Here is a 115343-nt window from a genome sequence, read left to right as displayed (position 1 = left end):
GTCGTACGTAGATGGACGGAGCTCTACATCCGGATTTTCCTGCAGCAGCCAGTAGTTCGGCATACGACTAGATACAACGTACAAATAGTTGCCGGCTTTACGGATACTCGTAATATCTCCGTCATGCCCGACTTCTCGTACTAATGTAGGATTTTTTGCATCTCTCACATCATAAAAGGCAATTTTCGTTACTGATTTCCCGTCATAATGCGGCTCTCTTTGCGTTTCCACATACTGTGTGTATCCGATAATTAATGTATGGTCATGCAGCATTAAATGCGATGGATAAATATCTTTACCAACCTTTAAACGCTTTACAACCTCCATAGTTTTAGCATCAACAATGACTACTTTATTGTCGACTATCGAAAATATCGACTGGCCGTCCGTAATCGTTATATCGCCTTCTTCAATCCCTTCAACCTGATTGTTTGTTGTAGAGTAGCTCGGCCCGCCACTGCCCAAATCACTGTTTGCCATCGACATCGCCGATTCTTCCTGCACCATATCATTAAAGCGATTCGATACCGCATTTTCTTGCGCTGCAAACGCCCTAAAGTAGTCTTTTAAATCTTCTGTCGTAGTGAGTTTTTCCACTTTCCTTACAACTTCAAGTACTATCGACTGTTCCTGCTGGGACTTTGCATTTTTCGCATACGCAGTTTGCTTAATCACGAGCGTATATTTCCCTGCACTGAGTCCATCGACAGATAGAGCGGTCCCGGCTTTATCTACCGAAAATTTCACTTTAACGTTATTGTCGTTTTCATCGACAACTAGAATGGATCCATCTGTTAAACTTTTTACCGAAATTGGCTGCTTTAACGTAATGGAATACGTTTCCCCTTCGAATAAAATACCCGTAGCCTGCACTTCCGGATTTTTTGCGAACATAAAATAACCGAGTGCCAAAACCGCTACAAGTGATGCGACAAGCCCTATCCCGAAAAATTTGCCGTTTTTCATGTAAACCCTCCCTTTCCATACTTTGTATTAAATTAGACTGGGAAAGAGTGTAAAAGTTACAGAATTTTTTAAAATTTATACTAGACATTTCCATGGGTAAAATAAAGTTCTCTTTCGACCCGTTCGTTTGACTCTTCCATAAGCCGTTGCCAGCCAGTTGATGAACCAGCTGAACAACCAGCTTCATTAAAAAAAGCGGATGAAGTTATCGCATAATTTTGTTAAACTAAGGAAAAATACAACTCGTGCTTTTTTCAGGCACGAGTTGTATTTATGTAAGCGGAAATTAACATGTATAAAGTATAGGAGAATACTATGTCCATCCAAATTTATATATTGAGCAAGTTAGCGAAAGAAAGCAGTTATCCATATAAGCTAAAAAAAGAGCTGTCAGAACCGATTCCTTTTGATAAACTGGCGAACCTGACAGAAAGCAAGATCTATTATCATTTTGAGTCTTTGACAAAACAAGGACTTATCCAGCCAACTGAGATTATTAAAGAAGAAAATCGACCGGATAAGCAAGTTTTCGCTATTACAGAACAGGGTCTTGCATTGCTTCCAAACAAAATTTATCAGCTTTTCGAAAAAGCCGATTCCTTATCAGAAACAATTGTAGGTTTAATGAATCTGAACTTTGTGGATCGTGCAAAAATCATTATGATTCTTGATGAGAAATTACGAAAGCTTGAAAAGAAAAGAGATCATATTAAAAGCTTGAATATGCAGGTTAAGCTGGAGGGTCCTAAAAAAGAAGGTGGAGATTTTTTGACCGGCTATTTTATAAGTCGTTTAGAAAATGAAGGTGAGTGGATTTCTTCACTAATCGAAAAAGTACGGAATCAATCTATTTAAAAAAGCTTCGCATTCGGATGATTTAAATCATCGAATTGCGAAGCTTTTTTGCAGCATGGCATGTAGCTCATCAATTTTTAAAGAAAAGTTTTAAAATAGGTGTTGTAATTTCTTCAAATGACAATGAATTCTTCCTTCGCCTGTTATACCACTTGCGAACGGTTTCAACTACGCCGATCGGTACGGATTTCCCGTCAATTAAATGATAGTATTGCTCATAGCCCTTTTTTAAATGTTCCCACCTGAAATCATTACCGGACATCGTATATTCGGAAACATCGATTATTTTAGCTCGGCCGTTTTGCAACAGTATATTTTTTAAATGAATATCACGCGGGTTCAGCCCCTTGCTGCGCGCATATTCTCTTGCTTCTTCAACATCTTGTATTACCTGTTCCGGAATATGGATGCCTTCAAGAATGCAGTCAAAGAGCGTTTTCCCTTCCTCGTAACTTAATACAAGACAATTGTCGTTCGAGCCATAGCATGTTGAAAAGAAAGGCGAATTGTCTAACTTTCCGTAAACACCTTCTTCCAACATTACTTTTGCCGCTTTGTCTTTCGCATATAGTTTGAATGCATACGCCGGGACATTTTCGGACTGAAAAACTGCCGCATCTGTCCCGATCCCTACACATCTTACACCTTCTGCTTCACCAATGATTGTTACTGGCTCATTATTCGGATTGGATATAACATTTATTTTTGAAAGGGAATCCATTACTTTTTCGAAGTCCTTTACCATATCATCTCTCCCTTCATCAGCGTTAAAGAAAACTACATAATCCAATTACTTTTAAAGGGATTCTATATCGCTCATAATAAAATTCGTTTTTTTATATTAACTATATGTTTATTTAATGAGTTTAACATTAAAATCGCTAGTTCATGTAATCTACCGCTTTGTCCAATATGTAAAAAGCCCTTCACACCATTATGTGAAGGACCTTACCTATTTATTAACTAAGGCTTAATTATTTTTCACAATTTATTCCACAGGGGAAAGTTCGCTTTCTGTTACCCATTTATGATGCGTTACTTCTTCACCTGTTTCTGTATCTTTATAGCTCACCATATATACGGTCGTTTGCTCAACCGAATCGATTGTAGCTGTCGCGCCTTCCATCCCTTCCATGTGATCCGCATTTAATATGACCTCTTCACCGGAAGTGAATGGTTTTCCTCCGGCATCCTCAAGTTCTTCATGGATAACCCATTTATGATCTTCAACTGGCTCACCACCAGTTGTTGGGGTATAAGTAACCATATAGACAGTTGTATCAAATGCACCGGTAATTGTTGCTGTTGCACCGTCCATACCTCCCATATGATCAGCGTTTATCACCGCTTCACTACCAACAGGATATGTAGGTTCTTTCGCATCAGCCAGTCCTTCTGGTACTTCACCTGAACTTGAATGCTCCGTTTGGGTATGATCCATTTGTGAATGGTCCATTTCTTCCTTTGATTTTGAATCTTCTTCATTTCCACCGCAAGCCGCTAAAACAAACGCTGTACATAAAACAAGCGCACCTCTTACTAATCTCTTTCTTTTCATCGCTGCATTTCTCCCTTTTTTTCAATTTGCTTCCCAACTTATTATACCCCTCTAAGGTATAGGATAACCTTACAATTTTTTAAGATTACTTAAGTTAGTTTACTGAACAGAATAACGGGAAAATTAAAGTGGACAAAATGTAATGAGGAGGAATCGACTATGTCACATGAGCAACATCAACAATTGCTGCAAACTTTACATGAATGTATGGCCGCATGCAACCACTGTTTTGACGCCTGCTTAAAAGAGGATCATGTTCAGATGATGACGGAATGTATTCGTTTGGACAGAGAGTGCGCAGATATTTGCAACTACCTGGAACAGGCGATTTCCAGAGGTACACCTTTTATTTCCGAGCTGGCTGCCGTTTGTGCAAAAATTTGTGAAGCATGCGGAAATGAATGCAAAAAGCATGATCATGACCATTGTCAAAGATGTGCGGAAGCATGCTTTAAATGTGCGGAGGCATGTAAACAAGTTGCCTGAACATACGAAAAGTTGCTCCAGAATCATTTACAAAAGGAGCAACTTTCATATGTTTAAATATTAATTTTCTCAGAACACTTTTCACAAATAAATTTGCCTTCCAGATTCAGATAAGCTTTGATTTCCGTAAACCCTTTTCGCTTCGGGTAACGCATTTGAACCAATACTTGTTCATCCTCTTTAATTTCATTATTGCATTTCATACATTTTGGTATGATTAGGGCCACTCTATCTCCTCCAGCTATTTATACTTCAGTTATACTTGTTCTACCTTATTACAAGGATATCCTGCCTATTATTTTTTTCTGACAGGAAGCCAAATTTCACTGTATGCATAACCTTTTTTATTTTCATCCATTTTAGTAAATGAAAAAGTTGGTGCTTGGATAATTTCATAATCGGAAGTAGGTAGCCATTCCGAGTATGTTTTAGCCATCGTTTCCTGCAGCGTGGAAGGAAATGGTCCTTCGTTCGGAAATACCGCCCACGTACATGCTTCAACTCGTACTTTGTCTAATCGATCACTGACTTCAGTTTCCGTCGTTAAGACACCGATCAGGTGCGTTAACTCCCCTTCTTCTTTCAGGAAATTCGCCTCAGCATGATAAGATGCATTTACAATTTCAAAAGGCTCTATATTTTGCAGTGCATGCATTTCTTTTCTTTGTTCTTCCGTTATGCTTTGGGCCAGCTTTACGATTTCCTGATTGACCCCTTCAAACTGGATCGGCACACGTTTGCTTACCCCTGCTAAATTAAACGCTTGTTTATCTTCAATTCTCCATTCCATAGATACTCCTCCTTTTACTGTAATTACGAATGTGAGTTTAGGAAATGACTTGCTTATTTTCTTTTTGATGACATCCGAAGGTAAGCAATCACACCATTTTTTAAAAGCCCTAGTAAAACCGTCGACTGACTGGTAACCATATTTAAATGCAACGTCCGTTACCCTTTCTCCATTCAGTAAATCTTTATTCGCTTCCGATAGTTTTCTGTTTTTTACATACTCATTTAATGTCATCCCTGAAAGATGAAAAAATACAGTTCTAAAGTGGTAATCGGAAACCCCGGCATAATTTGCAATGCTTTCAAGAGACAAGTCCTCGGTTAAATGTTCTTCAATATATTCAATCACCTGATTTAATTCTTTTAGCAATATATCCCTCCTTCATGGATACATATTAGCAAAGCAATTATAAAAATACTCGACATTTTCGGCTGAAAAAAATCGTATTAAGTTTGTCCAAATTATGACACTCCTTGTTTATTAGAATTATTAAAAGGGTATTCACACTTATTAGTAACATACTTAGCAAAATAGATTGCAGAAATTCATGAGAGGAGTTGAAACGTAATATGCGGTTGGAAAAAAAGTTAATTTTGATATTCAGTTTTATCGCGGCCTGCTTCCTATCAGCTTGTGCGGAGAAAGAAAAGCTTGCCGATGGATCTGAACTGATACATAAAGATCAGTTTGTTTTTGCTGCATCTGGCGAATTTAAACCATTTAGTTATGTAAACGATGAGGACCTTTCAATGTCAGGTTTTGATATCGAAGTTGGTGAAGCGATCGCAAAAGAGCTCGGTCTTGAACCGGTTCAAAAGCGGATCAAGTTTAAAGGTATTGTAGAAGGAGTCAAGACTGGCCGTGCAGATGTTGCTGTTGCCAGCCACACGATTAATCCACAGCGAAGCAAACATGTTGCTTTCTCTACCCCCTACTATTATTCTGGACCGCAGATTTTCACCCGACCAGATAGTGAAATCAAAACTGTTGATGATTTAGCCGGAAAAGAAGTTGCTGTAGCTAAAGGGTCAACCTATGCCGATACAGCCTCCAGGTATACCGATAATGTTAAAACCTATGACAGCGATATCACTGCTTTGCAGGCATTAAACAGCGGTCGTCATGATGCGGTAATCACCGACTTTGTTACCGGAAAAAATGCCGCAAAAGAAGGGTTTAAAGTTGAAGGGCAGCAGTTAATCGAACGAAGTGAACAAGCGATTGTACTCCCTCAGGATAACCCTAACCTATTAAAGCGAGTAAACGAGGCGCTGGAAAAACTCCGGGAAGATGGAACTCTTACTCGGATAAGCATGAAGTATTTTGGTGAGGACATTACAAAAAAACCTGAATAATTCAATCCTCTAAATAAGAAAGGACGTAGGTACAGTGCCAAGTTTTTCACATTTTCTAGAAGTATTAGTAGATACAAAAGATGTATTCCTTAAAGCCATGCTCTTAACATTGGAGCTGACGGTTGTATCCATTTTAATCGGTATAGTAATCGGGCTTTTCTTTGCGTTAATGAAAATTTCCAAATTTAAAGTATTAGAACTCATTTCAGATACTTATGTCTTTTTAGTTCGTGGTACACCGCTAATCGTTCAAATCTTTATTCTGTACTTCGGACTAAGCGGAATTTTCCTTCTTCCTGATTTCTGGGCTGCTTCACTTGCTTTGGCGCTTCATAATGGCGCATACATTTCAGAAATTCTTCGAGGTACGATCCAAGGAGTCGATAAAGGCCAGATGGAGGCAGGACGTTCTTTAGGGATGACAAAAGTTCTGACTTTAAGAAGAATTATACTCCCGCAGGCATTCCGCCGTGCGCTCCCTCCATTGGGCAACCAATTCATTATCGGTTTGAAAGATTCTTCGTTAGCCGCATTCATCTCGATGAATGAACTCTTTAATGTAGCGACAACACTAGGATCTAATAACTTTGACGAAATGACCTATTTACTCATCGTAGCGATCTACTACTTAGTGTTAGTGGCGTTATTAACATTCTTAGTAAACCGTTTCGAAAAGAGATTGGCAATTAGCGACAGGTAGGAGGCGTAAGCAATGGAAGCAAAAGAAATGATTAAAATTAATCAATTAAATAAGTCATTTGGAGACTTACATGTATTAAAAAATATCGATATGACTGTTTTCGAAAGCGATGTTGTTTGTTTAATAGGATCGAGTGGCTCGGGGAAAAGTACTCTTCTTCGCTGTCTGAACTTTTTAGAAAGAAAGGACAGCGGCAGTATCACAATTGGGGGCAAAGAAGTCGATCCGAAAAATGATAACCTTAACAACATACGGGAAAAGGTAGGAATGGTATTTCAACATTTCAATTTATTCCCCCACAAAACTGTTTTGGAAAATATTATTGAAGCTCCGGTAATGGTTAAGGGCATTGACAAAAAGGACGCAATTTCGAAAGCAAAACAGCTGCTGGAAAAAGTCGGCCTGGAAGATAAGGCCGATGTCTATCCTAACAAACTATCCGGCGGGCAAAAACAACGGGTAGCAATCGCCCGAGCACTTGCAATGGAACCGGACATCATGCTTTTCGATGAACCGACATCAGCGCTTGACCCCGAGCTAGTCGGAGAAGTTTTAACGACGATGAAAGAACTGGCTCAAGAAGGTATGACAATGGTTGTTGTAACCCATGAAATGGGCTTCGCCAAAGAAGTGGCCGACAAGATCGTGTATATGCATGATGGGGAAATTATCGAACGCGGTACCCCTGATCAGTTTTTCCACAATCCGAAAGAAGAACGAACGAAAGAATTTCTTAAGACGACAATGCTGAAATAAATGTAGGAGGGTCCTGTCTAAATATTTAGACAGGACCCTCTTTTTGCGGAGTTTTCCAACTATATAGGCAAATATTAAAATATGGATTGCTTCTATTATATAGGGTGGAAGAATCAGCTCGGCACAGAACTGAATTGATCAATCCACTGTATCGTCAATAAATTCGGCAATGTGGATATTTCATGGTGAATCTGAATATATTTTTTACACTTTACCGTTGCGACACATTCAATATAAGAATGGCTATCTTCAATCAATACTCTATAACTACCTATATCGGGCAGTGAATAATTCGGTAATAAACCATTCTTTTTACAATACTTAGTTTGATAAAAGTCGCCTAAAAGGCTTGGCAGTTCGCTAAGGTTCCGTTCTTTTAAGTGCTTCCGTATTAAAGACGAACTGATTTTTTGATTATTCCATTTTAGTTCTTCTACAACAGTCAGGCCTACTTGCTGCTTGGCCGCATACACTGCTAACGTTTCAACTGTTCCACTGGCTTTTGTTCCATATGTGTAGTCAAAACCGCAAATAATCTCTTTTGCATTTAAACCTATAATATAATCATCCAAGAAGTCGTCAGCTTCTACTTTTGCTAATTTTTTTGTAAACTCTACAATATAAAAAATGTCCACTTCAAGATTTTTAAGTTTTTCAATCTTTTGATCCAGTGGTTCCAGATAGGCAACCTCTGCGTCAGAAAATATCACACTTTTAGGATGCGGAAAAAAAGAGAGAACCGCCAATGATAAATTCTGTGCATTTGCTTTTTCTTTAGCCGTCTGTATTACTTTCTGGTGCCCTAAATGCACACCATCAAAATAACCAAGTGCCATTGCAACATGGGGAGCTGATTGTTTAATCTCTTGTAAGTTATTAGCATTCACATAGACTACCTTCATCGCGATTCTCTCCTTTTCCTTATCTAGTCAGATTTTGTGCTACTTCATAAATTAAGTCTTCTTGACCACCGACTGCTTTCATTTGGCCGATTTTCATTAGAAGATCACGCTCATCGACACCGAATTGTTTAGCAGCTTTTTGAGCATGTAACAGGAAGCTTGAATAAACACCCGCATAGCCTAAAGTTAAACTGCTGCTCGTTATTTCTTGGGACTGCTGCATAAGCGGTGCAATTACATCATTTGCTAAGTCCATTAATTTATACAAATCAATGCCCGTTTCATAGCCTAGTTTTTCTAAAACCGCTACCATCACTTCTGTTTGCGTATTACCTGCACCTGCACCTAATGCACGCAAACTTCCATCAAGATAAGTCGCTCCTGCCTCTACCGCTGCAACTGTATTTGCCATTGCCATCGATAAATTATTATGGGCATGAAAACCAATTTCACACTGCAGGTTTTGCTTAAGCGCTTTAATTTTTTCTGTTACATCATTAGGTAACATTGCTCCTGCAGAATCCGTTACATACACAATTTCCGCTCCATAGCTTTCAAATAACTTTGCTTGCTCTACAACTTTTTCAACACTTGCCATATGGCTCATCATTAAAAATCCGGCAGTTTTCAATCCCAGGTTTCGAGCCAGTTCGATATGTTGTGCCGCTACATCTGCTTCAGTTACATGAGTTGCTACACGAACCATCTTCGCTCCTAGTTTTGATGCATTTTCTAAATCTTTTTTTGTACCGATTCCGGGAATCAATAACACGGCAACTTCTGATGTTGTACACTCTGAAACAGCTGCTTCAATAAGCTTCAGTTCATCTGTCGCAGACAAACCGTACTGTAATGAAGAGCCTCCCAAACCATCCCCGTGTGATACCTCAAAATAGCGTACACCTGCTGCATTTAAGCCTTTTGCAGCAGCGCGGACTTGTTCTTCAGTAAATGAGTGACGTACCGAGTGACTTCCATCTCGTAATGATACATCTAATATATTCAAGGTCATAGGATGACCTCCTTTTCAAGTTGTAAATGGTGACGTGCCATTTCGTTGCCGACTTGGACTGCGGCTGCCGTCATAATGTCCAGATTTCCAGCGTATGCAGGCAAATAGTCAGCTGCACCATTCACTTCAACAAATACAGATACTTTTTTGCCTTCAAAAATTGGTGTTGCTTTTAATGTATAGCCCGGTACATAAGACTGTACTTCCTTTACCATTTCCAGAATCGATTTTTGAATCGCTTCTTCGTGGCCTTCTTTTTCTACTAAAACATGAATTGCATCACGCATAATAATCGGCGGTTCTGCAGGGTTTAATAGAATAATGGCTTTCCCTCTTTTAGCGCCGCCAACTACTTCAATCGCTTTTGATGTTGTACTTGTGAATTCATCAATATTCGCTCTAGTACCTGGACCTGCAGAAAGACTCGCAATCGTTGCGACAATTTCCGCATAGTCTACCGGCACAATACGGCTGATAGCATGAATGATCGGAATAGTAGCTTGACCGCCGCAAGTAACCATATTCACATTTGGTTTTTCGATATGTTCTTTTAAATTTACTGGCGGAACAGTAAATGGTCCAATTGCTGCTGGTGTTAAATCGATCACTTTCTTACCTTTCGCCGTTAATAAATCGCTATTATGCTTATGGGCATATGCACTTGTTGCATCATATACGATATCAACTAATTCAAGGCGTTCCATTAAGCCTTCAATTCCATTTGAAATAATATTATAGCCGCGGTTTTTCGCACGTTTTAATCCATCAGATTCCGGATCGATACCTACCATAACACTCATTTCCAATAATGGACTGCGCTCAATTTTATACATTAAATCTGTCCCGATATTTCCCGATCCCAAAATTCCTACTTTAAGTTTTTTCATTTTTTCACCACTTCCTTCGAAATGATAGCGTTTACTTTTCCAAGTACACCAAAATCAGCCTCGAATTCATCGCCTGCTTCGAAGGGAACCGCTTTTGACAAAGCCCCTGATAAAACAAACATGCCCGGCTTAACAGAAATATCATATTCACTCAGTTCATTTGCTAACCATACCACTGCATTGAGCGGATTCCCTAATACAGCCGAACTTGTCGCTTCATCTAAAAACTCACCATTTTTCTTTACAACCATTTGAATATTTGTAATATCCTCTATATCTTTAAGCAAAGTCCGTTTTTTCCCTAAAATAGCTCCTGCCGATGACCCATTGTCTGCTACTGTATCTTCAAATTTTATTTTCCAGTCCGCAATACGGCTATCGATTACTTCGATCGCCGGTACAACATAAGAAGTAGCATCAATTACATCTTGCACCGTCACATTCGGTCCTTTTAATTCTTTCTTTAAAATAAAAGCAATCTCAAACTCTACTTTTGGCTGAATAAATGCTTCAGTAGATAATCCTTCGACCTCATCATATAGCATCGTATCTAGAATAAAGCCGTAATCCGGCGTATAGACATTCAACATTTCCTGCATTGCTTTACTTGTCAGACCGATTTTCAGTCCTTCTATTTTCGCTCCGGCGTCAACTTTCTGGCGGATTTGCGATAATTGTACTGAATATGCATCAGCAACTGTAATATTTCCATAAGTTTCAGTTAATGGTGCAATCGGCTGTTTTGTAAGTTCCGCCTCTGCCAGTGCATTAGCCATTTTTTGTATATTCATAGGTTACTCCCCCTTTATGACTCTACCGTTTCCATTTCAGTTAGTTTGCGATATTTGCCGCCAAAGAATAACAAAGGATCTTTTTCTTCAAGGCGTAAATCTACTACTTTGCCGATGAATAATGTATGATCCCCCTCAACATGCTCCGATACAACTTCACATGTGAGTTGAGCAATTGCCCCTTTCAGTACCGGTTGTTCAGCCAATGTTTCAAATTCCACTGTATCCCCTGGTCTGCCAGCGAAATGACGTGAATAATGCTCTTGATCTTCAGCCAATATATTTACTGTATATTTTTTTGATTTTGATACTTTCTCCAAAAACTTTGCCTTCTCACCAATTGAAATGACAACAAGCTTTGGGCTCAAAGAAACTGACATGAAACCGTTCGCTGTCATTCCGTGGACTTCTCCCTCATTTTCAGTTAATAAAACTGTTACTCCTGTAGCAAACTTCCCCATTGCATCTCTAAATAGACGATCATCCATCTCCATTCCTCCATCCATAACTGATTAATTCAATCATAAAGGAGTCAATTTAAAATTATCATTACGTTTTTTATTGAAAATTCTGATAAAAACAATAAAAATTACATGTTCCTCTATTTGTGAGGTTTTTGAATAATTTTTGTTTAAATTTCAGATTTATCAGTATTTGATGCGTTCAATAACAAAGAAAATATTATTCATTTTTTTCTGAAAATTGTTTCGTATTTTCTCGAAAATACAATTCGGTGTTATTTTTTTATCTTGTAAAACTATTTTTTTTCCAATAGAATTCTGTTCATGAAAGGTTCCGATTCGGATTTTTCTATTGGGTACATCTCGAGATGCCCGAAATTTTGAAGAAGGTACAAGCATTTAAAGTATTTTGTAAACGCTATCACTTGCCTAGTTTTAACCGGAAAGATGAAAATTGCCTCATTTTATTTCAATATGAGGTCGAATGGAGGTGGGACATTATCCTAGCAGTTTATCGAAAATACTAGTGTTTTGTCTGTTAACAAGGTGATGGAAAATAAGACAATACAAGGGGGACTTTAACATGCGTTGGGTTGTATTAGGATTTTTATTCTTACTCTCTGTTTTAAACTACACGGATAAATCTGTTCTAGGATTAGCTGCGGAACCAATAATGACCGAGCTGAATTTAACTTACGATCAGTTTGGGCTAGTCGGAAGCAGCTTCTTTGCTGCATATGCTATCGGAAGTATTGTATTAGGAACATTAACGTATCGCTTCAATTCGAAATACCTTCTAATGATGATTGCTGTTGGATGGACTATTTCATTAGCAAGTGCTTATTTTGTAGAAACATTAACACAGTTAATTATTCTACGTGTTGTTTTAGGTTTCTTTGAAGGTAGTACGCTAAGTATGTGTCTCGTCCATCTTGCACGTTGGTTTAATAGTTCACAACGAGGGCTCGCTACTGCTATTATGACTTCCGGTACAACTGTTGGTACGTATTTAGCTGCACCCCTTTTAGTTACGGGGATTACAAGCTTTGGCTGGCAGCATACATTCGCGTTGTTAGGGGTAGCAAGCTTGATATGGGCTGTCTTCTTCTTCTTTATGAGAGACGAACCAAAACAGCCATTAGTAGAAGATGTTAAATCTCTAGCTTCCAACAAAGAAGTACCATTTAAACATATTTTAAAAGTATTCGTTAACCCTTATGTATTATCAATTTTAGTTGTAGGTTTCGTATCAATGTGGATTACTACTTGGGTACTTACTTGGGCACCTACTTATCTGACTCAGATCGTCGGTCTTAAGCCGCAGGATATGAGTCTAATATTTGCTGGAATGGGTATTACAGGGACAATCTTTGCAATTTGCGCAGGTAAATTTACAGACTTTTTATTTAAGAGAAATAAAAGTCTCATTAAATCATATGACCGCGTATTAATTACCGTATTAATTGTTGGTGCAGCTTCATACGCGATGACAACAATAGTATCTTCTCCGATTTTAGCATGCGTTTTCTTAGGCATTGGTTTAATAATGAATACAAGCTTACTGCCATTGAATGCTGCGATTAAGACACTGATCATTCCGAAAAACCTTGTAGGTTCTATAACTGGTATTTCATTGTCTATCTCCAGTATGGCAGGGATCATCGGACCTTGGATTACGGGTTACTTAATTACAATTGCAGGGGATGATGTCCGCTCCGGCTTTAATGCAGGTGTAATTGTTATCGTTAGTTTATATGTTGCAACTGCAATCGTGCTGCTTGCTACACGTAAATTAAAAATTACAGCTACTGAAAAAGAAAATGAAAGCCGAATTGCTGAAGAAAAGGCAAACTTGGAAGTCGCTATAGATCAATAAAGCGTTCTTGCTTTATCTGATAAAAAAAGACTGTAAATCAAACTCATTTTTGAGTATATTTACAGTCTTTTTTATATGAACAGTTACTCAATAAATGATTTCATTTTTAACGTTCAAATTCTTCGAAATTCAAAGTATCTGACAGTATTAAAGCCTGAATGACTAATAAAGTATAGGCGGCAGTTGAAGCATTTTTCAAGGAAATTTGCAGTTGATCCTCGATTTGTTTTATACGATATTGAATACCGCCAATCGATAATGCCAACTCGTCCATCGTTTCCTTCAAGCGTTGACTGTTTAATAAATAAACGTAAAGTGTATGCAATAATTCTTTTTTGCGGGAATCCTCAAAATTATATAAGTCTTTCAATGTCTTTTTCGCCATTTCATGTAATTGTTCGATACTCATATGTTTTACAATATCGCCAAGCATTCCTAAATGCTCGTATGTTGTTAGTAGCTTTTGGTTCGGGAAGCGCTGTGCTGTACGTGCTTCCTGCAAAGAGCCTTCGAAATCTTTAAAGTTACTGAATGTTCTACTAAGACCTATTGAGTATTTATAATCACTATTTTGTTTTTCCATTTTGTTAAATATTTTTGTTATTTTCTTATCCCAGCCTTGCTTGTCAGTACTTAGCGAATTGAGTATTGCAATATCTTCTCCAAGCACTGCAAAAATACAAGGCAAGTCCCACTCTTTTGCCAGCATTGATAGTTGTGTCAGCTGATCATGGATATCAATGATCTCATTGTTTTTCTTTTTCTTTTTTACACTAATAATTCCCGTCGAAAATGGCGGCTGAAATTTAAAAGGTAAAAATTTATAGTAAGATTCAATATCCTTAATATTACGATTGTGGATTAAGCGTTCCAATAACGAACTGCGCATCCGTTGCTGTTCTTCAAACTGTGCCTCTTCGTATAAAATGCATAATGCTACAACTGTGGAAATACGTTCTAAAAATAAATGGTCATTCTCCTCTATATGATTTTCACCAAAATAAAAGAGTGAACAAGTAGCATAGTTCCTTTTATTTATCAGAACAGGCGCTGTCAGCTTCCAATATTGATCCCCTTTATAGTGAGAAATATTGTGCTTACTATTAAACTCCGATAATTTCACTTTATCATTTTTTATTAAGAGTTTCTGTTCTTCATCAAAACCTATTTCGCATAAAGGATTACCATGAATATCTTCGATTACGATTGGAATGTTCAACAAGTCATACGCAGTCTCTACAACTTCATTCAATGAATGCTTTTCAGTTACTTTTTGCGTGAGTTGACCGTGAAATTTTGATATTTTTTCAAGAACCTGTTTATGATGCAAGAGTGAATCATATGTCATTTCGAGCTCTGATAAAATATTATCGTTTTGATAAAGGTTGATCAGTTCTCCTTCCTCTTCCATCCAGTCACGTTCCAGACGAACTTTAAATTCACAGCATGGATCCCCTTTTGCCATGCACTTATATTCAACAGCAATGATTGATTCACCAAATTCATATGTCAATGCACCACTCGCAAAACCGCATAACATATGACAGACACATTCTTCCGCCAGCCCGTAATTTTTAAGGTGCAGTGCTGCTTCAAATGATTCTACCCATTGTCCCCATGTATTATTACATTCAATTGTGCCGTCCGGATGAGCTATAATTTCCCCCATGAAAATAACATCTTTAACATGACCTAAGCGCGAATGTCTTTTACCGACAAGATCTTTGGAACCTTTATTTTGAAGGGTATTTTTTGCAGATTCCATCCCGAATTCTTTGCCGAAACGGAATAAGAAACCTTTCGTTTTATGGGAACCAATATTGTTAACTAAATTATTTTTTAATGTGTGGAAGGCATTTGCCGACATTAAAATATCTTGTGTTTTATTTGAATCGAATGCTATTTCACTCATTAAATTCACTTCCCCTTTGATTTTCTATTCCTCATATTACAAAAATAAACTTTGTTTTTCAATAAATTTTAAAGATTCTTACTATTCATTCAATAAAAATCGCTATGACTTTTAAAATTTTTAACAGGTATACTCAAAGCAGAAAATAACTACTTATCAGCACAAGGGGGTAAAAACAATGACAATTTTTGAAGGATTTCATAATAGTTACGTATTAGCAAATGGTGTACGGACACATTATTCCTGGGCCGGAACAGAAGGACCAGCAGTGATATTACTACACGGAGCAGGACCTGGGGCTTGTGGCGCGGCTGGATGGCGCTTTATGCTGCCGGCACTGGCAAAAGCAGGGTTCCGCGCATATGCAATCGATCAATTATCAATGGGCTTCACAGATGTACGCCCTCATGCATGGCCTGTAAACGGACATCAAAGTTTAGTAGATCATGTACATGATTTTATTGAAGCCTTATGTCTGGATGAAGTATCACTTGTCGGTAACTCACAAGGGGCTTACGTTGCAGCCAAATATGCAATCGATCATCCTGAAAAAGTAAATAAAGTAGTTTATATCGGCAGCAATACCATTTATCAGGCGATGCAAGAAGTACCTGAAAGAAAACTCCGTTCGTTCTTGGAGGTAATTGGTTACGATTACACAGAAGAATCGTTACGCAAATTTATGTACCGTAACTCAAATGAAGACACTGTCGTTCCGGAAGAGTTGATTCAACTGCGTCATCAAGCCGCAACTCGCCCAGGCGTAAGAGAATCCAATCAAGCATTTGATGCATACTTGGCAAGAATGAATGAGGAACCAAAACTTTGGGATCGCTACTGCATTAAAGATTCGTTACCAAAATTAAAAGTCCCTGGCATATTTATCTGGGGGAACCAAGATGCTGTAGCACCAGTTGAGACAGGTTATAAACTTGAAAAACTGTTGCCTAACATTAAATTTGAATACATCGATAACTGCGGTCACCAGGCACAAACTGACCAGCCAGAAATCGTTAACAAACTTGTTATAGATTTTTTAGCAGTGGAAACAGGACAAAAAGTTACAGCCCAATAAATTATTTTTGAAAGGAATGATTAAATGGTTACAATAGTTGAAAATAAAGATCTTTATGAAGAAATTATGCAAAAAGCAAAGCGTATTGGTGAAGCTGCAGAGCTGGAAGCAATTGAAGCAGATCACAACTCGACAATTTCTCCCCGCATCGCTGATATTATCCGGGAGGAGGAAATTCACCGTTTAATTTTGCCTAAGGAGTTTGGCTATCCACAGCTTGATTGGCGCACATTCGTTGATATGGTAAGTACAGTTGGTTACCACAATCTTTCTGCTGCATGGTTAACGTACTTTTTCTCAGCTCATAACGCTTGGGTGTGCTACTACCCAAAACATATTCGTGATGAGGTCATCAATCAGGGTGGTTTTGTAGCAGACGTATTTGCCCCAATCGGTAAAGTCGAGAAAGCGGAAGGCGGTTACCTCGTTTCCGGCAAGTACAATTTTGTAAGCGGTATCAACTATTGTGATTGGGTTGGTGTTGGCGCAATGATGCAATTTGATGACAGTGAAAAACCTGAACGTGTAGGAATTTTACTGAAAGTTTCTGAATTGGAAGTTGTAAAAACGTGGGATTCACTTGGACTGCGCGGATCAGGCAGCAACACATTAATCATCGATAACATTTTTGTAAAACCTGATGCCATTTTACGCTTCAGCAAAATTATTGAAAATAGCCAACCGCCATATGAAGATTTTGATCAAGATTATTTATACTACAATACACCATTCTACCCTGGATTCTATGTAGGTTTTGCAGCGATGGCTGTCGGTGGTGCCGAGCGTGTGCTTGATGAATTTGAAAAACATACTGCGGGACGTGTACGCTTTTCAGGCGTAAACGAGAAAGAGTCCCCTACTAGCCAACGCGTGCTTTCTGAGCTGAAGCTTGAATTGCTTTCTGCCAAAACACTATTAAATGAATATATCAATATGATGGAAACGGATAAAGGCGGTTCCTACGAAGGGGCTAAATATAAAGCGATCCGTGCAAAAGTTATCGATAAGTGTACACAGATCGGTGTAAAGTCATTACTTACATTAGGCGGTCATGCTTTATTAAAAGGTCATCCGGTAGAACTATTTACTCGTGACTTGATGGCGATTGCGACCCACATTACTTCTCTTTATGAAGATGGAATTTTAGGTTACGGCAGACACTTATTTGGTGTTCATACAAACATTCAAGGTTAATAGTAGAAATAGTAGGATTGAAAAAGAAAAGATTCAGATGACCTTTTAAAAAAACAAATAACTTATGAGGTGAATATAAATGGAAAAATTTCTTTACGCACCGGAAATCGCAAAATTAGGGCACGTTGCTTTAGTATCAGAAGACCTTGAAAAATCTTTATGGTTCTTCCGTGACACAATCGGCTTGGAAGAAACAGAAGTTGTAGATGGTGTACACTATTTACGGGCTTGGGGTGATTTCGAACACCATACATTGTCAATTACAGCCGGTGAAAAATCTTATATCGATCATATCGGCTGGCGTACAAAACGACGTGAGGATGTAGCAACATTTGCCCAGTTATTAGAAGATGCAGGTACTGAAGTTCGCTGGATTAAAGCCGGTGAAGAAGTTGCACAAGGTGAAGCTATCCGCTTTGAACTACCAAGCGGCCACCGTTTTGAACTTTACTATGATATGGAAAAAACGCCTGCGGATGAATCACGAAAATCCGTACTTAAAAACCAAACGTATAAATCTTGGGCTAAAGGGGTTTCTCCACGTCGAATCGATCACGTAAATTTACAGACTTCACATGACAATGCTGAAATTGTACAGTATTTAAAAGAAGCATTAGGTTTCAATTTGCGCGAATATTTCGTCAATCCGGATGATGTGCAAGTTGCAAGCTGGTTATCTGTAACAAACTTAGTGCATGACGTTGCAGTTATGTCTACCCCACGTTCAAAAGAGCCAAATGAAATGCACCATATCGCTTACTGGTTAGACAATGCTCAAGACTTGCTTCGTGCTGCCGACATTTTATGTGAAGCTGATGTACAATTTGTAGGTCCAGGGAAACATGGGATTTCACAGGCAATGTATATTTACGTAAAAGATCCAGGCAGCGGTTTACGCCTTGAAATCTTTACAAATGGCTACTTAATCTTCGAACCAGACTGGGAGCCAGTAAAATGGACATATGAAGAATACCTTAAAAACGGTTCCGCATATTGGGGAGACCGCCGTCGCGACGATGTTGACCGTGAGGCACAAGTAAAAGAATTAGCGAAATCATAATAACTGTACCACCAGTATTCATAATGATGAAAGCTGGTGGTTTCTTCATAATAATCATAGCTCTGTATACTGCTATAGGAAGGGGTGCTACTTTTGAAGGCAATGCTAAAGGTGCTAATTTTATCATTAATTGGGGGATATATTTTTAAACTGTTGCACATCCCTATTCCATGGATGCTCGGCCCAATAGTTATCGTCATGTTAGCACAATTCATTTATAAAGGACCGCTCAAATGGTCCGGCCAAATGCGGGATGTAGGTGTCGTCATTGTAGGTACCGTGATCGGTGTACAATTTAACACTAATCTATTCGGCATGATAGGTTCTATTATATTTTATATGTTGCTTTTAAACGTTATTTTAATAGGAGGCTCAATCGGGATTGCTTATTTAACAAGCAGATGGGCAAATATCCCAATAAAAGCTGCAGTTCTGGGAGCTATTCCCGGAGGTTTAGGTCAGATTGTCATATTTGCTGAAGAAGAAAAAGTTGAGGAAATCGGCATCATTTCTTATTTTCAAGTAATCCGGCTATTATTAGTCGTCGTATTTGTTCCATTTATCGTTGCTGGTCAGGTAATAAGTAAACCTCCCACAGATGCTAAACTGACAATCAGTTTAATCTTGTTAATTGCACTAGCTTGGGTATGTTCCCATTTAATGAAACGTATCCATTTACCCGTTGCATTTTTCATTACACCAATCATTTTATTAATTACACTGCAACTCACTACCCCACTTGTCATGCCACAAGTACCAGGTATCGTTATGGATGTTGCCCAGCTTCTTATTGGTGCACATATTGGTTTAATGCTCAAGCCACATATGATAAAGCTGCCAGTACGTGTACTCGCAGGTGGAATTTTCAGCGCATTGGCACTGATTGCGCTGACATTCGGATCAAGTTTCTTAATGTCATTGGCATTGGATACGACATTTTCCACAAGCTTCCTAAGTACAGCTCCAGGCGGACTGGATCAAATGGTGTTATTAGCTGATGCAGTTAAGGCAGAGGTCTCGCTTGTTTCAATGTTCCAAACCTTTAGGCTACTGTTCATCTTTCTTTTAATCATGCCTTTAATGAAAATATTTTACCGTTGGCGCGAGAAAAAAGAAATTGCCTATAATCAGGAAAACAGTGTTGTAAAGTATTAATATATAATAGAAGAAACTATAACTTTTTTATTGAAGGATCAGCAAATGAAGCAAATCACACAGGTATTGAATTTGGATGTACAGGAAAAAATCAGCACTTTCCTGCACATTCAAATTAAAGCTTCATTCTACCCGACTATTCATTCTCCATTTTTATTGATATCCCGTTCATTAATCGGCTGAACAGGACGGTGGTTGTCCGGGAAAATCAGACGGAACGCTTCTATCTGTTCCTTTGACATTTCAATCGGCTGCTCATAAATAATCCACTGCACTTCTTCTGTACAAGGAGGTGTCGTTAATGAACCGGTGTAATGAAAAGTCGTTTCATCTTCTGGCAATAGCGCTTGTAAATCAATGTCATACTTTTCGGAATCAGCTTTTGCATTCTTTTCTGTCGGTAACTCATTCCACATTGAAGCAAGCAGTTTATTTTCATTTCCTTCTTGAATCATCAATCCAATAACAGCCAGTTCTCCCTTCTCGTCGCTATGCACTAGATGCAGTTCCATATCATAGTTTTGCCCGTTAAACTGGTGCTCGCTTGGTGTATGGAAATGAAATTGTGATAGCTTGTACTCATTACCTTCAATAATAATGTGATTACTTTCTGTTGTGGCATTCGCCTGTATCGTATGACCGTTATTTTCAAGTGTAAACGGTGTTGATTCATAGTGAATCTCAGTCTCTTTTAAATTTCCATCTGCTTTTACTTCGGGAAATTCAACATTAATTGGCGATTGTTCACTTCCATTTACACATGTTAAATTACTCGGATCGAGTTCCCCCCAGTGTTCAGGTCCAGTCGATTCTTCATACGACCAGTCACTATGATTAGCACTTGTTGTAACAACTTCTTTTTCTTCACTTTTTTGTTCCGCGCATGCAGCAAGCATCAAACTTGAGAACATCGCAAAAAATAAGTATCCAAGTTTCTTCATCTTCTGTAGCCTCTCTTATCTTTAGAATAATAAAATTATTCCATATATAATTATTATATCCAAATAAATATACTGAAATATCAATATTCGGTAAATATAACCTATCCCTTTGTCCATATATTGAATCATAATCTACACTACTTTTAGTCATTTATACTTCATTTAGCATTCGCTCTTTCAGCTTATTTATAACTTCAAATACAGATGTGCTTTATAAAATAAAAAGAGCAAGCTCAGTATTAAAGTGTACCCTTTGTAAAGGACATTTTGAAAAAGGTTAGGCAACTTGTTGAAGCTGCTGTCTGTACTTTACAGGCGGCAGCTTTTTTAAATTCCACTGACCCCGATAATGATTGTAGTACGTCATATAACTTTTGATTTCTTGCTTTACGTCTTCTAATGTTTCACACTCTTTGATGTATGCCTCATCTTTAAAATGACCAAAGAATGATTCCTGGGGCGCGTTGTCCCAACAGTTGCCTCGACGTGACATCGATTGACCTAAGCCCATTTTCTTTACGAAAGCCTGGAATTGTGGATTTGTATAATGAAATCCTTGATCCGAATGGATAAAGGCATCTTCTGCTAAATGCGTGTGTTTTCTTAATTTCTTCAATGTGTTCAGAGCGATGTCCAAGTGTAAAGAAGACGACACTTCATAAGCGAGAATTTCATTTGTTTCTGCGTCTTTAACCGTAGATAAATAAGCACGTTTGCCATTTCGATACGTCAAATACGTGATGTCTGTTAATAACACTTTCCCAGCGACACCTTGTTTGAAATTTCGTTGTAATTCATTCGCGCAAGTGCGGTGTTCTTTCGTTGCTTTCGCCATACGACGATAAGGATTTGCCTTCCGAATTGGACAGATGATGCCAAATTTTTTCATAATGCGGCGAATACGCTTTAAGTTATAATTGATGCCATAGTGGTTTTGAAGTGTCATTTTAATTTGACGCGCTCCTTTATGACGTCTTCGAAATCGATAAGCTTTTAAAATTTCTTCTTTTACGATTTCATCTGCTTGGTGTTTCATCGTTCTTTTTTGAATTGATTGCTCTTTATAGTAGTTATAATAACCTGAACGTGATACCTCCAACACTTCGCAAAGATAGCTCACCATTCGCTTTAAGTTATATTTTTTAATGGTTTCATGAATTAATTCGAATTTTAATTCTGGTGCGAGTTTTATTTCTTTTTCAACATCTGCCTTTCGAGTAGATCGAGCTTTTTTAGCAGTTCATTTTCCGCTTCTAGTAAACGCATTTTTGCTTCAAGTCGAGTGTATTTTTCTTCTATACTTAATTCTCGTTCAAGAGGACGTCCTGAACTATGTTTTCGCGTATCTTCCAAACCGCTGGCGCCATGTTTTTTATAAGCCGTTCTCCAGCGAGTAGCTGCCTTATGAACACGTGTTATTCCGATTACTTCAACGTCAAATCCTGCTTCCTCAAAAATTTCTCGTGGCAGTTTTCCTGTTTCAGATTGTGCAATAAATAATCGTTTAAATTCATCTGTGTACGTAATCGCTTTATCGCTCACTGCTTTTACATAAGGGTTCATTTTTAATTCTGTTTGTTGGTGAGAGGTTAAAAATTTTTTAGTCATAATTATAGCTCCGAATCGTTTTTTTTCATTATAAACAAAAAGCACCCTATAAGATGACCTTTTTTCAAGTGTCTATCTTATAGGGTACATTTTATATACTAAGCTCGCCCTTTTCACTCTATAAACATATCTTGTTGGAGTTACTTGAACTACTCCTCGATTTTATATTTCCAATCCAGTCGTTTTTTCACTTGCTCCACCATTTCGTGATCCTCTGAATGCATTGCGTCATAGAATTCACTATTCTCCGTATAGTCTCTTAAGTCCCTTGATATTAAACGGGTAGCCTTCAGTACTTGATAAAAATCTGCGGCTTCTTCTTCAGAAAGCGGTGAACCATTCGCATAATTCATAAAATAGATTTTTGTATCCTCCACTCTATCCCGCCATTCGGTATGGACCGTACCGCCATTGAAAAACAGGTGAATTACGTTCCAAAACTGTTTAGTAAGCCTGTTGAAATCCTCTTCATTTTCAACGGTTAAAGGTTCATTAAAATCGTATTCAAGCAAAGCTTTAACTGTATCTCTCAATAGAGGATTTGCGTATTTATATTGCACACTTATTTGTTCTTCCAATTCGTTTACACGATCTTGTGCCGGGTGGGCAAACCAAACTACCCCACATAAAAAGACCGCACCCAGCACTCCCTTACTCTTCCAGCTAACCAATCGTACCACTCTCCACTGAAATTAAAGCAACTGCCTTAATTCTTCCGTCATTTCCTCTACTAATTCCGGTCTCCCATGAAACTGTGCAGGAGTATTTTGAAATAGCTCCACTTGCCAATCGTTGTTCTTTTTCACAGCGACCAGTGTTTGATGGGCGTTTACAGCAGGCTCAATATCTGATTTCCCTGGAGGAACCATTCCCGCAATTGCATATAAAATTGCCGTATCTTTCCCAAGGGAACGTATCTCTTTTACTTTCGTTATAAAAGGAGCGGTTGGATGATCTTCAAAAATAGGTGTAAGATGCGCTAAAATTTCCTTTTTGCCGATTAGCTTACTTCCATCAAACCCAATTTGGACTCCCTGATCGGCAAATTGATCAGACATCCCTTTGGCATCACGTCTATTCCAGGCATCAATCAGTGTATTGTAAAGTTGTTGTACTTCAGTGTTCATATTAATTTCTCTCCTTGGATTTTACTTACAAAGTTAAACAGTTAATACCATTCTCACTGTTTTTAACGTGTGGCCATCAAATTGATCATCGAACTCTCTTACCACCTGAAAGCCTTTTGCGTCATAAAAGCTCTTGCCAATTTTATTGTCTTTTTCAACATTTATATAAACTTCTTTAATACCTTCCAGTTCATTAATTCCTTTTTGTAATAAAGCCGAGCCAATCCCTTTTCCTTGATGTTCCGGAGAAAGGTAAATCGCCCCTAACTCAGCTATCCCTTCATCATTTACAGGAGAGAAATTCGCGAATCCTATTATATCGCTCTCGATTTCAGCTACAAAAAGAAAAGAACGATCCAATCGTTGTTTCATACTTTCATCATTGTAGGCCATCTTTAGGAACTTTTCCTGGATCTCAAAAGGAATGATTCCTTCATATGTAGCGTTCCAAGATTTTCTTGCCACATCCTGGACTTGTGCTATGTCTTCAGCCTGCATTTTGCGGATTAGTGCCATTTCTAATTCCCCCTTCAATTCAGATTAATCAAATTTATTCCTTCAATATTAACATGAATTTCCAAATATAACGTCATTTTAATAGCCAATTTCCGGACGGTATTCGCCTTTCCAGCCCCCGCTTGCAAAATAAAAGCGAAAGGTCTCTATAACCTTTCGCCTCAACAAATTATTCAAATGGCCAGCTTGGAAGCATACAGCGCAACTTCTTATCCGCACGCTTGCCAAGTACATAATCTGCCTGCATCATTGTATGAATTTCGCGTGTCCCTTCGTAAATGACCGGTGCTTTGGAATTCCGTAAATAACGGGCTACCGGATATTCATCAGAATAACCGTATGCCCCGTGGATTTGAACTGCATCATCCGCTGCTTTATTCGCAAAGTCGCAAGCCTGCCATTTGGCGAGCGATGTTTCCCTCGTGTTGCGCACACCTTTATTTTTCAGCTCTCCCGCGCGATATACGAGCAGACGACTGATTTCATAGCCGGCTTCCATTTTTGCGAGCATTTGACCGACTAATTGATGCTCGCCAATCGGTTTGCCGAAAGTTTCCCGATCTTTGCAGTACTTGACACTTGCTTCGATACAAGCCTGAATTAAGCCGACCGCGCCTGCAGCAACAGTAAATCGACCGTTATCAAGTGCGGACATTGCAATTTTAAAACCTTCTCCTTCTTCACCGAGTAAGTTTTCTGCCGGAATTTTGACATCCTCAAAGAACAGTTCACCTGTATTGCCGGCACGAATACCATATTTCCCCTTAATCGCCTTTGAGCTAAAGCCAGCCCATTCACGCTCGACGATAAATGCCGAAATACCATGATGTGCTTTTTCTTTATCCGTATACGCAAATACAAGGAAATGGTCTGCGATATCACATAAGGAAATCCATGTTTTTTGACCGTTCAAAATATAATGGTCTCCAACACGTTTTGCAAATGAGCTCATCGCCGCAACATCCGAGCCGGCACCAGGTTCCGTCAGTCCGAATGCGCCGATTTTTTCGCCCTTCGCCTGGGGCAGCAAATATTTTTCCTTCTGCTCTTCAGTGCCCCATTGCATAAGAGTCATACTATTTAAACCGGTATGAACGGAGACGGCCGTACGAAATGCCGTATCCCCGCGCTCCAGCTCTTCACAGACAATTGCAAGTGAATTATAGTCCATTCCTGCTCCGCCGTATTTTTCGGGTACACAAACCCCCATCAAACCCAGTTCGGCAAGTCGCTTCCATAATTTCGGATCAAAACCTCCGCCCGCATCCCAATCGGCAATATAAGGGATAATTTCTGCATCAACAAATTGTCTTACAGTTTTTCGTAAAAGTTTCTGTTCTTCCGTAAATTCGAAGTTCATACCCTCACTCCTACCACTTTACAATCATTGATGAACGGTGTGATGTTTCTTTAATATCCACACCTCGCTTCGCCATTTCCTGAATAAACTCACGACCTGGCACAACTGTTTCCGGTGCAAATACACCGCGTTCCACAATCAGTCCCTTGCCAATCATTTGGGCCACGATTGAAATCGTATTTGCCGTTGCACGTGCCATCGCCGTCACGTTTTGCTCTGTATCTTTACGCACGACCATTTCATATTCATACGTAATTTGCTCTTCCGACTTTTCACCTGAAATAATTGCACGTAATAGGACTGCATCGACATTATCGCCGATATCCAATTTTCTCTTTAATACTTCCCTCGTTACTTCCCGGACATTTACTTCACGACCGCCAGCTTCAACTGTATTGTTCTTATCAAGGAAGCCTAAATCAGCAAGCAATTTGAACTGCTCTGCATGACCTTTATAGCGGATTGTCTTATATTCGAGTGTTTTTACATGAGGGAATGTTTTATATAAAGTTGAAATTCCGCCTGATGTGTAGAATGCCTCCAATACTCCGAACTCGTCAAAGTAGATCGGCTCCAGTCCTGTTAAAGACTCGACCTCTGTAAGCACACCTTTTTGAATCATTTTCGAAGGCTCTGTATAGTGGTCGAATACCCCATCCAGTGAGAACACACGAATATAATGCAGTGGAGGCTGTGGCGTTGTTGGAATACCGCCTACATACAGTTTGATCGAATCTACGGAATCAAACTTTGTCGCCCCGTAACCTGTCAAAATATTGACCATTCCCGGTGCTACACCTAAGTCCGGAATAATCGTTACGCCATTATCGACCGCCTGACCGTGCAGTTCAAAAATAGATTCTGTAATTCCGCCAATATGGCCGCCTAAATCTACTGAATGCACTCCTGCATCAATTGCCGCTTGGGCAACACGTTTATTGAACTTATAGAACAGTGCATTCACAACTACATCACCGCGGCTGATGACATCACGCAATGCTTTGTCATCTTCTGCATCGAGCTGCACTACTTCAACCTTATCTGTATTCAATGTAGTAACAAAATCCTTAGCGGGACCTGTTGAAACATCGGCTAAATAAATCTTTTTCACATCTTCGCTAAGGACTAAGTCGCGCGCTACTTCTTTCCCCATCAACCCTGCACCTAACACTACTACTTTCATGTAAACATCCCCTTTTTTATTAAGTCAATTACGCATCAGCGTGATTGCGTCCAGAATTTTGAGATGTGATGATTCCTAAAAATGAATCATCAAGCGTTATTATCGATTTGGGCACGTTGCAACTTGCCGCTGTAGTCTACATAAATACTCTTCCATTCTGTATAAACATCAAGAGCTGCCTGACCTGAATCGCGGTGACCATTTCCTGTACCTTTCGTCCCGCCAAACGGCAAGTGAATTTCCGCACCTGTTGTTCCGGCATTTACATAAACAATCCCTGTATCAAGCAACTGCTGTGCTTTGAAGATTTTGTTGATATCTTGCGAGAAAATCGAACTTGATAAGCCAAACTTAACACCGTTATTCACTTCAATTGCCTCTTCCAAACTGCTGACTTCAATCATACTAATAACAGGACCGAAAATTTCTTCTTGCGCGAGAATGCTAGATGCTTCCACATCGGTAAAAATTGTCGGGGCATAGTAATAGCCTTTTGCCAATTCGCCTTCAGATAAAATTTCTCCACCAATCAGCAGATTCGCACCTTGCTGCTTACCAATCTGCACATAATGATTGATTTTTTCAAGTGCCGCCTTATTAATGACAGGTCCTACTTTAACCGAAGGATCCAACCCGTCCCCGATTGTCAGCTGCTTCGTTGCTTCCACAAGACGATTTTCCAACTCCTGTTTTACATTTTTATGCACAATTACACGGCTACATGCTGTACAGCGCTGTCCTGCCGTACCAAATGCGCTCCATAATATTCCTTCAAGTGCCAAGTCCAAATCAGCATCATCCATTACAATGACAGCATTTTTCCCGCCCATTTCAAGCGAAACTTTTTTCAGATGCTTTCCGCCAAGCTCAGCTACTTTACTGCCTGTCGTTGTAGACCCGGTAAAGGAAATGACACGGATGTCCGGATGCTCGACAATCGCTGTTCCGACTGTAGGGCCTGAACCGAATACAACGTTGACAACACCAGGCGGCAAGCCGACCTCCTCAAATATTTTTGCCAGCTCGTAAGCCATAAAAGGTGTTTCGTTGGAAGGCTTCCATACAACCGTATTACCGGCAACGAGTGCAGGGAATGACTTCCATGTCGCAATTGCAATCGGGAAATTCCACGGCGTAATAAGTCCTGCCACCCCAATCGGAGCACGCACACTCATCGCAAACTTATTCGGCAATTCCGACGGGACCGTTTCTCCAAATAAACGTCTACCTTCTGCTGCCATATAAAGTGCCATGTCGATTCCTTCTTGTACTTCTCCGCGCGCTTCTTCAATGACCTTGCCCATTTCCTTCGTTAATATTTGCGCAAGATGTTCTTTCTTTTCTTTCAGTTTAAATGCAATTTCATATAAATAATCTGCTCGTTTTGGCGCAGGGACTAGCGCCCATTCTTTTTGAGCCGCCTTCGCCTTTTGAGCAGCGAGTTCGACTTGGAATTTTGTCGAAAGTGGTATCGTTCCTAACTGTTCACCATTTGCAGGATTGATCACAGGCATCGTTTGCAATGAATCGTCTTCTATCCATTCTCCACCAATAAAATTTAACAGTTTCATTTCTCCACCTCACAAATTCTCATTTACCTTTTAATTATTCGACATTCTCTACTTTATTCCCTTTTTTTCTCAAAAAGAATAACAGAATACTATTATTCAGTGACAAATATTATTTTTGTTATTTTGAAACTTTTGGAATCTTCAAGCGTATCTAATATTGTGAATATAAAATTGAATTGTAAGGAGACATAAAAATGAAAAATCATGAAATCGACTACGTCTTACATGGCGATGATATGCAGTTTGTTGAGGTGGAGCTTGACCCGCAGGAAACGGTTGTGGCGGAAGCGGGAAGTTTAATGATGATGGAAGATCAAATCGGGATGGAGACCGTTTTCGGTGATGGCTCGGCAAATCAGGGCTCAGGATTGATGGGCAAATTACTTGGTGCAGGAAAACGTTTAATTACAGGTGAAAGCTTATTCATGACAACGTTCACTAACAACGGTATGGGCAAACGTAAAGTATATTTCGCTTCCCCGTATCCAGGTAAAATCATTCCAATGAATTTAAGCCAACTGGACGGTAAAATCATCTGTCAGAAAGATGCATTTCTAGCTGCGGCGAAAGGTGTATCTGTTGGCGTAGAATTCCAAAGAAAATTAGGAACAGGATTCTTCGGTGGTGAAGGATTCATTATGCAGAAGCTTGAAGGCGATGGAATGGCTTTTGTGCATGCAGGCGGAACAATTTACGAACGCAAACTTCAGCCGGGGGAAACATTGCGCATCGATACAGGCTGTTTAGTCGCAATGACACAAGATGTAAATTACGATATCGAAATGGTAAGCGGCATTAAAACGGCTTTATTCGGTGGAGAAGGATTATTCTTTGCAACGCTTTCCGGTCCCGGTACAGTTTGGGTACAATCATTACCATTCAGCCGTCTGGCAAGCCGTGTGTTTGCTGCAGCACCAGTTTCTCAAGGTGGTGGCGGTAAAGACGCAGGTGAAGGCGGCATCGGCGGATTATTTGATATGTTCAATAAATAGGCACCAAAAAGGAGCTGTCCCGAATTCAGGACAGCTCCTTTCTTTTGTTATACAGCTAAAACGATAATTAAAATCAGTGCCAGCACGATTCGGTAAATCGCAAATGGCGTTAATTTCACTTTTGAAATCAGCTTCAGGAAGAATTTAATTGAAATAAGGGCAAATACGAACGCACTCACAAAGCCTACTACATAAAACCAGAAGTGATCGGCATTAATTTGATCCCAGTTTTTAACAAGCGACAAACCACTTGCCCCTGCCATAATCGGCACGGCCATTATGAACGTAAAGTCCGCAGCTGTTTTATGATCCAGTCCAAGAAGTACCCCGCCTGAAATCGTTGAGCCTGAGCGTGAAAACCCTGGCCAAAGCGATAGACATTGGATAAATCCTACTTTCAATGCTTTACTGTACGAAATATCATCCAGTGACGTAATTGAAGGCTTTTTCGGTCCAAACTTATCGGCAATGATCATAAAGATCGCTCCGATAATTAACCCGATAATAACGGTTTTGATACTGAATAAGTTTTCATCGATAAAATCTTCAAACAGCACACCAAAAATACCGGCCGGAATAATACCGACTATTACATGTCCCAGATTAAAACGCGTTTTTTTCTGGCCCTCTAATTTATATAATCCAACCAGACTTAGTAATCGTTTCCACATAACGAAAACGACCGCCAATATTGACCCAAGCTGAATTACGATTTTAAATGTATTTGCCGAGCCTGATCCTAAAAATTCCTTTGTCTGCAGCCACATATCATCAACAATGATCATATGTCCTGTTGAGGAAACAGGCGCAAATTCGGTCATCCCTTCGACAAACCCTAAAATTAAAGCTTTTAAAAGCTCAATCCATTCCATTTTACGTTCCCCTTTTTACTATCTTATTCGCTAAATTTTACATCTATTACCCATAATTCGGAGCGACTGCCAATACGTGTCGGAGGCCCCCAAAAACCAAAGCCGCTCGAAACAAGTGCATGCAGCTGCTCTTTTTCAAGAAGACCGTAATCCAACTCAAAAACTCTTTCCGTTATGAGATGGTTCGGCCACATCTGACCGCGATGTGTATGTCCGGAAACGTGAAAATCCACACCTAAACGGGCCGGCTCATCCAAATCCAGCGGTGTATGATTCATGACAAACCAAGGCAGTTTTGCATCTTCAGGCTGCATTTCATTTAAGGCTAAACGGTTCGTGTTCGTCACATCTTCCCGCCCTGTTAAATAAAAACGATTTGCGACTAAAATTGTTTCATCCATTAATATCTGGACATTCGCCTCAGCCATTTCCTTTTTGAATTCCGGAATTTCATTGCCATAATATTCATGGTTACCCAGTACTCCGTATACACCATATGTCGCCTTTAAATTTTTCATCACTTCGCCCATATCTTTTTCGACAAAGCGCTTTGGACTATCATCGACAATATCGCCCGGCAGAAGAACTAAGTCCGGATCTTGTTCATTGGAAAGCGCAACAAACTTATCCAAGTGCCCCTTTCCTGACAACAAACCGAGATGAAAATCCGATCCCATAACAATCCGCATGTCTTCACCTGGCTTATCGATATTGATTGTAGCATTTCGGACTACCGGTGAATATGCAAAATATGTACCTGCAATCAATAAAACAATCAGTAATCCGGCCACTCCTGTACCAACCATTCTTGTTGTAAGCGGTGTAAACTTAATGATTAGGTTGGCAATGATACAAAGGATAAGCCCGTACTGCAAAAAGAACATCCAATAGCTGCCGAGTACCGTTAAAGGTGTTAACAGTGGATGCAGCTTTCCTATAAAATAACCGTATGATACGAGAAACAGCACTGTCCAATAAACAATCGGCCAGCGGAATTGCTGTATCGACAACAGCCATGCTCTAAAATTCCATCCAAGATAAAATGTTAGACCACTATATATCGCTAATGCTACTATGCCTAAAAGTATACGCATCGTAATATTGCCCCTAACTTATTTTGTCATCTACAATGTTGCTATTTTACTATATTTTGAGTAATGGTGTTAGTCAATAAACTTTTAAATTGTGCGGCAAGGTTCGGCAGCTGCGGTTTTCTAATAAAACAAGTTTTTTTCTAATATGGCGTTCACTTGTTCTAATAAAACCGGGATTTTCTAATATCCACGTCTATTTTTCTAATATGTGCGTCATATTTTCAAATAATCGGTCCGAATCTTCGAATAACCGATCCACTTCTTCTAATAAAAACTTTTTTCTTCTCATATATTCCCGCACGCCCCTGCAACTCGCCTCACAAAAAAACTGCAGCAAGGCAAATACTCCCCGCTGCAGTTTTCAAATTTTATTTATCTATCGGGATACTAACTGTCACTTTAAACAGATCCCCGTCAACTGCGATTTCCAATTGCCCATCATGCAAATCAACTATCGACTGTGCAATCGCCAGCCCTAGCCCTGAGCCTTCTGTATGACGTGATGTATCCGCACGTTTGAAACGCTCGATTAATTGGGAAGCTTCCTCGTTCAGCTCGTATTTCGCGACATTTTTCACAGTCAATTCCGCATTGCCTTCATGCGACTTCAAATTGACGTAAACACGTGTGCCCTCCAACGAATATTTCCGTGCATTAATAATCAAGTTATCAATGACACGCCACCACTTTTGCCCGTCCACACGAGCATAAATCGGCTGCTCCGCAATATTGATACGTAAATCCAAATTGGCTGCTGCAAAGTCTTCTCCATGCTCACCGACCGCCTGCTGCAACAGTTGTGCTAAGTCGATGCGCTGTTTCGTAATTTCTACATTGCCGCTTGCCATTTTCGATACTTCAAATAAGTCTTCAATTAATGTTTTTAAACGATTCGATTTCGCATCTAAAATCTCGATATATTTTTTTCGCTCTTCCTCTGTGATCGATGGATTTTTCAGTAAATCCGTATACGTAATAATTGATGTGAGCGGTGTACGCAAATCATGGCTGACGTTTGTAATCAGCTCTGTTTTCATCTGTTCACTTTTCGCCTGTTCATTCATACTGTTACGGACACCTTCACGAATACCGTTTAAATTTTCGGCATGTCTTGCTAAAGGAGAATCCCCTTTCACTTTCAAATCCTTTGTTAGTCGGCCATGCGCCATGTTTTCAGTATGTTGCATAATACGGTTCAGGTAGCCCATACGACGCATAAAAATGTAAAGTGCCGGAATGAAGAACACTACAAATAAAAACATATAGAACAGGAAAACACCGAAACTTGCTGATGCCACAACAACAGCAAATCCAAAGCCTCCAAGGAAGACAATAAGAAGCAGTATGAGCGACTGAATTCCGATTGAACGATTTTCAAACATTGAAAGCGCACCATCTACAAACTTCGCTGTAAATGTCTCCGGCCAGATTTTTTCCAGGTCACGCTGCTCTTTTAAACTTGCCCATATGGATACAACCATAAAGACGACCGCTACAATAAGCGCAAAACTGATAACACTTGTTACGATGAAATTCAGAAGAAAGTCGGAACGATTATCCGTAAAGTAATAGATTATCCCCTGGATGGACCTTGTAAAGGCACCGCTACATATAAACGCGAAGTATGTTGTAATAAGGTATATCACAATCCGGATATCAATCGGGAAACGTTCAAATAGCTCCCGCAGCTGGAACTGGCGATTAAACTGTTCAAGCGTCGGCTTTAAAGACGTCATCAATAAAATGAAACTGATAATCCCTGCAAGAATAATGCCATAATAAACATATTTCGTAATGATAAATGCACTTTTTTCACTGCTATGATTGTTTTCAATCCAACTAACCGGGACTGTTACAACACCCGAAATATCCGATAAATCCTGCTCAAGTGTGTAGCTATCCTGCAGAATCCCCATGGTATCTTGCTCATAATAATTAAGCGGATAGAGACCTGTGAGATTTCCCCCTACATTTTTAAACGATTTTTTAAAGACATTCTTTTCGCTGATATCACCATTGCGGTAAACTTCGCCGGTTTTTTCATCTTTAAATTCATATGCAAAGTAATCGTATTTGCTTAAAATTTCCTTTTTGTCTCTTTCAATTTCTTTAAGCTTCTGCTGAATTGCTTTTTTCTTAATTACTAGAATTTTTTCTTTCACATATTCATCATCTTCAAAATTTTTCTTAATGTCGGCAATTTTGGCATCACGTTCTTGTTCAATTGCCTCGATTACTTCCTGATCTTGTGTTGCATCTATTTCGCCTGCATACTGCTCTTTAATACTTTGTATTTGCTCAGCAAGGGAACCGTAATATGTGCGGTAAGCCTCAATTTCCTCACCCGATACTGTTAATGCCCTTTCAAAATCCTCTTCTGTTGGCGTGTTAAATACATATTGCGAGAACTCGTATACCATGTTCTCTGCTTCGTTGTTATAATTTTGCGATTCATAAAAGGTTTTCCCTAAAAAACGACCACCATTTGTAAAAATTAAACTGACTGCAGTTGCCACCACAAAAATAAGAAAAAGCTGGAGGTATAATTTATTATTTTTCATTTTTCTTCCTCCTCACTTAATTATAAAAAATATATTAGTTGCTTTACTAAAGGCACAAAACGCCCTGTCAAATAGTCGATAAAATATGTCCCGAGAAAATAAAAACCGAATGCCGCGCCGAGTGCTCCAACCCAAGAGAGAATTTTACTTTTCAATTTTATAGCCCAATCCCCAAACTACTTTTAAATAACGGGGGTTTTTCGGATCTGCTTCAATTTTTTCACGGATTTTGCGGATATGCACGGCAACAATATTTTCGGCATTATAAGCGGGTTCATTCCATACGAGCTCATAAATATCGCTGATCGAATAGACACGCCCCGCATTCTTTAATAGAAGCTCGGTTATTTTATACTCAGTCGGTGTCAGTTTAACAGGAGTTCCGTCCACACGGATTTCCCTTGCAGCCGCATCAAGCTCAAGTCCTTCGACAAGCGGAGCGGCTTCCCCTGCCGTACCGAGGTTCACATAGCGTCTCAACTGGGATTTCACGCGTGCCATCAGTTCCAGCGGGTGGAACGGCTTCGTAATATAATCGTCCGCCCCTACGGAAAGCCCGTGGATCTTATCGGTTTGTTCCGCCTTTGCACTAAGCATAATAATCGGGATATTGCGTTCTGCACGTATTTTGAAAGTGGCGGTAATCCCATCCATATTCGGCATCATGATGTCTAAAATAATGCAGTGTACTTCATTTTGTTCAAGCAGTTCGATTGCCTCAAGCCCGTCTGCCGCTTTTAATACCCGGTAGCCTTCATTTTTCAAATAAATTTCTATGCCGTCCCGGATGTCCTGATCGTCATCTGTAACGAGCACCGTCAGCTGATTCATCTTGCTCACCTCACAACTTTCTTGTTCTCCATCATAGCAAGTGGTTGATTTCCATTCCGGGTCGGACGCTTTCCGCGGGCACGGCTCGAGCCTGTAGTCTCTCGCTCGCGCTGTTTCCGCAGGAGTCGCCTCCCCTCCATTCCAATCAACCTTCTCATCATCTCCACTATTTAATGAAGAGCCAACTTTTTCTTATAAGTTTATAATAAAGCCCATTTCTTAACATCTCACTACTGTAAATCTGAAGAAATTCTTAAGATTTCTTATTTAATTTAAAAGAGATTCTACTTTATATGTGATCTGTTCTACTTTCTTAGCGTAAGGTTCTACTTTTCATTAAAAAAGTTCTCCTTTTCCCGCATAACTTTCCACTTTATGCACAGTTTTTTCCACTTTCACCACGGACTTATACCAACAAAAAAACTGCCTCCTATGAAGCAGCTTTCTTAGTGCCGAATGTCAGCACAATTATTCCTCCTAATAATAAACCAACACCGATCCAAGCAACAAATGTTAAATGTTCCCCTACTAAAAACACACCGAGTAATGCGGCTGTTAAAGGTTCGGCTAGGCTCAATGTTACTGCAGCGGACGAACTGATTTTCTTTAATCCGCCTAAAAATAATATGTATGCCAAACTTGTAGCAGCAAGTGCCATAAAAAGAATCGGCCAAATATTCACATCTTCTGTCAGCCATTCAAACCCGTCTTTTGCTGCAAGCGGCAACAAAAGCAATGCGCAAATGGAGAAAGTCATTGCAACAGCAGGCAATGTTTCTTCCCGTTTCATCAATTGCTTGCTCACATTCGTATAAAGCGCAAACATGGATCCTGCAGCCAGTGCTAACCCGATACCAAGCGGGTGAATCGCCGTCTCACCTTGATTCATAAACAACATCAGGCAGCCGATAATGGCAAGCACTGTCGCGATTGCCCATACGAGGGTGGGCCTTACTTTCCAAAAGATCCACTCGATGAACCCCGCAAATACCGGCGCACTTCCGATTGTCACAACCGTACCCACCGCAACTCCTGTAAAGCGTACAGAAGTGAAAAATAGACTTTGGAATAAAGCTATCGCAATCGCGGCTAAAATCGTCCATTTCCATGACCAGTTACGGAACGAAATTTTCCGCATTAAAAGAACCGCCAGCAGCAACACACCGCCGCCAATACCGGACCTGACACATGCTACCGCAAAGGAAGAGATCCCTTCCGATAAAAAGGTTTGTGTTGTTCCGACCGTCCCCCAAAGCATTGCGGCCAGCAGCACAAATAAATACGGTAAAATATTCATATCCGACACCTCATTTAATTATATTAATTATGCTATCATACGTTGTAAGTCTATTCGAGATGAAGTTTTTCTAAAATCGTTTTATAATAAGATTAAGTAAAACTAAAAAGGAGGCATCATGATGTATAAAACGGTAGAACAAACTGCAGCAGAAATAGGCATGCCTGAACATCAGGTTTTACAGTACATTTATACCGGTCGCATTAAAGCAGTGCATGATGGTGAACACTTTTTAATTAACAGTGCGCAATTTGATACGTACCATCAGCAACTCGAGCGAATTAAAGAAGAGATCGAAATCTGGAGGAACACACCAATTCCTGAAGATGTCGATATAAAAGATGAAGACTAAGAATAAAAGTGTTAAAGCGCCCGGTTAACTCCATCAGTCATGGAGGGCCCGATGCGAGATTGTCTAAATTCATTAAAAGAAAAGAAGCGAATTCGTTCATCGAGTTCGCTTCTTTTTAATCTCTTCTTATTAAATAGTGACTGTAAACCCCGCACGTTTACCGATAATTTCAGCGTAATCCTCTACCATTACACTTGCAGTCGGATACATCCCCGCTCCAGGCCCAATTACGGATAATGTCCCGATGTAGTTTGTCTCCATCGTCACTGCATTGAATACATCGTCTACAGGGTAAAGCGGATGTTCATTGTTTACCAGCAGTGGTGCCACCTTCGCATGAATCGTACCGTCTTCAAGTTTCTCCACTTCCGCCACATGACGATAGCGAAGACCTTGCGCTGTTGCTTCCGCTACTTCCTCTGACGTGATTGTATCGATGCCGATCACTTCAACATCTGCCCAATTTGGCTGCTCTCCAAATGCAAGGCTCGATAAAATCATAAGCTTTTTGAATGCATCCTGACCCGATACATCGTTAAATGGATCTGCTTCTGCATAGCCTAAATGCTGCGCTTCTTCTAATGCCTGTTCAAAGCTCCAGCCTTCTGCACGCATCTTAGTTAAAATATAGTTTGTCGTTCCATTTAAAATTCCTTGAACGCAGCTTACTTCATTGACTAGAAGAATGTTTTTCATTGTTTTAATAATCGGCACACCGCCTGCTACCGTTGCCTCGTAGCCTACGAATACACCATTAACTTTCGCCAATGCTTCGAGCTCCTCGCCGCGTTTTGCAAGCATCACCTTATTCGCTGTAATGACATGGCATTTCGCCTCAACAGCGCGCTTTAAATAAGTAAATGCAGGCTCTTCATTTACAATCGCTTCAAAAACAACTTGCAGATTATTTTCCGCCAGAACGTCATCCATTGATTCCGTCATTAAATGTTTTGTACCCGGTACACGCTCACGGCTTGCATCGGTTACTAAAATCTTCGCGACCTCCAGTTCAACACCTAGCTTTTCGCGAAGCTCCTGCCTCTTTTCATTTAAAATATGGTAAATTCCCTGACCCACTGTACCAAATCCTAAGATCGCTGCCTTGATTGTTGCCATTGCCTTTCTCCTCCAAATTCTTAACACACATATATTAACGAATAATTCAAAAAATTTATCTTAAAGAAAATTCTATCCTATATAATACATGAAAACAAGAGAAATCTCTCCTAGAAGGACATTTGTTTACTGTAAACGGTCAATATTCATTCAAATTTTATTTTTTAAGAGCTAATTTAAGGACTGAGGTGTCATTTTTTCCAGTGATTTCTTGTATTTGGAGCCAAGTAGTGAAAGTGCTTTAGTATTTTCTAATATATTCGGAAATCATCTAATATATTTTAAAATGTTCTAATAAAAGTGCGATCTTCTAATATAAGCGTTCAATGTTCTAATATGGGTCTGAGATGTGCTAATATCCTCGCTCCATCTTCTAATATCGGCCACACTTTTTCTAATATCGCACACCATTGTTCTAATAAAACTGCCGACACCGTTTTCGCACGCGATTTTTGCTACAAAAATTGCATCCCTAAACGCCAAGTTCATCCAAATTCTAATAACATCACCATTTCTTCTAATATCCCCACAACTTCTTCTAATAAACGCTTCTGTTTTTCTAATAAAAGCCATACATCGCCCCCAAAAATTTCAGAAAATAAAAAAACACTAGCAAGGGGGCTCACTAGTGTTCCGGAAATATTTTATACTGCCATGTTTATATCATTATATGCCCGTAAACGATAGGCAGTTAAAATCTTAGTCATGACGATTTCCTCTTTTGCCGAGTAGTCAGGGACCGCGTATGGGCGCTCCACTAACTGAAATTCACCATATTTTAAGAACCACTCTCTGGCCGGCTGTAAAATATGGGCTGTACCATGAATTTTGTATTCCTCGGCAACTTCTTTTACAACATATCCCGCTGTGGCAAGATCGTGAGCTTGTTCAGAGAAAGCACTGTGTCCAAAAACATGCTGCCACATCGTATTCACATCCGCCAAAATTTGCTGGATAGCGCAAGCGTTCACAAATTCCTTTACGTCATTTAGTTCATAAATAATATAGGCAGCTACGTTTTGTGCACTGTATACTTTCCCCATTTTGAACAACTCCTTTTCTTCCCATGATGCTGCAACATCACTTTAAATTTTTCCGGTTGGTAATTTATTATCCCTATTGTATTACTTGGTATTCAATTTGTCAATAAAACTTATAAAAATAGTAGGGATTAATTTTCTAAAAATTGCTTAGCTTTTCGAATGGGAAAAGCTAAGCCTTTTTTTAAGGTATTATGCGTTTGTTTCCACCCCTACTTCAGCTGCAACTTTCGCTAATGCCTGTTCTAAATCTGCGATAATATCTTCTGCTGCTTCTAACCCGATCGATAAGCGAATGAGCTCTTCCGATACGCCTGCAGTTTTTAATTCTTCCGCAGATAACTGTTGGTGCGTTGTACTAGCAGGATGGATAATCAATGAACGGGCATCCCCGACGTTTGCTACATGCGAGAACAATTCCACGTTATCGATTACTTGGCGACCTGCTTCACGCCCACCTTTAATGCCGAACGTAATGATCGATCCGAAGCCGTTTTTCAGATACTTCTTCGCTAAATCATGTGTCGCAAAATCTTCAAAGCCGTTGTAATTTACGTATTCCACAAATGGGTGGTTTCTTAAATACTCGGCAACTTTTTGTGTGTTTTCATTATGACGGACAATACGCAAATGAAGCGTTTCAAGTCCTTGCAGGAAATTAAATGCCGCGTCAGCAGATAATGTTGGACCAAAATCACGCAATAGTTGAACACGAAGCTTTGTCGCAAATGCAGCGCCTGCTGTGTCAATTCCGTAGCGTAGACCGTGGTAAGAAGTATCCGGTTCTGTAAATCCTGGATGTCTTCCTTGCGTCCAGTCGAACTTCCCGGCATCAACGACAATCCCGCCGATCGTCGTTCCGTGGCCGCCAATCCATTTTGTTGCAGAATGAATGACAACATCCGCGCCGAATTCGATCGGATTACTTCCATATGGGGAAGCAAATGTGCTGTCGATTAATAAAGGAAGACCATTGTCATGAGCGATGTTTGCTACCTCTTCGATATCCAGTACTTTCAAGCTTGGATTTCCGATAATTTCAGCGAAGATCGCCTTCGTTTTATCCGTGATTGCCGCTTGGAAGTTTGCAGGATCTGATTCATCCACAAATTTTACTGTAATGCCGTAGCGAGGCAATGTAGTTGCGAATAAATTGTAAGTTCCGCCGTAAAGAGAACCTGCCGCAACAATTTCATCCCCTGCACCTGCAACGTTTAAAATAGAAAATGCCACTGCTGCTGCGCCAGATGAAAGCCCTACTGCAGCTGTGCCCCCTTCTAATAAAGCAACCCGTTCTTCAAAAGCCCCGACTGTCGGATTCATAATACGTGAATAAATATTGCCTGTTTCCTGTAATGCAAATAGACGTTGCGCATGAGCTGTGTCGTTAAATGCATAGGCAGTTGTACGGTACACCGGAACTGCGATTGCTCCTGTTTCCGGGTCTGGCTTTTGACCCCCGTGTAATAATAGTGTTTCTGGTCTTAAGTTTGTCATTTTATTACCCCCAAAAATTTAATCGATGGTGAAATCGGTGTTTTTGAGGAGGATTTTTTAAATGAAAAAAACCCTCTTCAGTTAAGAAGAGGGTTGCGCATGAGCAAGTTTGCCTCCTCTTATCTTTCAAAATGATTGTCCATTTTGTAGGATTTAGCACCTTAGTCAGTTCATCACTTACTGGTTGCCGGGCATCTCAGGGCCTATTCCCTCCGCCGCTCTTGATAAGAGTTATGTGATTTGTGTTCCATCGTTGAGTCTCAGTATAAAACATACTAATCCGATATGTCAACACAAAAAAATTAAAATTTTCAGATTTCTATTCTGATAGCTCTTATCTGTATTTAACGATATGCAAAAGTTCCCTTCCTATGAATTCGAACAGACACTAATAATCGACTTCAAGTAAAATATTGACTAAAATAAGCTTGAAGGCTATACCATTACGTTTAATTACATAAAAGGGAGATGTTCACGTGAATACAAAAGAATTATTACGCAGTCATACATCTGTTCGTAAATATACAGGAGAGGAAATTTCAAAAGAAACGGTCATCGATTTGATCGAAACAGCGCAAATGGCGGCAAGTTCTCATTTTGTACAAGCATACAGCGTTATTTGGGTAACGGATGAAGAAAAGAAAACGAAGCTTGGTGAACTGTCTAAAAACGAATTTCAGTTCAAAACAGCGGGTGCCTCATTCTTGTTTTGCGTAGACTTCAAACGTTTGCAAGTAGCGGGTCAAAAACACGGGGTTGATATTTCTGCTGACACGGCTGAAAACGTGCTTGTAGGGGTAGCAGATGTTGCATTATTTGCCCAAAACTTCGTAATTGCTGCCGAATCAATGGGTTACGGCATTTGCTATATCGGTGGTGCCCGAACAAATCCTAAGGAAATCAGCGAGCTGTTCAATTTACCGGAATATGTTTTCCCGTTATTTGCGATGACGATCGGCACACCGACAAAACGCAATGAAACAAAACCGCGTTTACCGGTAGCTGCAGTATTGCATGAAAATGGTTATGACGTTGATAAGTACGAAACGCTTCTGGATGAGTATGATGGAATTATGGAAGACTATTACAGCAGCCGCTCTTCAAATCAGAAGACGGCAACATGGACGAAACAAATGGCTGATTACTTAGTTGAACAAAACCGTCCGCATATGAAAGACTTCCTCGCTTCACGTGGCTTTACTTGGAAGTAAGCTAATAAAAACCAAAATGCTATTTTTCTCTCTGAGGGAGAAAAATAGCATTTTTTTGCTGAGCGTTAAAAATTGATTTCCATTCCGGGTCGGACGCTTTCCGCGGGCGTGGCCTGAGCCTGTAGTCTCAGGCGTCACGCTAATCCCGCTGGAGTCGCCTCCCCTCCATTCCAATCAATTTTATAAAATAGCCGTTTCTTAATAAGGATTTTCTTCTTATTCAACGGTACTTATACTTCTGCCCAAATTTCTTTATTTATTTCAACCCTTCAATCTGCAATGATTTTACAGGTTGGAAATCTTCACCTGTTTTTGCATACGTAATCGTCGCCTGGTCACCTTCTTGCAAGTAAATCGCAAATGGTGCAACTTCTGTAGAAACGATGAAGTTTTCACCTGTATTCGCCAGGAATGATACGATCGTGAAATCACCTACACGCTCTTTATAAACACGCACGACTTTTACCGTCGCCTTCGCTTCTTCGGCATTCGAAGTACCGTCTACCGTACTTCCGCCACGGCTTAGGGCTGTTTTATAAAGTCTTAACGCTTCATTTGGTGTAGTTCCAAATGCTGAAATTTCAGGATTTGCTGCAGACACGATAAAGTAATTTTGCAGGAATCCGTTCGCATCAAGTACAGCTGACAGCCAGCTTGCTTCACCGTAGAAGTTGTAAAGGATCGGCATTTCGCCTTCCCATTCTTTTTCGATGAATTTTTTCTCGATAATTTCAAGAGCCCCTTGTGAATCCATATAAGACTCTTCCAGGTTTCCGGTATAATACGTTGCTTCTCCGGTACGTGCATGTGTCAATGCATAGCCGAGCATCGAGTCAACGCCCTCTTTCGGACTTGTAAAATCAGTGAAATAATACATTTCCCCGTCTTCCATAAAGATCGGACTTACATTTGCTTCCGTACCTTCATCACTCGGCAGCTTAACATCCTTTTTGCCGACAAGACTGTTCCAGAAGCCGTGCACATAGTTACCGTAATAACTGTTTTGCAAACTTACCGCTTCCGGTGATACAGCACCGTCGATAAATGCCGGTACATCTGCAATCGCAATTTTTTCTGTTGCTCCTGTTTCCGCATCAACAAGTACAATTCCTTTTACATCAAAGCCGTTACGTGCCGAAATAAATTCGCCGTAAGAACGGATGTAATATGGTTTTCCATCTTCATCAATTTCCAGCTGCGGATCACCATAGAAAATTAAAGATGGGTTTTGAAGACGAATATGACGCTCCAGGTTTTTATTTAAATAAGCAGATGGAACATAGCTCATTTCAGCCTTCACAAACTTTGGATTATCGCTTGAATCTGTAGCACTCATCGTGAAATAACCAGGTGTTGTTTTCCCGTTGAACCACTTAAAGAACCCTGAAAACTCAACAGGTGCAATGTAAACATACTGATCATTCACTTTTTGAATTTGCAGATTCCCTAATTCATAGTAGCTTGTGTTCGGCACCTGTCCAAACGCTTTTTTCATTTTGTTTTTAACGAACTTCGGCGGTACACTTGCCGGTGTTTTCGTTTCGTCAAACGCCGATATTTCCGTTTTTTCTTTCATCTCAGAAGATTTGAATTTTTCATCTGCATTTAAAAATGGTGCGCTTACTAAATAGCCGATCCCAATAATGCCGACAAGCACAATCGCAGATTTAATTTTTTGCTCCTTACCGACTGCAAAGATTGCCCCGATAATCGCTACAACAGGTATTACATATAAGAAAATCGTCCAGCTTAGATCGATTTTGGAAATATATACTGTTAAAAATACTGAAACAAAACTTAGTATAAATGTTGTAATGAATAAACTCGTAAATGTTTTTGATGAAAGCTCCTTATTGCGCACCTTTTTTGATAACGGCATTAATAATAATGTGATCAAAAGTGCTCCAATTGCCGTTATTAGCAATAATTGTCCCATAACAATCACCCTCTCTTACTTATTATGTACGAATAACCTTCCAAAAAGATTCATAAACAAGTAAAACTGCATAACTTCTGGCATAATAGAGCATATATTGAATTTTCTTGAAAACATATTTTCATTATTTAGTAATTAAATATAAACAATTCAACTTAGGGGGTTAATGGATGGCACGTAAAGTTCTGATTTTACTGTTCTTCGGGCTTGGCTTGTACTATGTATTCTTTTTTGAAACGATCGATAGTTCGCTGAAAATGGTCTTTAAGCTTTTGCCAATGATTTTGCTTATAGCGCTGGCATTTTTAACGAAAGTGCAAGTGAAATCTCCGTATTATTGGCTCATTTCCACCGGTTTAATTTTCTGTGCAGTTGGCGACTATACATTGCAGTGGTTCATCGTTGGACTGAGCTTTTTCCTGATCGGCCATATTTTCTATATTTTTGCGTTCCGTTCAACAAATCAGCAGATTACACCATTGTATGTAAAAATCGTATTAGCTATATACGGTGCGGTTATGATGTTCTGGATTGCGGGAAGCCTGATGCAAAAAGGAGATACTGTACTTGCCATTGCAGTGACTGCATATATTTTCGTTATTTTAACGATGGGATGGACATCGTTCCGAACAGGTAGTAAGTTTGCTGTCATCGGCGCCATCCTCTTTATCATGTCGGATTCGGTACTTGCTATTAACCGCTTTATGTTTGATGTTCCCGCTTCCCATATCCTGATCATGTTTACGTATTACGGCGCACAGTTTTTCCTCATGCTCAGCATAATGGAATATGACAAATTTAGTTCAAAAACCGAAATAAAAAGTGTAGAATAAAAGCAATAAGTAATAGGAGGTCTTTTTCGTATGAAAGAGAAAGTAATTGAACGTTTAGTACGCTATGCAAAAATTGATACACAATCAGATTTCAACTCTGACACAACCCCTTCAACAATGAAGCAATTCGATTTATTACATGTATTAAAGGATGAACTGGCAGCAATCGGTTTAACAGATATTACACTGGACGAAAACGGCTACCTTTTTGCAACACTGGAATCAAATACAGACAAAGACGTACCGACACTCGGCTTTTTGGCACATGTTGATACGACATCGGATTACACGGGAACTAATGTACAGCCTCAGCGCATCGACAATTATGACGGTGAAGCGATTACATTAAAAAATGGTTTAGTCATGGCACCGGACTATTTCCCGAATTTAAAAAATTATGTTGGCCAAACGTTAATTACGACAGACGGCAATACATTGCTAGGTGCGGATGATAAAGCCGGCATCGCAGAAATCATGACGGCAATGGAATACTTAGTGAACAATCCGGAAATCAAACACGGGAAAATCCGTGTAGCATTTACACCGGACGAAGAAATCGGGCGCGGCCCCCACAAATTTGACGTCGAGAAATTCGGTGCGGATTATGCGTACACACTGGATGGCGGTCCTCTTGGTGAATTACAGTACGAAAGCTTTAATGCAGCTGGCGTAAAAGTAACGACACGCGGCACGAACATCCATCCGGGTTCAGCAAAAGATAAAATGGTGAACTCGATTACAATGGCGATTGAATACCAAAATGAAATGCCAAAAGATGCAGTACCTGAAAAAACAGAAGGCTATGAAGGCTTTATCCACTTAATGTATTTCAACGGCGGAATTGAAGAAACAACAATGTCTTACATTATCCGTGACCATGACCGCGCTAAATTCGAAGAGAAAAAAGAGTATATGGCAAAGGTCGGCAAAGAATTACAGGCAAAATACGGTGAAGAGGCAATTACTGTAGCGATCGAGGATCAGTACTACAATATGGGCGAAAAAATCGAGCCTGTTATGGAAATTGTCGATATCGCAAAAGAAGCGTTTGCCAAGTTTAACATTACACCGATTGTCGAGCCGATCCGCGGTGGTACTGACGGTTCACAGCTTTCATATATGGGCTTGCCGACACCGAATATTTTTGCGGGCGGCGAAAATATGCACGGCAAATATGAATTTGTATCAGCTGAAACGATGGAAAAAGCTACAGAAGTCATTATTGAAATCGTTCAGTTATTCGAACAACGTTAATAGAAACTTTTGAATGGGGCGATTACTTTCGCTCCATTCTTTTGTATACTTAGTAAACAGAAAATTCAATACAATTAAGTGAGGTGTGTGATGAGGGAAATACTGATTGGCATTTTAGCAGCCTTATTTTTTGCGGTTACATTTGTATTGAACCATTCAATGGAATTGGAAGGCGGCAGCTGGCTATGGAGCTCTTCACTCCGCTACTTCTTTATGCTCCCTTTTCTCATTGCCATTGTCGCCATAAGGGGAAAAGGCGGATTTCGTATATTATCGAATGAAATGAAAGAACATCCGGGTGCATGGCTCGTTTGGAGCTTTGTCGGATTCGTATTATTTTATGCGCCGCTTACGTTTGCCGCGGCATTCGGTCCAGGCTGGCTCGTATCAGGTACATGGCAGTTTACGATTGTAGCTGGTGTTTTGTTGGCTCCCCTCTTTATTACAACTATAGCCGGAAAAGAAGTCAGGGCAAAAATCCCGCTTATTTCACTTGGCATCTCAGGCATTATTTTATTCGGGATCTTGCTTATTCAAATTCCGCAGACACAGTCAGTTTCTATGAAAAGCCTGCTTCTCGGTATACTGCCGGTAATCATCGCGGCATTTGCCTACCCGCTCGGCAATCGGAAAATGATGGAGCTTTGTAAGGGCAGAGTCGATCCGTTTCAACGTGTTCTAGGTATGACAATCGCTTCCTTGCCGGCATGGATTCTGCTCGCAACCTATGCATTATTTACTGTTGGTCTGCCTTCTGCGAGTCAAGTGTATCAATCGCTGCTCGTTGCCGTTTCTTCCGGTGTTATCGCGACAATACTTTTCTTTATCGCAACAGACCGTGTGCGCCATGATCAAGGTAAGCTGGCTGCCGTTGAAGCAACCCAATCGACGGAAGTTCTTTTTGCGATGGTCGGCGAAATGATTTTACTAAGTGTACCGCTTCCGCAACCGATCGCTTTAATCGGACTGGCGGTCATTATTACCGGCATGCTGCTACACAGCTATCACACAGTACTTATCAATAAAAGATTACAAGCAGCAAATGAAAAAGGGTAGCGACATTTTGTCACTACCCTTTTTGCTACATTCCCCACTGCCAAATGCCAGTCGGATCTTTATACATTTTAAACACATATTCCCCTACATCTTCACGGTCATACTGGTAGCGTATTTCCACTTCTGTATCGGATAAATACGTAACATTCCGGTAAGATGCTTCCAAAAACAGCTCGCCTAAACGGTTCGAATGTGTAAATGGAATATCACTTACCGATAATCTTTCACTGATTGACCCATCTCTAAAAATCTGATCATACAAATATAGATCAAAATATTGTTCTGGTGAATAGTCATTTTCTAATTCAAAATAAATTGATGCTGTTGTACTTTGCTCTGCCAATGCTACGACTTCCCCGTAAATTTTATGCACCGCGGTAATTGTACCTGCCTGCTTTGTATTTTTTGCCGGGAAATGATTCACCAAAAAGTATTCACGCGCATTTAATAACTGATCGTAGCCTCCTGCAATCGTATTGCCGTTTTCCTCATACAATTCCTTTAATTCCGATCTTATAGGCTTCCCATTCACCGTTAATTTGCCGTCCTGCAAAACGACACGGTCTCCTGGTACTGCGACTACTTCATAATATGCGTTTTCATAAATTGGTAAATGACTGCTCGTATTAGTCATCGTTCGTACAATATCGCCAGCTCCGTATACGGCTTCATCAAATAAATTTTCCTGACGTTCTATCACTGTATGGTAAATTCCCTTTTTCCCTGCAAGTGTAAAGGTTTCTTTATCTACATATTGTAAATCCGATAATTGTTCCAGCACTGGTAGCTGTGCAAAGGAATCATAATCGATTACTGATAATTGCTTCTGTTTTTGAAGAGTAGCAATTTCCGCTAAATCATCAAGCGGATCATAAGGGGCACCCCGCCCTTCATTTCCCGAATTTTGAGTAAAAGGGACGGCTGTCATAAATAGAAATACCGCAACTGCTGCAACAGCTGCCGTTACTAATTGAACATGCCACGAACGTTTCTGATTTCGGGGGGGCGGAGTCAATTCGGATTTCACACGCTGCTTAATACGACTTTCCTGCATGCGTGTATCACCCATCATTTCATCCAGTTGTTTTTTAAATGGATCCATGCATCATTCCTCCAATCCCTCTTCGCTAAAATACTCTTTCAATTGCTGCTTTGCCCGACGTAAACGTGTTTTTACCGTATTTTCATTCAGCTGTAAATAGAGTGCAATATCGGCAATAGACTGTTCGTCATAATAAAATAAAATGAGCGGCTCACGATATTTCAGTGGTAGCTGGAATAACTTCTGTTCAAGTGATGCAAGATGCTCTTTTTGTATAACCTCTTCGTCCGTACCTTTCGTTTGAGCAAAAATCGTTTCAAAAACGACATCCTTTTTATGCTTCCATGAGCGTAAATAATCTTTTGCGCGATTGGCTGTCATTTTTGTTAAATACGTTTTCAATGACGACTCATTGCGAAACTGTTCGCTCTTTTGAAAGTATGTTACAAATACTTCCTGTACGATATCCTCGGCGGTAGCCCAATTTTTAACGTACAAATAAGCAATACGTACTAAATAACGCGTATGCTCATCAACAATTGCATCAAATTCTCTCATGTAACGTTTAGCACCTTCTTATATCCTTAAGACCAGTCCACCCCCTTTACAAAGGACGTGAACTGTTCAAATGTTTTATTTTCAGTTATGCCGAAACGATTAACCTCATAATTTGACTGCTGCATATTCGCATAGCCTTCATTTGTCGTAAAACCGATTAACAGTCCTACTTCCTTCATCGCTGCGATCATATCTTCATCGTAATGACCGAATGGATACGCTAGAGAAGTCGCATTCGACAGCATGTTAACATTTTGCTGCAGATCCTTCGCAATGTCAGCGGACGTCAGCTCTAATGCCTTCCCTGCCCCATTGCTGAACTGATGCAAATTATGTGTATGCGCTTCGTACTGAAACACATCCGTCATTTGCTGCATCTCTTCGGCTGTGAAAAATTGGAGCGGTCCTTTGGCATCAAAAACTTGTTCACCTTCAAAGCGCTCGGTACGAGAAGAAATAATATGCTGTACCGCAGAAAATCCATGTTTCTTTAAAATTGGATAAGCATAGACCTTTGTCGATAATAAACCATCATCAAATGTTATGAGTATTGAATTAACCGGTAAAATTTGGCGACCTTCCAAATAATCATAAAGCTGTGTTGTCGAAATTGTTGTAAATTGCTCTTCAGCTAAAAAGGCCATTTGCTGTTCAAATGATTGTACAGAAACCGTACTCGCATTTGTCACCATTTCTTCTTGCGGCAAAATATGATGATACACTAAAACGGGAATTCCTTCATCTATTTCAACTGATGTTTTATGTATATAACCCGCCCGTTCTCCTACTTTTATTACAAACCACTCATCAATCTCCCCCACTATCGGATAGCGGAACCCTTGGGAGAGCTGCATTAATACACCGCTTTTAAGATTTTTTCCTTCATATACATTTATCTGTTCTGTCGTTTTGATTGAATTTGTGATTTCTGTATTTACTAACGTCTCAAGCGGACGTTTTTCTACAGTGGCACTTCCCTTTTTAATAAAAGCCGAAATTTTCCCGAATCGCAGTTCATAATAAAGTTCATCTTCCCCTACGATCGCAAATGAAGTATTCGGATGTACAACACCAATTTCAGTGAGCGCATTTCCTTTTATATAAATCGGCTGTTCCTTATTCAGAACGATAACTTTTTCAAATAGATGTGTAGCTTGTTCGATTTGGTTTCCATCTTCCAAACCTGTCATGTCCTTTTCATTTGCAACCGCACGTTCAATCTTTTCACTTGAACCTCTATATTCAATTGTCAGGAATAATACGCATACAGCGATAAACCCTACAGCAATTAACTTTTTCATTATTTCCTCCGCCTGTTTTTTTTGCTTAAGCACCGTACAGACGGAGAAATTCAAAATAAGTTTCAAAAAAAATTATAATATTTTCTAGTAAACAAAAATACCCGTATCTGTAAGCGACACGGGCAATGGGTCTTCCAACAAAGGAAGAAAACCTAGAAGAAAAATATAAAGGGTGAAAAACTGAGTGTCTGACACACAGTCAAACCTACATTCTAAATGAGGGGGTTTAGAACGCTATGGCTGAGCTAACAAACTCCTGGAGAAAAGTTGTTAGCCCAGACTTATTTGTACTGTATTACAAATAAGCTCTTGCTACAGTTCTAATGATAATGATTATCAGTATCATTGTCAACCTATTTCCAATAATCTTTTAAGAATTTTTTAGTGAACGACGATATTGGTATTGTTTGAATTGGAACAGCATAAAGCAGCCGACACAAAAGCCTAAAATTGCTACAAATGATGCTACCGCCACCATAACCGTAAAGCTGTATGCAACAACCGGCCAGTTAAAGGCAAACCCTATTATTCCGCCTGCCAGGCAAATACTCGCAATTGTCGAATTGAACTTTTGCTGTCCAATTTCTTCCGGAATGTACGAATTGATGTCTTTCGTTAAAAATATTTTCGCAAAGCGCATAATTGGATTAAACCCGGTGAAAATCCCAAGTACATTTGCAATTAACGGAATCGCCAAAATCCAGTACTGTCCTGTTATCCATGTGATAACGACTGATAAAAATATAACCCACTGATTTACACGAACTAAAGGTCTTGGTACAGAAATCGGTTTAGTCATAAAAACCAACCTTTCTTATATGTTTAATTCATTTTAGCGTTTTTCACCTCGTTTGGGAAGAGAAATGGTATAGTTAATATAAATATTTTTTTAGAAAAGGTGATACGTATGCCTGCACTTTCTTATGATCAAGTACGACAACTAAATTCCTACAGTATTTTTACCGAAGAACCTGACCGCCCATTATTTACTTTGGCGAATCTACATAAAGACTTCTATTTGACGGATTTCCGCAATTTGATGATGGGTATTACGAATGCGGCTACAGAAGCTGCGGCTATCTCCCACTTCGGACGTCGCTACGGCATGTTTGTCGCAATGCAGTTTTATATGCTGACGACGTATGATGAAATTTGGGACGGCAAGCCCGAAGATTTGCGGTTTGCTATTGTTCAGGAGTTTGGCATTCATACACTCGGGATGTATATAAACCCAAATGATTTCCGCTATGTGGAAGATGATGAGCGCGAACGAGTGATGACGGACATTTTGTACAAGACGTCTGTTGTGATTGGCCAGTTACGGAAAACAACGTCCATCTCGCCGCTTACTTTATGGGAGAATATTTTCGGATACATGCTTTGGCACTTCCATACATTACTCGAAAATCCGGCATTGGCAGACCGCGCTTTCGAGGACCTGGATATGCTCGAAGATAAAAATATTTGGCGTTATTTCTCGGACAAATCGCTGTTTTTAAATTATACAGGCGGAAAAAATCCTTCTGCTCTCATCAATCAGCCTGTTCGCAAAAGCTGCTGTTTCTCAAAAGATATTCCCGGCTTAATGGCCTGCGGATTTTGCCCGATGAAATAGTTAAGGTTTCATTTTAAGTGCCCTGGCCGTTGAATGGTCGCGGCACTTTTTAGTATTGGCGAGGGTGCTTGGGGGAAATGTTCTAATAGATCACCCACTTGTTCTAATAAAACTTGAAAAGTTCTAATAAAACCCGGTTCTTCTAATAAAGTAAGCCGATGTGCTAATAAAGGCCACGGATGTTCGAATAAAAGTATCCGATCTTCTAATAAGTATCCCCGTTTTTCTAATATCGCATGAAAAGTTCTAATAAACCGCCGACCACAGTCACAGCTCTTTTTAGTCCGGGGTTCCCGGCAGAGGTGTTCTAATATATCACCCACTTGTTCTAATAAAACTTGAAAAGTTCTAATAAATCCCGGTTCTTCTAATAAAGTAAGCCGATGTGCTAATAAAGGCCACGGATGTTCGAATAAAAGTATCCGGTCTTCTAATAAGTATCCCCGTTTTTCTAATATCGCATGAAAAGTTCTAATAAACCGCTGACCTTAGTCACAGCTCTTCTTAGCCCGGGGTTCCCGGCAGAGATTTTCTAATAGATCGCCCACTTGTTCTAATAAAGGCCACAAATGTTCAAATAAAAGTATCCGATCTTCTAATAAGTATCCCGGTTCTTCTAATATCCGGTTCAACTTTTCTAATACCTCCCACCGCCATCCGCGCAACAAAAAAAACGATGCTACAAACATCATAGCATCGCCTTATCTTTTATTTCATTGCACTGTTTTTCAATGTTGTTGCCATTACTTTGGCGCCATCGAGCAATGCCTTTGCATCAAAGGTCATTTTCGGGTGATGAAGTCCCGGACCAAGATCTGCACCAACACCGATCATCGTCGCCTTCAGCTCTGTATTTTTAATCGTATAGAAGTGGAAATCATCGCTTCCCGGTGTTATGACTGCCGGTGCCAGACTTTTTTCTCCAAGTGCTTCAACAATCGAGCGTTCTGCAATGGCAGCAGCTTCCGATGATACTTCCGCACCTGGTGTAACGTCCATCCAATCCCATTCAACCCCAATATCGAACATCGCTGCAATTTGTTTCAAGCCTTTATCGACATCGCGCTGTACTTGCACCAAGACTTCATTTTTCTGTGCGCGAACATCGATCGAGAATGTCGCATTGCCCGGAATAATATTGACGCTTCCGCCATCTGCTACAATTTTCGTTAACTTCGCCGAGTATACTTCAAATGGATCGACATGGATATTTTTCAGCATTTGCTGAATCGCTACAACGACATCAATTGCATTTTTCCCCTGGTGCGGACGAGCCCCATGTGCATCAATTCCAGTAATTGTCCCATTTAAGAATGCTGCTGCACCATGATAGATTGCAGGTGACACTTTCCCTAATGGCAGTTCTTCCATCGGACGCAGATGAACACCAAATAAATGGGTAACATCTTCCATTACGCCACGGTCAATCATTGCCAATGCCCCGCCACCAGTTTCCTCAGCCGGTTGGAAAATAAAACGGATTTTCTTATCCAAAGATTCATTTTTTAATGCGTAAAGCGCACCTAAAACAATAGATATATTTGCATCATGTCCACAAGAGTGATTTGCCTGCATGACGCCATCCACTTCCTGCCACAGTGCATCGATATCAGCGCGTACCGCAATTGTTTCTTTGCCTTTTCCGATTTCCGCGACAAGTCCAGTCACATCGTCAAACTTTTTATAGCTGACGCCCATACCATCTAAGATTTCTGCTAATTTTGCTGTTGTTTTTATTTCTTTCCAGCTTACTTCAGGGTTTGCATGGAAATACTGAAACCAATCAAAAATCATTTGTTCCGTAGAATTAACCGCTAACATGAAACGCACCTCGAATATTATTTAATACTTCTATTATACAGTACAATTTTTGCATACTACATTATTAGTGCCTAAAAAAACGACATCTATCCAATCAGTTTTGTTGGATAGACGCCGTAATAATTTTAAATTCATTTTAAAAACTCCTTTATAAGCTTGAGAAAAACCCTTGTGGATATTGCGTACGCTCTTCACTTTCCGTTAATTCATGCTGCTCTGCTAACTCAAATTCCGCCTCTTCATCAAATAAGTACGTTTCAAACATAGACTTTAAAAGTGTTGACATATCATTTCTCTCCTTTAATTATTTGAATTTTTAGTTAATTTAAATAATATAATGGTTTATCAAGAAAATCAATAAATAAATGCAATTTATGCATAAAAAGTATTTAATCTATCTATTTATGAGATCAATAAAAGGCGCCTGAAATAAATTTCAGGCGCCTCTAGGCTTTATGAAATGGCCACTTTTGATCCATTCCCTTTGTTTCTTGTAATATACTGGATCACGAACATTACTCCAAATACAATCAGTCCAATTGTATCAGACAGTGATTCAGGGTAAATCATTGCTAAACCTGCACCAAGTAAAACAATGCGTTCAATCCAGCTTACAGGGCGGTACCAGTAACCGATAACTCCGACACCTATAGCGATCATACCCATGATTGCAGTGAACACTACCCATAAAATTTGCCATAACGTCACATCAATCATCAGCAGTGCCGGTGAGAAGATAATCATATACGGAATAATGAATGCCGCGATGGCAAGCTTCGCGGAGTTCACACCAGTACGAATCGGGTCTCCCCCTGAAATGCCGGATGCAGCAAAGGCGGCGAGCGCAACAGGCGGTGTAATATCCGCAATAATACCGAAATAGAACACAAAGAAGTGTGCTGATAAAACAATAACAAGCGGAGCTGCACTTGCAGCAACATCCGGTGCCAGTAATGCAATGATTGCTGGCGCTGCAATTGTTGATGTAATAACATAGTTTGCTGTTGTCGGTGCACCCATACCTAAAATTAACGAAGCAATCATTACAAAGAATAATGTAAGGAGAATGCTTCCTCCTGCTAATTTAACTAGGCTGTTTGCAAGAGACAATCCTAATCCTGTCTTTACAACAACGCCGACGATAATACCCGCACAAGCTGTTGCAGCAGCAACTGCCAATGCCGAGCGTGCACCTTCAACCATTCCATCGATAATTTCTTTAAAACCGAATTTAACATCCGGATTAATGAACCCAACAACAATACAAGAAATAATTCCGTAAAGTGCCGCGTGAATTACCGGTACACCTGACATCATTAGAATGATAATCAGTACAATCGGAATAAGTAAGTAAATTTTCTTGAATACTTTAGAACGATCCGGCATTTCCTCATCTTTTAAGCCACGTAATCCTAAACGTTTTGCTTCAAAATGTGTCATGATCCAAATCCCTGTAAAGTACAAAATTGCCGGAATGGCAGCAGCCTTGGCAATATCCCAATATGTGACACCACGACCGATAAACTCTACCATTAAGAACGCAGCAGCACCCATGATCGGCGGCATTAACTGACCACCTGTAGATGCCGATGCCTCTACAGCACCTGCAAAGTTTTTGTTATAGCCGAGACGTTTCATCATCGGAATCGTATATGAACCAGAAGTTACTACGTTCGCTACAGAACTCCCTGAAATTGTCCCTTGCAGTGCAGACGAGAAAATTGCAACTTTCGCTGGACCACCAGTTAATTTACCGGCAATCGCAATCGCTAGATCATTGAAGTATTCCCCTACGCCTGTTTTAACAAGGAACGCCCCGAATAATAGGAACGCAAAAATGAATGTAGAAGATACTGCTAATGGTGTTCCTAAAATACCGTCTGTCGAGAAGAACATTAAGTTCACTATACTATCCAGACTTTGACCACGGTGTGCCATAAAGTCCGGCATATAAGGACCGTAAAATGCGTAAAGCAGAAACAGTCCGGCAATAATAGTGATTGGTAAACCAACCGCTCTACGGGCACCTTCCAATACAATAATTACCGCCAGGATTCCGATATAGAAATCCATTGTTTGCAGTTGACCTAAACTTTGAACAAGCCGGTCATAATTGATTACCCAATAACTTCCCACTACTATAGCAATAATAGCTAAAATATAGTCATAAAACGGAATTGTCCGTTTTGATAGCTTACGACTTGCCGGGAAGAGTAAAAACACAAATGTTAAAGCAAATCCTAAGTGAACCGTACGCTGTATTTGCGCAGGAAACTGCCCGAAAATTGCTGTATAAACTTGGAAAATCGTAAATGCAAGCAACCCAAAATAGATGATATGCTTCATGAAATTTTGCGGGTTACGCTGATTCGATTCCAGATCATATTTTTCAAGTAATTCCTGCTGCTGTTCCAAAGTAAGTGATTCGTGTAAAGCTCCTGAATCTACAGCGGCTTTTTTATCAGTCATCTAATTCGACTCCTTTCAATTTGTCATATAAAGACAATTTCTTAATTGTTACTATATAGGATTTCCCTCTTACTAAATGCTCTTTTAAAGGAATGATCTTTCCTCTATGCTGAAGATTTAATTTATAGTCGACATTCCCGATATGTAACGTAAATTCTTCTAATTTTGCATCGTTGTATTGAAGTGTGTAAACACCATCTTCATAATTTAGTGTCTGCCCTTCTTCAGCATGCCCCGGCATCCCTATTGCCACATCCGTGTACTCCATTGAAAGCAGCTGAAACTCATTTGTAGGCAGCACTTTATAACTCTCTGTCACATCTGTTAAGTGGATTGAATGAGTAAAAACCAGCTGGAACTCATCTTTATCCTTTAACGGCAAAAAATGCTGAACAGGTTTTTGAACTCTCGTTTCTGTAAAAACTATGCTCCGTTCAAAAGGAATAAACCAAACAATAACACTAAGAAAAACCAGGATGATAAAAATCCACTTTTTCATTTGGATGATCACTCGCTTTAATAGAAAATACAACAAAGGCCTCTGAAGCTATTTTTGCGACAGAGGCCCTTCGTTTTCCCTAATTACTTTACTTCATCAAAGTATCTTTGTGCACCTGGGTGTACATCAATACCGATTCCGTCTAAGCCTGTTTCAGCTTTAATAAATTCGCCTTTAGCGTGACCAATTTTATCTGTATTATCATAGATTGCTTTTGTCATTGCAGACACTAAATCTTCAGGCAGATCTTTATTTACTGCTAACATTGCTCCTACAGATACAGCAGGAACTTCCGCTTCTAAACCGTATGTGCCAGCAGGGATATTATCTACTGCGTAGTAAGGGTATTTCTCGATTAATTCTGCCGCTTTGTCTGCTTCAACTGGAATAATGTGTACACCATTTGTTGCATTTAAAGCTTCTACAGCACCAGTTGGGTAACCAGCCGTAATGAATGCTGCGTCAATTTGACCTGATTGAATACCGTCAGTAGATTCACCGAAGTCTAAGTTTTGTGCTTGAATATCGTCTTTAATAGATAATCCGTGGATTTCCAGTAATTGCTCAGCGTTTGCATAAGTACCTGAACCTGGTGCACCTACAGAAACTTTCTTACCTTTTAAATCTGCAAATGTTTTAATGCCTGAATCCGCTAACGTTACTAATTGAATTGTTTCCGGATATAAAGCTCCCAATGCTACTACAGAGTCAATTTTCTGACCTTCGAACATTAAAGTTCCTTGAGTTGCATAGTAAGCGATATCTGTCTGAACGAATGCAATTTCACCATCACCTGCAGCTAGAGCTGTCATGTTGGCAGCCGAAGCTTGTGATACCTCAGCAGTTGTTTTTACCCCTGTATCCGTTGTGATTAAATCCGCAAATGTTCCCCCTAGCGGGTAGTAAGTACCTTGAGTACCACCTGTTAAAATACTTAAGAATTTAACATCGCCGAAATCTGCTTTTTCAGAACCAGAATCCGTTGTTTCTGTATCTGTTGATGTTTCTGAACCAGTTGATGTTTCAGCATCGTCGTCTCCGCCACATGCAGCCAAGACTAAAATGAATGCGCTCAATACTAATAAGAAAAGCATATTTTTAGATTTGAACATAAATTTCTCCCCCTTTTTACCTCATTATAAACTTCATTTTACATACACAAATATTCAAAAGTCAATTAATATCTTAAAAATCTAATTATTTAGCTAGCTATAATATTCTATAAAAATCATAAAAGTGCTATAAAATGATGTTTTTCACTAACCACCTTCAATTGGAAAACCTATATTCGCCTTTAAAGCATAGTGTAAATTGCATAAAAAATGAATAAAATTATTTTTCTAATATATATTTGTTATTCAAACAATTATTATATTCCTAACACAAAATGTCTCTCAAAAGGAAAAAATACCCTTTCTCATTTTTGGAGAAAATGGTATTTTTCATGTTTTATATTTGCTATTGCTCGATTACCCCACAAACAATTCGCGCACCCGAATTTCCTGAAGGATCTGTCTTATAGTCGTCCGCTTTTTCATGAATGACAATAGATGTGCCATCAGCATCAAACAGCGAATTTTCTTTTCCTTTTTCAAGTGTAAAATCGGCTGTCACGAAATTCAGCTCCACATTCCCCGCTTCATCTGCAGTAATATTCGGTAAATCCCCTAAATGCGGGCCTTTCGGATTATCCACACCATGCTCCTTTTTCATTGGGTTGAAATGAGCACCCGCCGATTCAAAGCTAGGGGGTTCACACTTCCCTACTTCATGCAGATGGATTCCGTGATCACCTGGCGGTAGACTATTTAAAACAGCAGTCAGTTCGACCCCTTTGGAAGATTCTTCAAATAAAATTTCACCAACTACATTATTTTCAGTATCATACATCTGCGCCTTAGCAGATAAAGTTTCTGGTGCACTTACCAGGACGGTTTCCTTTTGAAACAAACTGCATCCGCTTAATAATAGTCCACATACGATTAAACCAATTACTCGCATACTATCCCCTCCTTGCAGCTAGTATTTCAATAAAGAGGGCTGAATATACAAAAAGCCACCCAAAATTGAGTGGCTTCTTTTCGTATTAGTCTAAAATTTTTATTTGTACTGTACGGCGGCCCCATTCATAGGCATTACCTATGTCTGGAATAAATACATCTATTTTATTGCCTTTAATTGCCCCGCCTGTGTCAGCTGCAACGGCTTCCCCATAACCTTCAACCCAAACTTTTGTCCCTAATGGAATAACACGCGGATCTACTGCAATTACTTTTAAATTTGGATTGGCACGTAAATTCGTACCATTTGCAGTTGTTCCTGAACACCCTTCACAATAGGCTGTATACGCTGTCGCTTCAACAGTCAACGTTCTTCCTGTGTCCGGGGCTGAACTTGTTGATGTTTTTGCCTGCGTACCGCCTGTCGCACTTTTCACTTCACTCTTGGCGTATTTCTGTTGAGATCCGGATACTGTGATCGTGTCACCCGGATAAATCAGGTCCGATTTGATATTGTTCCAGTCCTGCAGCTGGTCAACTGTTGCATCATGGGCCAATGCAATATGGAACAATGTATCGCCTGGTGCAATCGTATATACTTTCTCATCATGACCGCCAATTTCTATTGTATCTCCAACGAAAATTGTATTACTTGTTAAATTATTCATTTCTTTTATTTCTTCAACCGATGTTTCGAATTGTTTACTTATTTTATAAAGTGTATCTTCAGGCTGGATCGTATAAGTATCTGCAGAAGCTTGAGTTGCAAATAGCCCCCCTGCAGAAAATACTCCTGCCAATAGAACTGCCATTAATTTTTTCTTTGTCAAATTTCTGTCCCTCCATATTTTCCAAATAAATTTATGTTACTTTGACTCTGCTCTAACCTTACAGCAAATACATTGCAACACAGTGACGTGGATATGAACCCTCCATTACAAGCACATTGCAGAGCTTTTGGATAATTATTACTAAATTTGAAACGATTTATACATAGATTTACCATTTTTTTGCGAGGGGACGGGAAAAGAGCGAATAATAAATGGAAATCCATTTTCAGACTTATTACAAATCGCCCTGTTTCTTTAATCTTTCTTTCAATTTTGACGATATAGATGAAGAGGAGGGATTACTTTGGAATTAAACACCATCATGTCAGCTCAACTGGCATCACTGCAGCAAACTGTGCAGATGAGTATTTTAGACAAGGCCATGAATACCGGTGCGGCAACTGCTGTCCAAATGATTGAAGCAATGCCTCAACCACAAGCAACACCAGCATCCCACCCTTATAAAGGACAAATGATTGACGTCCAGGTTTAGAATTAAAAAGCAGAAAGGACGCTCACTTAAAATGGTGAGCGTCCTTCTATTTTCAGAAATTCTGTGCCTGTTACTGGCATTTCGGAAGCACAAATTTGAAAGGCGAGTAGAAATTCCAGAAATTCTGCATACTATAGTAGATAATCCAATTTTTATTAGACATAGAACAATTTTTTTGAAGATTTTTCATTTTATTAGAATCATGAGTTCTAATGTAAATGCTCCGTTAAATTTCGGTTAAACACTTTTAAAAAATCACTTTTCGGGTATAACTAATAGTACACTGGTGATGAAAAGGAGTGATTATTATAGGTATCCATACATTTTTTACAAGTTTAAATGATTTAGAGCGAATCATCCGCTGTCCGGGTCGCTTTAAATTCGAAGAACATAATGTGGCAGCACACTCATGGAAGGTTTCCCAGTATGCGATGTTCTTTGCAACATTGGAAGAACGTGCAGGCAGTCAAATTGACTGGAAATCACTATACGAAAAAACGATTAATCATGACTTTGCCGAAGTGTTTATCGGGGATATTAAAACACCTGTCAAACATGCAAGCGTCGAACTTAAGCAAATGCTTTCGCATGTCGAAGAGAAAATGATGGAGAAATTTATCCGGGAAGAAATTCCACTGGATCTTCAGGATGTGTTTTTTGACCGGATGAAAGAAGGCAAAGACAAGACAATTGAAGGACGACTGCTCGAGTTTGCAGACAAGCTGGATCAGTTTTACGAGTCATTTGCAGAACTGAAGCGCGGAAATACGGACAAAGAGTTTGTTCATATGTATGAATCAGCACTAAGCAAGTTGCTGCTGATTGATTTACCGGTATCTGTTGACTATTTCCGAAATGAGATTTTATCAGATGTTGTCATGGAAAAGACGGTCATCGATATTGCACTTTTAACGGAAAACATTTTACAACAGCATAGCGAATAATAACAGAAGGCTTCCGATTTATAAGGAAGGCTTTTTTATTTTGGAAATATATCCACCTTTTTATCCTTTAAAAACTTTAATAAATCCATCCATATCATTTGACTTTTTTTTTAAAACATACTTTATTGCATTCCGATTTAACTTACTATAAGATAACAATAAGGCTACGTTGTACGTACGAATATTAAGTTTTAACCTTTATACTTATACAGGGAGTTTTACATCGATGTTGGAATGGCGTGCCTGGACTCTTTTGACTTCAGGATAGACAGGATAGCATTTGCGAACACCCACTTTGAGGAGTGGTGGTTTAAAACTTTCTATAATAACTACGGCAATGTGGCTGCTTACATAGCAGCAATGTACAAACACTTTCACTGAAATGGTGGAAGTGTTTTTTTGTACATAAAATTTAAAAATCAAAAATTCCCATTGAATAACCGATTGTTATTCAATGGGAAATCAGGCTACCCTTTATAAACTAATGATTCTTTTTCAAGCAGAATCGGTCCCGTACTCGTTCTTACGATAAATGAAGCATGTTCCAAGTAGTCAGCTAAAACAACGGCCCCAACGCCTAAAATCTCCACTTGGACATCAACACGGTGTTCACTAGTTCTCAACTTTGAAAGAATAGGCTTCAGCTGATCCAGCTCCTGTAGCTTTTCACAGTACATAATAATGTCAATATCACTGTTTTCATGGCAGACATTGATTCCGGTTCCCATCGAAAAACCAACACTTCCGCCAATCCCCCATTTAAGACCATCCAATACCTTTTCAATATAATTAAGTGATCGGACATGCGTCTTCGGATAGGATTTTGCCAGAACATCAAACGGCCGAATTACACGTCTAATATTAGATATCGTTGTAATCGCTGCAAATCGTTTAGACCGATTATCCCCGCGAAAGCCTATCGCAACTTTCCCGTCCTCTACTTTCATACGTCTCACAACAGCAATGCCTTGAGCCATTTCATCCTCATCCATCCAACCAGGATAATCACCGAAGTACTCGATTTGATCCTTGGACTTCAAATACACTAAATCATGTACAGTTAGTTCCATTGCTGTGTAATATTTTCACGTACAGCAATCGATGCTTTACGACCATTTTCAACCGCTACTTTTGATTGAATTCGATTTGCTAACGTTCTATCTCCAGACTGAATTATATCTTCTTTTGCCATTACAATTGAATGAAGAACTTTACGAGCTTGTTCTTTAGAAGGTTTGTCTGCGTCAATACCGTCGATCAACTCATGTAATGCACCAAGTGTTTGGAATGAATGGACATCATACGCCATCGATGGAACAGATTTTGCGAATTCATCCAGCTCTTCAACAGTACGCATTGTAACAAGCGCTGCCGACTTTTTGGACATTACATGTACTTGCACTTCTGAGTCATCAAGCGAAATAATACGGTTACCCTGCATGCCGTGTGCTAAAAACGCTCCTGAGATCGCTTTACCTACAACACATGTAACGATTGGATGTCCGCTTTGACGCGCAACTGCATACGCTTCAACACTTGCTGCACACGCTAAATAAATGCCGAACAATTCTTCATGATATCCGAATGCCTGACCCGGAACATCGACGATAGGAACGATTAACCTTTTATCAGCTGAATTTTTATCCTCTTCAATTGCCTGACGAATATATTTCGCAACAGTCCATGCTTCCTGCAGACCAAACTCTCCGTTTCGTGCACGGTAAAATTTACTTTCACTGTTTGGCACGACAGCGATAAAACGCGCTTTTTCTCCATTTAATTCAGCATCAGCCACTAAGACTGATGGTATTTCCGAAATCGATGGTGCATTATTTGTAAATGCATTAAACCATGTACGGCCTCTGCTTGAGTTTTCTCCGTCTGCAACCGTTGATTCAGCAGTTGGCAATTCAGCTCGGTCGCTTAAAATTTCCTGTGCTTCATCAGGGCTGATTTTTTCCTCAAACTGCAAATGATTCAGCATATTTAAAAATGTATCGTATTCTGTTGTTCTTTGTTTGAAGCTGTTTTTTGCCCATAAATCTTCCAGCGTATCCAGGTAGTTTACGACATCATCTTCAACGACAGCATCTACTAATTTTGAATTGTAGCGCATTGATCCGCCAATCATTTTCCAGATAAACGGCTTTTGTTTTGCATTCAGCTCCTGGATGCCCGCTTCCTGCTGAACTACTTCAGGGCCATTCATGCCAAGTCGCCCTTCTCGGGTCATGATTAAAGCAGAACAAAGACCTGCTGTTAATGACATTCCTCCGAAAGAACCGACTTTCCCTGGAATAATGCCGATTACGGGTACATATTTCTTCAAAGCAACAATTGCAGAACTGATTTCAGCAATCGAAAGAAGTCCGTAGTTCGCCTCTTGCAGACGAACACCACCTGTATCATAAATAATGACCGGATAAATCAGCTCCCCTGCTTCACATGAGGCATACGCACGCTCCAAAGCACCCGCGAATTTCGCCCCGGAAACTTCACCGATTCCTCCGCCTTGGAAACTTCCTTCTATTGAAATGATTAATGAACGACGGCCACGGATTGTCCCTTGCATGATAATCATTCCGTCATCACTTTGCGGCACGATGTTTTGCGCTTCCAGATGAGGTGATTCAAAAAAGTCAAATGGACCTAATATTTCATGTGCTGTTCCTTCATCTAATAGTAAAAGTGCACGTTCTCTTGCCTTACTTTCTACTATACTTACTGGTAATGTAATAGAATTATTCACCGAAAACCACCTCCGCTGCCTGTGCAAGTCTTATCGATACGACACCTGGTGTTGCCCCGAAATCATTAATCTTTATTGAAGCCAATATATCCTGCTGAGAAACAAAACGCTCCACTACTTTTTGCCATGTTTCAGCATATCCCGTAATTCCTGTACGAACTTCTACTTTTGTTTCCGAGCCTTCAATTGGCTGGATCAGTATTTCTAAATCCCCCGATCCAACAACCCCGATATGCGCCTGCTTAGTAACCGGACGATTTGCCTGAAATGTGTAATTCAACTTTTCCATGCTGTGCACCCCTTTTCAGTTTATCTGACATATTAATTACGAATAATGTGGCCGCCAATAAATCAGCCGAACCCCCTGGCGATAACCAATGCTTAATATATAATTCATCCAGTTTCTTCATATTAGAGATTGAAAAGTTTGTGAGCAGTTTATTCGCTTCCTGCTTCGCAAACTCCAACCCTTCAAGACCGCCTCGATGAAGTAGACAAGTATCATTTAAATTTGCGATCAATACTAGTAATGTAGTAAGTTTCGCATCTCTTAGCGACATCTTCTGAGCCGCCTGTAAAAATGCCGGCAAACTATACTTTTGAATATGGGGAAACGCCTGCTGGGCTTCTTCTCTGGCACCCGGAATCCCATAATTCTCTTTTACTTTGATCCCGTTCGTTTTGGATTTCGGAATATATTGGTCCGGAAGATTGGCCAGTTCTGCAGCATCGTTAAATACTTGCGGAAAGAGTACCTTGCCCTGTCTTCTTGCAATTGCGGAACAAAGTAAACCAATCGACCAGATTGCCCCTTTATGCGTATTACTATTTTCAGTAACCGCAAACATTTCCTTTTCACCATTCCGTCCTATTGCGCCAAATTGTTCCCTAATTTCTACTGTTGGCTGTCGGTTGAAACTCAGCATTGCCATTTGATAAAACGTATTGTGCAATGAATGTGCTGAATCCTGCATTTTAGTTAAAGATAAATCATGATGTGCACCATTATTGTCTGTATCTACTAACCCCGGCTTTGGTGTTAATTGAACTTCTTCGATTAATGCTGCTACAGCCTCATCGGCAATCCGTTTACAAATTACATGCTGTTTCATCCTTTCAGCTCCTTACCAACTTTTGAATTTCGTTGGTGGCTCATATAATCCACCAGACCATTGAACAAGTTCATCAATATTTTTCGCTGCCAATAGTGAACGATTCGCTTCACCGCGTAAAATATTCAAGTCTTCCGGCATAGCCACTAAACCGCGCTCGCGAAGAGACTTTGTGCGCTTCACATCATTTTCCATCCCTAACGGTGTCACCCCTGCAATCGAAGCAATCATTTCTCTTCGCTCTGCCGGACTATCTGTTTTATACAGGTAGGCAATCCCTTCTTCTGTCACAACATGTGTAACATCTTCCGCATAAATCATGACCGGTGCTACTGCCAAATTCGCCTGTTTCTTTACATCAATTGCGTCCAAACGTTCAACAAAGACCGGTGTGTTGGCATCCTGGAAAGTTTCGGCTACTTGCACAACAAGCTTTTTCCCGCGTGCCAGTTCATCCTGACTTGTCATCATGTTATACCAAGCTTCCGTTGAGTGACGGCGTCCGCCCGGATCATGCCCCATATTCGGTGCACCACCATAACCTGCAACGCGCCCTTTTGTTACCGTCGATGAATTGCCGTATGCATCCATTTGCAATGTCGATCCGATAAATAAGTCAACCGCATACTGACCTGCAAGCTGTGCCAACGTACGATTTGAACGCAGACTGCCATCTTTACCTGTGAAGAAAATATCGCGACGTGCCTGCACGTATTTTTCCATTCCTAATTCACCGCCGAAACAGTGAACACTTTCTACCCATCCTGTTTCGATCGCAGGAATTAGTGTCGGGTGCGGATTAAGAACCCAGTTTTTGCATATTTTACCTTTCAACCCTAATTGCTCACCATATGAAGGTAATAGCAGCTCGATTGCAGCCGTATTAAAACCAATCCCATGGTTTAAAGATTGAACGCCGTGTTTTTCATAAATACCGCGAATACACATCATCGCCTGTAAAATCTGAATATCTGTAATATGGCGTGGATCACGTGTAAATAATGGCTCAAGCTCATACGGTTCATCTGCTTCAACGATGAAATCGACCCAAGAACCCGGTATATCAACACGCGGCAGTTCATCCACAATTTCATTTACCTGAGCGATGACAATACCATCACGGAAGGCTGCTGCTTCTACAATTGTTGGTGTTTCTTCCGTGTTTGGCCCTGTATATAAGTTCCCGAAGCGGTCTGCTTTATCAGCTGCAACTAATGCAACATTCGGAATTAAATCGATAAACAATCTTCCATAAAGCTCAACATATGTGTGCAGGTCCCCTAAAATTAATCGGCCGTCTTCAATCATCTGTGCGATTCGTAAACTTTGAGGTCCAGCAAAACTTAAGTCAATCTTCTTAGCGATACCTTCTTCAAAAATATCTAAATGTTCCGGACGCGATACACTGGACATAATCATATGTAAATCATGTACACGCTCTGGATCTACCTTTACAAGAGCTTGAGATAAAAATGAAGCCTGCTTCTGATTGTTCCCTTCAAGAACAACCCGATCCCCCGGTTTAATAAGCAATTCAAGTACATCTACAATTTTCTCTGTAGGAATTGTTACACCATTTACTAGATGTTCCACTTCCGCCAATCTCTTTTTCTTTCCTTCCAATCTTGTTGACCAAGAACGCTGCTGTTGAATTATTACCATATTTACACCCCTTCATTTTTTGCTAAATATAGACAATCATTAAATCCGTTCTTTTCCACACTATAGCTATCCGCCTCTGGGAACGCATTTTTAGCAAGTTTTTTTAACACATCCCCTGGCGACATCTCAATAAATTGACGAACACCATTTTCAAATAAAATCGAAGTTGCATCATGCCATCTGACAGGTAAAGCAATACTTTCAGCCAAATCCTGAACAATACGGGAAGGCTGGCGAAGTACCCGTGCATTTCGGTTTGAAATCAACGGGAATTTCGGACGTTGGAGCGTTATGCTCTCCATCTCTTTTGCCAATCGATCCTGAACCGGTAAAAACAATGGACAATGGGATGGTGTAGAAACATTCAGCATTTTTGCTGAACTTGCCCCTTTTCCTGCCACGTAGTCCAGTACATTTTGCATTGCTTCCTTATGACCCGATAGAGTCAACTGCTGCGGTGCATTACGATTCGATACATAGACCGGCTTTTCATTCGTATGGAATTTCTGTGTTATATCTAAAAGAACTGATTCAGGTAATCCTACAACAACCGCCATTCCATACGCTTCATCCTGTAAAGATTCCATCAGTTCCCCACGAAGTGAAACTAAATGAAGGGCATCTTCAAATGTTAATACCTCGCTTGTCACCGCGGCGGCAAATGCACCTACCGAATGACCTGCCAAATAGTCCGGTTTTGCACCTTCATTAAGAAAGGCACGTGCAGTTGCAACTCCGGCTGCCAGCATTGTAATCTGGACATTTTTTGTACTTTTCAATTTTTCAGCTGTTGCAAGCAGCTTAATATCTTTTTTTAGAACCTCCGAAGCTTCGTCCAAAGTTTCTTGTATAGTAGGGTGCGTAGGAAGCGACTCTAAAAAACCGCCATATTGTGAACCTTGCCCTGGAAAAAGCCATGCCTGTTTCATCGTTAACTTCCCCTCCCTTTGCTTTATAACTGCTTATTCCGGACACTGAAAATTACATCTTCTGTATGCTTTCTTAAAATTGATTTCAGTTGTTCCAAGTCATCATTCTTTAAGCATTCGTAAATACTTGTATGCTCAATAATCGACTTTTCGATAATTTCGTTATTGGAAAAATGGATCACTTGAATTCGAAGTAATGGCAGTGCGATTTTACTGTACATATCATTTAGCACCGGACTATTACTTAATTTAAATATGAGAAAATGAAACTGATAATTTAAGTGCGTATATTCTGTATAGCTTTTCGTTTTCGTCATCTTAGCCAAGACGGCTTTCATTTCTTTCAGTGTGCCTTTTTCTTTACTAGGATTTTCTATACGTTCGGCTGCCAGCATTTCCAAATGATTTCGCACATCCAGTAAATCTTTCATATCATCCAATGTGTAGCCTTTAATGAATGCCCCTTTTCGTGGTACACGCTCAATGATTCCTTCTGTCGCTAATAAATAAATTGCTTCTCTTACAGGAGAACGGCTCGTTTCATACTGTTCTGCATATATCGATTCCACGACTTGATCTCCTGGTCTTAACTCACCATTCAATACTTGTTCGAGCAAGTTATTGGCGATTCTAATCGATAAGGCATTGTCTAATGCTCTTTCAAAATAATTCATTAAACCTTCTCCTTCTATAAGAACTTGGTCGACTGTATACAATTCATAATATATCTTTAAAACGTAAATTTCAATCGTATTATCTATTTTTCTCTAAAAAAAATAATATTTTTCTTGATTATGTATATATTATTGTTTATTCTATATTCAGAATACAGTCGACTGTTCTAAACAAGCAAAGGGGTGTAATTATGGTTATATATGGTGTTGCCATTTTAGCGGGGTGTTTCTTATTTGGGATGTTCTGTGGTGAATTGATTGGTACTTTAATGGGGATTGATTCAAATGTGGGTGGCGTAGGTATTGCGATGTTGCTACTAATTGTAGTCGTGGATAAATTGCAGAAGAATGGGAAAATCAGCAAACCTGCCGAAAGTGGCTTAGCTTTCTGGAATGCAATGTATATCCCTATCGTTATCGCGATGGCAGCAAGTCAAAATGTATTAGGTGCATTAACTGGAGGTCCTCTGGCGATCATTGCAGGAATTGCAGTTGTTCTTATTAGTTGGTTAGTCGTTCCATTGTTAAGCGGAAAAAAGGCGAAAGAATCTGCTATTGAGTTCAATAAAAATAACCCGGCAACAGGGGAGGTAAACTAATATGTGGGATGCTCTTAAAACTGCTTTAGAATCGAATGGCTTAATTACTGGTTTTGTCATTGTCGGGATTACTATGTATGTCGCATATTTAATTTCGAATAAATTAACAAAGGGGCTTATTCATGGCTCGGCTATTGCGATTGTTCTCGGATTAGTATTAGCCTATCTCGGCGGTGTTTACAGTGAAGGTACAAAGGGTTTAGCAGATATCTCGCTATTTGCAGGTATCGGGCTTTTAGGCGGAAGTATGCTTCGTGACTTTGCCATTGTAGCTACATCATTTGGAGCAAACTTTGACGAAATTAAAAAAGCAGGTATTCGCGGAATTTCATCACTCTTTATCGGTGTTGGATTATCGTTTGTAGTCGGTATTATTTTTGCGCTTATTTTTGGTTATACAGATGCTGTAAGTCTTGCTACAATCGGTGCCGGTACAGTTACTTATATTGTTGGTCCAGTAACAGGAGCAGCATTAGGTGCAAGTTCGGAAGTTATTGCAATCAGTATTGCAGCCGGATTAGTAAAATCGGTATTAGTAATGGTGGGTACTCCGTTTATTGCACGATTCATTGGTTTAAACAATCCATTAACTGCGATGGTTTACGGTGGTTTAATGGGAACTACTTCCGGTGTTACGGGAGGATTAGCTGCAACGGATGTACGATTGGTCCCGTATGGCGCCGTTACAGCTACTTTCTACACAGGTTTAGGCTGCTTACTTTGCCCTACCCTGTTATTCATTTTAACAGATATGATTTGGTAAGTTAATCATTCATACTCCATATATAAGGTCCAATTTCATATTTTTAAAAAGGTGTCACATTTCCCCTATAACATTCCCCCAGAATTTTATAGATGAATCACCTTCCGGAAATTGAAATTGCAACTATATAATTAATAGATAAAACGTGAGTATATTTTTTTTACTCACGTTTTTTTGTTGTACTTTTCAATAAAATCCGTAGATTTTTATTACGGGCAAAGGCTTTCCGCGGGCGCGGCTTTTAAATCAATAAACTATTAGGGTAAATATTTTTATTTCCCGTAATTTTATGCCAATATTTAGTGAAACACATATATTTGGAGGAGACGGCAATGAAAAAAATTCTTTGTATTGGAGAATTGCTCATCGACTTTTTTACAACTCATACGGAAGTATCCATTATCGAAGCGAAAACATTTGAAAAACAGGCAGGCGGCGCCCCGGCAAATGTAGCAGCAACGATAGCGATGCTTGGAGGACAGGCATACTTCTGCGGAAAAGTGGGCGACGATGCATTTGGTCACTTTTTAAAACAAACATTGGATCAGGCCGGTGTTCATACAGATCAGCTGATAATGGATCCGGCTGCACCGACTACTTTGGCCTTTGTTTCAAGACAAAAAGACGGTGAGCGTGATTTTATCTTTAATCGTGGGGCCGACGAACTGCTCAGTGTGGAAGATTTGGATCTGCAGCAGCTTATGACAATGGATATGATTCATTTCGGCTCTGCCACTGCCCTTTTAAGCGAACCTTTCAGTAAAACGTACGAACAGTTAATGCAAACTTTGCATCTGCAAAACCATTTTATTTCATTTGATCCAAACTACCGTGCAGATTTATGGAAAGGTGATTCCGAATTGTTCATCCAAAAATGCGAACCTTTCGTAGAAGCTGCAAATTTCATTAAGATGAGTGATGAGGAACTGTTATTATTCGCAAGGACGGATAACTTCGAACAGGCAATCGAATGGCTCACACAGTTTACCGGTAAAACAATCGCCATTACACAAGGCGCATCCGGTACAATGCTTATTCAAAACAGACAAATTGCAACCGTTCCGGCATTTCCCGTAAACCCTGTCGATACAACCGGTGCAGGTGATGCTTTTGTCGGTGCCGTTATGTATCAGTTAAGCAAGTTTGAAGTCATAAATCTCTCGTTCAATGAATGGGTGAAAGTCATCGAATTTGCCAATCATGCTGCAGCAAAAGTATGCGAAAAGGTCGGTGCAATCGAAGCACTTTCCACTTTAAAAGAACTTCGATAATAAAAGGGCGCGATAAAAGTTTTACTCCACTTTTATCGCGCTCTTTTTCTATTAATGGACATTTAAAGCAACTGTCACTTTCGTTCCTTTTCCAAGCTCGCTTTCAATAGTAAACTGTCCCGCATGGCGGTTAACGATTTCTGTTACAATTGCCAAGCCTAACCCGCTGCTTTGACTCGACCGTGAAGGGTCCACCCGGTAAAATCGTTCCTTCACCTTTTCAAGTGCTTCTTCAGGAATACCGATCCCGTTATCTTTTATCGTCACAAAAATCTGATTGTCTTTTTTACTGCATGTAACTATAATTTTCCCTTTGTCCTCGCTGTAGCGAATGGCATTTGAAAGCAAATTATCCCAAACTTGCTCCATTAACTGCTCATCCGCATAAACTTCAACCGGTTCCAGCTCGTATACAAGCTCCATCTGCTTATCATCCAGTTTCCACCGCTTTGAAAATAGCCGCTCCTTCAACTGTTTATCTAAAGAATAGGTCTTTTTTTGTACCGGTAAATTCTTCTGGTCAAGTGAGCTTAGTAATAGCAATTGCTTTGTTAATGCGGAAAGACGCTTCGTTTCCTGCTCAATAATCTCCAAATATTGCACACGTTCTTCTTCCGTATTCTCCGCATCTTTCAGTACATTCGCATAGCCTTGAATGTTGAGCAACGGTGATTGAAAGTCATGGGATACATTATTGATGAAGTCTTTCTTTAACTGATCATTTTCCGCAAGGCGATTGGCCATCTTCTGAAACTGTGTGGCAAGCTGACCGAGCTCATCATTACGGTCAATCGTTAATTGGATATCGTAATTTTCAAGGGCAATTTGCTTTGTCGCCTGCTGCAATTGCTTTAATGGCCTTACAAGCTGACGGGCAAGTAAAATCATTGTCAGTAAAATAACGACAGCGGTAATAATAATGAAACTGACGATCAATAAATGCATTTCCGAAAACAGTGTGGCATTTTCCTGACGAATAAAAAATGCATAGTTCTCTTCATTTAATTGAAATGACACACCGATCGTATTTCGAATATCATTCGCGAAATGATTCATAAAGTAGGAAGAACCGTTGTAGTCACGAATGCCGTGATAAACGTTATCTGTACCGACAATGCTTAACATTTCAGGCGTGAGACGTGTTTTTTTAAATGCACTTCCGTATGAAGTTAAATTTCCATCCGGATAAATAACTCCTATTTGATAGCCAAGCTTTGCGATGGATTGAAAGTAGGCATCCGCACTTTCTTTCGGCATTGATTTTAAAATTTGCTGAACTTCCTCGGCTACCTCATAGTTTTTGGCATCTGTGTCAGGTCTTATTTGCGATTTATAAATTTGTCCGATTAACAGCATCGACATCGTAATGCTTATAATGATTACAGCCAATGTCACGACAATATATTGTCTGTATAATGTTTTCATTTCAATTCCTCTATTTTATAGCCGATTCCACGTACGGTTTGAATTTTCACCTGTGCATTCACTTCCTCCAACCGGCTGCGCAGACGCTTAATATGTGTTGTCAGAGTAAAATCATCCCCGTCATAATCATAACCCCATACTTGTTCCATTAGCTGATCTCGCGTAAATACGACTTCCGGTCTTGAACATAAAATGCCTAATAGTTCAAATTCCTTTAAAGGCAGCAGCGATACTTGCCCCCCTACTTTTACTTCATATGTTTGCCGGTCAATGAGCATGTTGGCGATTTTTATTTGACTCCGTTCAACTTTTTGAAAGCGTCGTAAAATCGCACGCACTCGAAACAGCAGTTCTTTTGGTTCGAACGGCTTCACCATATAGTCATCAGCCCCTGCCAAAAACCCTTTTTCCTTATCATCGAGCGTTGTTTTAGCAGTCAGCATCAATACAGGTACACCGATTTCAGCGAGATTTTTCGTCAGGCTTATGCCATCCATTTTCGGCATCATGACATCGACAATCGCCAAGTCGACCTGTTCCTGCTGCAGTAAATTCAGCGCTTCCATGCCATCACTTGCAAACAGCGCTTCGAAACCTTCTTTTTTCAAATGGATGCCGATTAGTTTCCGGATAAAAGCATCGTCATCTACAACTAATATACGCATTGAATCACCGCCTTTAATAATTGAAGTTCTATTTTATTATTTACTTTCATTCTATCCATAAAAAGAGACATCGAATTACTCGATGTCTCCTCATCTAACCATTACTTCTTGTCTTTTTCAAATGTTAATATGAGCATCGGTAATAACATACCACGTACTAGGAATGTATCTATAAGAATACCAACTGCAACGATAAAGCCAAATACGAACAGATCGGCAATCGGCATTGTCATTAATGCCGCGAAAGTTGCTGCAAGTATGATACCTGCTGACGAAATTACACCACCTGTATTACGGATAGCAATTTCCAGTGCCTGTTTTACTGTTGCACGTTTGCGTTCTTCTAGGAATCGGGACACTAAAATAATGTTGTAGTCAATACCCAGCGCAACGAGGAATATAAATGCATAGACAGGTACACGTGTACTGATTGCATCGTAGCCAAATAATACATCAACTAAAAATAAACCTAATCCCAATGCCGATAAATACGACACTAAAATTGTTGCCATCATGTAAATCGGCATTTTCCAAGACTTTGTTAACACAAACAATAATACTAAAATTAAAATCGTTTCTAAAATAACAATTTTAATAATATCACCGTTGTTTACATCGCGTTCATCCAGCAGTTTAGCTGTTGTTCCCGCAAAGTGCAGCTCACCGGCAATATCTGCTGCCGCTAAATACTCCGCGCTGTTTTCACGCATTTCTTCAAGCTTATCGATTGCTTCCGGATCATATGGATTCAAATCAAAAGCCATTGATAATTTAAGTTTCGTTTCATCTTCCGAAACAGCTGATGGACGAACAGACGCAATTTCATCTTCAGCTAATAACGCTTCCGTTAAATCTTGCTTCTGCTGTTCTGTTAATGCCTGCTCACTTTCGATTAACAGTGAAGTCGGTGCAAGTTCCCCTTTATCAAAGCGTGACTCGACGATTTCATAGCCGACACGTGAAGGCAATTCTTCAGGGAATGATTTTACCGTATCAAATTCATAATCCAGATTGAACACATTCAATGAAGTAATAATCATGAAAATCAGGACTAATCCACCTGATAAATAAGGTCTGTTTACGACAAACTTGGCAATTGCTCCCCAAATACCATGTTTTACTTCTTTTGTCTCGCCGAATTTCGGTACTTTCGGCCAGAATGCTTTACGGCCAAATAGTGCGAATAACGCCGGAACTAATGTAATTGAACCTAACATAATAACAAATACTGCTGTACCAAAGATTGGTGCGAAGTTTTGGTAGTCACGGAAATCTGCGAAGAATAGTACAAGCATTGCAGCCAACACTGTTCCACCCGCAAAGAATACCGGCTCACCAGTTGCACGCATCGCATATTTCATTGCTTCATATTTGTTTTCGTAATGATTCAGTTCTTCACGATAACGCGAGAATACGAATAATGAGTAATCGATTACTGCAGCGAATAATAAAATACTCATAATCGATGTTGTAGAGTTATTAATTTCTAAACCTGCTGCCCCCATTAAAGCAACTGACTGATTGACTACTTGATAAACTATTACTGTTGCCAATAATGGAATAATCGCTAAAAGTGGAGAACGGTAAATAATGATTAATAGCACTAAAATAATCCCGATTGTCGCAAATAATAGCTGTAAGTCCGCTTGTTCAAACAGTTTTACAGTATCCCCGGCAATCCCGGCTGGACCGGTAATATAGAACTGCGTATCCCCTGTTTTTTCAGCAGCTTCATTTCCGATTTCAGTTGCAAAATCGTTAATTTCCGCATAGGCCGAATTTCCAAGACCTTGCTCAAGTGTCATTGGCACGATCATCGTCGTCTTATCTTCCGACGTGAATCCTGCTAAAGCTTGTGGCGGCAAGTTCGAAATGTCGACAATCTGGTCAACACCTTCAATGTTTTCCGCAATCATTGCATTTAAAATTTCTTTTACACTGTCGACATTAATTTCCCCGTTTTCATTATGGAAGACCAATATACCTGGTGTTCCTTCATCATTCGGGAAGTATTCGCTTAACTTATTTTCAGCGATAATTGATTGTGCATCATCCGGCAGTGACTGGAAGTTTGTCACTTTATATTCACTTAGCATTGGACCGGCGCTTAAGCCAATCATCAACACAAGCCAGACAATGAGTGTAATCCAGGCACCGCGTTTTGTTGATACCCAATCTGTAATTGGATTTAAAAACTTGTTCATCGATATCCTCCTTTTTAACACCTCTGCATTATAAAGGAGCTATATGAACTTCATATAAACTCTCCAGTAAACCAGTTCAATAGAAAAGACCAAAATGTCCATTTTCCAACATTTTGGTCTCTCAACTATCAGGTACATATTCTCTATTCCGTTATTAATACACTATTCATCAGCTGTTTTTTATCAATTTTACCGACGACCGTTTTTGGAAGTTCCTGAAGAAAGTAGATTTGCTTTGGCACTTTGTAATTGGCGAGATGCTCTTTACAATATTTTAAAAGCTCCGATTGAAGTTGTACGGACGGATTTTCGGAAATGACAAACGCGACAACACATTCGCCCCATTTTTCATTTGGAATACCAATAACCGATACTTCCTGTACCGCTTCATGGGCGATTAAACATTGTTCGACTTCTTGCGGATACACATTTTCTCCGCCCGTTATAATCATTTCCTTTTTCCGTCCGACAATATAATAATCACCGTCTTTATCAAACTTCGCCAAGTCACCTGTCTTTAACCAGCCATCCTCGAATGTTTCGCTCGTTGCCTCTTCATTTTTCCAGTAGTGTGAAAAAATATGGCTGCCTTTTAAGCAAAGTTCTCCGACTTCACCTTCTACACATCGCTGACCTTCTTTATTGATAATTTTCACTTCATTAAATAGCATACTTTTTCCGATAGCACCCTTTTTGTTCATCGCTGTTTCTGCATCAATGAAAAAGTTATTCGGACCCGCTTCAGTTAACCCGTATCCTTCTTTAAAAAACAGCCCCTTTTTTTGAAAACATTCATAAATAGGCTTCGGACAAGGTGCACCTCCCGACAAAAAAACTTTCACTGTCGGAAAACTGGACTGTTTAAAATACTCTGTTTCAATAATCGACTGGTACATTGTCGGTACAAACAATGAAACCGTCGTTTTAAATTCATTAATGGCCCGAACCGCTCTTTCCGGGTCAAATTTACGGCCGATTACTACTGTCCCTCCTGCCATTAGTATCGGCAAGGCAAGTGCATTAATTCCTCCTGTATGAAAAAGGGGCATATAATTCAGTGTGCAGTCCTTATCGTCTAATCCCCAGCTAATGACGGTATTCACCGCATTCGTAGTGACAGCTTCATATGACAGGACAACTCCTTTTGGTTTACCGGTCGTCCCCCCTGTGTAAATAATCATCCACGGAAGCTGGGGTTCATCACGCCACTTATATGTAGTAGGCTCAACTAATTCAGAGCTACCGCATGTTAAAAATTTGACTGGCGAAAGCTGCATTGCGCGTTCACAATGCGTATCATCAGTAATTAATAAAGCAGGTGTACAATCGGATAAAACCACCTGTAATTCAGATATAGATAATTTTGTATTCAGCGGAACATAGATTAATTCATTTAAACGACAAGCAATTAACATGGCAAAGCTTTCAATTGAATTTTCCATCAACGTTACAACACGGTCTCCCCTTTGTAACTGCTGTTTGGAAAAAGTACTGCTCCACCCGTTCGCATGCTGCATCAGCTCTTTATATGTCCACGTCTCACCTGTTTCTATTTGAATTAAAGCCGTCTTATCCGGTGTTTGGCCCGCCCGTTTCGCAATCCAAAAGTCCAGCTGTTGCATTAGCCATCCCACCTTCTACATCATAATGCCGCCATCAACTTGCAGAACATGACCTGTAATATAACTCGCTTCATCCGATGCCAAAAATAAATAAGCATTCGCGATATCTTCCGGTTGCCCCAAACGTCGCAAACTTGTAATGCCCTCCATTTGCTGGAGCACTTTTTCCGGCATTTTTTCGACCATTGGCGTTGCGGTAAATCCGGGAGCGACAGCATTTACATTGATTCCTTTACGTCCGAGCTCCTTTGCCCAAGTTTTTGTCATCCCGATAATGGCCGCTTTCGTTGCAGCATAGTTTGTTTGACCAAAATTACCATATACACCGCTTACCGATGAAGTACTGATAATTTTCCCTGACCCTTGTGCGATCATATGGGGAGCTACCGCTTGTGTGCAGTAATAGACACCATTTAAGTTGATTTGTATGACCTTTTCAAAATCCTCCTCACTCATTTTTACAAGCGTTGCATCACGGGTAATCCCTGCATTGTTTATTAAAATATCGATTTTGCCGAAACGATTAACAACCTGTTCAACCATTTCCTTTACGTCAGCCAGCTTCGATACATCAACTGCAAAGAAGGCGACATTCTCACCAAGTTCTGCTTCAATTTTTTCGCCTTGTTGTTTGTCATAGTCTACGATGGCCACTTTTGCGCCTTCTTCCAAAAAACGCTTTACCGCTGCAAGACCAATACCGCCCGCACCACCTGTAATAATTGCTACTTTATTTTCCAAACGCATATAGCCCCGACCCCTTTTAAGATAAAATAAATTCCTCGATTGCCTCTGTCGTTTCTTCCAGGCAATCGACTAGCGGTGAATGTCCGCAGTTTGCCAGTTTTATAATTTGAGCACGACCTTCAAAATCCTCGATAATTTCGGTTGTCATCGCCTCATTCACTACAAAGTCACGGTCGCCGTATAAAATAAATGTCGGAATGTGAATATCCTTCACTTGATTTGTTCCCTTTGCGACTTCATTATCGATTGCACTAATATTGAATGTATTTAATGCATGGTACACATCCGCCAAATTACGCTGTGTCAGCATGTCGTCCACATATTGCTCATAACGTGCCTCGTCCGGCTGTTTTTGCGTATAAATCGCACTGTTCCATACAAACTTCAGCCCGTCACGGTTTTTCGTGTCATACATTTGCTGCATCGGGATTGTTTTAACAGGGTCCTGCTCAATTTGTTCGATTGTCGCCATGCGCTTTGTAAGATCCGGCGTTCCGTCTGCATTTGAGCTGTAAAACGGATAACCGCGTGTTGAACCGGAAGCAAATAAGACGAGCTTTTTACTGTAGCCCGGGTAATCCGCACAAAACTGCATCGCCACATTACCGCCTGTCGACCAGCCGATAATCGTAAAGTCCTTCAACTCCAGCTCATCAACGAAAAGCTTAATATCATCGCTGAAATCTTTGATCGAGGCAATCCGCTTATTGTACGTCGATCCGCCAAAGCCGCGCATATCCACCGCGTATATGGTGAAGCGTTCATCCATTGATTCCATCAGCAAATCCCAATGCTTCGAACTTGTCATGTTGCCGTGAACTAATAGTACAAGTTCATCGCCACCTTCCCGCTTCCGGTATGATAAGGTTTCACCATTTGATAATTCCACTTTTGCCAAAACGTCCAGCTGATTCATTATTAAGCCCCCCACTTTACTGTAATAGCATCCCATGCGTAGCCTATACCTGCACTCACTAATGAAACAATTTGCCCTTCCTGCAGTTTCCCTTCCTTACGCGCGAGACAAAGAGATAAAATCTGATCAATTTGCCCGATATGCCCGTAATGCGATAAATAAATCGAATTCCCTTCAGATAGGCCGAGCTCTTTTAATACATAGTCATGTGCAGACTTTTTCATATGGAGCATCGCAACATACTGTAAATTATTTTCGCTATATCCACTTTTCTGCAGCGATTGGCGAATTACCTTTAAAAAATTGCTTAATGATTTCTGCTCCAAACGTAGCTTCATGCCTTCAGGATCAAGAACATCCAATATATAACGGCCTTCCCGAATATGGTCCACCGTTAGCGGTTCCTTTGTGCCTCCAACCGGTACAACAACATCTTCCGAAAATGAACCGTCTGTAATGATTGAAGCTTCCAGTACTTCGTGTCCGCCCGCGTTTTTCTGTAAAATCATCGCGCCCGCACCTGCACTTAAATTGAACATAAAACGGGTCCGCTCATTTTCATAGTCGATAAAATCATGGTTGCGGTACCCTCCAGCCAGCAGCACGGTCTTGACGGAATCATCCGCCAGCATTAAGCTTTTCGCTACTTTCATCGCCATAATTGCCGTACCGCAACGAAGCTGGACATCAAATGCCCAGGCGTTCACCGCCCCGATTTCCTCCTGTATTTTGATGGCAGCTGTCCATAACGGGTACTCTTTATGCTCTTCTCCCATATAAATCACGACATCAATATCTTTTGCATCCACTTGCGCTTCGGCAATCGCTTCCTTCGCCGCTTTTACACTCATTTCTACTGGATGGTCATTTGGACCGGCAACCACTTTTTCAATAATGCCCATTTTCGTTTCAACGACAGCTGCAGGGATATTTGCCTTTTCCGCAATTTGGGCACCGGTCATTCTTCCTTCAGGTAAATACATTCCTAATCCCGTTATTCCGATCATCGCTGTATCTCCTTTTCACGAAGCTTTACAGATGCCTTTGTTTTTTGGCCCTTTTTCATCTTCCACTCATGGTAGCGCATGGAAACTGTACCTACGATGCCTCGCGGGAAGAAGATAACGGCTAAAATGTACAGAATACCGAAGAAAATAATCCATCGTTCAAAAATAGGATAGTCTCTTGCAAGACCCGATAAATAATGCTGGGCAAATTCAATAACACCTGCCCCGATGATCGGTCCGATTAATGTGCCAACTCCCCCGATGATCGTCATCATCAGTGCATCAAGTGTAATATCCATCGTCAGAACACTCGTATTGACGAAACGAAGCGATATCGCATAAAGCGAACCTGCCAAACTTGCTACAGCACCCGCAATAACGGAAGCAATGATTTTATAGCCTAACGTTTTAAAGCCGAGCGACCGTGTACGTTGCTCGTTTTCACGAATCGCAACAAGCACTTTCCCGAATGGTGATGCAACAATTCGTTTCAGTAAAATGAAAATGACAACGAGGCAAATGAGCACTAAAAAGTAAAAATACAGTCGCTCACGAAACAGTTCCGGTGCACGGAATGTAAACCCGTCATTCCCTTTCGTAACCGTCCGCCATTTTTCCGCCAGCACTAAAAACAATCCTGAAATCGCTAACGTAAACATTGCATAAAAGTGACTTTTCAAACGGAGCGTCAATGCGCCGCTTATTACACTAATAATTGCGGATAACACGATGCCTACTACAATTGAAGCAGCAAACATACCGATTGACGGACCGAAATCGCTCAGCATAATCGCTGTCGTATACGCGCCGATTCCGAAAAACATCGCATGACCGAAAGAAATAATGCCCGTGTAACCTAGTAAAATATCGTAACTCATCGCGAGTATTGCAAAAATACAAAACTGCGTTAATAAAATCGTCATCGTCCGGGAATCCAGCACAAACGGTAATACGGCCATGATTCCTACTACGACTGCATACACTATATTTGTTTTTGATAAAATTAATGGCTGTTTTAACATAGAATCACCCCTTCGCAACTGTGAATAAGCCTTGTGGACGGAAAATCAGAACACTTGCCATTAAAATCATATTGACCGCAACGGATAGAAACGGCACATAATATGCCATAAAGCTTCCGGCAAGCCCTACTAAAATTGCTGCCATCAATGAACCTTGGAAGCTTCCCATTCCTCCGATGACTACAACGATAAATCCTAAAATCGCATATTCCATTCCCATCTCCGCATACACAACCCCTGAATATGGAGCCATCAGCATTCCGCCTAATGCCGCCAATGCCGCACCGCACATAAAGACAAGTAAAAATACGCGTTTAATGTTAATACCCAGTGCCTGTGTCATTTCGCGGTTCATAACACCAGCCCGAACGACCAATCCGATTTTCGTTCGATTTAAAATGAAATAAAGAACACCGAATAAAGCAAAACCTACAACAATAATAAAAATCCGGTATTTAATAATCGTCAAATCGCCAATTTGCCAGCTGCCTGCCAAGTAAGAAGGCACTTTAACAGGTACACCGTTTGGACCGAAAACGACTTTGATCATTTCCTGCAGCACGAGCATGAACCCGAGTGTAATCAGAATCTGCTGTACGTGATTTCCGTAAACCGGCTTAATAATAAGCTTTTCCGTAATAAACCCTAGAACAAGACCCGTGAGAATGGCGACAACGATTCCGACTATAAAACTGTTGCTCCATAAATAGGTGAACACCCCTGTATAGGCACCCCATACGAACAGTCCGCCATGCGCAAAGTTCAGCACATCCATTAACCCGAATATAAGCGTCAATCCGGCTGCCAGTAAGAAAATGAGCATTCCTGTCGCTAGTCCATTTATCGTTAAACTGATTATTAGTTCCATCCGCTTCCCCTCCTTATCCGATTCCCAAATATTTACGCTTTAGCTGTTCGTCTTCGATTAAACCTTGCATTTCCCCTGATTGCACAGTCCGCCCGTCATCAATCAATGTGAATGTATCGCCGATTTTACTCGCCATCATAAAGTTCTGCTCGACAAGGACGATCGATGTATGCTTTTTCATTTCAGTAATTGCTTCCATTACTTTCTCGATCACAATTGGCGCAAGACCTTTGGATGGTTCATCGATTAAAAGCAGCTTACTGTCATTGACAAAAGCCCTTGCCATTGCAAGCATTTGCTTTTGGCCACCCGATAAATTGCCGCCTTGCTTTTTCCAGAACTTTTTCAGATCCGGGAACAACTCTAAAATGTACGCCTGCTTTTGCAATGTTGCGTCCGTTTCTTTCCGGATCGCCACTTTCATGTTTTCCTCTACTGTCAGCTGCCCGAAAATGCCCTGATCTTCCGGCACATAGCCAATACCACTATTCGCAATATCATATGGCGTCATTTTCGTAATATCTTTCCCGTCGAAATGAACCGCTCCTTTCGATGCCGGGGTTAAACCCATTATCGTGCGAAGTGTCGTCGTTTTTCCTGCGCCGTTTCGTCCTAGTAAAACCGATACTTCTCCCGCTTTAGCTTCAAAATTGATACCTTGCAAAATATGATATTGTGAAATAAATGTCTCCACACGCTCCAGCGCTAAAATATTATTCATATGCAAGGCCTCCTAAATACGCTTGTTGTACCGTTTCATTGTTCATAATTTCCTCAGGCGACCCGTCAGCTAACAGCGCGCCGTTGAACAGCACCATAATCGAGTCGGACAGGTCGATAATCATATCCATTTTGTGCTCGATCAATAAAATCGTTTTATCGCCGCGCTCCTTGATTGAACGAATCACATCCAATATTGCCGGTACTTCCTCCAATGACATGCCTGCTGTCGGCTCATCCAATAGTAAAATTTCAGTATCAAGTGCCAGTAACATTCCGATTTCCAGTTTTCTTTTTTCACCGTGAGAAAGCTGGTTCGCCACCTGATGCATTTTGTCGGTTAATAGCACTTGTTCCAAAATTTCGACCGCTTCATTCGTAATGTCTTTATATTTCAAAAAGTGATTGAGCATATGGAAGCGCACTTTTCGTTTCGATTGCACGGCAAGGCGCACATTTTCCAGCACCGTTAAATTCGGAAACACATTCGTAATCTGAAATGATCTTCCAATCCCTAATCGTGTCCGGTCCACCGATGACTTCTTTTGAAGCGACTGTCCTTTAAAGAACACCTCTCCTTCAGTCGGCTCGAGCTCACCGCTAATTAAATTGAAGAATGTTGTTTTCCCCGCACCGTTTGGCCCAATAATTGATTTAAACTGCTTTGCCGTCATTTCAAAATTAATGCTGTCCACTGCTTTATGCTCGCCGAATTTAATCGATAAATTATTTGTCTTTAAAATCGGTTCCATCATCTCACCCTCTCGTTTTGTTGATTTCTATTACGGCATGATTTCATATAGACCTTTATAACAAAAGGCTGTCTTGAAAGTTCCACACTTTTTAGACAGCCTCACGTATTTACTAATTTAAAATAGGAGGTTCCGTTTCTTCTGGAAGTAATTCACGTAGCAATACTGGTACCGGATAATCAAATTCCGCTACTTTTTCAAGGCGGATTGCGTACATTGTCTGTAATGCCTGGTGATCTTCTTCACGGAATGTCATCGTCCCTTTAGGTGTTTCAAATGACATACCTTCCATTAATGGAATCAACGTGTTTCCGTCCGCATCTCCACCTGATGCTTTTAGTGCTTCTACAATCGCAACGGCCGCTGTAAATCCGCCCGGTGTAAACAGATCCGGCACTTCACCATCGAATCGTGCTTTATGCTCTTCTACTAACCAATCATTCACTTCATTTTTCGGTAGTGTATGATGATATACAGAGAAGCCCTCCATACCAACTAATGGCTCCATAAATTGAAGTGCAATAATATCCGGTGCACCCGTTGAAATTTTAATCCCTTTTTCCTGAAGTTTTAAATCTGCAATTTGATTCCAAGGAGAGTTTGCCCCCGCCCATACAACAAATAAGAAGTCCGGTTTCGCATCAATAATTTTCTGCAAATTTGACGTAAAGTCAGTAGCAGCCGGATCTGCATATTCTTCTAACACAATCTCAGCACCTAATCCTTCAGCTGCCGCTTTAAATGCCGATACCCCATCCCAACCGAATGAATAATCCGGTGCGAACGTTGCAATTTTTACACCTTCTCCAGCGATCGCCGCTGCTGCTGCATATGCATCCTGTGAAGAGTTACGCGCCGTTCTGAAAATGTAAGGGTTAAATTCTGAACCTGTAATACTGTCCGCTACTGCTGGTTCTACAATCATAATTTTCTCGTATTCTTCTGCTAGTGGAAGTACTGCCAATGTGTCACCTGAACTTGATGAACCGACTAAGAAATCAACCGCGTCATCCTCTAATAGCTTCGTTGCCTTTTGAACGGCTACTTCGGGTTTCGTTTCTGTATCTTCCCAAACGACTTCGATTTTACGTCCTTCCACTTCCATCGTACCGTCAGTCGCATATTCAAGACCCAACTCGAATCCGTTTTTCGTCTGCTTACCATATGATTCAAGAGCTCCCGTCAACGATGCAAGTACACCGACTTTAACCGGAGTTGTTGATGCAGCTGTTTCTGTTGTTCCGCTCTCACCTTGCTCAGCTGAATTTGTAGTTGATGAATCATCGCCGTCTGTTGAATCACTGTTACATGCAACCAATAAGAAAATCGATAATACCGCAAAAATTAACCATAAACGCTTTTTCATTCAATGTCCCTCCTAGCAAATTTTTCAGCATAGCTATCTGCTTAACCGTAATGTAACATCGCGAAGTTACAAATGAGTTACATTTGAGGAGGGGGCTTTCGGGAAGCACGGATTGCCGGGGGTTTGTGAGCTGATAAAAGCCGGTTTATTTCAGCGAGAGTTTATTTCTTCTAATAAAAACTGTTTTCTTCTAATAAAAATTGATTTGTTCTAATATAATTGCGATCTTCTAATATATCGTGCGGTTGTTCTAATATCACTTCGAAATGTTCTAATATCGTTGCTCAATCTTCTAATATCCTGCCGGCTTCTTCTAATAAACTGTTCAATTGTTCTAATAAAATTACGGTAAGACTTTTATCCAATTCCAATACAGGCAAAATCTGCTCCATTTTAATGCCATTCCAACCTTTTTCTAATATCCGCTCCAGTTCTTCTAATATCGCTCCAACTTCTTCTAATAACGCGCTTAAATGTTCTAATAAACCACTCATTTTTTCTAATAAAATCGCGGCAAGGACTTCTTCCGCCCCTATTACAGGAAATCCTTGCTCAAATGCTCTAATCACCCGCCCGCAATAGACTCTCCCCCATTAAAAAAAGCTATGTCGAAGTTAAATCTTCAACATAGCCCCCAAGCAATCTATTCACATTTTCAAAACAAGCTCATACAGTCGCTCGGTCGGTTCCATCGGTGTGATTTTATATTGGTCGTCCAGTACATCGACACAGCGCTCATAATGTTTGATCGCTTCCCGGCGGTTTCCTAAATAGTAATGGGCAAGCATGAGCAGCCGGTAGCCTTCTTCGTGCCCGTCATCCATTGCAATAATACGGTCTGCCCACCGGATCACCTTCTCAAACTGCTGCAGGCGAACGTAATTTTGGGCGACACGCTCCAAGATGAGGAGTATTTGTTCATTATAATGCGCCTGAACAGGTTCAAGCCATTCCCGTTCCATGTCAGAACAGAACGGGCCATCTACAAGCCGCATCGCCAGTTTCAGCCATTCGTTTGAAAGCTTGGCGGTTTTTTCTTCCAGTCCGCGCTGCACATAATACGTAAAATGGGCAACGTCACTGTGAGCCCAGCGATCTTCCAATTTATATAAATGCTGATGGCGCTTAATAAAATTGCTTTCCTCACGTGCCGATCTAGTCGGCTCCAACGCTTTTAACATCGCATTAAAAACAACTTTGAAATCACGCTGCATCGCTTCTTCATCCTGCTGCCAAATAGCATCGCAAATTTGCTGGCGTGATACAAACTGATCGCGGTGAATATATAAATATAAAAACAGTTCCTTTGCTTTCAGTCGTTTCCACTCTTTATCCTGAATCATTTCATTCTCACGGTAAATTTGCACAGGCCCGAACAACGTCAATGATAGCTCAGTACTTGGCGCTGCAATTATATTCAACTGGCTAAATACGAGCGCCTCCTGCTGCAGCTGTTTTGCGAGTTGAACAAATACAATTAAATAGCGCGGTCCGAAAAGGGTCTTCTTCTCCATGAAAAACGGATAGTCATTCACACATAATTCCCAAAAGCGACGATGATATGTTAACGCAGGCTCTTGATCAGCTGAATTGGCAAAGCAATACGCCAGCCAAAAGGAACAGATCATCTGACCGTACGTATCCTCACTGCGCTCATAATAGGATAATGCCTGTTTTGCCGTATCAATCGCTTCGTCAAAATGGCTGTTTTCTGCCAGTACTTTCGTCAAAGCCGTCAACAGCAATGCCGACATCCAGAAATCCTGTACTTTGTTTGTTTCCCTCAGTCCGATTTGTGCATGGCGCTTCGCCTCAAACACATTGTCGCGGTGATATAAAATAAGCCCCATATAACACTCGGCAGTAATGCGTTTTACATGAATGAGATTGAGGAGCTCAAGTGTCTCATCAAAACAGCCTTTCGCACGTTCGAAATCTTTCCTCTCCATATTTAGCAGTGCCAGCCCTTTGCGCAGCTTTGTCAGGGCAAGTGTATACGGCATATCAACGAGCTCTTCTTTTCCGCCTTCTATTATTCGGCTATACGCTTGCGTGTTTTCACCCATTAATACATCGATCAAAACGAGCAGTAAATCGGTCGTACGGTGCGCTTCTTCCCATTGGAACGGCTTTGACACACGTGCATTCAGCAATTCTTTCGCTTTGTCCAGCTGACCGTGGCGCAAATAAAGACGCGCATCGATATTATTGATGCTTAGCTGCAGGTTTTGCGACTGGCTCCAGCGCAGCGCCTCCCCCGCTTTCCCTAAATTAATGAGGTTTTCGGTATATAAACTATTAATAAGATGCCGTTCCGTATCGCTGACATTCACTTCATTCAGGAAGCTAATCGCCTGCTGTAAATGATGTTCCGCAAAAACCGGCTGAAGTGTATCCAAATAAATATTGGCCAGCCCAAACTGCGAACGCATTAAAAATAACCGGTCCTGTTGCAGCTGCGCTTTTATAAAGCATTCATTGTACGCATTTTTTGCCCGTTCATATTGCGCACGGTAACGCTGGCATTCCCCTTCATAATAAAGAAGCTGATAAGGTTTTTCTTCAATTGAAAAATCTTTCAGCCGTTCGAGTAAAAATTCAAATTGCCCCGCTTCAATAAACTGTTGTGCAAATTGCATCAGCAACTCGATATAGTACCGGTTGTTTTTCAGCTGGGTCGCATGTGTGACAGCCAATACACCTAAGTTTTGATCGGCATAATACCGGGCAGCCTGTTCATGGAATTCCTCATGCAGGTCCGGATAATATTCGCTCAGCCTTTGCTGTAAAAACTGTTGGAACAGTGCATGGAACCGGTATTTTGTTCCCCCTGCCAATGGTGTTATAAACGCAAGCTCATCCAATTTCGGCTTCACTTGCTGGATCCATTCCACCCCGTACAGCTCTGTAATGACTTCAAGAGAAATTACTTGATGAATACCTAACTTTAAAAGCTGCAGCTGCAGTTGCTCATCAAGCTTATCGAATACTTCCGCGGAAAGGTAAGCAAAGAAATTCCCGACCGCCCCTTCCGCGATATCGATAAGCTGTTCCTGACTATATTTCGCTTTATAGCCAAGCAGCATGACCGCCATCGCCCAGCCTTCAGTCATTTGCATAATAAATTCGCTTTGTTCGTCCGTAATTTGCCGGTCAAAAAAAGCTTCGAATAAATACTGGACATCTTCTTCCGCGAAAGTAAATTCCGGCTCTAAACATTCTATCAGCTGATTATTCATACGAAGCATCAACAAACAGCTCCATTCAGGCATTTTCCTTGTTGCGACAATGATATGGAGGTTGGCAGGCAAAAATTGAAGCAGCTGATTCATAATGTAGTTGATCGGAAACACGTGTGATACATGATGATAATCGTCCAGCACAATTAAAAAAGGCTCTTTTATATGGTGCAGTTCATTGGCGATCTGCTTTGAAAGCTGCAGCAGCTCTTCCATATTATGAAACTTTAACGTCTCATCCCAGCCTTTTAATCTTTCGCCGAACGACGGGAAATGCTGTTGAATACTATAGATAAAATGCCGTAAAAACGGAAATATCGAGTCATCATCCGGCGTAATCTGATACCAGGAGGATTTTGTTTTCTGATCGTTTAAAAACTGACTAATAAGCGATGTTTTCCCGTAACCTGCGCTACTATGTAAAATGGTGCACTTTGCATGTGGCCAATCTGAAAGCTTTTTCATTAACTTTGCTCTTCTTAAATAGTTATTGACTGGTGTCGGAGGTATAAGTTTCGAGACAAAAATATGTTGCTCCATGCTTCCCACCCCATCTGTAATTAATTACAAACATATTATCATAAAGCAGAAAATTATTCTTTAAAATACAGAATTTATATAAAACACGATTAATATATAGTATATTAATCTTTCGCGTTGAATATTATAACTTTCAAGAAAAGAAAAAATCCTCTAGTTTATACTAGAGAATTTTATCCATCAGTATTAGTAGAATTATTAAAACAGCAGCGATTGCCATGAAGCCGAAGAAAAAATAGCCAATTATCCGAATCGGCTTCGGCATCTGTCTCATACTATAAGATGCTGGGGTACCTACATGCTTTTGATAATGCTCATCGGCATCGTTGAACGGTTTTTTCTCCATCAAAATTCCCCCTTTATTTTTATATGTACTACTCTTTGGTACAGAAAGTTTCAAAAGAAGCTATAAAATTCACCTTATAACTGTTCGACCAATAATGTATGAAAACCTGTATGAAAATGAATTAATTTTAAAGTAATTTAAGAGAAATGTAAGCGAAACCAATGTCTCTAAATATAGATTTCAAGGCGTTTATCCCCATTCCGGTGTGCTGTTGCCCTTAAAAAAATACTTTACTTAATTTTCTGAATATTTTATAATTATAAAAAGGAGTTGATACACATGCCAAACTATACTTACATTGCATCTGATGAAAATGACGTATCTTACCTATACGAAGATAACAGTGATTGCTACGATCTAGATTGCTTTGACGACAACGATATTTAAAGGAGTATTCATACGACATGGACGGAATTAAATCGATAAAGGATGTGGCGAACTGATTATCGCCACATCCTTTATTATTTTACATATTGAATAAGCCAGTCCGCCCCATCCGCTTTCATCGAGATACCGATAAAGCCGGATTTTAGAAGCTGTTGCTGTGCTTCTGTGCTTTTCATCGGGACAAATTGTTCTTCAGTCCACTCATGCCCTTTATAAGGAAGTGACTTCATAAATACATAGCGCAGTTTCCCGCCATACTTCAGCTTCAATGCTGCAATATGCATATGCTGCGAAAACTTGTCCTTCAAACTTGCGATATTGCCCGGCATGACCGTTGCGCAAACAGTGTTAAACTTCGATTCATCCACTTGCTGCATAATGATGTCCGCCATTGTGCGCTGCAAACCGTAACCACGATAATCCGGATGCACATTGGAAATTTCCTGATACAGCACTTTTCGCAGTTCTTCCTCTGTTTCCAAGCCAATATCATAGCCCAGATGCTCTTTATCGATCATCGGTTCCAGCAATGCCCGGAATGCGATTAGTTTCTCTTCGACGAAAATCCCGATCATCAGTCCGTTCCCGCTTAAAATAAAGCTCAGTTCGTCATTATCGAGCGGCTGCAATATTGCTTTGTCCGGCAATGCATTGACAACTTCCTGCTGCAAAGTAACCAATTCCGGAATATGTGTTTCATCCAATAAATAAACTTCATATCGTTCATTTCCTAAAAATCCTGACGTAATCATTTACTGCACCACACTATGATCACGTGTTAATTCCGCTAAAACAGCCTCATCGACATCGACCCCTAAACCTGCACGTTCATTCAACTGAATATACGGGACATTATATTGAAGGTTTCCGATATCTTTTGAGAATTTTAACGGTCCTGTTAATTCCACACTCGTAAATACTTTGTTCGAAAAGGCTACATGAAAACCGGCTGCAGAACCGACCGAAGACTCGACCATTGAACCGATTTGGCATTCAATTCCCGCCATTTCCGCCATATGGGCAAGCTTCATTGCAGGATACATTCCCCCGCATTTCATCAATTTAATATTCACTTTGTCCGCTGCACGCTTTGCAATAATTTCACGCATTTCACGTACACCGCGTAATCCTTCGTCAATCATGACAGGAATTGATGTTTTCGATTTAATCTCAACCATGCCGTCAATATCATCCGCGCGTACCGGTTGTTCGAGCCAGTCGATGTTCAATTTCTCCAGCTCACGAACTGCTTGCATCGTTGTTGAACTGTTTACCCAACCTTGGTTAACATCAACGCGAATCGCGATTTCACTGCCTACACGTTCACGTACTGCTTTTATGCGGGCAACATCACTTGCTACATCGCGACCGACCTTCATTTTGAATGAGTTGTACCCCATTTCTACACGTTCTGCCGCTTCATTTGCCATTTTTTCCGGTGTACCGATGCTTAGCACATGTGTAATCGGGAACTTTTCATAGTAACGCCCGCCTGTTAATTGATAGGCAGGTACTCCAAGCTTTTTCCCTGTCAGATCAAAGCAGGCGATATCAATTGCCGCTTTGGCAGCCGGCGCACTGTATATGAGCGCATCCATTTTGGCATGGATTTTTTCGAAATTCATCGGGTTTTCCCCAATCATTGCTGGTGCAAGCGTATGTTTTAATACAGCATACGTGCCTTCCAATGTTTCGCCTGTCACGTGTTCATCCGGGACTGCCTCACCCCAGCCGACCAAACCGCACTCCGAAGTCATCTTCACAATAATCGATGGCATGTGCGGATAAGTCCCGTAGCTCACGATAAACGGTTCAATTAATGGTAACTCGATATTAAATAATTCTATTGATTTGATTTGCATTCTTCTTTGCTCTCCTTCATTACTGCGGGCGCTCAATTGTGAATTGCGCACCAATTTTTGCATAGTCATTTCCGGCTAAACGGCTGATTGCGCCAAGTCCTTCCGGATCAATCCGACCATTTTCATACAGACTTTCTTCTATATGATAGTATACGACTTTTCCGATGATCAGGTCGCAGCCTGGCGTTTCATCATCGCCGCCAAGTTCCAGCGCTTTTTCAAGGACACATTCCAGTCGGACTTTTGCTTCCTTTACACCCGGAACATCGATTTTTTCACTCTTTACTAATGACATTCCCGCAACTGCTACTTCACTTTCATTTGACGGCAAGTTAGCTGCTGTTTCATTTACTTGCTCTACATTTTCAGTATCGACAATATGAACGACAAATTGCTCTTTTTCAATAATGTTTCTTGCAGTATCTTTTTTCTCCCCTCTTTTTCGTTGGATACTTACCGAAATCATCGGTGGGTTTGAAGACACTATATTGAAGAAACTAAATGGTGCTGCGTTTACGACACCTTCTTCAGAAACAGATGTGACAAAAGCAATTGGTCTTGGAATAATGGATCCAATCAAAAACTTATAATTTTCACGTTCGGATAATTGTTTCGGATCTATTTTTTTCATAAATTTCGCCTCTTTTCTTATCACTAATTTGACTTTAGAGAACAGAACGTAGCACGTCAATTAATTTATTTCAATTTAAATAGAGGCAAGTATTTTTATACATATCCCTCCAATCCCAATTTTTATGTTATTTTAAGCCCATTTTAACAGGCTTTATTACACTAACCGAAATAAAAATCTCTTTCAGCACTCGAATTTTTTTCTTTTTTAAACATAATTCTTTAGCGTAACTTCAAAAATTCTATTTCATCCAAACTGTTATAAACAGTTTGACCAAAGTTATTTAAAATCAAAATAACATTCAGCTATTGAGGCGAAAACTTAATCAAAACATTGATTTATCAATGCATAAATCATTTTCCCAGTAAATTCCGCGTGTATTAGTAACTGTTATATTATGAGTTCAAAAGTATTTTCATTTAATTTCTTATCTGCATTTGATAGAAATAATATGCACAACTAAGTGTTTTTCGTTATTAAAATAGAAATTATTATATTTTACAATATTATCCTTTTGAATAAATATTGTTATATTGAACTAACACTCAAACCTCGCAAACCCTTGATTTAACAACGTTACAACGCCTTTTTAGCATCGAAAAATATTTACTTTAAGTACAATTTTATTACTCAAAAGAGAAATATATGTTTTTTCGAGATAATTCTTTTTGAAAAATTCTACTTGCGCAAAATAATAAGTTAGTGTTAAGTTAATGTACATGGACGTTCATACTTTAGACATAACTACTTCAAGTAGAAAAATGTCGTATAACCGATATTTATTTTGTGTGAGGGGGAATATTTTTGAAAAAGAATCGTTGGTTAATTGCTGCATCAGCAATCGCTATTCACCTTTCGATCGGTGGAGCTTATGCATACAGTGTGTATAAAAATCCAATCGCTTCTGAGCTTGGATGGGATGCATCACAAATTACAATCGCATTTACAATTATGATGGGGTTAGCAGGTTTTGCTGCAGCACTATTTGGTAGTACAGTAGAAAAATTAGGACCGAGAAAAGCAGCAATGGTTGCCGCAGTACTCTTTGGTTTAGGTCAAGGTGGCGCAGGGATTGCAATCGCTATGGATTCGGTTGTCTTATATTGGTTAACTTACGGGTTATTAAGCGGTCTTGGGATGGGGATCGGTTATATCGCTCCAGTATCAACACTTGTTAAATGGTTCCCTAATCGTCGTGGTTTAGCGACAGGGATGGCTGTATTAGGATTCGGTTCAGGTGCTTTAATTACAGCGCCGGTTGCTGTAAACCTAATGGATGCTGTAGGAATTTCAAATACGTACTTTATTTTAGGTATTAGTTACTTTGTATTAATGATGATTGGCGCACTTTACATCGCTCCACCTAAGCCAGGTGAAGTAGAAGAAGCTGTCGCTACAGGTAAAGCAAAAACACAGGAAATCGCTCAAATGTCAGCACGCGAAGCTGTTCGCACGAAACAGTTCTGGATGCTTTGGGCAATGCACTTAATTAACGTTACATCTGGTTTAATGATGATTTCCGTTGCTTCGCCAATGTCTCAGGAAATTGCCGGCTTATCAGTAGCCGCTGCTGCGACAATGGTTGGTTTAATGGGCTTATTCAATGGTGGCGGTCGTTTACTATGGGCGGCTGGTTCAGATTATATCGGGCGTTCTAACGTATTCGTGATCTTCTTCACGATTCAATTAATTGCCTTTATTACATTACCATTTACGACAAATGCACTTCTTTTACAACTGTTCATTTTCTTAGTAGTTAGTTGTTACGGTGGTGGCTTCTCGAACTTACCAGCATTCGCGAGTGATTTATTCGGTACGAAGCAACTTGGCGTAATTCACGGTTATTTATTAACAACATGGTCACTTGGTGGTATTTTTGGTCCGATTATCGTATCAACAATTCACGAAGCGACAAACAGCTATATTCCAGTATTCTATTTATTCAGCTTCTTAATCGCAATTTCATTAGGTATTTCTTTACTATTACGTTCAGATTTAAACAAAATGAAAAAACAGCGTGCAAAAGAAGAAGCAAGTGCCAACAACAAAGGGAAACAGGGAGCACCTGCTCATTCATAAGGATTATATAGAGATGAAACGGAAGTAACCAACTTCTGTTTCATCTCTTTTCTTTTTCCTCTTATTTCTGCGGGTATTTTCTCTATTACTCTTGAATTTAAGAGTGTTACAATTACTGTAAGGGATGTTTTTTCTAGGGGGGATGTTCATGAACCGTCAACATTTCAGTGTTATTTTAGGGGGCATTTTATTTTTAGCTGTTGCAATGGGGATTAGCCGTTTTGCTTTCACACCGGTTCTGCCTTTCATGCGTGTTGATGAAAACTTATCGTTTGCACAGGGCGGCTGGCTCGCATCAAGCAATTATATCGGTTACTTCATCGGGGCATTAGGAGCCGGCTTTGTTTACAAATCAAAAAAGAACTTCCTATTAATGAACGTATTTCTGAATGTGTTCTCCATCATTTTAATGGGATTGGTTGAATCTTATTCAATCTGGATCGTGCTGCGTTTTATCGCAGGCTTAACAAGCGGTTTTATATTTGTTCTGACATCAAGTATTGTAATGGATTATTTAGCGGCAAACTTATTAACCCGGTGGAGCGGCTATTTGTTTAGCGGAGTTGGATTGGGTATCGCGTTATCGGGACTTTTTGTACCATTTTTCGAAGCAAGCTTTCACTGGCAAGGTTCCTGGATTGGTCTTGGTGCATTATCCGTCTTATTTTTAGCAACGACAATTTTTTTATGGCGTCATTTAAGCGTTGCCAATCATATAAAGGAACCAAAGTCTGCGGACAATAATATTTGGCGCGGATTTATGCCATGGCTGATCATCGCATATGGCTTGGAAGGACTCGGTTATATTATTACAGGTACTTTTTTGGTCGATATTATTTATAATATTGAATCATTGCGTGCCTATGCCGGATACAGTTGGGTACTGGCCGGGCTGGCTGCTGTTCCGTCAGCACCGATCTGGATGAAATGCATGTCGCGTTTCTCTCCGGTTTCAATGATGTCTACAGCCTATACCTTGCAGATTATTGGCATTCTGCTTCCTGTTTTATCACAATCGGCATGGAGTGTACTCGTATCGGCGATGTCGTTCGGTTTTACGTTTGTCGGGCTTGTAACAATGTCGACTGCCTATTCCAGACAGCTGTTTCCAAAGCAGAGCAACTATGTCGTATCGATACTGACTACGTTCTATGCTATCGGACAAATTATCGGACCGGTCATTGCATCCCGTCTGGAAACTCATTTTCGCACGTTTAAAGCCCCTCTGCTGTTTGCAGGCGGGACCGTTACACTTGCACTTGTATTATTACTCGTCGGGTATTTCTACAGCAGGAAAAGCCCTGTTCACCTGACTGCGGATATGGAATATTGAATGTACATCACGCCTCATGCAACACCGGGGTGTGATTTATTCTGTTCTCCAAAATAATTTACCCCCATCCCCCATAAATGTTACGATACCGGTAACATTGTACTTCGGAGGACATCCTATGGAAGAAAAACATTATTCAATCGGCGAAGTTTCCAAACTGACGAATATCTCTATCCAAACATTACGCTACTATGATCAGATCGGCTTATTCAAACCTTCCTATGTCGATCCTAAAACAAATTACCGCTACTATAAAGACTCACAATTTTATCATTTGGACATCATTAAATCATTGAAGTATATCGGTGTCTCATTGGAGGAAATTAAAGCAGCGCAGCAGTTTACCCCTGCCGAACTTCTCTCCTTTTTGCAGCAGCAGGAAAGTGTCATTGAACAGCAGATGAATCGCATGTACGAAATTCAGCAGTCCTTATATAAAACGAAAAGGCAGATGGAAGAACAGCTCGCAATCGATGTGATGGATACGGTCTATTTCAAAAATGAAGAGGCGGTAAGGATTTTATCGATTAAAACAAATGAACTGACACCGTACTATATTCCCAATACGTACTACAGTTCCTTGATTAAAACATTGGAAGTTGAAAATAGCCTGCTGAGCAATCGGTACGGATGTATTTTTCCTTACGAGCAATACGACAGCCTGGATGAACTGCATTACAGTCATGTTTTTACACCGCTCATTACAGACCGGTATATTACCCATTTAACAACTGATATGGACGTGAAAACGATACCTGCAGGACGCTACGTATGTATTGCATTTATTTTTGAACGGGACACGTATTTAACCCAATACCAAAAGCTTTATCATTATATAGAAGAGCAGCATTTACAGGTTGTTCCGGTTGTCTATGAAATCTTCATGCCTCTTAACTATTCTCCAAACGAAGAGGACCAGTTCATCGTGGAATTAAAGATTAAGCTGCTTTAACTAAATTTAACATTTACTTAAAACAGTTCTATTGACTCTATAGCTACTGTAGGGTTTATGTTAAGAAGTGCGGATTAACGATTTTTTCACAACTTAATAAGGAGCAATAAAAATGAAAGACTATAAAATAACATTAGGGTTACTATTATTAAACCTGTTCATCGCCTTTCTAGGAATCGGTTTGGTTATCCCGGTACTCCCTACTCTAATGAATGAACTGCAGTTAAGCGGCCAAGTTATCGGCTATTTGACAGCAGCATTCGCAATTGCACAACTGATTGTTTCACCACTCGCTGGTAAAGCGGTTGATAAATATGGACGTAAAATTATGATCGTCCTCGGATTATTTATTTTCGGTATTTCGGAATTTCTATTCGGTTTAGGGAAAACGATAGAAGTTCTTTTCATTTCCCGTGTATTAGGAGGGATCAGTGCGGCGTTTATTATGCCTGCTGTTACGGCCTTTATTGCGGATATTACGACAATGGAAACACGTCCAAAAGCACTTGGCTACATGAGTGCGGCAATTAGTACTGGTTTCATTATCGGCCCCGGCATCGGCGGATTTTTAGCCGATTTCGGTACTCGTGTGCCTTTCTACTTTGCAGGAGCGCTCGGTACAACAGCAGCAATCTTATCGATTATTTTACTGCGTGAACCGGAACGCAATGCGGAAAACATGGAAAATGCACCTGTTCAAACATCCGGATTCAAACGCATTTTAGAACCGATGTACTTGATCGCATTTATTTTAATTTTTGTCGCATCATTTGGACTCGCGGCTTTCGAATCGTTCTTCAGTCTGTTTGTCGATCATAAATTCGGGTTTACCCCTATGGATATCGCAATCATTATTACAGGTGGCGCGATTTTCGGAGCAGTTGCGCAAGTAGTGCTGTTTGACCGGCTTGCACAAAAATGGGGAGAAATTAAACTCATTCGCTACAGCTTGATTTTATCGGGCATTCTCGTATTTTTAATGACTGTTGTCAGTTCATATTTTGCTATTTTACTTGTTACATGTATCGTCTTCATCGGCTTCGATTTATTCCGTCCTGCCGTTACGAGTTATTTATCAAAAATTGCCGGCAATGAACAAGGTTTCGTCGGGGGCATGAACTCGATGTTCACAAGTTTAGCGAATATTTTCGGTCCGATTTTAGGCGGGATGTTATTCGATATTGATATTAACTACCCATATTACTTTGCAACGGTTGTCATCTTCTTCGGTATTCTGTTAACATTAATTTGGAAGAAACCTGCATCGTATATGTAAATTTTTTCTGTCTTTTGCAATGGATTTATCTGTTTTACAAGTAAATTTGCTTAAGGAGGATTTCATCATGACAACTAAATCAAAATCAGAACAACTTATTTCAACTACGGAAAAATTCGGGGCGCATAACTATCACCCACTTCCGATCGTAATCGAAAAAGCAGAAGGTTCTTGGGTGACAGACCCTGAAGGCAACCGTTATTTAGATATGCTTTCCGCGTATTCTGCCTTAAACCAAGGTCATCGCCATCCGAAAATTATCCAGGCATTAAAAGATCAGGCAGATGCGGTGACACTTACGTCACGTGCTTTCCATAGTGCGACATTAGGCGTGTGGTATGAAAAGGTCAGTAAGCTAACGGGCAAAAATATGGTGCTGCCGATGAATACAGGCGCTGAAGCTGTCGAAACGGCCATTAAAACAGCCCGCCGCTGGGGATATGAAGTAAAAGGCATCGAAGCTAACAAAGCGCAAATTATCGGTTGTAACGGCAATTTCCACGGCCGTACAATGGCTGCAGTTTCGCTGTCCTCGGAAGCGGAGTATAAGCGCGGATTCGGTCCGATGCTGGAAGGCTTCACATTAATTCCTTACGGCGATATAGACGCGTTGAAAGAAGCCATAACACCGAATACAGCGGCATTTATCGTCGAGCCGATTCAGGGGGAAGCAGGCATCATCATCCCGACTGAAGGTTTCTTAAAAGCAGCTTATAAATTATGTAAAGAAAATAATGTTCTGTTTATTGCAGATGAAATTCAAACAGGTTTATCCCGGACAGGAAAACTGTTTGCCTGTGAATGGGAAGATGTTACACCAGACGTCTATATTTTAGGTAAAGCGCTTGGCGGCGGTGTTTACCCGATTTCAGCAGTAGTCGCAAACGATGATATCCTTGGTGTGTTCAATCCAGGTTCACACGGCTCGACATTCGGCGGCAACCCGCTTGCATGTGCCGTATCGATTGCAGCGATCGATGTATTATTGGATGAAAAGCTGACAGAGCGTTCTTTGGAGCTTGGCGACTACTTTAAAGCACAGCTTCAGGAAATCGAGAACCCGGTAATCAAAGAAGTTCGCGGGCGCGGTCTTTTCATAGGCGTCGAGCTTCACGAATCAGCTCGCCCCTACTGCGAAAAACTAGCAGAACGCAAATTACTTTGTAAAGAAACACACGACACAGTAATCCGCTTCGCCCCACCGCTAATCATTTCAAAAGAAGACCTGGACTGGGCAATCGAGCAGATTAAAGCTGTTTTTGGTGAATAAATAGTATATATATTAAGAGGGCGCTGTGTTATGCATAGTGCCCTTATTTTATTGATGGTTAAGTAAAGGAGACTAATGATGAAATCACTTTATATTACGGGCTACCGTCCACATGAACTAGGAATATTCAATGACAAGCATCCCGGTGTCCCGGTTATTAAAAAGGCGCTGGAAAACCAGCTGCGCATTCTTATAGAAGATGGGCTGGAATGGGTCGTGATCAGCGGCCAGCAAGGTATTGAAACATGGGCGGCACAAGTTGTACTGGAACTTAAAAACGACTACCCCGAACTCAAATATTCCATTATCACCCCCTTCTTGGAACAGGAAAAAAATTGGAACGAGCATAAACAAGAGACTTATATGCATATAGTAAGTAAGGCCGATTTTGTGACAAGCGTGACGAAGCGTCCATATGAAGCGCCATGGCAGTTTATCGAAAAGGACAAGTTCATTATCGATAATACGGATGCGACATTGCTCGTCTACGATGAAGAAAATGAAGGGTCTCCAAAATATGTGCTTCGCCTCATCCAAAAGTATATAGAGCAGCATGAGGAATACGAGCTGCTGATGATCAATGCTTATGATTTACAAATGGTGGCTGAGGAAATGCAGCAAGGAGATGATTGGTAAAAAACTTACAAATATCTAAATTTAGTAAATTTTCTGATTACAGCTGTTCGTTTTGGGGTATAATATATTAAACAAATTATATTTTACTATTTAAGGGGGCCAAATTATGAACCAATTGACAATGATCAATGAGACGACACCAATAAATATCGCGCACCACACTTATAAGCGCGAATGCCGTTATACTAGAGGCATCAACATTCCCCTCGCAGATATCGAAAGAATTTTATATAGTCTGAGCGATGATGCACTTCACTATTTCGAGTTCCATAATATCGCAAAAGAGATTAAGCCAGGCACATTATTAAATGGCTATGCCAGCTTTGCAAATATTATTTCAGACTATTATAAGAACGAAAAAAATATAGAAATTCCTGAACTGACAAATGGCCGGGATTTTTATGTAAAAATCGTTTAACAAAATTGAAGGGATGACTTCCTAAGTGAATACCAAAAACAACAACGCCTAAAGTAACCTGAGCGGTCCGGTACTTTAGGCGTTGTTTTACATATTAGGGATTTAGTAAAATGAATTTTCTAAAAATTTATCAGTAAAACTATTGACTTTCTAATTGATAAAGATTATCATTATCACTGTAAGTTAGTAAAACCTTTTCGATACTGTTCCCCCCAGTTCAGATTCGAAACTCATTAATTACTTTTCTCATATTTCGAAAAGATAACGCATTTATCTTCATTCAGTAGAAAACACTCTCCTCTGTTCGTGGGTGGTGAATGATTGTTCTATTGGATTCAGCAGGCGTTTCAAATGCCCGCTGAATGAAGGTAAGCCTCCGGCGGATGTCACAGATTTTTAAAGGGAACTTTTTGAGTAAACTCAAAAAAATCTGGACACAATTACGCCGAGGCGTAATTGATCTTTTCTCCTGAAAGAATGGCAAATCCCCTCACACGATTTGCCATTTTTTCATGAAAAATTGGGTATACATATATTAAAGGAGATGATTTAGTTGGAATTCCGTATTGAAAAAGACACTTTAGGTGAAGTTCGTGTACCGGTAGACAAAATTTGGGGTGCACAAACACAGCGAAGCAAGGAAAACTTCCAAATCGGCACAGAAAGAATGCCAATCGAAATTATCCGCGCCATGACCATTCTGAAAAAGGCGGCGGCGATTGCCAATAATAAATTGGGCAAACTATCCAATGCGAAAAAAAATGCGATTGTGGAAGCGGCCGACGAAATTCTTGCAGGCAAATGGGATGAACACTTCCCTCTAGTCGTTTGGCAAACAGGCAGCGGTACACAGACAAACATGAATGTGAACGAAACAATTGCCCACCTGGCGAATGAAAAGCTGACGGCGGCTGGCTCGGATGAAAAAGTCCATCCAAATGACGATGTCAACAAATCCCAAAGCTCGAACGACACATTCCCTACTGCACTACATATTGCTGCAGTCGAAATCGTAGAGAACTACTTAATGCCGCGCTTAAAGCTGTTACAGGCGACATTGAAAGAAAAGGCATTGGCATTTAACGATATTATTAAAATCGGCCGTACGCATTTACAGGATGCTACACCGCTAACATTAGGCCAGGAAATTGGCGGCTGGCACCATATGCTCCTAAAATGCGAAAAAATGATTATGGTGAATACACAGTTCATGAAGGAACTTGCGATTGGCGGTACTGCTGTTGGTACAGGTATTAACGCCCATCCGGAATTCGGTGCCCGCACAGCTGCGGAAATCAGCACACTGACAGGCATTGAATTTACATCTGCGGAAAACAAATTCCATGCACTGACAAGTCATGATGAAGTCGTGACAGCGCACGGTGCATTGAAGGCATTGGCAGCGGATTTAATGAAAATCGCGAATGATGTACGCTGGCTGGCAAGCGGTCCGCGCTCTGGTATCGGTGAAATCACGATTCCCGAAAACGAACCAGGCTCATCCATCATGCCGGGTAAAGTAAACCCGACACAAAGCGAAGCGATGACAATGGTCGTGACACAAGTTGTCGGCAATGACGCAACAATCGCCTTCGCAGCATCACAAGGTAATTTCGAATTGAACGTATTCAAGCCGGTCATCATCTACAACTTCCTGCAATCAGCACGACTGTTGGCCGATTCGATGAAATCATTCAACGATAATTGTGCAGTCGGTATCGAGCCGAATATGGAAGTACTGGATGCTAACCTGAAAAATTCACTGATGCTTGTTACTGCGTTAAACCCGTATATCGGTTATGAAAATGCAGCAAAAATCGCAAAAACAGCGCATAAAGAAGGCACAACTTTAAAAGAAGCTGCCATTGCTTCAGGTCTTTTAACAGAAGAGGAATTTGACCGTTATGTCGATCCGAAAACGATGATTTATCCAAATGCTGAATAATTTTTAGCGATCCTACACAACCTTCCAACAAGTTTAGTCAATTACTTTTATCCGGTAATAAACTACTGTTGAGGAGGTTGTTTTTTATTGAGTAAAATTCAATTTATAAAGGATGGTTATGAAATTGTCGTAAATATTCGCAGAAATATACAGAGTGAAAAAACCAAATATGTAGAAGCAGATGCCTATTATAAAGATTTTGGTAACTACCGCATATTAGTTTTAGGTGATACCGTGGAAAAGGTAGTGGAACTTGCAACATATGAGCTTCTGACTAATCACCCATTCGAAAAAGTGATAATAGATTATTAAGACATATTTAAAGGGATGACCGGAAAATAAATTCAGGGCACCCCTTTTTTAACGTTATAGTAAGTTTAAATACATATCGATGAGCTCATCACCGTAAAAGTATACGATGATTGCTGCAATGGCTATTGATGGTCCGAACGGTACAGGGGTTTTGCGCCCTTTCTCGCGGACTTTCAAAATGACGATACCGACAATCATCCCAATCACCGAAGCTAAAAATAAGGTTAATAACGTGTTGAACGTTCCCAACACTAATCCAATCAGTAAAAACAGCTTAATGTCCCCGCCGCCCATTCCGCCCTTTGAAATAATGGCGATTAGCAGTAAAATTGAGAATCCAATTGCGGCGCCGATAATACTATCCCACCACGGATCAAGCGGCGAAAGAATTCTACCAATGATTAGAAACGGCAGGAAAAACAATAGAATTTTGTCCGGAATAAGCATGTACGCGATATCCGAAACATTTATAATGACCAATAGTGAAATAAACAGTAAAGCTACTGCCAATTCCCATGTGATGCCGAGCTGCCATGTAGCAAACGCAAACAGCAGTCCTGTTACAAGCTCCGTAAACGCGTAAATCGGCGATACTTTCACACCGCATGTCCGGCATTTCCCTCGTAAAAATATGTACGAAAAAACAGGTACGAGTTCAAAAGCGCTTAAACGTCGATTGCAATGGACACAGTGAGACGGCGGTATCACAATCGACTCTTTTTTCGGTACCCGTAATCCGACTACATTGTAAAATGAGCCAAATACCAATCCAAAAATCCCCGCAAATATTGTATACATAATCTCCATTTTAGATGCTCCTTAATTGTACCTGCCTTTGTTATTCGTAGTAGAAAGTAGTGACTTGGACTTCTGCTGTTACCACTTCTGATGTATCTTCAAAAAGCTGCTCTTCTTCACCAGCAAGATCAAAATCAATGCTGTCAATATGCATAATCCGTTCTATTTGTTCAATTTCTTTGATGAACTGTAGCAGGCTTGTTTCATTTGGTGATGTAACCTCGATAATAAATGTGACTAATTTCAATGACTGTGGCAATGGCTCCTCGGATATGGTAGACACAGGTAATTCCTCAGTTTGTTGGAGCTCGTCTAATATTCCCTGGCTTTCATCATCTTCAGAGTTCTCGGTAGAGTTTAATAAGTTTGAATTCGATACAAGCGTATCATAATTATTAAATTCAATACGCCGAATCTGTGAACCTGTCACATACTCAATTTCTTCTATAGATAAAATTAACGAATCAATATTCCTGTCATTTGGAACCTTTTTGCGTAACATAAATTCATTTACATCCGTTTCCGAATACTGTGATTGCCTGTCTGCCAAATTTTGCTCAAGCGATTTAATTTCTGTATTTAAATAATTGATTTCTGTTCGAATCGATTGTGCTTCTTCCTGCTTCGGCTTTACAACAAAAGAGTAGAGTGCAAATAACATAGCCATCGCTAAAGCGATGATAAGTAAAAGCGTTCCGTTTTTGCTGCTTGAGATGGAATTCATTGTTCGTCACCTCCAGCAGCTATATATTCTTCATTAATAGTAAGTTCAATTTCTATTTCATAGCGAGGAACATCAGCAAACTGTGGCTCCTGTTGTTCTTCATTCATCGAATCGATTTCAAACGCTTCGATTGTCCCCACTTTAACATCATTAAAATAAGGGCTCTTTTTAAGATTACTTACATAAATAGAAACGGCGTTTAATGTCTCCAAATCTACAATCAATGCGACCCTTGTTGTTGAAAATTCATAGGAACGCAAATACGTATCGGTTGGCAATAAATCTTTGGTTTCATTAATAATCGGAGTTACTGGGTATGAAACACGTTCAACAAATGTTACTGATTCCTGTAAAGAACCTTGATTTTGCGTATCCAAGGATGAAACATTCCTATGTAATTCATCGCGTGTTGCAATTAATGTATCACGTGTTGACGTGGTATCAACTATTTCTTCTTTTGCACCAAAATAAAGTAAAGTCAATATTACTATTGTTAACATTGATAATATTCCAACTAAAATAAATGCAAACTTTAAACTGGTCGGACCCTTTTCAATTTTAGGCATGAGGTTAATATTAGGTATCATTCATTAACCTCCTTCAAAGCAAGTCCCAACAATGTCGCATGCTTTGCTTTACAGTTTGGGAAATAGCTTTCAATTACGCTATCATCAACAATTCGGACAGCTGTCTGTAAATTGTCATGTAAAAGCGCTTCGATTGTAGGAAGTAAGGGATGATCCCCCATAACTAAAATCTCATCGACTTCCTTTTCTCCTTTGTGAAGAGAGAATTTAAAAAAGTTCATCATACGATCAATTTCGAGAACTTGATCTGTTGCAGAAACACGGAATCTATCCAAATCACCTGTATAAGTAAAATGGACTTCATTATTATCAAGCACTTCCTGTTTCCAATTTTCAGCGGCTGTTTCAATTGTTTGGAAGCGTAAAAACTCGACCTCTCCGCTGGAATAAATACAAATCGATAATTCATTAAACGACCAGTCTGTCAGTAAGTATGTACGATTCGAATCGATAAATCCTATATGCTCGAGCAAGCGTAAATTACATAATGAACGGATATCCGCAACTTGCGGGTGGAGATGATTGTCCAACAGTAATCCAATCATTTTTCCTACTTCATCAGGAGGTGCAGCAAATAATTTTGCTTTTCCATCACCCTCTATCGAATCGTACACATCAATCAACGGTTCCTGAAAAGGTAAATGAATTGACCGCCCTAGCTCCATCTGAACAAATTCTTTCAGATCTTTACCGTTCACATCAGGTGGATGTTCAAAAGATTTCAACAGTACCGATGTATCCGGCACTAGAAAACGAACATTTTGCTTTTTACCGCCCCAGTTTTGAACATTTGCTTTTATTAATTCAAACAGTATCATCTCATCGATAATTGTTCCTTCTTGCACGGCATTTCTTGGCAATGCAATTTCACTAATAATTGGCTGCTCTAGCTTTTCCCCTTTAGAAACAAGTACCCGAACAACATAGTCATTATAAATGAGCAATATATGCGATTTCTTTTTCATTCTGAACATAGAGGAATACCCTCCCCCTTTATACTTTGACTTCTGTATTCTAGCTTGTATCTAGCGTAATCATCGACCAATGGAACACCCAATCACTTTTAAATTGGGTGTTCTGTAGAGGATGATTATTGTCCCATCAACGTAGTTAATTCAGAACTCGAAATAGTAGTCCCCGTAACTGGAAATTTATCTGTATTCTTAATATTACCTAATTCCCCATAAGTAATAGTATATACCTTACTAGTAGTATTGTAAGTAACCTGATCGTTAGCAGCTAATGTACCTTCAAACACATCTCCTAGTATATCATTATCACAAGTAATTATTCCGTCGGTTCCAGCAGCTACACCACATGAACCATCCGCAATTGCAATTTTCGCTCCAGCAAGTAATCCAGCAGCATCTGAAAGAATTGCCTTATCTCTTGTATTCTCGATAATACTCCCAATCGCTGGAACAGCAATCGCTGAAATAATACCTAAAATAACAATAACCGCTAATAGCTCTACCAAAGATAAACCTTTTTCATTTTTAATACGTTTCTTTAATGTTTTAAACATATTAAATCCTCCTTTTAATTTTCTATATTTTCTTTTGCACTGACGCTTTGTACCCCTTTGATGCCCCCTTGCAAAACGTCTATTTTCCTTTTATATATTTTCATAGAGACTTAACATCGGCATGAAGATAGCCGCTACTATAAGTCCAACTGCTCCTGCTAATATAACAATCATCAGAGGCTCGATAAGTGACTTCAACGTATCGACATTGCGTTCAACTTCATCTTCATAAAAGTCTGCAATTTTTTCCAGCATATAATCAAGTGAACCGGTAGATTCGCCTATTCTTGTCATACTCGTAACCATCGGAGGGAAAATCCAGCTTTGCTCCAATGGCTCGGTTAATGTACTACCTTTTTCAAGGCTAGTACGGGCATCCAAAACTACTTTTCCGATAACCGGATTGCCCAAAATTTCCTCCGAAATTGTTAATGCCCGTAATATAGGGACCGCACTGCTGAATAAAGACGATAGATTACGAGTTAATCTTGCAATTGCACTTTTCTGTAAAAGTGGACCGAATATCGGCAATTTCAACATCATGTAATGCACCATATAATTAAACTTCTTATTAGTTCTGTATAAATATTGGAATACAACAATACCGATTATGGAAATAAAAATCGGCAACCACCAAAATTGCCTTAGCCATTGCCCTAACGCAACGGTTGCGACAGTTAGCATCGGCAGTTCGGCATCCATTGATTCAAACGACTCAACAAACATAGGCACGATAAAAACGAGCATAAAAAACACAACAACAACTATCAGTATTAGTAACATTGCAGGATAAGTTAATGTAGACTGCACCTTTTTAATTAGCCGGAATGATTTTTCATAAGAATTTGCTAGACGTTCAAGTATCTCATCAATATTCCCTGTTGCTTCACCGGATTTCATCATATTAACGAAAAGCTCCGGGAACACTTTTGGATGACTTTTTGCTGAGTCTGAAAAAGGAATACCGGAACGAATATCCTCTTCCACCTTTTCAAGTGCTCTTCTTAAAGGTTTGCTCGTTGCTTGTTTAGCTAAAATATTAGTCGCTTCTACTAGTGATACACCTGCACGAATTAGTGTTGCAAACTGACGGCAGTAAATTACAAAATCCTGTGTTTTCACTTTTCCCCTGCTTAAGCTAACTTCTTTGTGCCAGATGCTTTTTGATTCTTCAATCTCACGTGGGTTAATTCCTTTTTCACGGAGTTTCGTAATTGCTGCCGCTTTGCTTACGGCATCGATTGTTCCTTTTTGTGTTGCCCCCATCTTTGTTCTTCCTACATATTTAAAAACCGTCAATTATACTCACCAACGTTCAAAAATGAACTGGCTTCCTTCAATGAAACTTGACCAGATGAAACAAGTGATTGTACTGAAGTTTCTAATGTGTGCATTCCCAACGCTCGACCTGTCTGCATAATACTAGGAATTTGATGGACTTTTTCATTACGGATTAAATTAGTTACCGCTGGAACACCTATTAAAATTTCTGTTGCTGCAACTCGACCTGCAGCATCTTTACGTATGAACAATCGCTGTGAAATAATCCCCTGCAGTACATTCGCAAGTTGAATACGGATTTGACCTTGCTGATGGGGCGGGAATACATCGATAATACGATCAATTGTTGTTGGTGCACTCGATGTATGTAGTGTCGCAAAAACTAAGTGTCCGGTTTCTGCTGCTGTAATTGCTGTTGAAATCGTTTCTAAATCCCGCATTTCTCCGACTAGAATAATATCTGGATCCTGACGAAGTGCTGCACGTAGCCCATTGGCAAACGAGTTTGTATCAATACCAATTTCGCGCTGATTCACTACCGACTTTTTATGCGAGTGTAAATATTCAATTGGATCTTCTAAAGTTATAATATGCTTTGATTTCGTTTCATTAATATAATCAATCATTGCGGCTAAAGTAGTTGATTTACCTGAACCTGTAGGACCTGTGACTAAAATGAGTCCCTGAGGCTTTTCCGACATATCATAGAGGACTCTTGGCATATTCAAAGATTCAATCGTTGGAATTTGACTTGAAACTAAACGCGCGGCAATTGCACCCGCATTTCGTTGATGATAGGCATTGACACGGAAACGACAAAGTCCTTCCAACGAATAATTAAAATCCGTTTCTCCCTTTTCTTCAAACTCCGATAATTTATATTCGGGTAATATTTGATGTATCATCTGTTCAACCATTTCTGCAGTTACGTTTACATCACCAAACTGTTTTAATTGACCATTTACACGGTAAACTGGAGGAATGCCGATTGTTACATGTAAATCAGATACTTTTTCATCATATGCACGTCGTAATAAATCCTGTATGTTCATTGTCATCTCGCCCCCTCCTAATCAATCGTTGCAACCCTTAGTACTTCTTCAGTAGTTGTTACACCATCTAGCACTTTCAATAAGCCATCCTGCAATAATGTATGATGTCCTGCTTTCTTCATATAGTCGCCCATTTCATAACTACTTGCATGTTTTAAAATCAATTCCTTTAACTCACGGTCTACCGGTAAAAATTCATGAATAGCAAGTCGACCACGGTATCCTGTGTTTCCACATGCCGCACAACCTCGACCTTTTCGAAGTTTATTTACCATAAATCCATTCGATTGGAAAATTTCCCTTTCCCGATTCGAAGGCTCGATTTCCGTACTGCAATCCCTGCAAATTTGGCGTACAAGACGCTGGGCCATTATACCGACAAGTGAAGAAGAAATTAAAAATGGTTCAATTCCCATATCTTGCAGACGTGACACGGATTCTACCGCATTATTTGTGTGCAATGTACTCAAAACAAGATGTCCTGTCAGCGATGCACGGATTGCAATTTGTGCTGTCTCTGTATCACGGATTTCCCCGACCATAATAATATCCGGATCTTGACGTAATATAGACCGTAAACCGGTAGCAAACGTTAAACCGATTTCTTCTTTAACTTGAATCTGGTTAACGCCGTTAAGCTGATATTCAACTGGATCTTCAATCGTAATAATATTTACTTCTTCATCATTCAAGTTTGAGAGTGCTGCATATAAAGTCGAGGATTTACCTGAACCTGTAGGACCAGTAATAAGCACAATGCCATTTGGTTTTTCAATCATCTTTTGGAACAGTGTTTTGTTTTTCTTTGTAAACCCTAATTGTGAAATATCGGTTGCAACATTACTGACATCCAAAATACGCATAACGATTTTTTCACCATATACTGTAGGCAATGTAGAAAGACGAATATCAATATGTTTAAATTCAATGTTCACTTTAAAACGTCCATCTTGCGGAATCCGATTTTCTGTTATATTAAGACCACCCATAATTTTTACACGGGCCGTCATCATATTTTGCATATGCTTTGGCAGTGATCTCTCTGTACGCAATATCCCATCGGTACGGTAACGGACTTTATACTCTGTTTCCTGCGGATCAAAATGAATATCCGATGCACGCTGGGCAACACCATTAGCAATAATTTGATTGACTAATCTTACAATTGGAGAATCTTCATCCGTAATTTCCTGTTGAACTTCGGGAGTGTTTACCTCTACTTCTGATAAAGCAGCATCCATTGAAGCCTGCAAATCATAATATTTAGTAATAGTCCGGTATAGATCATCTTTTGCAGCAATACTTGTTTCAATTTGACAACCAGTCGCCATACGGACTTCTTCAATGGCAAAATAGTCCATTGGATCAGACATCGCTATTAGCAACTTGTTTTTATCACGACGTACCGGCATAATGTTAACGCGTTTTGCCAGCTCCCTCGGCACAAGCTGTAATAGTTCCGGGTCTATTGCGTATTTATTCAATGTAATGTGGGGAATACCTAATTGGAACTCCAGCACTTCAATAAGCTGTTGCTCGGTAAGTACATTTTCTTTAATAAAAAAGTCGCCCAATTTTTCATCACGACTTTTATTTTCGAGTGCATACGTTAACTGTTGCTCGCTAATTACCCCTGCTTCAAGGAGCAGATCTCCTAAGCGTTTTCTTGATGCCTTCATAGTTGCACCTCCTACTATGGAGTTATTAAATTCCCACCTTTATCGTAATAGCTACCCGGCGGTAGATTTTCATCTCCATATGTATTGCCTGTTTCTTCATTTGGAGTATTAGAATTGGCGTTTTGTTCATCGTTAATTGTATCTCCCCCGGTAAAATCTTCATCAGGGAATCCATCACCATCTAAATCAATCGGATCTTGTTCTTCATCACTCGTATTATCCCAAGTATTTTGTCCTTCTCTTTGTGGAGGTGATTCTACAACAATGCGATTAACCGGTGGATAATAGTCCCGGCTTACTAACTGTTGTTCACCATAAACTGTTCGGTACACAGATACACGCAACCCCTCTGTACCTTCCTGAATTTGCTGTTTTTGACCGGTTGACAGATCACTTGAATAGCGAGTGATCGTACGCGGCAGTACCGTTTCATCACGTGTTACTGATATAGAAACCTCGGCCTCTTTGCGCGACGTATAAATTTCTGTTAATAATTTTTCACCGTCCATTGACAACTTTAATAAGATAGGTGTTGTTAGCGTATTGGCAAATTTCAAATCTTTACCTGCCAATACATCTACCTTCGCTTCTAGACCAGGGCTAAAATAGGAAGGAATTTTATTTTGAGAATGGCGTTCTATAATTTTGCCATTGCTATTAAGAGCTGCATTGTATAGATTGGAAGCAATAAAATTGATGGCCTCACGATTTGACAAATTAATCGCGTCCCCTAATTGATTAATCATTGAAAAATCCATATTCGGCTCAACTACTGTATCATTCAGTGCAAGTACAAGTTCATTTATTCCCATTGTACTCTCTGGCATTGTCTCACTTGATAATGAAATACGCTCTGTTTGTATTGTTGATAAATCAGTGACTATCGCTTCAACTTCCTCTTTTTTTAAATAAGAAGCATTTAGCAACACTTTTTCATAAGTTGAATCCGTATCCCATATTGAAATATTGCTAATTTCATCTTTTACAACTTCATTTGGAAGTATATTTAATGGAAGATGAACCGTTTTTTCACCTGACCAAAATTTATACCATGGTTTGCGGTAATTCTCTTCATAATTATTAACTGTACTTTTTATATCAAATTGGAATGTAGAAGAACTGAGTTCAATCGAACTACCTCCACCTGAAACAATAAAATTGTGGGTATACCAATCATTAACTGCATTTGTTAACACAACTTCTAATTCCTTGCTGTTCATATCGCCGACTTCTATTCCGGCTATTGTAGGACCTTTGACTTTCATAACAGATGATTCAATAGGGCTAGCAATGAAGCGTGGTACCCATATAGCAAGGATTATAGAAAATAAGGTAAATAGACCTATTAATTTAATAATATTCCTCATGCGTTCACCCCATAATAATATTTTTTATTTTAAAATGTTATTTTATAAGTAATAATTACCAAAAAATTAGTGACATCTGTACCACCAATTTTAGCAAAAACGATTTTATTTTACCAAGTGTTTCCTTTATGCTAATATTTATATAATACAACAAAGATTACTTTATGACTATATATGGTTTGTATTTTTTGTGTATTTTATTTTTGTAATCATTTTTTACTATTTAAATTACATAAATATACTATCTTAATATTTAAATATTACATAATAAAATATTACTTAAGGACCAATCTTATAAAGAGGAGTCGTTAAAATGAAATTTTTACGGCAAGACAACGGAATATCTCTAGTAGAAGTAGTAGCTTCTATTGTATTAGTTACAATTATTTTAATTTCATTTTTCAGCCTACTTTTACAAACAAAAAAAACAAATGTTCAGTCAGAGACTATACACGAGGCAGTTTATTTAGCTCAAACAGAAATGGAAAGGATTTATATTTTTTCAACCTCTCCTAATTCTTTGTCAAAGCTAACTAATACACCACTAGCTATAGATGCTGTTACTTATCAATTAAAGAAACCCATGGTGCACGTTAACACTTGTTCCAAAAAATTACCGGATGATCCGACTGCTTATGAAAAAGTTTATTCATATACTCGAGATTCAGATCGGAATGACACTCAAAAGCAATATACAATAAACTTAACAATTTCTACGCTCTGTCATTATACTAATACAGCAAATGTTGCTATTGAAATTTTAGAAAAGCCATCCAACATTATAAAAGCAAATATTGAAAATATTTATATTTGGCGATAAATTTTTAGGAAGGAGATAAAATGAAAAGATACTTTAAAAATTATATCGGCTTTACATTGGTAGAAACTTTAGCTGCTATTGTTATATTTTCTATTGTGATGATATTAGTCTTTAGTACCTTAAATTCATCTGTCGAACAAAATAAGGAGCAGACTGCTGAAGCTTTTCAAATTAATGATGCTGCCTTTATGCTTAAACAAATTACCAAGGATATCAGAAAAAGTTATAAAATTAATCCTTCCAAAAATCCATATCTCTTTATGGATGAAAATGATAACTTACTTTTTAATTACACTTACAATTCGGAAACTAAGACATTGTCACGTAATGATGTCATTATTGTAAATAATATTGAAGATTTTAATATGAGTTGGAATGAACATACGGTTTCAATATATTTTACTTTAAATAATCAGGACTACACTACAACAATAGCATTTAGAAAAGGAGACAAATAATGAAGTATTTGAATACTAAAGGCAATACTTTACTTTTAACAATCTTAACTATTGTACTCCTATCTGTTATTGCTCTAGGGCTCTTTACAATTACCACCAATTCTAATAAAACAACAGTTAATGAACGTTTTGATCAATCAATTTATTATATTGCCGAGGCAGGGATCAATTTAGAGAAAGTAAAAATCTCTAAGACCTTGAAAACTATTCACTCAACTACTATTTCACAAATGAATGCTTTAACTTATGAAGAACAACAGCGTATTTTAACTGTATATGACAGCTTTGATAGTTATTATAACTCAATTATCAAATCTAGTTTTTGTACTGAATATAATAAAGAAATTCAAAAACAAAAATGCAGCTATATTAATAATGATATTTATTATGAAAATACTTACGATAAATTTTCACAGCAGTTTAAAGAGCAACCGGTTGCTAAGACAACAATAAAGGGGATTTGTAAATCTGTTGCTAAAACCATTAGTTGTGAATTTACAATCAACTCTAAAGGTTTTTTAGTAAATGCTCCTTCTAAGAAACGTACACTCGAACAAACAATTTTAGTTGATCTTAACGCTCCCCCGCCTGTAGGAGGGGGAAATGGTAACGGGGGAAACCCATCACCACCTAGTTTACAGATTAAAGATATGACGGTAGTAACAAGCAGCAACATAACATTAACTCGGGGAGCCATAATATACGGAGATGTTGCCAGTGGTGGCATAGTAAAATTGGATGAAGGGGCTTCTATCACTGGTAACATCGCCGTAACTCCTATTTCAGTTAACCTTAATGACTATTTACCACCATTCCCTTCAATAGATTTTAATAATGTGACTAATCTTGTTTTACCTAATACCGAAGTCATAAAAGATAATTCCAATAAAACTGACATTATTAAAGATGGCAATTTTTTAGCAACAAACTGGATGACGGATAAATATGAATTAAACTTAAATAAAGATACTTATTTTAAGAGCTTTAAAGTAAGAGAAAACAATACGATTACATTAAATATCGGTAATAAAGATATTAATTTATATATAGATAAACTAGATATTACCCAAGGACATATCAAAATTATAGGTTCGGGTAAGCTAAATATTTTCGTGAAAGATTCTATCGATATTAAAGGCTCTTTCAATAATAATGGAAAACCTGGTCAGGTAAACTTTTATTATCAGGGAACATCAGCAGTAACGTTTTCAAACGAAACTTCCCTCTTCGGTTCCTTTTATACAAAAACAACCGATTTAACACTTACTGGAGGAGCAGCTTTAAAAGGAAATATTTATTCTGGCGGGGGAAATATCTCTATTTCTGGGGGTGTCCCAACGAATGGTCAGTATATTATTGCTCCCCATGCAAAGATTAACCTTACACAAGGTGGAAATATTACCGGCACTGTACTTGCCAAAACAATTTACGCAGATGGAGGTGTATCGATTAATTATGGAGACAGTATCATCCCAATTCCAGTCACGCCTAATAATCCTATACAATATCAGCCAGCTGTTGATTTACTAACAGAATCTCCTATGTATGAAATCTAACTGTAATTTTACGTTAAGGTTGTTAAACTTTATTGATTACTAATAGAATGCTAGATAAAAATATTTTCATTTCATATTTTTAAAAAAGAAAATCCCACAAAAGAGTCAACTACCTAGCTCTTTTGTGGGATTCTTTTTAAATTAGCTCTACCTACTCCATCACATGCATCGGATCAACACGCTTCGTCCCGACCATATTAAACAACACATTCAAGAATATCGCCGTTACAGATCCCGCAACAATCCCATTAGAAGTCAAAATCGACATCCATGACGGAAGGTTTTCGAAAATGCCTGGTACTGTTGCAACGCCGATTCCTAGACCGACGCCTAGTGCTGCGACCATTGCGTTTTCCATTGATTTTGCGATTTCTGGTGCTAGCATTCTAACACCTTGTGTAATAACCATACCGAACATTGCCAACATCGCTGCACCAAGTACTGGTGTTGGGATAATAGTAGTTAATGCTGCTAATTTTGGCAGGAATCCAAGTGCTACCAGCATACCGCCTGTAATGAAGATTACTTTGCGGTCGCGTACGCCTGACATTTGGATCAGTCCTACGTTTTGCGAGAATGTTGTATACGGGAATGCGTTGAAAATACCACCGATAATCGATGCTAGTCCTTCTGCACGGTACCCTTTAGATAAATCTTTTGAAGTTAAATCTTTTTTTGTAATATCACTTAATGCATAGTAAACACCTGTTGATTCAACTAGTGATACCATCGCCACCAATGTCATCGTTAAAATAGCAGAAGCATTGAATGTCGGTGTTGCTAAGTAGAATGGTTGCATAATGTGCAGCCAAGATGCTTCAACAACCGGGGCAAAATCAACTTTGCCCATGAAAATACCGATTACTGTTCCTGACACCATACCTAGTAAAATTGCAATCGCACGAACGAAGCCAACTGTGAAGCGGTAAATTACTAAAATAATTAATAATGTAATAAACGCTAGTGCCACATTTGAACCTGATGCAAAGTCTGCTGCCCCTTGTCCACCAGCCATATTGTTAATAGCTACCGGAATTAAGCTGATTCCGATAATCGTTACGACCGAACCTGTTACAACAGGCGGGAAGAATTTAATCAATTTCCCGAAAAGGCCTCCGATTAATACAATGATAATACCTGAAGCAATTATCGCGCCGTAAACATCACCTAAGCCGCCGCCAGAACCGATTGCGATAATCGGACTTACCGCTGTAAATGTACAGCCCAGTACAACCGGTAACCCAATGCCGATCACTTTCCCCTTCCATACTTGGAACAGTGTTGCCACCCCGCACATGAAAATATCAATCGCTACTAAATACGTCATTTGTGCTGAACTGAACCCTAATGCCCCACCGATAATTAACGGTACTAAAATGGCTCCTGCATACATTGCCAACAAATGCTGAATCCCGAGCATTGTTGCTTTCGTGTTATTCATAAAAAGTTTTCCTCCAATATAGGTGTACTCTTGCTGAGTCAATTTACATCGTCTGAACGTATTACCTTTTAAAAATGTGAGCTGCTAGATTAATCGTAAAATTCTACTTTGCCGTTTGCCAATGATTTAATATTTGCCAATGATTCGATGCGCAGTCCTTGCTCGCGTAACATTTTTCCGCCCTCTTGGAAACCTTTTTCAATGACAATGCCTGCTCCGACAATTGTTGCACCTGCCTGGTTCGCAATGTCGATTAAGCCTTTTAACGCTTCACCATTCGCTAAAAAGTCGTCAATGATCACGACATTATCATCCGCCGTAATAAACTTATTTGATACGGAAATTTCGTTTGTCTCGTTTTTTGTGAATGAATGTACTTTTGATGTGTACAGGTTGTCCGTTAATGTCAGTGATTTGCGTTTACGGGCAAAGACAACTGGTGCACCAAGTGTCAGGCCTAAAAAAGTGGAAGGTGCAATACCGGATGATTCGATCGTCAATACTTTTGTAATGATCTGGTCCGAAAAACGCTTCGCAAATTCGTCGCCGATTTCTTTCATTAATAATGCGTCAATCTGATGATTTAAAAATGAATCTACCTTTAACACTGTATCTGAAAGCACTTGGCCCTCTTTTTCTATTTTTTCCTTTAAAAGCTTCATAATAAAAGCTCCTTCCCATTTGAATGTAAACAAAAACAAAAAACTCGAAAGGCAAGCTCCCTACGATGAGTGGAGCAAGACTTCCGAGTAAGTTCAAAAGTAATAACAAATGTTTTGTGCAAATCTATAATAATTGGACAAATACATTCATTAAGCATGCTTCACTCATAGTCGGTTTATTTACGGTAAACCGGTAGAAACTTGCAAGCCTTATTCTTGCTATTATATGAGTGGCGAATATTTAATTTAACAATATGAATGTTCCAATTATAATCATGGAAATGATAGTTTGCAATAACATTTAAATAATTAAATTATTCTTATTTTTCGGAAATTTAGTTAAAAAGTAAAATTTATTCAGTATAATGTTCGGTTTTAGGCATTATTTTCTAAGATTTTAGCTAAATTCTCTTTAAATTGTTCGAACTTCGAAACGTCCGCACCGAAGTAGCTCATGCTGCGGGTAACGAAAATCGACACTTTTTTGCCATCTTCATAAACCATCTCCGCGAATGGGCCGGTCTGTTCCAGTAATTGAACTTTTGTCACATCTTCATTAAAAATGATTAACCGATCAGCATACCGCGCTTTAAATTGCTCATATGCGGCAGTCCCCTGCAAAATAATAATTTCCGGCTGAAACTCGTCCAGTACTTCTTTAAAAATGAGATTTCCCCGCTCAAAATTGGCTGTATTCTCTTTTTTAGCTGCTTTCGCTTCAACCGCCGATTCCAGCTGGTACGTATTTAACGATGTATAAATGAGCGTTTCCTGGTGCTGTTTTTCCAGCCAGTTTTCAAACTGCAATGAGCCTTTGAATTCCCGGGGGGCCCCTTTAATTTCCCTTAAATAAAGGTCATGGAAAAGCTCTCTGTTTATTAACGACTCCGCAAAAATCTGTTCGCTTCGGTCTTCCACTTTAAATAATGGCACCGCATATGAACTTACTAGGAAAATGCGTGATTTATACGGGTTTCCCTTTGTGAGGAACGGTCGGTACAACACATCATTGCTCTCTTCTCCTATTAACCATGGGTATACTTTTTTATAGAAACCTTTTGAAATAGGCATATTTTCACTTCCTTATTGTTCAATGGTACTCAATTTTTGTTTCTTCTATAATACCACTCTTGCAGTCATCATACTTGAAGAAATTATTCCTCACTTTTGTACAGATTATCCTCAAACAGTCTAGCATAATCCTCAATCACTCTCACTTATTCCTCAATTCAGGACAAATAATCCTCATAAACAAAAAAACGCAATGTAAGCCTCGAAGCTCACATTACGTTCCAGAAATTAATTATTCGATAAATCGCAGTCCTTTAAAGGAACGATTTTCGTTTTGTGTTTAAATTTGTAGCCAAACCATAAAGCCGCAAACAGTGGTAAGCCGATATATGAAACGACAACACCGTACCAGTCAATCGTTCCGCCCATGAAGGCCATATAGTTTTGACCTAGTACGACAATCATACATAGG

At 39.8% G+C, this 115343-nt stretch carries 112 protein-coding genes, 1 other RNA gene and 2 riboswitches (2 of these 115 running past the window's edge); of the genes, 35 read left to right on the top strand and 78 right to left on the bottom strand.

Features of this window, described 5'->3' with window-relative positions; genetic code table 11:
• Nucleotides 1-966, bottom strand: partial view of a beta-propeller domain-containing protein gene (locus MKX73_RS08895; protein ID WP_340717134.1) — the 5' end (the start) only. Its footprint begins 1167 nt before the window's first position; the window shows 966 of its 2133 coding nt (coding positions 1-966); it begins with the start codon at nucleotides 964-966; the stop codon falls past the left edge of the window.
• Between the two features lie 315 nt (nucleotides 967-1281).
• On the opposite strand from MKX73_RS08895, the gene MKX73_RS08890 reads away from it, so the two are divergent.
• A complete protein-coding gene (locus MKX73_RS08890) occupies nucleotides 1282-1821 on the top strand; it encodes a PadR family transcriptional regulator (protein WP_340717133.1) in 540 nt (179 codons plus the stop codon).
• A 70-nt stretch (nucleotides 1822-1891) separates the two neighbouring features.
• Here the strand turns inward: MKX73_RS08890 and MKX73_RS08885 are convergent, their stop codons facing one another.
• Nucleotides 1892-2566, bottom strand: a complete 675-nt coding sequence (locus MKX73_RS08885; RefSeq protein ID WP_340717132.1) for a serine/threonine protein kinase — start codon at nucleotides 2564-2566, stop codon at nucleotides 1892-1894.
• Nucleotides 2567-2809: 243 nt separating this feature from the next.
• Nucleotides 2810-3379: a YdhK family protein gene (locus MKX73_RS08880; RefSeq protein WP_340717131.1), complete on the bottom strand. Its 570-nt coding sequence runs from the start codon at nucleotides 3377-3379 to the stop codon at nucleotides 2810-2812.
• Between the two features lie 159 nt (nucleotides 3380-3538).
• Between MKX73_RS08880 and MKX73_RS08875 the strand changes: the two genes are divergently transcribed.
• The gene (locus tag MKX73_RS08875) at nucleotides 3539-3865 is read left to right on the top strand and encodes a four-helix bundle copper-binding protein (protein WP_340717130.1); all 327 of its coding nucleotides are present in this window, start codon (nucleotides 3539-3541) and stop codon (nucleotides 3863-3865) included.
• Nucleotides 3866-3918: 53 nt separating this feature from the next.
• Here MKX73_RS08875 and MKX73_RS08870 read toward each other — a convergent pair whose 3' ends face one another.
• Nucleotides 3919-4092 carry a Fe3+ hydroxamate ABC transporter substrate-binding protein gene (locus MKX73_RS08870; protein ID WP_340717129.1) on the bottom strand — a complete coding sequence of 58 codons (174 nt, stop codon included), beginning with the start codon at nucleotides 4090-4092 and terminating at the stop codon, nucleotides 3919-3921.
• 68 nt (nucleotides 4093-4160) lie between these two features.
• The gene (locus MKX73_RS08865; protein WP_340717128.1) at nucleotides 4161-5024 is read right to left on the bottom strand and encodes an AraC family transcriptional regulator; all 864 of its coding nucleotides are present in this window, start codon (nucleotides 5022-5024) and stop codon (nucleotides 4161-4163) included.
• A gap of 200 nt (nucleotides 5025-5224) precedes the next feature.
• Between MKX73_RS08865 and MKX73_RS08860 the strand changes: the two genes are divergently transcribed.
• Genes MKX73_RS08860 through MKX73_RS08850 form a run of 3 tightly spaced genes read left to right on the top strand, consistent with a single transcriptional unit; the run spans nucleotide 5225 to nucleotide 7466 of the window.
• Complete coding sequence (locus MKX73_RS08860) at nucleotides 5225-6010, top strand: transporter substrate-binding domain-containing protein (protein ID WP_340717127.1); 786 nt, start codon at nucleotides 5225-5227, stop codon at nucleotides 6008-6010.
• A gap of 34 nt (nucleotides 6011-6044) precedes the next feature.
• Nucleotides 6045-6710 (top strand): amino acid ABC transporter permease, encoded by a 666-nt coding sequence (locus MKX73_RS08855; protein ID WP_340717126.1) that lies wholly within the window; start codon nucleotides 6045-6047, stop codon nucleotides 6708-6710.
• A gap of 12 nt (nucleotides 6711-6722) precedes the next feature.
• Nucleotides 6723-7466, top strand: coding sequence for an amino acid ABC transporter ATP-binding protein (locus MKX73_RS08850; RefSeq protein ID WP_340717125.1), 744 nt, complete (start codon nucleotides 6723-6725; stop codon nucleotides 7464-7466).
• A gap of 113 nt (nucleotides 7467-7579) precedes the next feature.
• On the opposite strand, the gene MKX73_RS08845 is transcribed toward MKX73_RS08850, so the two are convergent.
• Genes MKX73_RS08845 through MKX73_RS08825 form a run of 5 tightly spaced genes read right to left on the bottom strand, consistent with a single transcriptional unit; the run spans nucleotide 7580 to nucleotide 11546 of the window.
• The gene (locus MKX73_RS08845) at nucleotides 7580-8368 is read right to left on the bottom strand and encodes an FAD synthetase family protein (RefSeq protein WP_340717124.1); all 789 of its coding nucleotides are present in this window, start codon (nucleotides 8366-8368) and stop codon (nucleotides 7580-7582) included.
• A 19-nt stretch (nucleotides 8369-8387) separates the two neighbouring features.
• Complete coding sequence (gene dmpG, locus MKX73_RS08840) at nucleotides 8388-9380, bottom strand: 4-hydroxy-2-oxovalerate aldolase (RefSeq protein ID WP_340717123.1); 993 nt, start codon at nucleotides 9378-9380, stop codon at nucleotides 8388-8390.
• Nucleotides 9377-10267 carry an acetaldehyde dehydrogenase (acetylating) gene (locus tag MKX73_RS08835; RefSeq protein WP_340717122.1) on the bottom strand — a complete coding sequence of 297 codons (891 nt, stop codon included), beginning with the start codon at nucleotides 10265-10267 and terminating at the stop codon, nucleotides 9377-9379. The genes dmpG and MKX73_RS08835 overlap by 4 nt, the downstream gene beginning before the upstream one ends.
• Nucleotides 10264-11058 (bottom strand): 2-keto-4-pentenoate hydratase, encoded by a 795-nt coding sequence (locus MKX73_RS08830; RefSeq protein ID WP_340717121.1) that lies wholly within the window; start codon nucleotides 11056-11058, stop codon nucleotides 10264-10266. The genes MKX73_RS08835 and MKX73_RS08830 overlap by 4 nt, the downstream gene beginning before the upstream one ends.
• A gap of 14 nt (nucleotides 11059-11072) precedes the next feature.
• Nucleotides 11073-11546 (bottom strand): flavin reductase family protein, encoded by a 474-nt coding sequence (locus MKX73_RS08825; RefSeq protein WP_340717120.1) that lies wholly within the window; start codon nucleotides 11544-11546, stop codon nucleotides 11073-11075.
• Between the two features lie 556 nt (nucleotides 11547-12102).
• On the opposite strand from MKX73_RS08825, the gene MKX73_RS08820 reads away from it, so the two are divergent.
• Entirely contained in the window at nucleotides 12103-13395 is a 1293-nt protein-coding gene (locus tag MKX73_RS08820; protein WP_340717119.1) for an MFS transporter, read from the top strand.
• Between the two features lie 106 nt (nucleotides 13396-13501).
• Here MKX73_RS08820 and MKX73_RS08815 read toward each other — a convergent pair whose 3' ends face one another.
• On the bottom strand, nucleotides 13502-15307 hold the full coding sequence (locus MKX73_RS08815; protein WP_340717118.1) for a V4R domain-containing protein: 1806 nt from the start codon (nucleotides 15305-15307) through the stop codon (nucleotides 13502-13504).
• Nucleotides 15308-15485: 178 nt separating this feature from the next.
• Between MKX73_RS08815 and MKX73_RS08810 the strand changes: the two genes are divergently transcribed.
• From MKX73_RS08810 to MKX73_RS08795, 4 genes are all read left to right on the top strand, one after another.
• On the top strand, nucleotides 15486-16382 hold the full coding sequence (locus MKX73_RS08810; RefSeq protein WP_340717117.1) for an alpha/beta hydrolase: 897 nt from the start codon (nucleotides 15486-15488) through the stop codon (nucleotides 16380-16382).
• Nucleotides 16383-16406: 24 nt separating this feature from the next.
• A complete protein-coding gene (locus tag MKX73_RS08805) occupies nucleotides 16407-17576 on the top strand; it encodes an acyl-CoA dehydrogenase family protein (protein ID WP_340717116.1) in 1170 nt (389 codons plus the stop codon).
• A 79-nt stretch (nucleotides 17577-17655) separates the two neighbouring features.
• Nucleotides 17656-18636, top strand: a complete 981-nt coding sequence (locus MKX73_RS08800) for a VOC family protein (protein ID WP_340717115.1) — start codon at nucleotides 17656-17658, stop codon at nucleotides 18634-18636.
• A gap of 102 nt (nucleotides 18637-18738) precedes the next feature.
• The gene (locus MKX73_RS08795; protein WP_340718872.1) at nucleotides 18739-19791 is read left to right on the top strand and encodes an AbrB family transcriptional regulator; all 1053 of its coding nucleotides are present in this window, start codon (nucleotides 18739-18741) and stop codon (nucleotides 19789-19791) included.
• A 140-nt stretch (nucleotides 19792-19931) separates the two neighbouring features.
• On the opposite strand, the gene MKX73_RS08790 is transcribed toward MKX73_RS08795, so the two are convergent.
• The 8 genes from MKX73_RS08790 to MKX73_RS08755 form a co-directional block, all read right to left on the bottom strand.
• On the bottom strand, nucleotides 19932-20732 hold the full coding sequence (locus MKX73_RS08790) for a carbonic anhydrase (protein ID WP_340717114.1): 801 nt from the start codon (nucleotides 20730-20732) through the stop codon (nucleotides 19932-19934).
• 277 nt (nucleotides 20733-21009) lie between these two features.
• Nucleotides 21010-22340, bottom strand: a protein-coding gene (locus MKX73_RS08785; protein ID WP_340716208.1) for an IS3 family transposase whose coding sequence is annotated in 2 segments (ribosomal slippage) — nucleotides 21010-21956 and nucleotides 21956-22340 — 1332 coding nt in all. Because the reading frame shifts where the segments join, the coding sequence is not laid out codon by codon here.
• A 149-nt stretch (nucleotides 22341-22489) separates the two neighbouring features.
• Entirely contained in the window at nucleotides 22490-23011 is a 522-nt protein-coding gene (locus MKX73_RS08780) for a hypothetical protein (protein ID WP_340717113.1), read from the bottom strand.
• 21 nt (nucleotides 23012-23032) lie between these two features.
• Complete coding sequence (locus MKX73_RS08775; RefSeq protein ID WP_340717112.1) at nucleotides 23033-23467, bottom strand: SgcJ/EcaC family oxidoreductase; 435 nt, start codon at nucleotides 23465-23467, stop codon at nucleotides 23033-23035.
• Nucleotides 23468-23500: 33 nt separating this feature from the next.
• Complete coding sequence (locus tag MKX73_RS08770; protein WP_340717111.1) at nucleotides 23501-23983, bottom strand: GNAT family N-acetyltransferase; 483 nt, start codon at nucleotides 23981-23983, stop codon at nucleotides 23501-23503.
• 169 nt (nucleotides 23984-24152) lie between these two features.
• Nucleotides 24153-25343, bottom strand: a complete 1191-nt coding sequence (locus MKX73_RS08765; RefSeq protein ID WP_340717110.1) for an acyl-CoA dehydrogenase family protein — start codon at nucleotides 25341-25343, stop codon at nucleotides 24153-24155.
• 10 nt (nucleotides 25344-25353) lie between these two features.
• Complete coding sequence (locus MKX73_RS08760) at nucleotides 25354-26526, bottom strand: saccharopine dehydrogenase family protein (protein WP_340717109.1); 1173 nt, start codon at nucleotides 26524-26526, stop codon at nucleotides 25354-25356.
• Between the two features lie 89 nt (nucleotides 26527-26615).
• Complete coding sequence (locus MKX73_RS08755) at nucleotides 26616-28097, bottom strand: aldehyde dehydrogenase family protein (protein WP_340717108.1); 1482 nt, start codon at nucleotides 28095-28097, stop codon at nucleotides 26616-26618.
• A gap of 194 nt (nucleotides 28098-28291) precedes the next feature.
• On the opposite strand from MKX73_RS08755, the gene MKX73_RS08750 reads away from it, so the two are divergent.
• The gene (locus MKX73_RS08750) at nucleotides 28292-29089 is read left to right on the top strand and encodes a TIGR00266 family protein (RefSeq protein WP_340717107.1); all 798 of its coding nucleotides are present in this window, start codon (nucleotides 28292-28294) and stop codon (nucleotides 29087-29089) included.
• A gap of 47 nt (nucleotides 29090-29136) precedes the next feature.
• On the opposite strand, the gene MKX73_RS08745 is transcribed toward MKX73_RS08750, so the two are convergent.
• The 5 genes from MKX73_RS08745 to MKX73_RS08725 all read right to left on the bottom strand — a co-directional run bounded on the left by MKX73_RS08745 (nucleotide 29137) and on the right by MKX73_RS08725 (nucleotide 35744).
• Nucleotides 29137-29961, bottom strand: coding sequence for an undecaprenyl-diphosphate phosphatase (locus MKX73_RS08745; protein WP_340717106.1), 825 nt, complete (start codon nucleotides 29959-29961; stop codon nucleotides 29137-29139).
• Between the two features lie 23 nt (nucleotides 29962-29984).
• Entirely contained in the window at nucleotides 29985-31055 is a 1071-nt protein-coding gene (locus MKX73_RS08740; RefSeq protein ID WP_340717105.1) for a metallophosphoesterase, read from the bottom strand.
• 368 nt (nucleotides 31056-31423) lie between these two features.
• The gene (locus tag MKX73_RS08735) at nucleotides 31424-33616 is read right to left on the bottom strand and encodes a sensor histidine kinase (RefSeq protein WP_340717104.1); all 2193 of its coding nucleotides are present in this window, start codon (nucleotides 33614-33616) and stop codon (nucleotides 31424-31426) included.
• Nucleotides 33617-33760: 144 nt separating this feature from the next.
• On the bottom strand, nucleotides 33761-34447 hold the full coding sequence (locus tag MKX73_RS08730) for a response regulator transcription factor (RefSeq protein ID WP_340717103.1): 687 nt from the start codon (nucleotides 34445-34447) through the stop codon (nucleotides 33761-33763).
• A gap of 430 nt (nucleotides 34448-34877) precedes the next feature.
• Complete coding sequence (locus MKX73_RS08725) at nucleotides 34878-35744, bottom strand: DMT family transporter (protein ID WP_340717102.1); 867 nt, start codon at nucleotides 35742-35744, stop codon at nucleotides 34878-34880.
• Between the two features lie 121 nt (nucleotides 35745-35865).
• Here MKX73_RS08725 and MKX73_RS08720 point away from each other — a divergent pair, with 121 nt between their 5' ends.
• Nucleotides 35866-36096 (top strand): DNA-binding protein, encoded by a 231-nt coding sequence (locus tag MKX73_RS08720; protein WP_340718871.1) that lies wholly within the window; start codon nucleotides 35866-35868, stop codon nucleotides 36094-36096.
• A gap of 129 nt (nucleotides 36097-36225) precedes the next feature.
• Here the strand turns inward: MKX73_RS08720 and MKX73_RS08715 are convergent, their stop codons facing one another.
• The 4 genes from MKX73_RS08715 to MKX73_RS08700 form a co-directional block, all read right to left on the bottom strand.
• A complete protein-coding gene (locus MKX73_RS08715) occupies nucleotides 36226-37212 on the bottom strand; it encodes a homoserine dehydrogenase (RefSeq protein ID WP_340717101.1) in 987 nt (328 codons plus the stop codon).
• 291 nt (nucleotides 37213-37503) lie between these two features.
• Nucleotides 37504-37785: a hypothetical protein gene (locus MKX73_RS08710; protein ID WP_340717100.1), complete on the bottom strand. Its 282-nt coding sequence runs from the start codon at nucleotides 37783-37785 to the stop codon at nucleotides 37504-37506.
• Nucleotides 37786-37856: 71 nt separating this feature from the next.
• Nucleotides 37857-38255 (bottom strand): hypothetical protein, encoded by a 399-nt coding sequence (locus MKX73_RS08705; RefSeq protein ID WP_340717099.1) that lies wholly within the window; start codon nucleotides 38253-38255, stop codon nucleotides 37857-37859.
• Between the two features lie 189 nt (nucleotides 38256-38444).
• A complete protein-coding gene (locus MKX73_RS08700; protein WP_340717098.1) occupies nucleotides 38445-39749 on the bottom strand; it encodes an O-acetylhomoserine aminocarboxypropyltransferase/cysteine synthase family protein in 1305 nt (434 codons plus the stop codon).
• Between the two features lie 116 nt (nucleotides 39750-39865).
• Nucleotides 39866-39980: riboswitch (SAM riboswitch) on the bottom strand.
• 245 nt (nucleotides 39981-40225) lie between these two features.
• Here MKX73_RS08700 and nfsA point away from each other — a divergent pair.
• Nucleotides 40226-40960, top strand: a complete 735-nt coding sequence (nfsA, locus tag MKX73_RS08695; RefSeq protein WP_340717097.1) for an oxygen-insensitive NADPH nitroreductase — start codon at nucleotides 40226-40228, stop codon at nucleotides 40958-40960.
• A gap of 256 nt (nucleotides 40961-41216) precedes the next feature.
• Here nfsA and MKX73_RS08690 read toward each other — a convergent pair whose 3' ends face one another.
• The gene (locus tag MKX73_RS08690; RefSeq protein WP_340717096.1) at nucleotides 41217-42896 is read right to left on the bottom strand and encodes a hypothetical protein; all 1680 of its coding nucleotides are present in this window, start codon (nucleotides 42894-42896) and stop codon (nucleotides 41217-41219) included.
• A 170-nt stretch (nucleotides 42897-43066) separates the two neighbouring features.
• Here MKX73_RS08690 and MKX73_RS08685 point away from each other — a divergent pair, with 170 nt between their 5' ends.
• The 3 genes from MKX73_RS08685 (at nucleotide 43067) to MKX73_RS08675 (ending at nucleotide 46039) form a co-directional block, all read left to right on the top strand.
• The gene (locus MKX73_RS08685; protein WP_340717095.1) at nucleotides 43067-43729 is read left to right on the top strand and encodes a lysoplasmalogenase; all 663 of its coding nucleotides are present in this window, start codon (nucleotides 43067-43069) and stop codon (nucleotides 43727-43729) included.
• 30 nt (nucleotides 43730-43759) lie between these two features.
• The gene (gene pepT / locus MKX73_RS08680) at nucleotides 43760-44983 is read left to right on the top strand and encodes a peptidase T (protein ID WP_340717094.1); all 1224 of its coding nucleotides are present in this window, start codon (nucleotides 43760-43762) and stop codon (nucleotides 44981-44983) included.
• A 90-nt stretch (nucleotides 44984-45073) separates the two neighbouring features.
• Nucleotides 45074-46039 carry a DMT family transporter gene (locus MKX73_RS08675; RefSeq protein WP_340717093.1) on the top strand — a complete coding sequence of 322 codons (966 nt, stop codon included), beginning with the start codon at nucleotides 45074-45076 and terminating at the stop codon, nucleotides 46037-46039.
• Between the two features lie 25 nt (nucleotides 46040-46064).
• Here MKX73_RS08675 and MKX73_RS08670 read toward each other — a convergent pair whose 3' ends face one another.
• The 4 genes from MKX73_RS08670 to MKX73_RS08655 form a co-directional block, all read right to left on the bottom strand.
• Complete coding sequence (locus MKX73_RS08670; protein WP_340717092.1) at nucleotides 46065-47141, bottom strand: S26 family signal peptidase; 1077 nt, start codon at nucleotides 47139-47141, stop codon at nucleotides 46065-46067.
• A gap of 3 nt (nucleotides 47142-47144) precedes the next feature.
• Nucleotides 47145-47639, bottom strand: a complete 495-nt coding sequence (locus MKX73_RS08665) for a sigma-70 family RNA polymerase sigma factor (RefSeq protein ID WP_340717091.1) — start codon at nucleotides 47637-47639, stop codon at nucleotides 47145-47147.
• Between the two features lie 26 nt (nucleotides 47640-47665).
• A complete protein-coding gene (locus MKX73_RS08660) occupies nucleotides 47666-48940 on the bottom strand; it encodes a polysaccharide deacetylase family protein (RefSeq protein WP_340717090.1) in 1275 nt (424 codons plus the stop codon).
• Between the two features lie 370 nt (nucleotides 48941-49310).
• On the bottom strand, nucleotides 49311-49739 hold the full coding sequence (locus MKX73_RS08655) for a DUF4395 domain-containing protein (protein ID WP_340717089.1): 429 nt from the start codon (nucleotides 49737-49739) through the stop codon (nucleotides 49311-49313).
• Between the two features lie 108 nt (nucleotides 49740-49847).
• Between MKX73_RS08655 and MKX73_RS08650 the strand changes: the two genes are divergently transcribed.
• The gene (locus MKX73_RS08650) at nucleotides 49848-50555 is read left to right on the top strand and encodes a Fe-S oxidoreductase (protein WP_340717088.1); all 708 of its coding nucleotides are present in this window, start codon (nucleotides 49848-49850) and stop codon (nucleotides 50553-50555) included.
• A gap of 708 nt (nucleotides 50556-51263) precedes the next feature.
• Here the strand turns inward: MKX73_RS08650 and MKX73_RS08645 are convergent.
• The 7 genes from MKX73_RS08645 to MKX73_RS08615 form a co-directional block, all read right to left on the bottom strand.
• A complete protein-coding gene (locus MKX73_RS08645; RefSeq protein WP_340717087.1) occupies nucleotides 51264-52376 on the bottom strand; it encodes an amidohydrolase in 1113 nt (370 codons plus the stop codon).
• Nucleotides 52377-52524: 148 nt separating this feature from the next.
• Nucleotides 52525-52662: a hypothetical protein gene (locus tag MKX73_RS08640; RefSeq protein ID WP_340717086.1), complete on the bottom strand. Its 138-nt coding sequence runs from the start codon at nucleotides 52660-52662 to the stop codon at nucleotides 52525-52527.
• Nucleotides 52663-52829: 167 nt separating this feature from the next.
• Nucleotides 52830-54845 (bottom strand): TRAP transporter permease, encoded by a 2016-nt coding sequence (locus MKX73_RS08635; RefSeq protein ID WP_340717085.1) that lies wholly within the window; start codon nucleotides 54843-54845, stop codon nucleotides 52830-52832.
• Entirely contained in the window at nucleotides 54838-55344 is a 507-nt protein-coding gene (locus MKX73_RS08630) for a DUF1850 domain-containing protein (RefSeq protein WP_340717084.1), read from the bottom strand. The genes MKX73_RS08635 and MKX73_RS08630 overlap by 8 nt, the downstream gene beginning before the upstream one ends.
• Before the next feature lie 83 nt (nucleotides 55345-55427).
• Complete coding sequence (locus MKX73_RS08625) at nucleotides 55428-56456, bottom strand: TAXI family TRAP transporter solute-binding subunit (protein WP_340717083.1); 1029 nt, start codon at nucleotides 56454-56456, stop codon at nucleotides 55428-55430.
• A 346-nt stretch (nucleotides 56457-56802) separates the two neighbouring features.
• On the bottom strand, nucleotides 56803-57345 hold the full coding sequence (locus MKX73_RS08620) for a superoxide dismutase family protein (protein ID WP_340717082.1): 543 nt from the start codon (nucleotides 57343-57345) through the stop codon (nucleotides 56803-56805).
• Nucleotides 57346-57430: 85 nt separating this feature from the next.
• Nucleotides 57431-58174 (bottom strand): LysM peptidoglycan-binding and 3D domain-containing protein, encoded by a 744-nt coding sequence (locus MKX73_RS08615; protein ID WP_340717081.1) that lies wholly within the window; start codon nucleotides 58172-58174, stop codon nucleotides 57431-57433.
• Nucleotides 58175-58478: 304 nt separating this feature from the next.
• On the opposite strand from MKX73_RS08615, the gene MKX73_RS08610 reads away from it, so the two are divergent.
• The 3 genes from MKX73_RS08610 (at nucleotide 58479) to ssrS (ending at nucleotide 59961) form a co-directional block, all read left to right on the top strand.
• Complete coding sequence (locus MKX73_RS08610; RefSeq protein WP_340717080.1) at nucleotides 58479-58667, top strand: YjfB family protein; 189 nt, start codon at nucleotides 58479-58481, stop codon at nucleotides 58665-58667.
• Nucleotides 58668-58966: 299 nt separating this feature from the next.
• Nucleotides 58967-59611 carry a YfbR-like 5'-deoxynucleotidase gene (locus tag MKX73_RS08605; protein ID WP_340717079.1) on the top strand — a complete coding sequence of 215 codons (645 nt, stop codon included), beginning with the start codon at nucleotides 58967-58969 and terminating at the stop codon, nucleotides 59609-59611.
• Nucleotides 59612-59769: 158 nt separating this feature from the next.
• Nucleotides 59770-59961: non-coding RNA, 6S RNA (ssrS, locus tag MKX73_RS08600), on the top strand.
• Between the two features lie 117 nt (nucleotides 59962-60078).
• Here the strand turns inward: ssrS and MKX73_RS08595 are convergent.
• Genes MKX73_RS08595 through MKX73_RS08565 form a run of 7 tightly spaced genes read right to left on the bottom strand, consistent with a single transcriptional unit; the run spans nucleotide 60079 to nucleotide 66737 of the window.
• On the bottom strand, nucleotides 60079-60681 hold the full coding sequence (locus MKX73_RS08595; protein WP_340717078.1) for a malonate decarboxylase holo-ACP synthase: 603 nt from the start codon (nucleotides 60679-60681) through the stop codon (nucleotides 60079-60081).
• Nucleotides 60672-62360: a biotin-independent malonate decarboxylase subunit beta gene (locus MKX73_RS08590; protein ID WP_340717077.1), complete on the bottom strand. Its 1689-nt coding sequence runs from the start codon at nucleotides 62358-62360 to the stop codon at nucleotides 60672-60674. Before MKX73_RS08590 ends, MKX73_RS08595 begins: the two co-directional genes overlap by 10 nt.
• Nucleotides 62353-62649 (bottom strand): malonate decarboxylase subunit delta, encoded by a 297-nt coding sequence (locus MKX73_RS08585; RefSeq protein WP_079523867.1) that lies wholly within the window; start codon nucleotides 62647-62649, stop codon nucleotides 62353-62355. Before MKX73_RS08585 ends, MKX73_RS08590 begins: the two co-directional genes overlap by 8 nt.
• The gene (locus MKX73_RS08580) at nucleotides 62603-63472 is read right to left on the bottom strand and encodes a triphosphoribosyl-dephospho-CoA synthase (RefSeq protein ID WP_340717076.1); all 870 of its coding nucleotides are present in this window, start codon (nucleotides 63470-63472) and stop codon (nucleotides 62603-62605) included. The genes MKX73_RS08585 and MKX73_RS08580 overlap by 47 nt, the downstream gene beginning before the upstream one ends.
• 12 nt (nucleotides 63473-63484) lie before the next feature.
• Complete coding sequence (gene mdcA / locus MKX73_RS08575) at nucleotides 63485-65134, bottom strand: malonate decarboxylase subunit alpha (protein ID WP_340717075.1); 1650 nt, start codon at nucleotides 65132-65134, stop codon at nucleotides 63485-63487.
• A gap of 2 nt (nucleotides 65135-65136) precedes the next feature.
• Nucleotides 65137-66063, bottom strand: coding sequence for an ACP S-malonyltransferase (locus MKX73_RS08570; RefSeq protein WP_340717074.1), 927 nt, complete (start codon nucleotides 66061-66063; stop codon nucleotides 65137-65139).
• 23 nt (nucleotides 66064-66086) lie between these two features.
• Entirely contained in the window at nucleotides 66087-66737 is a 651-nt protein-coding gene (locus MKX73_RS08565; protein WP_340717073.1) for a GntR family transcriptional regulator, read from the bottom strand.
• Nucleotides 66738-66928: 191 nt separating this feature from the next.
• On the opposite strand from MKX73_RS08565, the gene madL reads away from it, so the two are divergent.
• The 3 genes from madL (at nucleotide 66929) to MKX73_RS08550 (ending at nucleotide 69370) form a co-directional block, all read left to right on the top strand.
• A complete protein-coding gene (gene madL / locus MKX73_RS08560; protein WP_340717072.1) occupies nucleotides 66929-67336 on the top strand; it encodes a malonate transporter subunit MadL in 408 nt (135 codons plus the stop codon).
• A 1-nt stretch (nucleotide 67337) separates the two neighbouring features.
• On the top strand, nucleotides 67338-68099 hold the full coding sequence (madM, locus tag MKX73_RS08555) for a malonate transporter subunit MadM (RefSeq protein ID WP_340717071.1): 762 nt from the start codon (nucleotides 67338-67340) through the stop codon (nucleotides 68097-68099).
• Nucleotides 68100-68431: 332 nt separating this feature from the next.
• A complete protein-coding gene (locus MKX73_RS08550) occupies nucleotides 68432-69370 on the top strand; it encodes a carbohydrate kinase family protein (RefSeq protein WP_340717070.1) in 939 nt (312 codons plus the stop codon).
• Between the two features lie 51 nt (nucleotides 69371-69421).
• Here MKX73_RS08550 and MKX73_RS08545 read toward each other — a convergent pair whose 3' ends face one another.
• The 18 genes from MKX73_RS08545 to MKX73_RS08460 all read right to left on the bottom strand — a co-directional run bounded on the left by MKX73_RS08545 (nucleotide 69422) and on the right by MKX73_RS08460 (nucleotide 89689).
• Entirely contained in the window at nucleotides 69422-70795 is a 1374-nt protein-coding gene (locus MKX73_RS08545; RefSeq protein ID WP_340717069.1) for a sensor histidine kinase, read from the bottom strand.
• Nucleotides 70792-71460 carry a response regulator transcription factor gene (locus MKX73_RS08540; RefSeq protein ID WP_340717068.1) on the bottom strand — a complete coding sequence of 223 codons (669 nt, stop codon included), beginning with the start codon at nucleotides 71458-71460 and terminating at the stop codon, nucleotides 70792-70794. Before MKX73_RS08540 ends, MKX73_RS08545 begins: the two co-directional genes overlap by 4 nt.
• Nucleotides 71461-71561: 101 nt before the next feature.
• On the bottom strand, nucleotides 71562-73664 hold the full coding sequence (locus MKX73_RS08535; protein WP_340717067.1) for an MMPL family transporter: 2103 nt from the start codon (nucleotides 73662-73664) through the stop codon (nucleotides 71562-71564).
• 143 nt (nucleotides 73665-73807) lie between these two features.
• Entirely contained in the window at nucleotides 73808-75286 is a 1479-nt protein-coding gene (locus MKX73_RS08530; RefSeq protein ID WP_340717066.1) for a class I adenylate-forming enzyme family protein, read from the bottom strand.
• 15 nt (nucleotides 75287-75301) lie between these two features.
• Nucleotides 75302-76033 carry a 3-oxoacyl-ACP reductase FabG gene (gene fabG / locus MKX73_RS08525; protein ID WP_340717065.1) on the bottom strand — a complete coding sequence of 244 codons (732 nt, stop codon included), beginning with the start codon at nucleotides 76031-76033 and terminating at the stop codon, nucleotides 75302-75304.
• 16 nt (nucleotides 76034-76049) lie between these two features.
• Nucleotides 76050-76949, bottom strand: coding sequence for an intracellular short-chain-length polyhydroxyalkanoate depolymerase (phaZ, locus tag MKX73_RS08520; RefSeq protein WP_340717064.1), 900 nt, complete (start codon nucleotides 76947-76949; stop codon nucleotides 76050-76052).
• A gap of 2 nt (nucleotides 76950-76951) precedes the next feature.
• Nucleotides 76952-77956 (bottom strand): 3-oxoacyl-ACP synthase, encoded by a 1005-nt coding sequence (locus tag MKX73_RS08515; RefSeq protein WP_340717063.1) that lies wholly within the window; start codon nucleotides 77954-77956, stop codon nucleotides 76952-76954.
• Nucleotides 77953-78978 (bottom strand): branched-chain amino acid ABC transporter permease, encoded by a 1026-nt coding sequence (locus MKX73_RS08510; RefSeq protein WP_340717062.1) that lies wholly within the window; start codon nucleotides 78976-78978, stop codon nucleotides 77953-77955. Before MKX73_RS08510 ends, MKX73_RS08515 begins: the two co-directional genes overlap by 4 nt.
• A 4-nt stretch (nucleotides 78979-78982) precedes the next feature.
• Nucleotides 78983-79846, bottom strand: coding sequence for a branched-chain amino acid ABC transporter permease (locus MKX73_RS08505; protein ID WP_191701282.1), 864 nt, complete (start codon nucleotides 79844-79846; stop codon nucleotides 78983-78985).
• 13 nt (nucleotides 79847-79859) lie between these two features.
• Nucleotides 79860-80567, bottom strand: a complete 708-nt coding sequence (locus tag MKX73_RS08500; RefSeq protein ID WP_340717061.1) for an ABC transporter ATP-binding protein — start codon at nucleotides 80565-80567, stop codon at nucleotides 79860-79862.
• Nucleotides 80560-81318 (bottom strand): ABC transporter ATP-binding protein, encoded by a 759-nt coding sequence (locus MKX73_RS08495; protein ID WP_340718870.1) that lies wholly within the window; start codon nucleotides 81316-81318, stop codon nucleotides 80560-80562. The genes MKX73_RS08500 and MKX73_RS08495 overlap by 8 nt, the downstream gene beginning before the upstream one ends.
• A gap of 112 nt (nucleotides 81319-81430) precedes the next feature.
• Nucleotides 81431-82684 (bottom strand): substrate-binding domain-containing protein, encoded by a 1254-nt coding sequence (locus tag MKX73_RS08490; RefSeq protein WP_340717060.1) that lies wholly within the window; start codon nucleotides 82682-82684, stop codon nucleotides 81431-81433.
• 284 nt (nucleotides 82685-82968) lie between these two features.
• On the bottom strand, nucleotides 82969-83253 hold the full coding sequence (locus MKX73_RS08485; protein WP_340717059.1) for a hypothetical protein: 285 nt from the start codon (nucleotides 83251-83253) through the stop codon (nucleotides 82969-82971).
• A 78-nt stretch (nucleotides 83254-83331) separates the two neighbouring features.
• Entirely contained in the window at nucleotides 83332-86463 is a 3132-nt protein-coding gene (locus MKX73_RS08480; protein WP_340717058.1) for a BTAD domain-containing putative transcriptional regulator, read from the bottom strand.
• Between the two features lie 163 nt (nucleotides 86464-86626).
• Nucleotides 86627-86809, bottom strand: a complete 183-nt coding sequence (locus tag MKX73_RS08475) for an amino acid transporter (protein WP_340717057.1) — start codon at nucleotides 86807-86809, stop codon at nucleotides 86627-86629.
• A 461-nt stretch (nucleotides 86810-87270) separates the two neighbouring features.
• Complete coding sequence (locus MKX73_RS08470) at nucleotides 87271-87948, bottom strand: GNAT family N-acetyltransferase (protein ID WP_340717056.1); 678 nt, start codon at nucleotides 87946-87948, stop codon at nucleotides 87271-87273.
• Nucleotides 87949-89058: a mandelate racemase/muconate lactonizing enzyme family protein gene (locus MKX73_RS08465; protein WP_340717055.1), complete on the bottom strand. Its 1110-nt coding sequence runs from the start codon at nucleotides 89056-89058 to the stop codon at nucleotides 87949-87951.
• A 19-nt stretch (nucleotides 89059-89077) separates the two neighbouring features.
• Entirely contained in the window at nucleotides 89078-89689 is a 612-nt protein-coding gene (locus MKX73_RS08460; RefSeq protein WP_340717054.1) for a flavin reductase family protein, read from the bottom strand.
• A gap of 804 nt (nucleotides 89690-90493) precedes the next feature.
• Here MKX73_RS08460 and MKX73_RS08455 point away from each other — a divergent pair.
• From MKX73_RS08455 to MKX73_RS08415, 9 genes are all read left to right on the top strand, one after another.
• Entirely contained in the window at nucleotides 90494-91768 is a 1275-nt protein-coding gene (locus MKX73_RS08455; protein ID WP_340717053.1) for an L-lactate MFS transporter, read from the top strand.
• Between the two features lie 148 nt (nucleotides 91769-91916).
• A complete protein-coding gene (locus MKX73_RS08450; RefSeq protein WP_340717052.1) occupies nucleotides 91917-93101 on the top strand; it encodes a YbfB/YjiJ family MFS transporter in 1185 nt (394 codons plus the stop codon).
• A 118-nt stretch (nucleotides 93102-93219) separates the two neighbouring features.
• The gene (locus MKX73_RS08445; RefSeq protein ID WP_340717051.1) at nucleotides 93220-94053 is read left to right on the top strand and encodes a MerR family transcriptional regulator; all 834 of its coding nucleotides are present in this window, start codon (nucleotides 93220-93222) and stop codon (nucleotides 94051-94053) included.
• 112 nt (nucleotides 94054-94165) lie between these two features.
• A complete protein-coding gene (locus MKX73_RS08440) occupies nucleotides 94166-95329 on the top strand; it encodes an MFS transporter (RefSeq protein WP_340717050.1) in 1164 nt (387 codons plus the stop codon).
• Between the two features lie 67 nt (nucleotides 95330-95396).
• On the top strand, nucleotides 95397-96599 hold the full coding sequence (locus tag MKX73_RS08435) for an ornithine--oxo-acid transaminase (protein WP_340717049.1): 1203 nt from the start codon (nucleotides 95397-95399) through the stop codon (nucleotides 96597-96599).
• Nucleotides 96600-96674: 75 nt separating this feature from the next.
• Nucleotides 96675-97235 carry a DUF1273 domain-containing protein gene (locus MKX73_RS08430; RefSeq protein WP_340717048.1) on the top strand — a complete coding sequence of 187 codons (561 nt, stop codon included), beginning with the start codon at nucleotides 96675-96677 and terminating at the stop codon, nucleotides 97233-97235.
• Nucleotides 97236-97341: 106 nt separating this feature from the next.
• The gene (locus MKX73_RS08425) at nucleotides 97342-97653 is read left to right on the top strand and encodes a hypothetical protein (RefSeq protein WP_340717047.1); all 312 of its coding nucleotides are present in this window, start codon (nucleotides 97342-97344) and stop codon (nucleotides 97651-97653) included.
• A 553-nt stretch (nucleotides 97654-98206) separates the two neighbouring features.
• Nucleotides 98207-99598 (top strand): class II fumarate hydratase, encoded by a 1392-nt coding sequence (gene fumC / locus MKX73_RS08420; RefSeq protein ID WP_340717046.1) that lies wholly within the window; start codon nucleotides 98207-98209, stop codon nucleotides 99596-99598.
• A gap of 87 nt (nucleotides 99599-99685) precedes the next feature.
• Entirely contained in the window at nucleotides 99686-99910 is a 225-nt protein-coding gene (locus tag MKX73_RS08415) for a hypothetical protein (protein ID WP_340717045.1), read from the top strand.
• A 54-nt stretch (nucleotides 99911-99964) separates the two neighbouring features.
• Here MKX73_RS08415 and MKX73_RS08410 read toward each other — a convergent pair whose 3' ends face one another.
• The 9 genes from MKX73_RS08410 to MKX73_RS08370 form a co-directional block, all read right to left on the bottom strand.
• On the bottom strand, nucleotides 99965-100717 hold the full coding sequence (locus tag MKX73_RS08410; protein ID WP_340717044.1) for a prepilin peptidase: 753 nt from the start codon (nucleotides 100715-100717) through the stop codon (nucleotides 99965-99967).
• 31 nt (nucleotides 100718-100748) lie between these two features.
• Nucleotides 100749-101432 (bottom strand): potassium transporter, encoded by a 684-nt coding sequence (locus MKX73_RS08405; protein ID WP_340717043.1) that lies wholly within the window; start codon nucleotides 101430-101432, stop codon nucleotides 100749-100751.
• Entirely contained in the window at nucleotides 101429-102019 is a 591-nt protein-coding gene (locus MKX73_RS08400) for a PilN domain-containing protein (RefSeq protein ID WP_340717042.1), read from the bottom strand. The genes MKX73_RS08405 and MKX73_RS08400 overlap by 4 nt, the downstream gene beginning before the upstream one ends.
• Entirely contained in the window at nucleotides 102016-102993 is a 978-nt protein-coding gene (pilM, locus tag MKX73_RS08395) for a type IV pilus biogenesis protein PilM (RefSeq protein WP_340717041.1), read from the bottom strand. The genes MKX73_RS08400 and pilM overlap by 4 nt, the downstream gene beginning before the upstream one ends.
• A 116-nt stretch (nucleotides 102994-103109) precedes the next feature.
• Entirely contained in the window at nucleotides 103110-103544 is a 435-nt protein-coding gene (locus tag MKX73_RS08390) for a pilus assembly FimT family protein (RefSeq protein ID WP_340717040.1), read from the bottom strand.
• 90 nt (nucleotides 103545-103634) lie between these two features.
• Nucleotides 103635-104843, bottom strand: a complete 1209-nt coding sequence (locus MKX73_RS08385) for a type II secretion system F family protein (protein ID WP_340717039.1) — start codon at nucleotides 104841-104843, stop codon at nucleotides 103635-103637.
• The gene (locus MKX73_RS08380) at nucleotides 104840-105883 is read right to left on the bottom strand and encodes a type IV pilus twitching motility protein PilT (RefSeq protein ID WP_340717038.1); all 1044 of its coding nucleotides are present in this window, start codon (nucleotides 105881-105883) and stop codon (nucleotides 104840-104842) included. Before MKX73_RS08380 ends, MKX73_RS08385 begins: the two co-directional genes overlap by 4 nt.
• Before the next feature lie 11 nt (nucleotides 105884-105894).
• On the bottom strand, nucleotides 105895-107556 hold the full coding sequence (locus MKX73_RS08375) for a GspE/PulE family protein (RefSeq protein ID WP_340717037.1): 1662 nt from the start codon (nucleotides 107554-107556) through the stop codon (nucleotides 105895-105897).
• A 14-nt stretch (nucleotides 107557-107570) separates the two neighbouring features.
• Complete coding sequence (locus tag MKX73_RS08370) at nucleotides 107571-108923, bottom strand: VanW family protein (protein WP_340717036.1); 1353 nt, start codon at nucleotides 108921-108923, stop codon at nucleotides 107571-107573.
• Between the two features lie 313 nt (nucleotides 108924-109236).
• Here MKX73_RS08370 and MKX73_RS08365 point away from each other — a divergent pair, with 313 nt between their 5' ends.
• Genes MKX73_RS08365 through MKX73_RS08355 form a run of 3 tightly spaced genes read left to right on the top strand, consistent with a single transcriptional unit; the run spans nucleotide 109237 to nucleotide 111757 of the window.
• A complete protein-coding gene (locus MKX73_RS08365) occupies nucleotides 109237-109743 on the top strand; it encodes a type IV pilus modification PilV family protein (RefSeq protein WP_251690510.1) in 507 nt (168 codons plus the stop codon).
• Nucleotides 109744-109763: 20 nt separating this feature from the next.
• Nucleotides 109764-110201 (top strand): type II secretion system protein, encoded by a 438-nt coding sequence (locus MKX73_RS08360; protein WP_251690509.1) that lies wholly within the window; start codon nucleotides 109764-109766, stop codon nucleotides 110199-110201.
• Nucleotides 110201-111757, top strand: coding sequence for a DUF7305 domain-containing protein (locus tag MKX73_RS08355; protein ID WP_251690508.1), 1557 nt, complete (start codon nucleotides 110201-110203; stop codon nucleotides 111755-111757). Before MKX73_RS08360 ends, MKX73_RS08355 begins: the two co-directional genes overlap by 1 nt.
• A 151-nt stretch (nucleotides 111758-111908) precedes the next feature.
• Here MKX73_RS08355 and MKX73_RS08350 read toward each other — a convergent pair whose 3' ends face one another.
• The 4 genes from MKX73_RS08350 to MKX73_RS08335 all read right to left on the bottom strand — a co-directional run.
• Nucleotides 111909-113198: a nucleobase:cation symporter-2 family protein gene (locus tag MKX73_RS08350; RefSeq protein WP_251690507.1), complete on the bottom strand. Its 1290-nt coding sequence runs from the start codon at nucleotides 113196-113198 to the stop codon at nucleotides 111909-111911.
• Nucleotides 113199-113287: 89 nt separating this feature from the next.
• On the bottom strand, nucleotides 113288-113860 hold the full coding sequence (locus MKX73_RS08345) for a xanthine phosphoribosyltransferase (protein WP_340717035.1): 573 nt from the start codon (nucleotides 113858-113860) through the stop codon (nucleotides 113288-113290).
• Between the two features lie 148 nt (nucleotides 113861-114008).
• A riboswitch (purine riboswitch) is annotated at nucleotides 114009-114110 on the bottom strand.
• A gap of 125 nt (nucleotides 114111-114235) precedes the next feature.
• Nucleotides 114236-114931, bottom strand: a complete 696-nt coding sequence (locus MKX73_RS08340) for an RNA 2'-phosphotransferase (RefSeq protein ID WP_340717034.1) — start codon at nucleotides 114929-114931, stop codon at nucleotides 114236-114238.
• Between the two features lie 228 nt (nucleotides 114932-115159).
• A protein-coding gene (locus tag MKX73_RS08335; protein WP_340717033.1) for an amino acid permease crosses the window boundary here: on the bottom strand, nucleotides 115160-115343 show its 3' portion. The gene runs 1274 nt beyond the window's last position; 184 of the gene's 1458 nt are visible here — the last part of the coding sequence; the start codon falls outside the window, past its right edge; it ends in the stop codon at nucleotides 115160-115162.

It is taken from the genome of Solibacillus sp. FSL W7-1436 (assembly GCF_038007305.1).
Classification (GTDB): Bacteria; Bacillota; Bacilli; order Bacillales_A; family Planococcaceae; genus Solibacillus.
This window is presented reverse-complemented; position numbering and strand designations above follow the sequence as displayed.

Coding starts and splice junctions, on each gene's coding strand:
- pepT (WP_340717094.1), top strand. CDS start 43,760: ATGAAAGAGAAAGTAATTGAACGTTTAGTACGCTATGCAAAAATTGAT.
- MKX73_RS08355 (WP_251690508.1), top strand. CDS start 110,201: ATGAAGTATTTGAATACTAAAGGCAATACTTTACTTTTAACAATCTTA.
- fabG (WP_340717065.1), bottom strand. CDS start 76,033: ATGCGTTTGGAAAATAAAGTAGCAATTATTACAGGTGGTGCGGGCGGT.
- MKX73_RS08405 (WP_340717043.1), bottom strand. CDS start 101,432: ATGAATTCCATCTCAAGCAGCAAAAACGGAACGCTTTTACTTATCATC.
- MKX73_RS08685 (WP_340717095.1), top strand. CDS start 43,067: ATGGCACGTAAAGTTCTGATTTTACTGTTCTTCGGGCTTGGCTTGTAC.
- MKX73_RS08460 (WP_340717054.1), bottom strand. CDS start 89,689: ATGAAAAAAATAGATCCGAAACAATTATCCGAACGTGAAAATTATAAG.
- MKX73_RS08635 (WP_340717085.1), bottom strand. CDS start 54,845: ATGACTGATAAAAAAGCCGCTGTAGATTCAGGAGCTTTACACGAATCA.
- MKX73_RS08580 (WP_340717076.1), bottom strand. CDS start 63,472: ATGAAACAGCATGTAATTTGTAAACGGATTGCCGATGAGGCTGTAGCA.
- MKX73_RS08565 (WP_340717073.1), bottom strand. CDS start 66,737: ATGAATTATTTTGAAAGAGCATTAGACAATGCCTTATCGATTAGAATC.
- MKX73_RS08375 (WP_340717037.1), bottom strand. CDS start 107,556: ATGAAGGCATCAAGAAAACGCTTAGGAGATCTGCTCCTTGAAGCAGGG.
- MKX73_RS08365 (WP_251690510.1), top strand. CDS start 109,237: ATGAAATTTTTACGGCAAGACAACGGAATATCTCTAGTAGAAGTAGTA.
- MKX73_RS08500 (WP_340717061.1), bottom strand. CDS start 80,567: ATGAATAATATTTTAGCGCTGGAGCGTGTGGAGACATTTATTTCACAA.
- MKX73_RS08505 (WP_191701282.1), bottom strand. CDS start 79,846: ATGGAACTAATAATCAGTTTAACGATAAATGGACTAGCGACAGGAATG.
- MKX73_RS08595 (WP_340717078.1), bottom strand. CDS start 60,681: ATGGAACTAACTGTACATGATTTAGTGTATTTGAAGTCCAAGGATCAA.
- pilM (WP_340717041.1), bottom strand. CDS start 102,993: ATGTTCAGAATGAAAAAGAAATCGCATATATTGCTCATTTATAATGAC.
- MKX73_RS08715 (WP_340717101.1), bottom strand. CDS start 37,212: ATGGCAACAATCAAGGCAGCGATCTTAGGATTTGGTACAGTGGGTCAG.
- MKX73_RS08725 (WP_340717102.1), bottom strand. CDS start 35,744: ATGAATATTTTACCGTATTTATTTGTGCTGCTGGCCGCAATGCTTTGG.
- MKX73_RS08445 (WP_340717051.1), top strand. CDS start 93,220: ATGGAAGAAAAACATTATTCAATCGGCGAAGTTTCCAAACTGACGAAT.
- MKX73_RS08765 (WP_340717110.1), bottom strand. CDS start 25,343: ATGAACTTCGAATTTACGGAAGAACAGAAACTTTTACGAAAAACTGTA.
- MKX73_RS08735 (WP_340717104.1), bottom strand. CDS start 33,616: ATGAAAAATAATAAATTATACCTCCAGCTTTTTCTTATTTTTGTGGTG.
- MKX73_RS08845 (WP_340717124.1), bottom strand. CDS start 8,368: ATGAAGGTAGTCTATGTGAATGCTAATAACTTACAAGAGATTAAACAA.
- MKX73_RS08350 (WP_251690507.1), bottom strand. CDS start 113,198: ATGAATAACACGAAAGCAACAATGCTCGGGATTCAGCATTTGTTGGCA.
- MKX73_RS08640 (WP_340717086.1), bottom strand. CDS start 52,662: ATGTCAACACTTTTAAAGTCTATGTTTGAAACGTACTTATTTGATGAA.
- MKX73_RS08830 (WP_340717121.1), bottom strand. CDS start 11,058: ATGAATATACAAAAAATGGCTAATGCACTGGCAGAGGCGGAACTTACA.
- MKX73_RS08535 (WP_340717067.1), bottom strand. CDS start 73,664: ATGAACAAGTTTTTAAATCCAATTACAGATTGGGTATCAACAAAACGC.
- MKX73_RS08620 (WP_340717082.1), bottom strand. CDS start 57,345: ATGCGAGTAATTGGTTTAATCGTATGTGGACTATTATTAAGCGGATGC.
- MKX73_RS08380 (WP_340717038.1), bottom strand. CDS start 105,883: ATGACAATGAACATACAGGATTTATTACGACGTGCATATGATGAAAAA.
- MKX73_RS08775 (WP_340717112.1), bottom strand. CDS start 23,467: ATGAACACTGAAGTACAACAACTTTACAATACACTGATTGATGCCTGG.
- MKX73_RS08545 (WP_340717069.1), bottom strand. CDS start 70,795: ATGAAAACATTATACAGACAATATATTGTCGTGACATTGGCTGTAATC.
- MKX73_RS08550 (WP_340717070.1), top strand. CDS start 68,432: ATGAAAAAAATTCTTTGTATTGGAGAATTGCTCATCGACTTTTTTACA.
- MKX73_RS08755 (WP_340717108.1), bottom strand. CDS start 28,097: ATGAAACTGTTAAATTTTATTGGTGGAGAATGGATAGAAGACGATTCA.
- MKX73_RS08495 (WP_340718870.1), bottom strand. CDS start 81,318: ATGGAACCGATTTTAAAGACAAATAATTTATCGATTAAATTCGGCGAG.
- MKX73_RS08760 (WP_340717109.1), bottom strand. CDS start 26,526: ATGAAAGTAGTAGTGTTAGGTGCAGGGTTGATGGGGAAAGAAGTAGCG.
- MKX73_RS08625 (WP_340717083.1), bottom strand. CDS start 56,456: ATGTTCAAATCTAAAAATATGCTTTTCTTATTAGTATTGAGCGCATTC.
- MKX73_RS08665 (WP_340717091.1), bottom strand. CDS start 47,639: ATGAGAGAATTTGATGCAATTGTTGATGAGCATACGCGTTATTTAGTA.
- MKX73_RS08530 (WP_340717066.1), bottom strand. CDS start 75,286: ATGCAACAGCTGGACTTTTGGATTGCGAAACGGGCGGGCCAAACACCG.
- MKX73_RS08475 (WP_340717057.1), bottom strand. CDS start 86,809: ATGGAGAAAAAACCGTTCAACGATGCCGATGAGCATTATCAAAAGCAT.
- MKX73_RS08800 (WP_340717115.1), top strand. CDS start 17,656: ATGGAAAAATTTCTTTACGCACCGGAAATCGCAAAATTAGGGCACGTT.
- MKX73_RS08660 (WP_340717090.1), bottom strand. CDS start 48,940: ATGAAAAAGTTAATTGCTGTAGGGTTTATCGCTGTATGCGTATTATTC.
- MKX73_RS08750 (WP_340717107.1), top strand. CDS start 28,292: ATGAAAAATCATGAAATCGACTACGTCTTACATGGCGATGATATGCAG.
- MKX73_RS08480 (WP_340717058.1), bottom strand. CDS start 86,463: ATGGAGCAACATATTTTTGTCTCGAAACTTATACCTCCGACACCAGTC.
- MKX73_RS08670 (WP_340717092.1), bottom strand. CDS start 47,141: ATGGATCCATTTAAAAAACAACTGGATGAAATGATGGGTGATACACGC.
- MKX73_RS08850 (WP_340717125.1), top strand. CDS start 6,723: ATGGAAGCAAAAGAAATGATTAAAATTAATCAATTAAATAAGTCATTT.
- MKX73_RS08655 (WP_340717089.1), bottom strand. CDS start 49,739: ATGACTAAACCGATTTCTGTACCAAGACCTTTAGTTCGTGTAAATCAG.
- MKX73_RS08585 (WP_079523867.1), bottom strand. CDS start 62,649: ATGGAAAAGTTGAATTACACATTTCAGGCAAATCGTCCGGTTACTAAG.
- MKX73_RS08430 (WP_340717048.1), top strand. CDS start 96,675: ATGATGAAATCACTTTATATTACGGGCTACCGTCCACATGAACTAGGA.
- MKX73_RS08370 (WP_340717036.1), bottom strand. CDS start 108,923: ATGAGGAATATTATTAAATTAATAGGTCTATTTACCTTATTTTCTATA.
- MKX73_RS08720 (WP_340718871.1), top strand. CDS start 35,866: ATGTATAAAACGGTAGAACAAACTGCAGCAGAAATAGGCATGCCTGAA.
- MKX73_RS08440 (WP_340717050.1), top strand. CDS start 94,166: ATGAAAGACTATAAAATAACATTAGGGTTACTATTATTAAACCTGTTC.
- MKX73_RS08410 (WP_340717044.1), bottom strand. CDS start 100,717: ATGGAGATTATGTATACAATATTTGCGGGGATTTTTGGATTGGTATTT.
- MKX73_RS08730 (WP_340717103.1), bottom strand. CDS start 34,447: ATGAATCAGCTGACGGTGCTCGTTACAGATGACGATCAGGACATCCGG.
- MKX73_RS08630 (WP_340717084.1), bottom strand. CDS start 55,344: ATGAAAAAGTGGATTTTTATCATCCTGGTTTTTCTTAGTGTTATTGTT.
- MKX73_RS08885 (WP_340717132.1), bottom strand. CDS start 2,566: ATGGTAAAGGACTTCGAAAAAGTAATGGATTCCCTTTCAAAAATAAAT.
- MKX73_RS08790 (WP_340717114.1), bottom strand. CDS start 20,732: ATGAAGAAACTTGGATACTTATTTTTTGCGATGTTCTCAAGTTTGATG.
- MKX73_RS08690 (WP_340717096.1), bottom strand. CDS start 42,896: ATGGGACAATTATTGCTAATAACGGCAATTGGAGCACTTTTGATCACA.
- MKX73_RS08400 (WP_340717042.1), bottom strand. CDS start 102,019: ATGATACCTAATATTAACCTCATGCCTAAAATTGAAAAGGGTCCGACC.
- mdcA (WP_340717075.1), bottom strand. CDS start 65,134: ATGGTAATAATTCAACAGCAGCGTTCTTGGTCAACAAGATTGGAAGGA.
- MKX73_RS08515 (WP_340717063.1), bottom strand. CDS start 77,956: ATGATCGGAATAACGGGATTAGGAATGTATTTACCTGAAGGAAGAATG.
- MKX73_RS08815 (WP_340717118.1), bottom strand. CDS start 15,307: ATGAGTGAAATAGCATTCGATTCAAATAAAACACAAGATATTTTAATG.
- MKX73_RS08340 (WP_340717034.1), bottom strand. CDS start 114,931: ATGCCTATTTCAAAAGGTTTCTATAAAAAAGTATACCCATGGTTAATA.
- MKX73_RS08450 (WP_340717052.1), top strand. CDS start 91,917: ATGAACCGTCAACATTTCAGTGTTATTTTAGGGGGCATTTTATTTTTA.
- MKX73_RS08435 (WP_340717049.1), top strand. CDS start 95,397: ATGACAACTAAATCAAAATCAGAACAACTTATTTCAACTACGGAAAAA.
- MKX73_RS08805 (WP_340717116.1), top strand. CDS start 16,407: ATGGTTACAATAGTTGAAAATAAAGATCTTTATGAAGAAATTATGCAA.
- MKX73_RS08465 (WP_340717055.1), bottom strand. CDS start 89,058: ATGCAAATCAAATCAATAGAATTATTTAATATCGAGTTACCATTAATT.
- MKX73_RS08890 (WP_340717133.1), top strand. CDS start 1,282: ATGTCCATCCAAATTTATATATTGAGCAAGTTAGCGAAAGAAAGCAGT.
- MKX73_RS08880 (WP_340717131.1), bottom strand. CDS start 3,379: ATGAAAAGAAAGAGATTAGTAAGAGGTGCGCTTGTTTTATGTACAGCG.
- MKX73_RS08875 (WP_340717130.1), top strand. CDS start 3,539: ATGTCACATGAGCAACATCAACAATTGCTGCAAACTTTACATGAATGT.
- MKX73_RS08510 (WP_340717062.1), bottom strand. CDS start 78,978: ATGTTAAAACAGCCATTAATTTTATCAAAAACAAATATAGTGTATGCA.
- MKX73_RS08345 (WP_340717035.1), bottom strand. CDS start 113,860: ATGAAGCTTTTAAAGGAAAAAATAGAAAAAGAGGGCCAAGTGCTTTCA.
- MKX73_RS08700 (WP_340717098.1), bottom strand. CDS start 39,749: ATGACAAACTTAAGACCAGAAACACTATTATTACACGGGGGTCAAAAG.
- madL (WP_340717072.1), top strand. CDS start 66,929: ATGGTTATATATGGTGTTGCCATTTTAGCGGGGTGTTTCTTATTTGGG.
- MKX73_RS08570 (WP_340717074.1), bottom strand. CDS start 66,063: ATGAAACAGGCATGGCTTTTTCCAGGGCAAGGTTCACAATATGGCGGT.
- MKX73_RS08470 (WP_340717056.1), bottom strand. CDS start 87,948: ATGATTACGTCAGGATTTTTAGGAAATGAACGATATGAAGTTTATTTA.
- MKX73_RS08810 (WP_340717117.1), top strand. CDS start 15,486: ATGACAATTTTTGAAGGATTTCATAATAGTTACGTATTAGCAAATGGT.
- MKX73_RS08490 (WP_340717060.1), bottom strand. CDS start 82,684: ATGAAAAAGCGTTTATGGTTAATTTTTGCGGTATTATCGATTTTCTTA.
- MKX73_RS08710 (WP_340717100.1), bottom strand. CDS start 37,785: ATGGCTTTTATTAGAAAAACAGAAGCGTTTATTAGAAGAAGTTGTGGG.
- MKX73_RS08860 (WP_340717127.1), top strand. CDS start 5,225: ATGCGGTTGGAAAAAAAGTTAATTTTGATATTCAGTTTTATCGCGGCC.
- MKX73_RS08390 (WP_340717040.1), bottom strand. CDS start 103,544: ATGTTTAAAACATTAAAGAAACGTATTAAAAATGAAAAAGGTTTATCT.
- MKX73_RS08835 (WP_340717122.1), bottom strand. CDS start 10,267: ATGAAAAAACTTAAAGTAGGAATTTTGGGATCGGGAAATATCGGGACA.
- MKX73_RS08825 (WP_340717120.1), bottom strand. CDS start 11,546: ATGGATGATCGTCTATTTAGAGATGCAATGGGGAAGTTTGCTACAGGA.
- MKX73_RS08820 (WP_340717119.1), top strand. CDS start 12,103: ATGCGTTGGGTTGTATTAGGATTTTTATTCTTACTCTCTGTTTTAAAC.
- MKX73_RS08770 (WP_340717111.1), bottom strand. CDS start 23,983: ATGGCACTAATCCGCAAAATGCAGGCTGAAGACATAGCACAAGTCCAG.
- MKX73_RS08675 (WP_340717093.1), top strand. CDS start 45,074: ATGAGGGAAATACTGATTGGCATTTTAGCAGCCTTATTTTTTGCGGTT.
- MKX73_RS08745 (WP_340717106.1), bottom strand. CDS start 29,961: ATGGAATGGATTGAGCTTTTAAAAGCTTTAATTTTAGGGTTTGTCGAA.
- madM (WP_340717071.1), top strand. CDS start 67,338: ATGTGGGATGCTCTTAAAACTGCTTTAGAATCGAATGGCTTAATTACT.
- dmpG (WP_340717123.1), bottom strand. CDS start 9,380: ATGACCTTGAATATATTAGATGTATCATTACGAGATGGAAGTCACTCG.
- phaZ (WP_340717064.1), bottom strand. CDS start 76,949: ATGAATCAGCTGGACGTTTTGGCAAAAGTGGAATTATCAAATGGTGAA.
- MKX73_RS08705 (WP_340717099.1), bottom strand. CDS start 38,255: ATGGGGAAAGTATACAGTGCACAAAACGTAGCTGCCTATATTATTTAT.
- MKX73_RS08645 (WP_340717087.1), bottom strand. CDS start 52,376: ATGTTAGCGGTTAATTCTACGGAACAAATGATTTTTGATTGGTTTCAG.
- MKX73_RS08650 (WP_340717088.1), top strand. CDS start 49,848: ATGCCTGCACTTTCTTATGATCAAGTACGACAACTAAATTCCTACAGT.
- MKX73_RS08540 (WP_340717068.1), bottom strand. CDS start 71,460: ATGCGTATATTAGTTGTAGATGACGATGCTTTTATCCGGAAACTAATC.
- MKX73_RS08360 (WP_251690509.1), top strand. CDS start 109,764: ATGAAAAGATACTTTAAAAATTATATCGGCTTTACATTGGTAGAAACT.
- MKX73_RS08795 (WP_340718872.1), top strand. CDS start 18,739: ATGCTAAAGGTGCTAATTTTATCATTAATTGGGGGATATATTTTTAAA.
- MKX73_RS08740 (WP_340717105.1), bottom strand. CDS start 31,055: ATGCGTATACTTTTAGGCATAGTAGCATTAGCGATATATAGTGGTCTA.
- MKX73_RS08425 (WP_340717047.1), top strand. CDS start 97,342: ATGAACCAATTGACAATGATCAATGAGACGACACCAATAAATATCGCG.